Genomic DNA, 99486 nt, shown 5'->3' on the forward strand with positions numbered 1-99486 from the left:
ACAATATTAGTTAAGATTGATTGTATTTCAGCATTTAAATCAGAAGCCTTTTCAAGTTTATCTGCAATTTCAGATAAAGTTTCAGCAACTATTGTATTTAAAACAAAGTTACATCCAGAAATTGAAGCTGAAGATGGAACCATTCTAAACTCAAACTTATTTCCTGTAAATGCAAATGGAGAAGTTCTGTTTCTGTCAGTTGCATCTTTTGGAAGAGGCGGTAACGTATTTACTCCAATAGTTAATTCACTTGAAGATATAGAACTTGTAGCTGGACCTTTTTCAATTTGTTCTAATACATCAGTTAATTGATCTCCTAAGAACATAGAAATTATAGCTGGAGGAGCTTCATTAGCACCTAATCTATGATCATTTCCAGCATTAGCAGCTGATACTCTTAATAAATCTGGATATTCATCAACAGCTTTTACTACAGCACAAAGGAATAAAAGGAATTGTTGATTTTCATGTGGAGATTTACCTGGTTCAAGAAGATTCATTCCATCATCAGTACCCATTGACCAGTTGTTATGCTTACCTGATCCGTTTACTCCAGCAAATGGTTTTTCATGAAGTAAACAATATAAATCGTGTTTTGACGCAATTTTCTTCATTATTTCCATTGTAAGTTGGTTGTGATCAGTTGATATATTTGTTGTACTAAATATAGGAGCTAATTCATGTTGAGCAGGAGCAACTTCATTATGCTTAGTTTTAGCTAATATTCCAAGCTTCCAAAGTTCTTCATCTAACTCTTTCATGAAATCAGAAACTCTTTTTGTTAATGTTCCGAAGTAATGATCTTCAAGTTCTTGACCTTTTGAAGGTTTTGCTCCGAATAATGTTCTTCCAGTTAATATAAGATCTTTACGAGCATCATACATTTTTTTGTCAATTAAGAAGTATTCTTGTTCAGGACCTACAGTTGTAATAACTTTTTGAGTAGTAGTATTGCCTAGTGCTCTTAAAACACGTAGAGCTTGACCAGATATAGCTTCCATTGAACGTAATAATGGAGTTTTCTTATCTAAAGCTTCTCCGTTATAAGAACAGAATGCAGTTGGTATGCATAAAGAATCATCTTTAATAAATGCTGGTGAAGTACAATCCCATGCAGTATATCCTCTAGCTTCAAAAGTAGCTCGGAGTCCACCCGAAGGGAAAGAAGATGCATCAGGTTCACCTTTAATTAATTCTTTACCTGAAAATTCTAATAATACGCTTCCGTCTGACGTCGGGTTTATAAAAGAATCATGTTTTTCAGCAGTAATTCCAGTCATTGGTTGGAACCAGTGAGTAAAGTGAGTAGCACCTTTTTCAACAGCCCAATCTTTCATTGCAGATGCAACAATATCTGCAACCTCTGGTTCAAGAGCAGTTCCTTTTTCAATTGTCTTTTTTAAAGCTTTATAAGTAGCCTTTGGAAGACGTTCTTTCATTACAGAATCGTTAAATACATTTGAAGCAAAAATTTCATTGATTTTATTCATTAATAAGATCCCCTTTCAGATATACAATATCATTTAAATTGTTACTAACTAATTACTATAATTGGTGTTTTAATAAAGCTTTTAGATTATAAATATTAAATGGTTAATTAAAAATATAGACTAAAACAGTAATTTATTCCCTTTTAAATTCATATTTGTAATAAAATACATGTGCAAAAAATAAAAAACTAGAGAAATATATTAATATTCTCTAGCTCCATTGCTAAAATTTTTATTTAATTAAACCTAATTTTTCTGACTATTACTAAAATATTCTCCATTAAAACTGCCATAGTCTTAAATCCGATACATTAATTATACTATATTGTTAAATATTTTTCAATACTCAAGTTAGATTTTGATTGCGTCAATTAAAAGTTAATATACAGATTAAGATTATTTTTCCTTATCATCTATATCCTCATACTCAACATCAATAATTTCTCCATTAGTATAATCAGTATAATCATCCGTTGACTCTTTATTAATATCTTGATTTCTATAATTATTCTTAATATCATTTGAATTCTTTTGTTCTTTTTTTACTTTAATAAACCCTATAATTTTCATAATTATATACCCTATTACTCCAATTAATATGAGCCATGGAAGAATACGTATGAATATTGATCCAACTAAAAACACCATGCAAATTGTTCCAATAATATATATATACCTTTTTATTTGTCCATTCATTACAATCAACCTCTATACTGCTTAGTTTTTAGACATTTGAATAAGAATATCTACCTATATCTATCTAATTTATTTATAATTATACTCTACAGCTATAAAATTTACAATGTATAACTTTTATATGATAGCTAGCATCCGTAACACTCCCACTTATACAAAACAATAATCCCTTCTGAAAATTTCCAAAGGGATTACTGTTTGAAATGATTGTATATGTAGCATAGCTGCTCTTTTCTAAGGTGAGATGATTGTATGTGCAGCATAGCTGCTTTTTTTTAATGTGAAATGATCTTATATGCAGCATAGCTGCTCTTTTTTAATGTGTATATCTTATTTTCTCAAAAATTTATTAACTGATATTCCTGCTTGTATTCCTTCATTTATTGCAGTTACAACTAATGATTGACCACGTCTAGCATCACCTGTTGCAAATATTTTAGGAATATTTGTTCTAAAATCTGTTTCTCCTGCTTTTATGTTAGTTCTTGCATCTGACTCTACTCCAAAAACATCTTTAATATAGTTTTGTGATCCTGTGAATCCCATTGCAAGTAATACAAGTTCAGCCTTCCAATTCTTTTCTGACCCTTTAACTGGCACTGGTGAAAATCTTCCACTTTCATCCTTTTTCCATTCAACTTTTACAGTATCAACACTTTCAAGATTTCCATCCGTATCTCCATGAAGAGCTGTAACTGTAGTTAAATATTCTCTTGGATCCTTTCCATATACTTCTATAAATTCTTCTTGGCCATAATCAACCTTAAGAATTTTAGGCCATTCTGGCCATGGATTATTTTCACTTCTTTCTTTACCTGGCTCTCCCATTATTTCAAATTGAACTAATGAACTGCAACCATGTCTAAGTGAAGTTCCAACGCAGTCTGTTCCTGTATCTCCACCGCCAATTACAATTACATTTTTATCTTTTGCAGAAATGTAGTTGTTATCTGAGTGATTTGAATCTAAAAGACTCTTAGTATTAGCTTTTAAGAAATCTACTGCAAAATGAACTCCTTTAACTTCTGATCTACCCTCTGCTTGAATATCTCTAGGTTCAGATGCCCCTGTCGCAAGAACTACTGCATCATATTCATTTAAAATCTCCTTAGCATCATAGTTATCACCAACATTCGCATTGTTCACAAATCTAATTCCTTCTTCCGCCATTAGATGAACTCTTCTTAAGATAACTTCTTTATCAAGCTTCATGTTAGGAATTCCATACATCAATAATCCACCTGGTCTGTCACTTCTTTCAAATACAGTAACTTTATGACCACATTTATTTAACGTATCTGCTGCTGCAAGTCCTGCTGGCCCTGATCCTATTACTGCAACTGTTTTTCCAGTTCTCTTAGCGGGTGGATTTGCCTTAACTGTTTTATTTTCAAAAGCAGTATCAATTATTGCTCTTTCGTTTTCCTTTATAGTAATCGAAGGACCATTTAATCCTGCTGTACATCCAGCTTCACATGGAGCAGGACATACTCTTCCTGTAAATTCTGGGAATGGGTTAGTCTTATTCAATCTTTCATAAGCCAAATCCCATTTGCCTCTATACACTAAATCATTCCATTCAGGAATTAAGTTGTGAAGTGGACATCCTGATACCATCCCTGCAAATAACACTCCTGATTGACAAAATGGAACACCACAATCCATACATCTTGCACCTTGAATACATTGCTTTTCCAATGGAAGTCTTTTATGAAACTCTTTATAATCTTTTAGTCTTTCTTTAGGTTCTCTATTTTTTCCTTCTTCTCTATCATACTCTAAAAATCCTGTTGGTTTACCCATATCATATAACCCCCCTATATTCCTTTAATTTCTTGGAAAGTTTTAATTAATGCTTCATCCTCATCACATCCAAGATTCTTATACTTCTCAACAGTTTCTAATATTCTCTTATAATCCTTTGGAATTATCTTATGGAATTTAGATTTTTCTGTTTCAAAGTTGCACAATATTTTATTTCCCTTAGGAGAACCTGTAACTTTTACATGTTCTTCAATTAAACTATTTAATTCTTCTTCATCTTCTAAGCTTAATTCTTCCAATAAAACCATTTCTTCATTTAAGTTTATTCTGAAATGTTCATCTTCTTCATAAAGGTAAGCAATTCCACCACTCATACCTGCAGCAAAATTAATTCCTGTTTTACCTAAAACAACAACTTTTCCACCTGTCATGTATTCACACCCATGAGCTCCTACGCCTTCAACAACAGCAGTTGCGCCTGAATTTCTAACGCAGAATCTTTCTCCTGCTATACCATTTATAAATATTTTACCTGAAGTTGCACCGTATAAAGCAACATTTCCAACTACAATGTTATCTTCAGCTACAAATGTTGATTTCTTTGGAGGATATACTATAAGCTTACCACCTGATAATCCCTTACCTAAGTAGTCATTAGCATCTCCTTCAACCTCAAAAGTTAATCCTTTTGGAATAAATGATCCAAAACTTTGACCTGCTGACCCATTACACTTAATACTTATAGTATCTTCTGGTAAACCTTCTGATCCATTTGCCTTTGTTATTTCAGATCCAAGAATAGTTCCAAGAGTTCTATCCGTATTAGTTATATCAATTTCTAAATTCATTTTCTCTTTATTTTCTATAGCATTTTTGAATTTTTCTAAGAATACTTTTGCATCTAATACTTTATTTAACTTAAAGTCATATTTCTTAGTTTCATCAAATTTAACAACTTTGCCTTTATATTTATCCGGAGTATAAAGTATAGAACTTAAATCAACACTCTTAGCCTTCCAGCCATGAACATTTTCTCTTTGCTTAAGTTTGTCTACTCTCCCAATCATTTCATCTATATTTCTAAATCCAAGCTTAGCCATGATTTCTCTAAGCTCTTGTGCTATAAAATACATAAAGTTAACAACATATTCTGGTTTTCCTTTAAATCTCTTTCTAAGCTCTTCATTTTGTGTTGCAACTCCAACTGGACAAGTATCTAAATTACAAACTCTCATCATAACACAACCAAGCGTTACAAGTGGTGCAGTTGCAAATCCAAATTCTTCTGCTCCAAGAAGTGCAGCAATAGCTACATCACGACCGCTCATAAGCTTACCATCAACTTCAACTCTAACTCTTTCTCTCAAATCGTTAAGTAATAAAGTTTGATGAGCTTCTGCAAGTCCTAGCTCCCAAGGAAGTCCAGCATTTTTAATAGAGTTCTTAGGTGATGCACCTGTTCCTCCATCATAACCAGAAATTAATATTACTTCAGCTCCACCCTTAGCAACACCAGCTGCAACAGTACCAACTCCACATTCAGAAACTAACTTAACAGATATTCTAGCTCCAGTATTTACATTTTTTAAATCATAAATTAATTGAGCTAAATCTTCTATTGAATAAATATCATGATGTGGTGGTGGTGATATAAGTCCAACACCTGTAGTTGAATGTCTTGTTTTTGCAATCCATGGATAAACCTTAGTTGCTGGTAATTGACCACCTTCTCCTGGTTTTGCTCCTTGTGCTAATTTTATTTGAAGTTCATCTGCATTTACCAAATACTCTGAAGTTACTCCAAATCTACCAGATGCAATTTGCTTTATTGAAGATCTTCTTGAATCTCCATTTTTATCAAGAATCCATCTCTCTTTATCTTCTCCACCTTCTCCAGTATTAGATCTACCACCAATCCTATTCATGGCAATAGCAAGTGCTTCATGAGCTTCCTTAGAAATTGATCCATAAGACATTGCTCCAGTTTTAAATCTCTTAACTATTTCTGAAACTGCTTCAACCTCATCTAATGGAATTTCTTTAGAATTAAAGTTAAAATCTAATAATCCTCTTATATTTATTTCAGCTTCTTCATCATCAATTAATGAAGTATACTCTTTAAATAATTCATAATTTGCTGTCTTAGTAGCTTCTTGAAGTTTGTGAATAGTTAAAGGATTATATAAATGTTCTTCAGTACCATCTCCACCAGATCTAAGTTTTTCATATCCTGGTGAATCTAATGTAAAGTCGGCAGAATAAGTCTTAGGTTTAAATCCATTTCCATGATTTATTTCTGCTTCTTTTTGAATTTCATTTAATCCTATTCCACCAATTCTACTTGTAGTATTGGTAAAATATTTATCAATAACATCTTTACCTATACCTATGGCTTCAAATATTTGAGCTCCTTGATAAGATTGTATTGTTGAAATACCCATTTTAGAAAGTATTTTAGTTATTCCTTTAAGAACTGCTTTGTTATAGTTATAAACTACTTTGCTATAATCCGCTTCAAGTAATCCTTCTTCAATTAATCCTCTTAAAGATTCGTAAGCCATATATGGATTTATAGCTGATGCTCCAAATCCAATTAAAGTTGCAAAATGATGAACTTCTCTTGGCTCTCCACTTTCAAGTATCAATCCAACTGATGTTCTTGTTCCCTTTTTTACTAAATATTGATGAAGTGCTGATACTGCAAGTAATGATGGAATTGGAACTTTTGCTTCGCATACATTTCTATCAGATAATATTAATATAGTATATCCTTTTTCATATGCGTTTTGTGCTTTTTCAAACATCTCATCTAATGCATCTTCTAAAGACCCATCTTTATCAAATACAATATCGATAACTTTTGACCTTAGATTTCCATTATTAAGTGATTTTATTTTAGCTAACTCTTCATCATTTATTATTGGTGAGTCAAGTTTAAGCAATTCACAATTTATTGGTCTATCTTCTAATATGTTGCCTTCTGGCCCTATGTAAACATTAGAAGCTGTAACTATTTCTTCACGAATTGCATCTATAGGTGGATTAGTTACTTGAGCAAATAATTGCTTAAAGTAATTAAATAATGGTTGTGATTGTTTTGATAATACTGCAATCGGAGTATCTACTCCCATTGCTGCTAGTGGTTCTTCACCAATTTTAGCCATTGGAAGCATAGTTGTCTTTACTTCTTCGTAAGTATATCCAAAAGTTTTTTCTAGTCTTTTTCTAGTTTGCTTATCATATTCAATCTTAAATTTTTTACTATTTTTAATTTTATCTAAAGTAACTAAATTTTCTTCTAACCATTCTCCATAAGGATTTTCATTTGCATAAGTATTCTTTAATTCTTCATCACTTATAACTTCTTTCTTAACTGTATCTACAAGTAACATTCTACCTGGCATTAATCTATCTTTCTTTTCAACAATTTCAGGTGGTACATCTAAAGCACCAACTTCTGATGAAAGAATTAGTCTTCTATCTTTAGTTATATAATATCTTGATGGTCTTAAACCATTTCTATCTAAAACTGCACCAACTTTTTCACCATCTGTAAACACGATAGCTGCTGGACCATCCCATGGTTCCATTAATGTAGCATTATATTCATAAAAATCTTTCTTTTCTTTACTCATAGTCTTACTCTTATACCATGGTTCTGGAATTGCCATCATAACTGCTCTAGTTAAATCCATACCATTCATATATAAGAATTCTAAATTATTATCTAAAATTGCAGAATCTGATCCTTCTTTGTTTATAATAGGTAATACTCTGTTTAAATCTTTTCCAAGGACTCTAGATCTTACATTTGTTTCTCTAGAATAAACTTTATTTACATTTCCACGAAGTGTATTAATTTCACCATTGTGAATCATAAATCTGTTTGGATGTGCTCTTTCCCAGCTTGGGAATGTATTAGTACTGTATCTTGAATGAACTAGTGCTAATGATGTTTCAACTCTTTCATCATCTAAGTCTCTATAAAACTCTCTTAATTGTGTAGATAAAAGCATACCTTTATATACAATTGTCTTTGATGAAAAAGATGCTATGTAAAAAGTTTCATTTAAAAATTTACTTATCCATCCAGCTCTTTTTTCTATATTTCTTCTAACAATATATAATTTTCTTTCGAAATCTTTTCCTGATTTTATTCCATTAGGTCTCTTTACAAAAGCTTGCATTATTGCAGGCATTGCTTCTAAAGATGCTTTTCCAAGTATTGAAGAATTTGTTTGAACCTCTCGCCATCCGATTAGTTCAAGATTTTCTTCTTTTGATATATCTTCGAAAAGGCTCATAGCTTCTTTTCTCGCCTTTTCTTCTTGTGGTAAAAACATCATAGCAACAGCATAGTCGCCCTCTGAAGTTAGTTTCATTCCTTTTGATTTTAATTCTTCTTCAAAGAACTTATGAGGTATGTTAAATAATATACCTGCTCCATCCCCAGTATTTTCATCAGCACCTGTGCCACCTCTATGTTCTAATTTTTCTAATATAGTTAGACAGTCTGATAAAATTTCATGAGATTTTTCGCCATCAATGTTTACTATAGTCCCAATTCCACAAGCATCATGTTCAAAACTTGGATTATATAAACCTTGTGCATTCGGATTATTGTTTTCCATTAAAATTCCCCCTTGAGATAATAATATATTCTTTGTGTGTCTTCTTCATAAGTGCGTGCTTTTTTATGTGTGTATATATTTTTTTAGCGAAATAACGAGTAAAAATATCATTTTTTTGATATGGTTACTCGCATTTTTACTATATACTTAAGTTATCATATTTCACTCAATATTAAACTAGCAATATCTTTCATTCTTTTCCCAGAATCCATACTTAATTTTTGCATATATCTAAATGCTTCATTCTCTGTAAGTCCTGAAGTAGACATCAGTTTACCTTTAGCTTTTTCAATAAGCTTTCTATCTTCTATAGTATGTTCTAACTTCTCAACCTGGTCTCTTAATTTCTTAATCCTCTTTTTACCTTGAAATATTAAATCAATGGCATTTGTTAAGAGCACATTAGAAATTTTAGTACCAATACAATATATATCAGTATCCTCTTCTATAAATGACCTATAAGGTTCATTTACAATGGCTAAAAAACTAGTTGTATCTACTAATGTTTCATAGACATCTAGCAAACTCATATCCTTGAATTTATATCCAGCTAATACTAAGTCTGGGGGATATTGCATAACTAATCTAATTAATTCATTTCCTGACGTACACAGTCCTATAATGTCATAGCCCTCTTGAATTAGTAAATTCTTCAATTTATTGCCTGTCTCAATATTGCTTAAAGCTATAATGAGTTTTCCACCTTGTGCCATTGCAATCCCCACCTTAAATAAAAGTAATTGACATTACTATATTAATATCTATTAAGATAGTTATTTAGCTCCCAGTCATGTACATGAATTCTGTAATCATCCCATTCAGCAGCTTTTGCCTCCACATAGTTATTAAATATATGGTCTCCTAAAGCTTTCTTAGCCAGTGAACTTTCTTTCATGTAATTAACAGCTTCATATAAGTTATTTGGTAAATTATCAATTCCTTGTTCTTTTCTTTCTTCGTTAGTCATATGAAAAATGTTAGCTTCTACTTGAGCTGGTGGTTGTAAATTTTCTTTAATTCCTTCTAATCCAGCATGTAATAAACAAGCTAATACTAAATATGGGTTAGCACTTGGATCTGGGCATCTTAATTCTACTCTAGTTCCAGCTCCACGAGCCGCAGGTACTCTGATTAACGGAGTTCTATTTTTACAAGACCAAGCTAAATAAACTGGTGCTTCATAGCCTGGTACTAATCTTTTATATGAATTAACTAAAGGATTGGTTACAGCTGCAACACCTTTAATATTCTTTAATAATCCAGCAATGAAATTATAAGCTATTTCGCTTAATCCATTAGAATCTTTTTCATTAACGAATGCATTCTTTCCATCTTTGAATAGTGAAATATTAACGTGCATTCCTGAACCATTGATACCAAAGATTGGCTTTGGCATAAATGATGCATATAATCCATGTCTTTGAGCAATAGATTTAACAACTAATTTAAATGTCATAATTCTGTCTGCTGTAGTTAAAGCATCCCCATACTTAAAGTCAATTTCATTTTGGCCCTCAGCAACTTCGTGGTGAGAAGCTTCAATTTCAAATCCCATTTCTTCTAAAGCTAAGGTCATATCACGTCTAGCATTTTCTCCTAAATCGGTAGGTGCTAAATCAAAATATCCAGCTCTATCTTGAGTGTTAGTTGTTGCATTACCTTTTTCATCAGTTTCAAATAAGAAAAATTCACATTCTGGTCCAACATTCATAGTATATCCAAGTTGTGCAGCTTCATCCAAAGCTTTCTTTAATACATATCTTGGATCTCCATCAAAAGGTGTCCCATCAGGTCTGTAAACATCACAAATCAATCTTGCAACTTTACCTTGTTGTGGTCTCCATGGGAATATCACAAAGCTATCTAAATTCGGTCTCAAATTCATATCTGATTCTTCAATTCTAACAAAACCATCAATAGATGATCCGTCAAACATGCACTCATTATTTAGTGCTTTTTCTAACTGCTTATCTGTTATTGCTACATTTTTTAATGCCCCGAAGATATCTGTAAATTGAAGTCTTATAAATTTGACTCCATTTTCCTTAACTAAGTTAATTATATCTTCCTTTGTGTAATTTGCCATTTTACAATGCCCCCCTTTTTGATTTCAAAAAAAAGGCGCACAATAGAAAGGTATAACCATCTATTGAACGCCTTTGTTCAATTCATATATTATTAAAATTATATACTACTCAATCAAACAAATCAAGCCATTTAAAAAATTAATATTTTTATACATCTGTTCCTTAATTATACACTTGCTATTGTAAGCCCAAATTGGATAAATTATTCATTATGCATTATTATTAATAATTATCTTGAACATTTATAGATAAATTGCTACAATTTTATATATAAAATTTATCCGATAGCTAGCATCCGTAACACTACTGTATATATGAAACTCACTTAGTAATCGATTATCCTCAAATCATAGATTTGATATGTCTACCTAAGTTGGAGTTAACGGCTGCACGCTCCTGGATAAGTTCTTCTAAGCTTCAAGTGAAAAAATTGTATTTCCATTAAGGAAACTCAACTTGAAGTTAAGAATCACTTTAAAAAATACATAAAAATATGGGGGCTGTAATTATGAGTACAATTGTAACAAAATTTGGTGGAAGTTCATTGGCAGATGCCAATCAATTTAAAAAGGTTAAGGACATAATATTATCTAATGAAGAAAGAAAATACGTAGTACCTTCCGCACCTGGAAAAAGAAATTCTAAAGATTCAAAGATAACTGATTTATTATATCTTTGTCATGCCCATGTTTCTACCGGAATATCTTTTGATGACGTATTTAATCATATAAAAGATAGGTACTGCGGTATTGTTAAAGATTTAAACTTAGATTTTAATATTACTGAACATTTAGATATCGTAAAAAAGGATCTTGAAGAAGGAGCTTCAAGTGATTATGCTGCAAGTAGAGGTGAATACTTAAACGGCTTAATACTTGCTAACTACTTAGGTTTTGAATTTATTGATGCTAAAGAAGTTATGATATTTAATGCTGATGGTTGTTTAGACTCAGAATCTACTAATTCAGCTCTCAATTCTAAATTATCTAAAGTTTCCAGAGCTGTAATACCTGGATTTTATGGTGCAGATAAAGACGGTAATATAGTCACATTCTCAAGAGGTGGTTCTGATATAACAGGAGCTTTAGTTTCTGCAAGCATCAATGCTGATCTTTATGAAAATTGGACAGATGTTTCTGGTTTCTTAATGGCAGATCCTAGAATAATTAAAAATCCAAAACCAATAAGTAAAATAACTTATACAGAACTTAGAGAACTTTCTTACATGGGTGCTTCAGTGCTACATGAGGATGCAATATTCCCTGTTAGAGAGATTGGTATTCCAATAAATATAAAAAATACAAATAACCCTGAAGATGAAGGTACATTTATAGTAAAAGATACAGATATTCCTACAAAACCAACTACTATAACTGGTATTGCTGGCAAAAAGGATTTTACTGCAATTTCAATTACTAAGGCATCAATGAATTCAGAACTTGGCTTTTGTAGAAAGCTATTATCTATTCTTGAGCAACACAATATCTCATTTGAAAATATGCCTTCTGGAATAGATACAGTATGCCTTGTTATTTCAGATTCTCAATTGAAGCATAAGAAAAAAGTAGTATTAGATGAAATAAAAAGAGCATGTAATCCTGATACTATAGAAGTACATCCAAGCATGGCTATGATTGCAACTGTTGGACGTGGAATGGCTAAACAAAGAGGAACTGCAGCTAAAATATTCACAGCTCTTTCAAATGCTGAAATCAACATAAGAATGATTGACCAAGGTTCTAGCGAAATGAACATCTTAGTCGGTATAGAAAATGATAATTTTGAAAAAGGAATTGCTGCAATATATAATGCTTTTAATTAATACATAAACTACCGAAATAAGGGTAATACATTTGTTCCGGTTGCTGAGGATTTTTATAGGTGATTCTAAGATTATAAGTTGTACCCAAAAAGCTTGCTTCAAAGTCAACTTTGAACAAGCATTTTGGAACAACTTATAATCTAGAATCACAGCTATAAAAATCCTCTTATGCAACACTTCACAAAAGCATTACCCTTATTTCTGGTTCTTGATGTATATTAAAAATATAAGCCTATTTATAGCTTTAATTTAAAATTAGTTGTTAAAACATGGGGATTATGCAGAAAATCTGATATATATAATTTCAATGTTTTATTTACTAAAATATTAAGCGAGATATAGTTATTGTAGATAACTATGTCTCGCTTTTTTTAATCAAACATATGAATTCTTATACTATTTCATTAGATTTTTTAATTTTACTTTTTAAAATTTCAATGACTGCTGGCATTATTGAAAGTATTATTATTCCTATTACTACTAATTCAAAATTCTCTTTTACTATTGAAATATTTCCGAAGAAATATCCTAAAGCTGAAACTCCTAATACCCATAGAACTCCTCCTATTGCATTAAATGAAATAAACGTTCTATAATGCATTTTACCTATTCCAGCTACAAATGGTGCGAGTGTTCGAACTATTGGAATAAATCTTGCAAATATTATTGTTTTTCCACCATACTTCTCATAAAATGCATTGGTTTTATCAAGATGCTCTTGTTTTATAAGTTTTCCTCCACCAATTTTAATGAGCTTACTTCCAAAAAACCTACCTATTTCATAATTTACTGTATCACCTAAAATTGCTGCAACCATCAAAATTCCCACTAATAAATAAATATTAAGTGCTCCTTCAACTGACAATGCTGCTGCTGCAAATATCAAAGAATCCCCTGGTAAAAACGGCGTTACTACTAACCCTGTTTCTAAAAATATTATAATAAATAATATTAAATATGTTTCGAATCCATAGTTATTTATTACCATTCCTAAATATTTATCAAGATGCAGAAATATATCTATTAGATAAGCAAATGTATTCATAATTAATTCCTCCCATACGTTTAAATATTATGTCGACCTATTTTATCACATATGGTTATTATACATTATTACCTGTCAAAGTAAAATTAAGATTTCATTAAAAATAATTCTAATATAAAGTGATTCTTAGCTTTAGGTGGAATTTTCTTAATAGGAATACAATTTTTTCTCTATCTAAAGCTTAGAAGAACTTATGCCCACAAGGGGCACAATGTCCAGTAGCTAGCTATCGGACAAACCTTTCAATGTCAAATTATACTTTCCTGATTATTAAAAATGCTCTCTTTTCGTTGCCTCTTATCTTCATACATTCTTTTATCTGCACAACTTAGTAGATCTTTAAAAGTCACACCATCTTTTTTATATTTTGAATACCCTATGCTTACTTGCGTATTTTGTTTGTAAAAAATATGTGAAACACGATTTTTTATAAAAAATTTAATATTTTCTATTTCTTCCTCATTTATGTTTTCTATGAGTGCAATAAATTCGTCTCCTCCAGTTCTACCAACAAAACCATTTTTACCTATTTGATCCTTTATAATTTTAGCTGTTTTTATTATATATTGATCGCCCTTTAGATGTCCAAAATTATCATTGATTAGCTTAGTTTTATCCAAATCAAAAACCATAATATAAAAATGTTTCTTCTTCTCTATTTTTCTTTTAAAAACCTTTTCAAAACCCATCCTATTATACAATCCTGTCATCGAATCGTTATTTGCGCCTTCATTAAGATCATTCATAATCTTTATCATGCGATTACTCCATAGTATTAGATATAATACAAATATAATTGATCCTGCTGTAAAACATATTGAAATTAAAGTTTTAAATTCTCCATTCATTGAATTAGATATCATGTCGAGAAATGTGCCTGCTGAAATTAATCCCAATCCAACAATCATAGAAGCAGATAACAATTTCTTATGTCCAAATTTATTTGAAACCACAAAATTAATCCTTACCATATAAATAAAAAGTAATGCTACAAATACGAATACTATCACTTTTCCTAACTCAATCATGAAAGACTATCCCCCTATATACCATATATTGTTTATTATACCACAAAATTCTGAAATGCAATTTAAAATAACAAAATTATTTTATGTATTAAAAAGCGGATGAATTAGTTTTTTTGATCTGCCTTACTACTTAATTTTATTTCTTAAAGTACCCGTCATTTTGCATTTGTCAAAGTGATAATCAAAATCTTTCTCTGTTAATATTCTATCAAAACAACCATAGAACAGATTGTATTCTACACTAAATCTAGATATTTATCGAAGTGCTTCTCTCTAGTAATTTTTGCATCCCACCTGATAATCCCAGAATCATAAATAAAAATGCGCTTGTGTAATACATGGTATTTCCAAACATAGATGATGCTAGATAAGCAATCACCGTACATATAATACCAATTTCGACTGTTCTACATCTTGCATGGGAGTACTGAAAATTATAACAAGAATTGGCGATATAACCCATATGATAAGCAACAAGGCTGCAGCCTTTTCAATTGCCTGTGGTTGAATATACTCAATGAGTTCACTGACTTTCTTCATGTGATGTATATCATCATAAATATGTTTTATTTTTTTCGATAGATTCGTTATTGATTTCAATCGGAAACCACCTTTCCATTTATTATTTCCATTCTATCAAATTCTTTCTCTGGAAGCACTCATATGTCACCTAGCAATGTTATTAATTAATTTTTCACATTCAAGTACATAAAAATAACAGATCTACAAGTTTGTTTGTCTCTTCCAATACACTCAACTTAGATCTGTTATTTTCTTTCATATTCTTATTGGTCTTGTACTTGAAAATTTTTATTTATTATTAGCTTGTTTTTCTACATAAAATATTCACTGCAAAGTAATATATATACATTACTTTAGAATAAGTCTGGTATAGCTCCTACATTTAAAGTTACAGATTTAGAACTTTTTTCATCTGCAGTTGCTCTCATAGTAACTGGTCCACCTTCTACTGGAGTAATAGTATACATTATTAGATATTTCTTACCTATTTCTGTTGTTAAACCTGTTAGATTAATATCACCAGTATTAGTAAAAGATAATGTCTGTACAGTTCCAGTTGTGTCAATTTCACTACTATCATCTACTAAAAGGTATTTTTTAAATACTATTGTTCCTTCTGCAATAGTATTATCTCTCTTCCAATTTATAATCGAATTTGAAGATTCTATATTTACTGTCATAGCTAGTGTTACTGGAATTCCTGCCACAGCATTATTAGAAGCTGTTATAATACTATCCTCTCCAGAATATATCCCATGATTTAAAATACTGCTATAGGCTATAGTTATATTTACCTTATTTGAATCTGGACTTACATTTCCTGCTGCATCTGTTGCGGTTGCTTTTATTACATGAGCTCCATCAGCTAAACCTGTTGCTGGCGTAAGTGTCCAATGTCCATCGGCATCTGCTTTTACTGTTCCTATAAACGTTGTTCCGTCATACACTTTTACTGTTGAATCAGCTTCTGCTGTTCCGCTTATTGTTGGTGTATTATCGTTTGTTACTGTATTATCGGTTGGCACTTCTATCACAGGTGCAGCTGTACCTATCGTTATATTTACACTATTTGATTTTTCACTTACATTTCCTACTGCATCTGTTGCGGTTGCTGTTATTACATGATTTCCATCTGCTAAAGCTGTTTCTGGTATAAGTGTCCATTTTCCATCTGTATCTGCTTTTACTGTTCCTATAAGCGTTGTTCCGTCATACACTTTTACTGTTAAATTAGCTTCTGCAGTACCTTTTATTGTTGGTGTATTATCGTTTGTTACTGTATTATTGGCTGGAATTGTTATTACCGGTGGTTCTGGTTTTATTGTATCAGGAACTACAACTTGAATAGTTACTCGCTCTAATATTTTTTGATCCGTTTCATTGTTAATAACATTAAATATCCCATCCCCTATATATGATGAATCTTTATAACTTACTGCTCTATAAGCTACAGTAAAGTTGACATCATCACATTTAATCTGCCCATCTTGTATATAATAATTCGCATAAAAACTACCATCAATTTTCTTGTTAGTATTATCAATTGTTATAAAACTTGGTGCATTTACAGCCTCAAAGTTATCTGAATAAGTATCTCTGAAATATATATTTTTAAGTGGATAACTATCTGCTATATTGGCTGTTAATTGAGATATATAATTATCATTTATTTTACTTGCTTCATCTGCATTATTTAGGAAAATATAACTTCCTCCTAATACACCTGCTAACTTTTTAATGTTTTCCTCTCCGGTTTTATTTCCTATATTAATAACAATTGAATTTATACCAAGTTTATAGTTATCACTTTGACTTTTGATATTATTTGCAGTAGCGATAGCATTTTGTAATTCACCATCTGAAATATTTGTACCTATCATTATAACTATATCACGTTCATGACCTTGAGAATTTTTCTGTGTAACAGCTGCTAACGCATCATTCATCCTACTAGAAAGGCTGCTACCAGATGAATCATTAGAAAAAGAATAACTTTCATTACATTTTATATTATTTTTATTAAGTTTAAAATTTATTCCATCTCTAACACTTGCCCGTGATGTTCCACTTCCAGCTTGTACATCATTTACCATCTGATAATTCATATTATTTGAGTTATCCTTAACACAAGCTAGCCATTGTTGCCTGTTAGGTTTTGATTCAACTAGGATTTGATTATTAAAATTAATTGTATAATTAACATTAAATGTTTCTCCTAAATTAACCTTACTAGGTGCTTCCCTCTTTGTATTATTTGAATTTATAATACTCTGCTTAGAAATCCCTTCATCCTTTATAGTTATTGTTGGAGTCTGTATTGCTTTATCTATTAACATGCTATTAAAATTTGTATATGATATAGTGCTATTATTAGTATATGTGGAATTATCAGAATTTGTATATAGACCAAAACCTAATTCCCCATACTTACGACTTTCTGCGTTAACATTGAAAGTTACTTCAATAGGTGCAGATTGTTCCCATAATCCTGTTGCGCTATTTTTAGTGAAATTTATTTGCGGAATAGTTACTGTACGTATTTTTCCACTTCCGTCTAATCCCCCATCATCTACATCTGTGAAATTTTCTCCTAAATCAATATTTAATTTTGCATCTTTAATTGACATGGAATTACCAGTTATTGAACTTTCTCCATTTAATTTGCTTGCAATTGTATTAGAATAATTATTTTCAGGCTCATTGTAATTTCCTCCATCAGCTTTCGCTATAATATAATCCTCATCTTTACCTGACAATAACTGATGTAGTGTTTTTAAATCATTGTTTTGAGTTCCATTGCAGTTACTCAAATCTAAACTAATTATTTTATATCCACTTTCACTTATTGTCTTTATTATATTACTATTTGCATTATAATTAACATCTCCAGACGTAACTAAAATTATAGCTTTATTTTTTCCTTGCTCACCTTTTTCTTGCAATAACCTATTAGCTCTGTCTAATGCACTTTCTATATTCCTATTATTACTGCTATCACTCATGCTAATTTGATCTTGAAAGACTAATCTCAATTTTTCTCTTTCACTTTTTCTTCCAATTAATGAATTATAATTATCACTGTTAGGAAAATTAACATTTTCGTTGTATCCCACGGCATTAAATTTAACGTCTCTTTCTCCTAATATACTTCCATCTAATATACTATTATTAAATCCATTTCTAAAATTTGTATATCGTTGAGAATCATTCATATTTTTTGTTTCATCTACAACAAAAACAGCTTCATCTATCATTCCACTTGATAAAGCAAATGGTTCTGTATTAATATTATATTTTACAGTTATTTCATCTGATGATTTTGCTGGATTCGGAGTATATGAGTTAAAAGTAGCATTTATAATTGGTAAATTACTTACAACTATACTTTGTGTAGTTGTATTTCCAGCAGTATCTGTTGCCTTAAATGTATATGTTCCATCTCCACTTACTACATATGTGGTTGAACTTCCTGGAACTACTGTATTATCTGGTTTTGTTATACTTGCTACTGCTACATTATCGGTTGCTGTTGCAGTTATTTTTCCATCTATTGAACTTTTGTTTAATGTCAATATTGGTGCTTCTTTATCTATATTACTGACTACATAACTTGCTATTTGTGACTCATTTCCATATTGATTTATTCCTTGAGCTTCAATTGTACAATTTTGTGTAACGTCAAAAGAACCTGTATAAACCTTCCATTCACCTATAGTTCCCCCTATGTCAATTCTATATTGCTGTATTGTAGAATCAGATGAATACCCTATAGTTGCAGTAACTTTTGTATTAGTAAGAGTTGTTGGCGTTGCTCTTATAACTGGTGTAGTAGGTGGAGTTGAAGAAGTTAATTTAAAATTAGCTTTATATCCACCTCCAGCAACCACTGTTGGTATAGTTACAGTCGAGGAATTATATCCAGTTTTTGATGCCGTAACTATAGCTTGACCTGCCGGCACATTATTAAGTGTATAGTTTCCATTTGAATCTGTAGTCGCTGTTACAACGCCTCCTGCTGACACTGTAGCTCCTGGTAAATTATTATTATTTGAATCTTGTACATTACCAGTTATGGTAGCTGTATTTGTTGTAGAATCCGTTTTATTAATTAAAAGTTTAACAAAGTCTATTGCATAACCATCACCAGTATGTCCTGATGTTGCATCATCTATTTTTATATATATTTGACCTGTTCTAACTAAATACAAAAATCTTTGAGGAATTTCAAAAGTTATCATTTTACCTCTTGGTCCCGACTGGTCTAAATTATTTATTATATTTGTCAACTCTGGAAAGTCTTGTTCATTTATTGTAGCTGTATATTTTACAGTCCCACTACTTATACCATGAGCTTGTCCCGGTTGGAAGTCATCTACAAACATTTGAATTTTAGCATTTTGCACACTAATATTAGTTAAATCATATGTCATATATACTGGTCTAACGTAATTATCATTATCTGTACTATATAATGTTGCTCCCCAAGAATTTGTTGTTGTATAACTATTATTTTTCTTATATATAGTTCTATCAGTTCTTTGAGTTTTTTCAGTATATCCATCCCTATTTATATTAGTGTCTATAAATCTACTATTATATCCTGATACTACCATAATTCTATCTGTACCATCTTTATCATCTGTTTCAGGATAAAAAGGAAAACTGTGAGTTTCCGTTTCATTTCCAGAAAAAGGATTAACTGATGTCCATCCAAATCCAAAGTTATCTATATCTCCAACCCTAACCATCAATTGAGCTTCACCTGTGCTTTGAAGTGTAACATTTTCAGCTGTCCAATCTCCATTATTAGCATCTGTAGTTGCTGCTGATACAGTAACTCCTGTAAATCCCATTGACCATATCATAATTACAGCTAAAAAGAAACTTATAAATTTTTTGCATGATTTTATTTTTATTTTCATAAATTTATTCCTCCTTTTTTATTTATTTCTAAAAACAACTCCAAAATTAATAGGTTGTTGTACGTTACTGTAACCATTCTCTTTTCTTAAGATAATATCAAATTTAATTGAACTAATTTTTTTTAATGCTGTTGCTTTTTTAGTAGCATCAGTGTATGCGGAAATATCAATAATACTATTATCTATCTTAAAGCTCTTTATATTGCCAGAAATCTCTTGTCCGTCTATAGTAAATTTATATATTTCACTATTATTTTTATATTTTTTCTCTGTATCTTCTACTATTGCCAGATGAAAATCATGTGGATTTCCATTTTTATCATATGAACTTATTGTAATATTATTAAGTTCATTGCTGGTAGTATCTCCATTTACAGATTTTATTTCTACAGCTTGCATTCCAATATCACTTATTTTTTCTTGAATTGCTTGTCTTTCAATTTGTAAGGTAGTTTTAACATCCGAATCAGAAAAAACCTTATTTCCTGTAATAAAAATGCTGTTTACTATTCCTAAGACTATTACTGTTATTCCTAATACAATTATAATCTCTATTAATGTAAATGCAGATTTTTTCTTTTCACTAATAATCCCACCTCCTATTTCCTTATTTTCCATAGTTTCTTTTCTAAAAAGTGACTCAAATCGTATGATGATGCTAAATTTCCAATATCAGCATCAATAGAATTATTATCCGGTGGAATAATCCATCCACCAAATACGGTTTCAAAAATCCCTGAATTTTTTGCTTGAACTCTTTCTACAACTCCAGAATCATAATTAATTGTAACGTCTGACTTATTAATATTTAAATCACCGTCTACTATTATACAGCCATTAATTGTAATATCTTCATCTATGGATAACTTTCCTGCTGTTACTATAACAGAACTCAAGTCATATTTAGGAGCTAAATCAGTTCCTTTATTGGTCACGTATATTACTATATCATTTGTAGTATTAATATCTATCTTTTCCACTCCATCAGTAGACTTTTCTATTTTAATCTCTTTAGTATCATCACCATTAAAAATAGCATACTCACCTTTATTATTTTGTTTATCTAATTCATATGATGTGTCTGAAGCAATATTATGAGTATTAACTAGGTCAGAAAAATCTGTTAATTTCTCATAATCATAATCATATTTTTTAGTAGCTTCTTGATTAAACCTATATACCTTTTGTGCAAATTCCGCTTGCTTGTTATAAATTGCTCCAGTTCCATCATCATTTTCCAAATCAGAAATATAGTGACTTCTCAATACATTCTTATTTCCACCTATCTCATAAACAATTGCACCAGACGACCAAATACTACCACTATTAATACTACCATCAAGATTTTTTGGCCAAATAATTCCACCTGTATTTGGAGTATGACCTTGACCTTTATCAATTTCTCTATTCCAATAATCAGTGAAGTGATTCGCTTTATCAAAAACAGTAGCTTCTTCAAATTTATTAGTTTCCGTATTCCATACTTTATCTACTAATTGCAGTGGATCATAATAACCAAATTGTTCTGTTTCATCTAATGGAACAGAATACGCAATATAATTTCCTATTACTGCTCCAGATTCTCCAGTCTGATATTGGTTAGTTGATTCATCTCTTTCATTTGTATTTATATGAGCAGTTCCCATAATATAAGCTGAATTATTAATATCAATTCTAGACTCATTATCATTTGTGTTAACTATTATAGAACTAGAAGACTTAACCTTATCTACCAAGTTTCCATAAGCATTTTTACTTGTAATATTTTTATCATTAATTCCATAAAAATCCTTTATATATATTTGGGAGTTTTGAGCTTTGAAAGCTAAATCATTATCTATTGCAATTTGCCCTTTGGTTGCATCTTCTTTTTCACCACGATTAACATATAATTTTGAGTTAACTGCTAACTCATTAAGCCCTTTAGTTAAATCATCTCTATAATATTTACCACCCAAGTACACATTTCTTCCATATAAATTTTTATCAATAGTTACTTCTGCATTATTTCTAATATTAAAGCTATTTCTAGTAATTACATTATCATTAAAAGTTACATTTTTACTATTAGCTATCATTATTCCACCATTATACTTTTTATAGCTTCTAGTAGTATCTGCCCCTACATTTGGGGTTTCACCTTCAACAAATATCTCTCCATTATTAACAGTAAAATTATCAGCTCCGGTTACATTCATATTACCATGAACGGTTAATGCTCTATCCTTTGTTGCTAAATATTGATTCATATCTGAAGCTGCCTCTTGATAATATACATCGTCAAAATTTGGAATCACCATATCAAAGGTTTCTACAACATCTCTTTCATTTGTTCTATTAGAAGAATTAGTATTGCCATTAAATTTTTCAGTGTAGAAATTTGAAGTCACTGTTATATTTTCATACTTTTGTTCTGGCGTTATTGTAATTTCTACAGCTTTATGATGCCCTTGAGAAATAGAAATTCTTTTAATTTCTGAAGTTCCCGAAACAACTATAGGATCATGAATTTGTGTAAGTGTTAGAGTTGGTGCAGCATTATTATTGTTAATTCCAAAGTCTACAGTTTTATCTGTAAATTGGATATCATTATAATTTGTTCCTCTTATGCCAACATCAAAAAATTTATGATTTTCTATAGAATTTCTAAGCTTATCTGGAGCTGGCTCATTTTCTCCATTCTCTAATGATTGTGCTATAAAATTCCTAAATGTTCTTTTAAACTCCTCATTAAGTAGCAGCTGCTCAAGATTTTTTGATTCAGTTATAAGATTATTTTTTTCTTCTATATCATCATTTATATCTTTTCGAGATCTAGTCTCTGAAGGCTCTTCATTCTTTAAATTAACAATATTAGCTTTTAATGCTTCGATATCAGCTTCTAAATCCTTATATTTATTATCATTATCTATACTATCAGAGTTACCCTCCGGGCTTTTCAAAGCTTGGACTTTATAATATCCGTATTTAGTTGCAGCATCAAATGTTTTAGCCATTATATTATAAGCAACATCTAATCCAGAATCGGAAGCATATAAGTTTTCAATTCTTTTACTTTCCATTACTCTGGCTTTATAATTTCCAGCCACCATGGACAACATAGCCATTGATACTGTAGTTACAAACATAAAAACAATTACTACCACAATTAAGCTTGCACCTTCTTTTTTTCTTTTCAAGAGCCCCCCTCCTTTCTAAAAAACTTTGATAATATATTATAAGTTATTGATTTCAGCATAGCTGCTTTTTTTATTTATGATCTTGATTGCAGCATAGCTGCTTTTTTTATTAGTGTATATTTTTCTTATAGTATCCTGTAAACAAAGTCCCTTCATTCTTATCACTGATTTGGACTTTAATATCATATAAAGTTCCAAATTCAGCATTTGTATCCGATAAACGATTATTATATATATTTATTTCACCTTTACATAATTCTAAATCTACTGCTAAAGCTTCTTGCTTTTCCATATAAACATTAGCAACCGTTGAAGTCTTATTATAAATATATATTTCTATTTCCGTATCAATTGGCAATGTACCATCCGTTTTTTTATAATTATCAAAATTAATGATTAAATTTTCAGTTATATTCTTCGTAAAACAAAGTAATCTTCTACCTTTATAATCCAAAACTTCAACATCTTCTGTTGTAGAATTTTTGGGTGTTAAATAAATATATATTGCCATTTTATCTTTTTCTGGGTCACTATTACTTACTACTGGTATTTCTTCTTCATCACCACTTTGGAGATATTTTATATATTCTCCAAAATCACTTTTGCCTATATAAATCTTATTAGCTGCTGAATTAAGATTATCATTCCCCAATTTTATACTATCAATAGTGCTATCATTAGAGTTTCGAACTTTTGTAGGTGTTAAAGTTATACTTTCAATATATTGCGCTGTAGCTTCTGTAACCTCATTATTGTTTTCTTCCTTATCGTTATATTTATTATTTAAATATCTTACAAAGTTAGTTCCATTTTTATTAAAACTCATATTATCTATAGTCAGTGTTGTGCTTGTTGGTACTCTAAAACTATTCCCTTGCAATGCTTCAATTACCTTTTTACCTTCTAAGGCAACCTCTTGTTTAACTTGTCCACTTTTAGTTTGCTTTATCATAATAATATATCCTGTATAAACACTTACTGATATTATTGATATTATAGCCATGCTTACTATAACTTCCAACAAAGTAAATCCATATTTTCTCTTATTACTTCTTTTCAAAAAACTCACCCACTTTATTTGCTACTGGATAAAAAAATCATTTAAAAGCTCTTTCTTTATTCAAAATACTAACAATTTTAACTTTTATTGATTTTAACATTGCTTTCATTAGCATCAATTGTAGCTCTTGAGTCATCACCACTTATATTTACTTGAACATCTTTATCAGTCTTATTAAGTATTGTAAGCCTCATCTTTGAATTATCAGTTCCACTTAATTTATTTTCACTTAAGATTTTTAAAACTATGTCTTTTGACTTTGGTACAAATTCTTCTCCAAGTCCATCATAATTCGCCGGAAACGATTGTTTTGACGTTTTATATTTATAATAGTAATTCTCCCCATCTTGAGTTAATATCATTTCCACCGGTTCTTCTGAATTACTATTTCCATAAACATAACTTGTTCTCATATCATCATTTGCTTTACCTAACATTATTTTAGGTAAATCAGAGGTTACTGACTTAACAGAAGCTATAAAATCATTAGTTCTTGTAACTTCTTCTGACTTTGATGATGTTGTAATAGCTGTATTAGATAGTGAGCCTTCTTTTTCGGCAGCAAATGGAACATCCTTGCCATAATTATTATTAAAATCCCACTTTAAATAATCTTCTATTTCATTGTTAATCTTTGGTACTGAATAAATTTCTAAATTAAGAATTCCTTTTATTCCTTTTGTTGTATCCGAACTCAGTTTAATAGAATTAACCACTATTTTTCTTTCATTTTCTTTAATTGTAGTTAACATTTTATATACTCCATCATAACTGCCTTCAAAGGTAACCTGTATCTTAACATATTGTAATGTGTCTTTCTTTTTCTCTTTTGCTTGGTCAGTATTAAAATTATTTTTATTATTTACTTCAGAATTATTTGCAATATTGCTTTTATCACTAGAATTAGCTGGTTTACTATTACTGTCTTCACTATTCCTATTATTATACTTATCTACTATTGACTGCAATGAACTCTCCGCCAAAGTTTGACTTGTCTTATCAGCTTTTTCTACACTATCAGAAACTATAGGTTCAAAGCTAATCTTTCCATCTAACTCATTGTCTTTTAATAATTTATCTAGTTCTAAAATTATATGCTCTTCATTAATAATTGGATAAAATGGCTTAGTTTCATCTTCAACTTTAACTTTCAATAAGTTTGCATCATATTTTTTATCTTCAATAGAATCTATGGTAGCCTTAGCAGTTTCATATTTTTGCTTAACTTCCATCTCTTCCTTAAGTTTTTCTTCAATTGTATTTGTTTGAATTAAATAAATATAATTGTAATATCCAAAAGCAATTACTATAATTCCTAAAATAAAAAGCATTATCTTTTCCTTATTACTTATTTTCATATCATTCAACATCCTTTAACACACATTTTATATCAAAGGAATACTCTCCATTTGATGTATTTTTACTATCCACTGTATTTTTATTATCTATTGAATTAACATAAACAGATTCCATAAGTGGCAACTCACTTAAATTATGTTTTAATTCAGCAATTGATGTTCTATCACTTGATACTCCTTTTATTGATATAGTATTTTCTACTATATCGATATTTTTAAATGAAACCTGACTTGGTAAAGTTGAAGTTATATCTTTTAGAAGAGTATAAGAAACATTATCTCTTTCCTTAATAGAAACAGCTATACCTGTCAGTGAGGTATCATATTGCTTGAGTAAATTTATTTCATTATTTACGGTTTCTGCTTCTTTTAATTTCTCTTGAATTTCATCAGCTCCCAATTTATTTTTATAATCCTTTATACTGTTATCTAGCATAAATATCCTTACAGTATTTGTTATTAAAGTGCTTATAATTAATAAAGCAACAATTGCTATAGTCCCATACATATAAATTTTAAAATTTATCTTTTCTTTGCTTTTTCCTAAATAGGGTTTAAAAAAATTTATATCTTTCATATTACGCCTCCACCTAAACTCTTATGACTGAACCTATGGCATTTATAAAGTCATCAACAGGTTTGCCATCATCCTTTGATTTGAAGGCAATTTTAGTAATTCCGTTTATTTTTGTTTTTATTCCAAGCTTTTCTGTCATATAGTCTTCCATCCCATTTATCTTAGAACTTCCTCCAAAAATAATTATCTTATTCACTTCATTCCCTATATTTCTGTTTTTATAAAATTGAATTATTTTTTCTATTTTTTCTATCCAGTCATCTATAACATATCTAACCTGTATATTTAGTGGGTCTAATTCATCTTTTAAATTTATACTTTTGATTTTAAAATTCTCTATTTCACTAGCTTCAATACCACTTCTTTCTGCTAGCACTTCATTAATATCATTTCCACCATCTTTTATTATTCTAGTAAAGTCTAACTGATCATCTTTATATATATTAACATCGATAAAACTTGCTCCCATATCAATAAAAGCAACTGAATCTTTTGATTTATATTCAAATTCACTATTTATACCTGTAAAATTAATAAATTTATTAACCGCATTATAATTTACGTCTAAAGCATATGGCTTTAAATTTAGTTTTAATAAGAGATTATAATATCCTCTAGCTATTTTTTCTGGATATGCAATAACACGAACATTAAGTTTTTTAGCTTCATTTATTACTTCTTCACCTAAGATTGTTACTTGCAATATATAATCTTCTAAATTTATAGGAAGATATTGTTGGATTTCATATCTTACTACAGTATCCATTTCTTCTTCTTCTACTTTTGGAATTAAAATTTCTCTATTTATAATTAATGTAGAATTAGTTGTGCATGTTGCATATTTAGCATTTATACCATTTTCTTTTAATACTCGAATCAATTTACCATATAATTCTTCTTCTTTTTTTATTTCTCCATCTATAATTGCATTTTTAGGAGTTGGAACTGCGATATATTTATCTATAATTAAATCATTTTTGTAGTACATACCCTCAACTATTTTAATCATCGAGCTTCCCATATCCAAAGCAACAACTTTTCTTTTTTTTTCTGGTGCTAATTTATTAAATTTAATTAATTTCTTTGGTAACTTATTCTTTAAATCTTTTAAATCTATATTCATTAATTTTTTTATATTAAAAGACTTTTTATTTTTATTTGTATCTTCCTTGTTTAGTTGATTACTCATACGCCCTCCACTATATAACCTATTTCTACTATATCATCTTTAATACTTTTATATAAATTGCGTGTAAACTTCGAATTCATTCTACACGCAATTCATTTTATTTAAATCAAATATTTACTTTAATCTACAGCCGGATATACTTGTTTATCCTCATCTCCACCATCTAAAGTTATAGTAGTTCCATCAGCGTCATACATAACAACAAAACTTGTTGCCCCCTTATACTTAGCTACCGGTTCAGTTCCACCATCTATATATGGTAAATAGTCAGCACTGTCTACTGCAGTATCCTCATCTTCTGTGATTTCACCCTCTGATACTGCTTGAGCTACTGCTGTAGCTATAATTTTAGCATTAGCTTGATCTGAAGCCAAATTTGCATTTTCTCTAACGGCACCAAATTTAGGTATTGCTATAGCAGCTAAAATTGCAATAATTGCAATAACAATGATTAATTCGATTAATGTGAATCCTTTCTTCTTTCTCTTTGACACTTGATTCATTTTTCTGATTGATAAATTATTCATTTTAAATCCCTCCTAATTTTTGTATGTTTTATTTTAATGCACTCTGGATCCCACATTGTGCATTAATTGCGTTTTTTAAATTTGAGTATAACTATCAAACATTGGCATCATTATGGAGACTACCATAAATCCAATTACAAGTCCCATTACTACTATTAAAACTGGTTCCATAAGAGCTACTGATGTTTGAATTATTGACTCTAATTCATCATCATAAAAATCAGCTGTCTTATTTAATATGTCATCTAGCGAACCTGTTTCTTCACCTATTTTAATCATTGAATAAAGCATTTCAGGAAATATTTCACTTTCCCTCATTGCAGAATATAAACTTTCTCCTCTCATTACCTTATCTCTTATTTTAAGAAGTGCATTCTCCGCAATCTTATTTCCTGCAACTGTAGAAACTATTTCCAGAGCTTCTATTAGAGGTAATCCACTTGCAATCAGTGTAGATAAAGTCCTTGTAAATCTTGATACTATGATCATTTGATTAAGCTTTTTAAGTATTGGCAATTTTAGTTTCAAATTACTTGAAATAAGAATTCCTTGATCGCTTTTCAAAAAAATCTTAAGTCCAAATGCACTTAATCCTATTAAAATTATTATATAAATCCAATTATTCTTAATTAGATCACTGAGACCAAGCAAAAATCTAGTAGACCAAGGTAAAGTTGTTCCACTTTGTGCAAATATTTCAGTAAATGTAGGCATTACAAAAGTTAGTATAAATATAATTGCTCCAACAGCTACAAAGCTTAGTACTGTAGGGTAAATTAATGCACTTGTCACTTTATTATTAATTTTATTTTCCTTTTCATAATGAGTTGCCATTCTGAGCATTATAGCATCTAAATTACCACTTGCTTCTCCTGATGCTATTAAGGCTACTAACAAATCCGGGAATACATCGCTATGTTTCTTCATTGCATCTGATAAAACTCCACCCTTTTCAACCTCTTCATTTATATCTTTTGTAGCTTCTCTTAATTTTTGATTCTCAATTTGAACGCTCAATATTCCTAAACATGTTAAGATTGGTACTCCTGCATTTAACATCGTATAAAATTGCCTACAAAATACTGATAAATCTTTAAGTTTAACCTTACTATTAAACTTTATTTCAATGTTTTTACTTTGTGATATCTCCTCTATCATTAAAGGGTAATATCCATTACCTGAAATAAAATCCATAACTTCATCTTTAGAATTTGCCTCATAACTTCCTTCTATTTTCTCTCCATCTGAGTTCATAACTCTATATTTAAACTTTCCCATACAAACACCTCTTTTCAATGTACAATTGACAAATGACAATATACAATTATGGATAAAATCCTTTCAGGATTTCTTATAAATATATTTTTAAGCTCTGTAAGAACTTATTCTTTCATTGAAAATGCTACAATTGTTGAAAGTTCTTCGATAGTTGTCATCCCGCTTAAAACAAAATCTTTACATTCACTCTCTAAGGTTTCCATTCCATTTTCAATTGAAATATCTCTAAGGGTATCTGAGTTTTTCCCTGCATTTATAGCCTCTCTATGCTGCCTCGTCATTTCCATAACCTCATATATACCAATTCTTCCAGAGTATCCAGTCTCATTGCAGTATCCACAACCCTTTCCTTTGTGCAAAATAAGTGGTTTATTTACAGCTTGTCCTAAAAATTCTTTTTCATATATACTAGCCTCATATTCTTCTTTACAATTAGCACATATTTTTCTAACTAATCTTTGAGCCATTACTCCAACAACAGATGTTGAAACTAAATATGGTTTAACACCCATGTCTACAAGTCTTACTATAGATGAAGGTGCATCATTTGTATGAAGTGTACTTAAAACTAGATGCCCTGTAATCGCTGCTCTTGTAGCAATTTCTGCTGTTTCTTCATCTCTAATTTCTCCAATCATAACTATATCAGGATCTTGTCTTAATATACTTCTAAGTCCACTTGCAAATGTCAATCCAGTTTTTTCATTTACATTTACTTGATTGATTCCATTCATTGTAAACTCAACCGGATCTTCTACTGTAATTATATTTACACTGTCATCATTTAATTCTCTTAGTATTGCATACAAAGTTGTAGATTTCCCGCTCCCTGTAGGTCCAGTAACTAAAATTATTCCATGAGGATTTGCAATAATCCTATTTAATCTTTCAATATTATCTTCACTCATTCCAAGTTCATTTTTACTCAATGTAGAACCACCAGTATTTAAAATTCTTATAACTATCTTTTCTCCATTAACTATTGGAAGAACTGAGACTCTAAGGTCTATTTCTTTACCACTAACACTCGTCATTATTCTTCCGTCTTGTGGTGTTCTCTTTTCTGCTATATTAAGTCCTGCAAGAATTTTTATTCTAGTAACTAAAGGACCTAAACTTTCTATTCCAAGGGTATTAACTATTTTAAGTTTTCCATCTATTCTATATCTTATCCTTATTTCGTGTTCAAATGGCTCTATGTGTATGTCTGATGCCTTCATTTCTACTGAATTTTTAAATATAGATTCAATCATTTTAACAACTGGTGCACTATTTACATCATTTATATCTTCAGATATTGCTTTAGAATTCTTAATTGATTTTGTACTTTCCTTTGATAGTTGAATTGCCGCATTATGAACTTGTTGGCTACTATAATATATACCTATAAATTTTTTAATATCAGCCGTTCTAGATATAGATGACTCTATTTCAAATCCAGTAGATATTGCAACATCATCGATTGCAAAAATATTTAATGGATCTGCAAGTGCAACTTTAATTTTATTATTATCAAATCCAAATGGTATTAATGTATATTTATCACATAAATTTTGAGGTATTAAAGTTATTGCCTTTCTGTCAAAATTTATTGTATTTAAATCTACTTTTTTTATTCCTGTTTGTTGTTCTATAGATTCTATAATATCGTCTTCTGTTATAATCTTACTATCTACTAATATTTCTCCAAGTTTTTTACCAAGTGCCTTTTGAGACTTCAATGCTTCTTGCAATTGATATCCAGTAATCTTACCTGCATTCACCAGAATGTTGCCTAATCTTCTTTTTTCAGTTGCCATTCTGCGTCTCACCTACCTTTTGTTATTAATTAAACATAAATATGTCCTATAAGATATATTTAACTTTATAGTAATAGTTTAATTTCTTCCTTTAATCAATCAAGTATATATATTTTAAATAATCTATATTAATAGATTCCAATAAAACTTTAATATTTCAACTCCCCATATCATAGAGATCAAACTTCCGATTGCTATACACGGCCCAAATGCTATTTTTTCTTTTGCTTTTTTTAATTTTAAAGCTAAGATAATTATTCCTACTATCCCACCTAATATAATTGCTAAAAATAATCCTAGCAGAATTCCTTTAACTCCTAAAAACAATCCACATACAGTAGCAATTTCAATATCACCCTCGCCCATTCCTTTAGTTAAAAACACTATTAAGCCTATAATTCCAAAGCCTACTGCTCCACCTAAAATCAAATCAACAATTCCACTCCTATAGCTAATAGCTTGAATTACTATAAATATACCTGCTATAATGCCTCCAAAAATCGTGGTACTTGTAAACACAAATTGAGTATCGTAATCAATCATTCCAATAACAATCAAAAGCGATACTAAAATGCAGTATTTCAAAGCAATTAACGTTAATCCAAATTTTAAGTAGACTATTAAATACAATATCCCATTAAGACTTTCTATTAGTGGATATCTTATAGAAATTTTTTCCTTGCAATATTTACATTTTCCTCTAAGAAATATATAACTAAATACAGGAACTAAATCTATAGGGCTTAAGTTATGTTGACATTTTGCACAATGTGATGGTGGAAATGCAATTGATTCTTCTTTAGGAATTCTATAAATGCAAACATTTAAAAAGCTTCCTATAACTAATCCTAAAATAACTATTAAAGCATAATCCAATTTATCACCTTCTCAATATATCTATTACGCGTCCGTTTCATTTGATAAATAATGTAATATTTTACATTATCATCTATTATATTAAATGTTTTTTTATATAATTACAAGTCATTTCAAAAATGTATTAATTAGTATATTTTTTACATAATTTTTGTTTGTTTCTTATATATTACTTTCTTTTATATAAAAAAACCGACCTTTATTAAAATAAAGGTCGGTTGCACTGCAAACTCATCATATATAAAGTGCCCAAGTAAAATATATGAATCATAGTTTCCCTATAAAATATTATATACTATTTGTTATTTTACTTTTAGATAGACAATTTAATTATTAAATTATATGTCTATATAGTACCATATTTTCCCGTATAATTCTACACTTCTTTTAGCAAATTAGCCAAAATATTTTCTTAAATATTTATTAATAATATAGAAAATTTATGAACTATTTTAAAATAAATCTGTTCCCCGGTAATATTATATAACTAGCTAAAATAAAATACACCCAAATGTATTAATTCATTTTATTATTTTTTATCCACTTTTCATATTCTTGATGAGATATTATATCATTATTAACTAATCTTTTTAGATCCATCTCTATTGTTTGCATTCCATACTTTGATCCCATTTGAATAAAACTATTTATCTGCTCATAATTACCTTCTCTAATTAAATTCTTTATACCTGGAGTACATACCATTATTTCCATTGCTGCTGTTCGTCCTGTTCCTGAAGCATTTGGTAATAAAACTTGAGAAACAACTCCTCTTAATAAAGATGATAATTGAATTTTAATTTCATTTTGATGACCAGAATCAAATGAATTTATAATTCTATATATACTATTTGCTGCTCCCATATTATGCAAAGTTGAAAAAACTAAATGCCCAGTTTGTGCTGCTCTTAAAGCTATTTCTATTGTTTCTGGGTCTCTCATTTCTCCTACTAATATAACATCAGGATCTTGTCTAAGTGCTGCTCGAAGTCCCATTGCATAACTTCTAGTATCCTGTCCAATTTCTCTTTGATTTATCATAGATTTATTATTTTCATATATATATTCTATTGGTTCTTCTAAAGTAATTATGTGTTTCTCTTTAGTCATATTTATTTCATTTACCATAGCTGCAAGAGTTGTGCTTTTACCAGAGCCGGTTGGTCCAGTAACAAGCACTAATCCATCACTTAATTCAGTAAAAGTTTTTAAAACAGGAGCATTTACCAAATCTTTAAGTTTGGGTATAGCTTCCTTAATTACTCTCATACATATAGCATAACTTTCCCTACACTTATAAGCATTAACTCTAAAATTTCCAATGCCAGGTCTATTATATTTAAAATCTATCTCCCCATCATTTAAAAATTCATTGAATTTATCGGGTATTAATTCTTTAATATATTCTTCTACTACTTCACTTGGAAGTTTATCATTATTTACATTTACTAAAACTCCATCTATTCTAACCATTGGGGCTAATCCCGAAGTAATATGTAAGTCAGATACATTCCCTATATCTATAGAGTCTATCAATTTGTCTATCTTCAACATTTTATTCTTCCTCTTTCCATCTGTAAAATTATATCGTATAAAGATAAGCTTACTATATTTAAATTATCACTATTTTTCTAAATATGTCAATCTTGTTTATATTTTAACTTTAATATTTTAGAATCATATAAAAACTTTATAGTTCTTTTGTCCACATATAAAAAACACCTCCAATATTGATATTATCTCTATCAATATTAGAGGTGTTTTTGCTTTATTCCGTATACCTTAATAAAGTAATTTTCAATTTATTAATATATCATAAATTAACTATTCATTCCAACCTTCTGGAAATTCAGCGTTGTGATAAACATCTTGAACGTCATCATCATCTTCAAGTAAGTCTAACATTTTTTGGAATTTCTTAGCATCAGCTTCATCTATTTCTGTATATGTATCTGGAATCATTTTAACAGATGCTTCTAAGAATTCAATTCCTGCTGCTTCCAATGCTTCTCGCACCTGTCCAAAGTCTTCTGGAGCTGTAGTTACTATAAATACTTCTTCTTCATCTGATGAGAAATCTTCTGCACCCGCATCTAAGGCAATCATCATTATTTCATCTTCATCTTTATCTTCTTTTTCAATGATAATTTCTCCTTTTTCTTGGAACATGAAGCCTACACATCCTGCAGTTCCCATATTTCCTCCACCTTTAGTAAATGCGCTTCTTACATTTCCTGCAGATCTATTTTTATTATCAGTAAGAGTATCAACTATTACAGCCACTCCACTAGGACCATAACCTTCATAAACTATATTTTCATAATTAACTGATGATAATTCACCAGAAGCCTTTTTTATTGCTTTTGCTATAGTATCATTAGGCATATTTTCAGCCTTTGCTTTGGCAATTGCATCTCTAAGTCTTGAATTTGTATCGGGGCTAGATCCACCATTTTTAACAGCTACAACGATTTCTTTACCTAGTTTAGTAAAAATTTTACCTCTTTTTGCATCTGTCTTACCCTTTTTCGCTTGAATGTTATGCCACTTTGAGTGTCCTGACATGTGTTTTCCTCCTTACTTTAATTTAAATACATAGTTTTTAATAAATAAATGTACAATTCATTATAATTTAAATGCTATATGTTTATACAGATTTTTATTATTACTTATTTTAAAATTAATTGATTTATTTCGAAATATAAAATTCACAAAAATTATACCACATTTTGAACAAATTCACAATATATACTGAGCTCATGCATAAATAGGCTCATCCTCCAGTTTATACTGTAGAAATATACTAAACTTAAATAAATGCATGACCTTCATTTCGACTGGCTATACGCATAAGTGTAGTTTTCACCGAGGGCACCTATATTTTCAAATAAAGTCTATTTCCTTCTTTAAAATAAATTTCTTCTTTACTTTTTCGAACTATTACTTTCCCATTTGTAGCTTCTACAATTTCATTTTCTATATCATTTGAAATTGTCTTTTCTGATAATATATATACAGTTACTTTATCGCTATATTCTGTATCCTCTATGTGCCAAGAATTTTGTCCGCATATATGTTGAATCTTTCCAAATAAATCATATTCTATTTCAAAACTTAATTTTAGTCCCTCAACCTTTTCTACAATACCTGCAGCTTTTATGGCAATGCTCGCCCCTTTTATATATGCTCTTGTTAATCCTCCAGTACCTAAAAGTATTCCGCCAAAATATCTAGTAACCACAACTGCACAATCTGTTATTCTACTTTTCTTCATTACTTCAAGAATAGGTATTCCTGCTGTTCCTTGTGGTTCTCCATCATCAGAATATCTTTGAATATTCATATTACTTCCAATAATATAAGCAAAGCAATTATGCCTAGCTTGTTTATGCATATTTTTTATTTGATTTACAAAAGCTTTAGCTTCTTCTTCATTTTCAACTCTTTTTGCATATCCAATAAACTCTGATTTCTTTTCTTCAAATCTATCTTCACCGAAATCTCTTATTGTAATATAGGACATCTATACATAACCCCTTTCCAATTAACAATGCGCAGTTCACAATGTACAATTACAGTAGAAATCTTTATAAGACTTCTTAAAATATATATTTTAAGTTACGTAGTAACTTGTTCCTCAATTGTGAATTGTGAAAATTATATAATCTCATCTATATTATATAATATTGAATTAGTCAACAGTTTATTCATTAATCATCTGATTTAGATTGATTCTTAACCTTTTCATAAATCAGTTCTTCTTTAAGTATTCTCATACCCTTTTCAATCTTAAGTTTATCAGTTTGATAAAATGCTATTCTAAAAGAATCTTGTCCATCATTTTTTGATGTAAAAAACATAACGGCCGGAGTAATATATACATTTCTTTGTCTAAGTCGCATAAAAAGCTCCTTTGTATTCATCATATAATTTTCATTTAAAGTTAAATAAAAATTTAAACCTCCCTTTGGATCTTTATATGTTAATATGTCTTTAAATTCATTATCTAATAAGGATTTCATATATGTATATCTCTTTATATATTCATCATTTAAAATTTTTATATTTTTCTTCCATTTGTTATCTGAAATATATAGTTCTAATGCTCTTTGCATTAAGCTTGAAGTTGTTATATCTGTGTTATGTTTAGAACTTTGAAGTATTTCTCTCAAGATTGTTGGTGCTACTAGATATCCTAATCTTATTCCTGGAAGAAATATTTTTGAAAAACTTTTTATATAAATAACCCTGTCATTTTTATCAAGCCATTTAAATGGTATATATTCTAAGGAATTTTCATATATAAGTTCTGATAAATAATCATCTTCAATTATGTAAAAATCATAAATCTCTGCAAGCTCTAAAATTCTTTTTTTCTTTTTTAAGCTATAACTTGTTCCTGTTGGATTTTGAAAATAACTCATTGTATAAAAACATCTTATTTCATTTTTTTGAAGTATTTTTTCAAATTTAACTAAGTTTATTCCATCTTCTTCAATTGGTACTTCAAATAAATTAACCTTTCTCCATTTAAAAACTGATAATGCACCTGCATATGTTGGCTTTTCAACTATTATATTATCATTTATATTTAATATTCCCTTAGAAGCTATATCAATTCCTTGTTGAGCTCCGGATACAATTATTATATCTTCATTATTTAATTTATAATCCCAAAATACCTTGTTTATTGTATATATCAGATTAGTGTATCCATTTCTATTATCAGAAAGCAATGCATTAGCACCATCTCTTTCTAAAACTTCATTTATAATATGTTTTAAATCATCTATAGGGAATAATACTTCTGATGTAGTTTCTCCTGTAAAATCTACTACATCCGTTAAATCTTCCATAGATATTTTTTTCAAAGTCTTTGAATACTCTCGCCTAAAGTTTGAAGTAATTTCTTTTCTCTTAGCATAACTTCCACTACCAACTTTTTGATAAGCATATCCTTCAGCTTTAAGCTTATTGTAAGCACTTACTATTGTAACATTATTTACGCCTAGTTTCTTTGATAATTCTCTTATGGTAGAGAGTTTATCTCCCTCTTTTATTTCTCTCTTATCAATTAAATTTTTTATAAAATTAGCCACTTGAATATATTTGGGTACTTCATCATCTTTGAATTTAAAATCTTTGTAAATATCCATAAGCAACCTCTTTTCTTCTAATATTCTAAACCATATATATTCTTCAGAATATTACCATAAATATTCTGAAGAATATACACTCATAAAAATAATGCGATAGCATAATTAAGAACTTTTATCCTGGAAAAATTAGAAGCATTTATTCATTAATTATAACTCTTATACGAATATACATTCTCACTTACCAATTTTTCATTAAAAGATAAGTCCAAATCTTTAGTGTCCTTCATTACCAAGTTTCTTTTAAATAATTCTTTTAATATATCCTCTATTTTTATCTCAAATTCTTTAAATAATTCATCATTTTTTATTTCATATGAACTTAAAAAAATATTTTTTTTATACAGATAATCTAATAAATATTTAGATGCTTCATTTATATACTCATCTAAAAAATTTTCTATATAATCTACAGTGTTTTGTACAATTTCTTTTGTGCATTTTTTATTAAACAAGTTTTCAACTATTAAATTAAAGTTATTATTTAAATTTGTTGCCATTTTTACAGCATCTTTGCTTACAGTATATCCATTTAAATTTAAATATAACTTAGCAAAGCTATCTAAAGATCTAATTAGCACTTCATAAGAGGTAAACGCATTATCATTATGTATATACTTCTTAGTTATCCTTATGTCTTTTATAAGTTTTCCTAAATATACCAAATTCCATATCTTTTTACTTTTATCTAAACTATATTTAGCTTTATTAAAAATATTTTCAATCTCATCATCTCTTGAAAATATTATCTTAGAAGATATAAGTAAATTTCTTATAATCCCTTTCTTCCCATCACTTTCATATAAAGCTAAAAACTTATCTTTATCTAATACTTTTATATGTACCGGTATATCTAATATTTCTGAATATACATCTCTAACCTCATCAAAACCATTTTTGTATACAACAAATAGGTCTATATCAGATTCTTCCCAAAGATCTCCACTAATTATGCTTCCAAATGCAAATATAGCTAATACTTTTTTATTTATTTGTAATATATTTATTAATTTTTCTGATGATTTTTGATAATTTAATATGGATTTTAACATATTTACCTTCACCTTCTTTGTCTAAATAAAACTTGTTAACATTATAGTTGAAAGAAATTTTTATTTAAGTAGACTACCTTTTTAGTTTTTATTCTATTTTAGACCTACTAAATAAAATAGCAAGTCAACTATTAGAAATATGCCTTCCCTTTTAAAACATACAAAAAAGATTCTTAAATAATTGAATCTAAGAATCTTTCCTTTAGTCAAATGGTGGACAATTTTTATCATTCTTATCTATTTCATTAACAAAAATTTTCACTCTTCTTCCTAAGGCATTTATAATATCTTCAACTTCATCATTCATTTTATAACTTAAACTTAAGGCATGCCTAATTTCTTTCCTATCTCCAAATGTATTGGCTTGTATATTCACTGCAGCACTAGTCATATTAGAAACTGAAAAAGCAATAATATTTAAAGCATCTAAAAGAGGTCTTAATTGTCTTGTAAAATAAATTTCAGTTAAATTATCAACTCTAAGAGAATTAATATTATCTCTAATCAAAGTTATACCAATGAGAGTTTCACTTAAATTTTTAATATTATTTAAAAGTTCTTGTTGCTTTGCTTTTATTTCCTCATAACAGTCATTAGTTTCATTAATACTATCAGAATTAGATTCCGTTGTACTTTCATTGGTATTTGTATCACTAGTTTGTGATTCAGTATCCGATGAAGTTTTAGATGTACTTGGGGAAAAAGGATAATTTAAATCATCTGCAAGAGGTCTTTCTTGTTTAGTATGTATATCGCTATCATTTTCTAAATTATCTTGTGAAGTAGTTTCATAAATCCCTTCATATTTTTCGTTTTGTGAATTTTTTTCTTCTTTTTGAGATGTATTCACTTTACTATTCTTTTCTCTGCACTTCTTTGATTTACTTTTTTTAGAACCGCCCTTATACTTTCGCTTTCCCATAGTTATACAGTCCTTAATTAATTCTCATATTTAATATATTAATCAAAATATTTAATTATTCTTGTATAACATAATCTTGAGTCTTGTTATATACCTCATCATCTACTTCAACTAGCATATACGTACCTTCATCTTTATAATCTTCTTCAATTATTCTAGCATTTCTATGTAAAAATGATTGAACATCACCTTTTTCATAAGGTATTAAGTACTCTACTTTTCTGTAATTATAAGGTAATTTTTCTTCTATTAAATTTAAAAATTCTTCTAAATTAGTTCCTTCTTTAGCTGAGACTTCTATTACTTGTGTTTCATCTATGGCTTCTTTTATTATTGCTATTTGTTCTTCACTTGCTTTATCTATTTTATTTAAAACTAATATCATTTCTTTATTTACTACACCAAGCTCATTTAAAACTTCATTTACAGCTATGTACTGTTCTACAGCAGTGTCTGAAGATGTATCTATTACATGACATAAAAGATCTGAAAATATTACTTCTTCTAATGTTGACTTAAATGCTTCTACTAGCTCATGAGGTAACTTTCTTACAAATCCAACTGTATCTGTAAGAGTTATTAATCCCTTCTTGTTCAATGTTATTGCTCTTGTTGTTGAATCTAATGTTGCAAAAAGCATATCTGCTTCAAATACTTTTTCCTTTATTTTATTTTCTTTTTTTGCAGCCAAATCGCAAAGTGCATTTCTCAAAGTAGATTTTCCTGCATTAGTATATCCAACTAAAGATACTTGAGGAATATTTTCTTTATTTCTTTTTTCTCTTTGAACTTCCCTAGTCTTTTTGATTTTTTTAAGTTCATCTTTTAAGTCATATACTGTTTCCATTATATGTCTTCTATCTGTTTCAAGTTTCTTTTCTCCAGGACCTCTCGTACCTATTCCGCCACCTGTTCTAGATAATACTGTCCCTAGTCCTTTTAATCTGCTTAATCTATATTTAAGTTGAGCTAGTTCTACTTGTATTTTAGCTTCCTTTGTCTTAGCTCTAGTTGCGAATATTTCTAGTATTAAAGTAGTTCTATCAATTACTTTTGCACCTATTGCTGCTTCTAAATTCCTAACTTGAGAACCTGAAAGCTCATCATCAAATATTATTACATTTGCTCTTTCTGTTTGTCTCATAGATGCAATTTCTAGAACTTTACCCTTACCTATAAAATACGCCGCATCAATTTTATGTCTACTTTGAAATACTGTATTTAAAACAGGTACATTACAAGCTTCTGAAAGTTCCTTCAATTCTTCTAAACTTTCTTTTGTATCAGAACCAACTAATATTGCTTTTTCTTCTGTTTCTTCTATAACATCATTGGTTTTAATTAAATTCTCTATAAATCTTATTTTGTCTATTATATTTATGGATGTTATTTCTTCTAATGAAAGATTACTTTTTTCTTCAAATTCCAATTTATTATTATACAAAGTAAGCATTCCTAGTGAAAAGTCTATTATTTTTCCATCTATTATTGCTACTGACACAATTGCATCTAATTTTAGTTTTAAAAGTGCTGTTAAATCCAAAGCAGAAAGATTACAATAACCATTTGGATGGGTATGAATTACTCTAATTCCTGATAATCTTTTTTCCTCTATATCTATTATTGGGACTTCAACTGATGTTGAATCTCCAATTGCAACAGACGTAACATTACCTTTTCTATTTATTCCTACACTTACTTCTCTTTCAATGAAACTAGAAACTCTAGAAATTATATTTAAAATTTCTATGTCACAGACTTCATCTTTTAAATTTTTAATAGCATAAATACTCTCTAATTCATCTATTATAGATTTTCTTATTCCTTCAATATTTCCATATATCATATAAACACCTCACATAAGTTATCTTGACAACTTTAATATAATTTTATACTATTAATTCATTAATTACAACTTATTCACTTCTCAATGCACAATTTTGGAACAAGTTACTCAGTAACTTGAAATATATATCTAGAATAAATCTTGTAAAGATTTATTCTTTAGTTATGCATCGTGAACTGTAGATTATAAGTAAGCTGTGCGAATTATAAATAAATATAAAAGGAGTTTTAGAAACAATGGAAGATAAAAAACGTAATATTCTTTTTTCTAAAGAACAAATCAATTCTAGAATAGAGGAACTCGGTAAAGTTATTTCTGAAGATTATAAAGGTAAAAATCTTTATGTCTTATCTTTACTTCGTGGAAGTTTTGTATATGCTGCTGATTTAGTTAGAGCTATAGATTTAAATGTAAAGATTGGATTTATGACTACATCAAGCTATGATAATTGTGAAATTTCTTCAGGATGCGTTAAGGTAGTTAATGATATTTCTGACAACATTGAAGGATGGGACGTTCTTATAGTTGATGATATTGTTGATACTGGTTACACTATGAATTTTGTTTTTAATCATGTAAAAAATTTAAATCCTGCTTCTGTCAAGATTTGTGTTCTTCTTGATAAGCCGTCACGAAGAAAAATTGAGATAAAGCCAGATTATTGTTGTTTTGAAATTGAAGATTTATTTGTAGTTGGATATGGATTGAATTATGGTGATTTCTATAGAAATGTACCTTATGTATTTAATTGGGAATAAAAAGAAGCCTGAGGGCTTCTTTTTTTTATGATCAATTTTCAATTCCCAATTGTCAATGAGGGCGTAAATCTCCAAAGAAAAAACAAGTTTCCAAAAGTGATGTTCCAAATTTTATATTTGGCTAGCAGAACTTTCTCTGTGAGCTTTCTTCATAAATTGATTATTGACAATTGAGCATTGATCATTTTGTTAATTTGCCTTGTTTTGATCATTGGTAGGAAATCCAAAAGTTGTATTTGGTATTTTTCCAACAATAATTGTATCTGAAACTGGTATTTGTGTGCTTATCTCGATATCTTGATTTGTCATTGGTAATTTCAGTCTTATTTTAGCAGTAACATTTAGATATATTTTATGTCTTGTTTGATTAATTCCAGCACTTTCAAATTTTGATTCATAACTTGTATTAATATTCCCCATAGGCTCTATCTGTGTGGTTATTGTAGGTCCTAGATTATAGAAAACACTTTTATTACTCATCCATCCAAAAGGAACTTTTATAGTAGAATTATTCATATCACTTAATTCTTTATTACATTCTGTGGCTAATTTAGATGCTATATAATTTAATTTTATAGTATCTGATTGAACTAAAATTATATTTCCTTGATTATCCTTTTCTATTTTTATCATTTCATCATATTTAAATTCCTGTGATAGAATATCTACACTTTTTTTGTTTATTATATCTAATGTTTGTGATTTTGCCATCATTGTTGCTATTTCTATTATTGACGGCATAACTCTTTTATTAAAGAATCCTATCATTATATTAAAAACAACAATTATAAAAATAATAGCAACTATAAATGATATATATTTATGAGATTTACGTTTAGTATAATATTGCATTATCAACACCTTTATATTGAGTTATTCATTTACTCATATTATAATTATGCTATAATGGTATAAAATATTATTAAATTTACAAAGTGATTTTTAACTTTAGGTTGAGTTCTATTAATATTAATATAATTTAATCTGCTTGAAGCTTAGAAGAACTTATAACCTCAAGGGTCACAATGTACCCTCAAGGGGTACCTCGTCCAGGAGCGTGCAATCGTTATATTTTTACGAATGCTAGCTATCGGATAAACCTTATAATTTTAGGAGGATAAAATGGCAGTTAATAATAACGCAAAAGGAACTAGTAGTACTCCACGAAAGAAAAAGCCAAGAAAGAAAAAAAAATCAAGAAAAATATTTAAAGGCATATCTTTTGGTTTGCTATTTTGTTTTCTGGCAATTTTTGTAATAGGTGCAGGCTATGGTTTTGCTATTATAAAAACTACACCTCCTCTAAATGTTGAAGCCGTATTATCATTAAATCAACCTTCAAGCTTATATGATAGCAATGGAGACTTTATGGATAATCTTCATACAGATGAGGAACGTTATGTTATAGATTCAAAAAAAATACCTACTAACTTAAAAAATGCTTTTGTATCCATAGAAGATGAACGATTCTATTCACACAAAGGAGTAGATATTCAAAGAATTTTAGGTGCAGCATTTCTAGATGTAAAGAAAATAATTACTGGGCAAAAAGGCTTACATGGAGCTTCTACATTAACTCAACAATTACTTAAGAATACTATTTTAACTAATGATGTTTCTTTAGAAAGAAAAATAAAAGAGGCTTATTTATCTATTAATTTAGAAAAAGCATTAACTAAAGATCAAATTTTAACAGCTTATTTGAACACAATCCCATTAGGCGGTCATGCATATGGAATAGAAGCTGCATCTTTATATTACTTTGGCAAAAGTGCTTCTAACTTATCACTTATTGAATGTGCATATCTTGCCGGCATAACTCAAGCTCCAAGCTATTACATGGCTTATAATGAAAATAACCAAAAAGATCCTTCACCATATATTAATAGAACTATTACTGTCTTAAATCAGATGAACAAGTTTAATTATATTGATGAATCTCAATATAATAAGGCGGTTAATGATGTGAAAAATAACGGATTAGTATTTAAATCAAGTAAAAAAGACTATAGATTAAACTATGAATGGTTTGTATATCCTGCTGTATCTCAAGTAAAAGCAGATTTAAAAGAAAAATATAATTATACTGATGAAGAAGCATCAAAATTAATGGTTAATGGTGGTCTTAAAATTTATACATCAATGAACAGACAGCTTCAAGATTTTACTCAAGCTACTTTAGATGATTACAGTAATCTAGGAATTAGTAATAAAGAAGCCTATGATAATGATGGTGTTCCTTTATTACAGGCATCTGCTACTATTATGGATTATAGAACAGGCAATGTAATTGCAATGGTTGGAGGACGTGGTAAACAACAACCACAATCAACCAATAGAGCTTATAATGATTTAAGGCCTATTGGCTCTTCAACTAAACCATTAACAGTATATGGACCTGGAATAGATCAAAAAATCATAACAGCTGCTACACCTATAGATGATGCTCCATTATCTGAACAGATCGGTAAAAAGTATCCGACTAGTGATGGACCTTATAATCCTTTAAATTCTCCCAATGAATACTTAGGGCTCGTTTCTACAAGAGATGCTCTTACTCATTCTAAAAATGTTGATGCTGTTATAACTGAAGATAAGATTGGATTAAAAACCGGTATCTCTTATGGAGAAAAATTAGGACTAAAATATAATTCTGCCTCTAAGACATCAATTGCAGCTGTTGCATTAGGTCAATTTAATAATGATCCTAATGATATAGATGGTGGTAATACTTCTGTCTTAGCCGGAGCATTTGGTACCTTTGGTAATAATGGTATATATACAAAACCTATATTATATACAAAAGTTATTGATGCGACAGGAAGGACTATACTTGAAAATACTAAGCCTAAACAAAATCAAGTTTTTTCCCCACAAACTTCATATATTCTGTATGATATGTTAAAGGGTCCAGTAACTGAGTATAATGCTACTGGTGCAAAATGGGGAGATATCCCTGTTGCTGGTAAGACTGGTACTACTTCTAATTCTACTGATTTATGGTTTTCAGGACTTTCACCGTACCTTTCTGGTTCTGTTTGGGTTGGATATGATAAACCTACAAAACTTCTTGGTAGTTCCAGTGGTTGCGCTGTCATTTGGGGAAAATTAATGGCTAAAGCACATAATGGTTTAAAGGTAACTGATATAGAAATACCTAATAATATAGCCAAAGTTAATGTTTGCAAGGATTCTGGATTACTTCCTAGTTCATTATGTAGCCAAGATTCTAGAGGAAATAGAGTAATTGAAGAATTATTTATTGAAGGAACAGAACCAACAACAACATGCACTACTCACGTTGTTGCTAATGTAAATATATTGAGTAATAAACTTTCGACACCAGGAACACCTTCTTTCTTGACTAAAAGTGTAGTATTTATAAAAAAGGATAATCCTAATCCTATCACAGCAGATTATTCTATGGTTTTACCGTCAGCTTATGACGTTGTAGCTGGAAATTCTGTGCCAGATGTAACTGGAGATTCATCTTCAACAAGTGTTACTATGAGTCCTCCTATTGTAAATAATCCTACTACACCTGATACTAGTAATGATAACAGTAATAACATTACTAATAGCACTAATGATAAGAAAAATAACCATAAGAAAGATAATGCTAACACTCATAATTCTTTAGGTCCTGGTGATATTAATTCTGGAACTGCAGAGCAAACTCTAAATTAAGAAAGTACTTCATAATATAAAAGAGATGATAATCATTACTGATTATCATCTCTTTTATATTAATTTATCTGATAGCTAGCATCCGTAACACTCCCACTATATATGAAACTCCTCTTCCTAAAATCAGAGGAGTAAGCGATTCACACTAAATCATAGATTTAGGTTCTCTGCTTAACTGGGAGATAACGGCTGCACGCTCCTAGACGGGGTGCCCCTTGAGGGTATAAGTTCAACTAAGATTCAGATGGGGATCAAATCCCATCTGAATCAAGTTTCACTTGATTATTGCTTCTTTTTCTGCCCCATCTTTTAATATATTTAATATATTTCCATTTTCAGAACTCACAAAAATTTTCCAACTAATATTTACATCCTTATCATTTTTACCATCTATATTTACAATATAACAAACTTCATATATTTTACTTGCATCCTTATCTATTTTATTATCTGCATAAACTAAATCGGTCTCATTCTTAACAATACCGTCCTTATTAAACTTTTGAAAGTATTCTAATGCTACCTTTTTAGCTTCTTCATCAGAAAGGTTTATTACAGATTCTTTGCATTCTCTTTGCATCGTTGAATTCGAATATCCATCCAGAAAACCACTTTCTTTGTCAATATTTAATTTTATCTCATCAAAATAAAATGGATGTCCATCTTTTTGTTTTGTATATATAAATGAATAATAGGGTAAATATTTCGAGTCATCATTACTATTAATTGTCTTTAATACTACGTCTCCATTATATATGTTTTCTAAATATTTCTCCGCTAAAATCCTAGCATCCTGTAAATTAAATTTAGTTGTATTGGTTGGAATTTCTTTTCTAGCAAAACCAATTACATTATTGTTTTTATCTAAATCTATACCAAAACTTTGAGTTATTATACTTCTATAAACTAGATCGTTCTGACTATTTAATATTTTAATTCTCTCATATTTTATAGCATCTAACTTTTGTTCAGTACATATTGCATTAATTGAATATAGATTAGTTATAAAGCTTTTAGATGCTTTAATATCTCGTGAACCAGGTCCAATAAAATTATATAGTATTATAACTATAATTATAAGAAGGAATAATAAAGTAATACTCCCTATAATACTAGCTTTTTTAAATTTCATTAATAACCTCCTATACTAAGTTCTTATTTTATTATATCATATTTCGACATATTAAAGAAATTAACACGCAAAGATGCATTGTATGTTTTGAATACGTTTTAAATATTTAATCTTCCCTAATCCGATTAAGATAAAATATTATATATTCACTTTACTAATAATTTTTCTAAAAAATTCTCATGACTTGAATTATTCTTAAATTTAGCTTATTCAAACGTATAAAAATGCTTGTTCTTTAGAATTAAATTATTCCTAGAACAAGCATTTTTAATGGATTCCTATATATTCTAATTAATAATTTAATATAAAACTTTTGTAGGATTTTTAATAATCCAATTATTGAAATGTATTATCTAAATTAGCACATATATATTTTTATAATTTATTGTTACTTATGATTTTCTACTTCTGGAAACCATAACGCAATTTCTTCTTTTGCGCTTTCTACAGTATCAGATGCATGAACACAGTTTTCTGTTTTACTTCTCGCATATCTATGCCTTATAGTTCCTTCAGCAGCATCAGTTGGACTAGTTGCGCCATTAATATGTCTTACTCTCGACACTGCATCTTCACCTTTTAAAATTATTGCACATAACGGACTTCTTGTTATAAACGTTATAAGTTCTTCATAAAAATCTTTTCCTTTATGTTGACAGTAATGTTTTTCTGCAATTTCTCTCGTAGCTTGCATAAGTTTTAGTTCTACTATTTTCAATTCATTAGCTTCATAACAGCTTATAATATTTCCTATTATGTTTCTTTCGACTCCATCCGGTTTAATTAATACTACGCTTTTTTGAATCATCTTAAGCCCTCCATATAATGTAAATTATTTGATATTATTGCCCACTATATGAATATTATACTAAACATTCTGAAAATTTAAAATACTTTTATAACTTTATTCCATATTTATTATATTATGATATAATTTTTTTAGAAATAAAAGTTGAAATTTATGATTCTGAAAGAAATCTGGAGGATAATAATGGTTAGATATTCAATAATAGTAGATGGTAAAGTACAAGGCGTTGGCTTTCGATATTTTACTCAAATTGCAGCTCATCCATTAAATTTAACTGGTTGGTGTGAAAACCTTATGGATGGTAAAGTAAAAATTGAAATTCAAGGATCAGAAGAAGACATTCATTCATTTATCTCTAAAATAAAAGAAGGAAATAATTTTTGTAGAGTTGATGATATAGATTTAATTAGTATTCCTCTAATAAATTGTGAAAAAAAATATAAAATTAAATATTAGCTTAGGTATATGAAAGAAATATTTATAATAAAAAATAAAAACACAAATCTTCATTAGATTTGTGTTTAAAAAGTTTTTAGTTGCACTTTAAAGTTCTTGATTTCGCTTAGCGCTTTTTTTATATGTGCAAATCTTCTAATCTTCCTTTTTTCTTTAATTTTAATAACAATTCATTTGGATCTTTATTTATTATAAGCTCTTCTGGAAAATCTATTGATTCAAGCATATTAACAGCTTCTGTAAATTCTCCTATTCGAGTACAAAAATGTGCATCACTATTTATTATTAATTTAGCACCATATTTCTTACACAATAATGCTATTTCTTTGCAATTACTATGACTTCCAATTCTAGATGTAGTAAATGAACTATTATTAATTTCTATTAAAACATCATTTTCTAAAGCACATTTTATTACCTCTTCAAAATTAACTGGAACTCCTGGGTTTCCAAGATGACCTATTATATCAATCTTTCCATTTTTAATTGTATTTATAAAAGCTCTAGTGTTTTCTTCAATATTTCCCACCTTATATACTTCGTCATGTATACTTCCAATTACAATATCCAATTTGTCTAATGTAATATCATCCATATCTAAGTTTCCATCGTAATCAATTATGTTAGCTTCTGTTCCATAAAGCATAGTTACTCCATAAAGCTCTCGTGGTAATACCTTATAATTGTTGAAATACCAAATATGTGGAGAATGCGGCATACTAATTCCATGTTCTGTAGTTCCAAGTACTTTTATTCCCTTTTCAGAAGCAGCTTTTGCATTTTCCATTAATGTTGAATAAGCATGCCCACTAGCTATAGTGTGAGTATGTACATCTAATTCATATTTCATTAAATCACCCTTTTTTATTTATTTCTTAAACTTCAAATTTAACCTCTGTTAAATTTAAAGTTTTGTCATACAATTAATGAGATTAAAAATATGTTTACTATTCATTAATTATAGTTTCTTTAATTATTATATTATCATACTTGCTCTAACTATTAAACTGTGTCAAAACAATGTAACCATTTACCTATTATATTAATTTTAACTTTTTTTATTAATTGGATTATTATTAGTTTTTAATTTAGTAACTAATATCAGATTTCTTTTATGGTCATAATCAATAGAGATAGTTATAAAAAGTTCTTTCCATATAAGCTTCTGATTTCTTATTAAGTTAAATCATAATGTAAAGAAATTAATACTTCATTTGATATAATAAGCCTTAATAGTTTTATTCGCAAGTTGATTCCCCTACTTTAAATAGGTTATAATAATATGGTATTTATTTAGGTTGAGGCACGTTCAAAAAATAGTTTGCCAATATGATTTGTATATTGGAATTGTTATTTTATATCATGTTCCTTATTAAAAATAAATCAGTTTTAGACTAAATAAAAAATGAAAAGGAGGAGTTACTATTCACTTTAAATATAGTATAAACTTATATTTAAAATGAGACTTACTATTATTTATTCTTATTTTGAATAGTACAAAAAATATATGATTAAATTAATTGCAACAGATATGGATGGAACTTTATTAGATGAAAATGGATACTTACCAGAAGGGTTTACTGACGTTTTAGATCGTTTAAGAGCAAATGGTATTAAGTTAGTTATTGCTAGTGGTAGACCTTATTACACATTACAAACCAACTTTGGGCCTATGGGAAGATATTTATCTTATATATGCGAAAATGGTGCTTTAGTTGTTGATAACAATGAGATAATATATAAAAATATTATTGCTAATGATATGGTTCAAAATATAATTACTGAAGTAAAAAAAGTTAAGTCCAATGCTTTAGTTTTATGTTCACCTAATTGTGCATATGCTGAAAATTATTCTGAAGAACAGTTAACTGAAATCAAGAAATATTATACTACTTTAAAGATTGTAGATGATCTAAGTAACGTTAACGATGATATAATTAAAATTACCATTTGTAACTTAGAAGGTGCTGATAATACTTTAGATGGTAAATTTAAAGATCATCTTAACATAGTCTCTACTGCATCAATATGGATTGATATTATGAATAATGGTGTAAATAAAGGAATCGCTCTAAAAAACTTAATGGATACTGATAATATTTCAAAAGAAGAGACTATGGTTCTTGGAGACTATTATAATGATATAGAAATGCTAGAGCAAGCTGAATACAGTTTTGTAATGGAAAATGCTCCAGACGACATGAAACAATATGGGAAATACATAGCTGCAAGTAATGTAGAACATGGAGTTTTAAGAGCTATACTTGAATATGCTCTTTAAAACAATCTCATATTCTATGGGTATTGCGCAACATAGATACCAAAAGTGGACGTTAAGGGGTTAATTCTATAAATTACCGAAATGAAGGTCATGCATTTGTTCGGGTTACTGAGGATTTAGCTGTGAATTTCTAACAGTAGGAGTTGTACCCATTTCTACATGCTCCCAATATACATTGGGACAAGTAAAAATGGAACAACTTCTACTGAAGAAATATCTACAGCTAAATCCTCTGATGTAACGCCTCCACAAAAGCATGACCTTCATTTCTGGTACATAATAAATTAAATATAAGTATAACTTTAGAGACGGTATCTATGGGCAATTTCTCATTAAGATATGCCTATAGAATATTTTTCAATTCTCGCTCCATATATATTCTCTTTCTTTATTTTCCTATTACTTCAAGTATTTCACTCATTCAATGCCTAAAGAAGTCGTATTGCTATCACTTTAAGTATTATATATTAAACTACTTTTCTTAATATTAGAATATACCTAAAAATCACGGTTATAGAATACTTTATTATATGCATTGTCAACCTCAGAAATATAAAAATACTTGCACGAATAAGGCTTAATTTAAAATTACACTAAACAAAGAAATCAGAGTTATGCTTTGCGCAACGTTGCATCAGAGAATTTTCTGGGTATATTTCTTCATTAGAAGTTGTTCCAAAGATGCTTGTTCAAAGCTGCGGCTTTGAGGCTAGCACTTTGGGCACAACTTCTAATGTTAGAAATATCCAGAAAATTCTCAGCAACTGGAGCAAACGCATAACTCTGATTTCGGTTGTTAAGCCGTAAATTTAAATTATCCTCACACTGCAAGTATTTTTATATTTCGTCTGATTCGCAATCCCCGTAATTGTGGGATATTCTTTACATTTCATTTAGCATCCAGATAAAGAAGTTTAAGACTCCAGCATATATAAGCCAAATTAAATATGGAACGAGTAATAATGCTACTTTCTTTCCAGCCTTTTTGTAAAATCTTTTTATTGTTAATATCACAAATAAAATCAACAATACAAGCTCTAAAAATGCCAATCCGTATAGCTTAAATCCAAAGAAAATGAATGTCCATAAGAAATTTAGCAATAATTGTATAGCATAAACAAATAATGCTGAGCTCACATCAATATTATCATATTTTAGTACGTATACCTTATATGAAGCTATTCCCATAAGTATATAAAGTATTGTCCAAACAATTGGAAATACTATTGATGGCGGAGCAAAAATAGGTTTAACTAAATCTCCATATATTAAATTCATATTAGGAATAAGTAATGATGTAATTCCACCTAATAAAAGTGGAATTCCTATTGATATAATTAATGCCATAAATCTAATTTTCTTCTTTTCTCTTGATTTATTTATCATATATTACCACCTCAAGTTTTAAGTAATTTTTTAATTTCACATAACCACTATAATATATGTGCGTCCACTTAAAACTATGTATACTTAATAATAAGTAATTATTTCATAGAAATATATATATCCGAAAATTCTACATCTATCTTTTCTTCTATTGGATTTGTCTCCCAATTTTGATGAATAACTTCACTGTTATATGGTTGTTTGGCCTTTGGCATAGTAATTATAAATTCATTTCCATTATTATTTGATACCAGTTTTATGTTTCCACCTTGAAGTTCAATCAAAGCTTTAGTTAAAAATAATCCAAGCCCACTTCCCTCTTTAAGCCTATTAAAAGCTTTATTCAATTTTGTAAACTTATCAAAAATATAAGGAATGGTTTTTTTATCTATTTTCAGTCCATCATTTGTAACTTTTATAATCACATTATTATCCCCGCAAGTACTTATACTAACATTTATATTCCCACCTATTTTACTATATTTAACAGAGTTTGAAAGTATGTTTAATATGATTCTTGTGATCATTTCTTTGTCACAGTTAACATAAATTTCTTCTTGATCTGCATCAAAAGTTAATGTATTTTCAATTAATTCTATGTATTTGTTAGAAGCAAGGGATACATTTTCCACAAGTTCAACTATATTATGTATTCTTAACTCCGGTATTACATATCCTTCTGAAATTTTATTTGCATCTATAAAATTGTTAATTGTCCTAATAAGCCTTAAACAATTTTGTTTGATAATCTTTCTATTCTTATTAATAGAGTTTATCTTATTTTTGTTTGTATTTTCTTTTAAATAAATTTGATTAACTTGCAATGCGGAGAATATTATATTTATAGGTGTTTTTAACTCATGAGAAATGTTTGCAAAAAATTCTTTTTTAATTTCATCTTCTTCTAAATACTCTTCAAGAACTTTTCTTATCTTTTTATTCTCATTTATTTCACTCATATCATGAATATAAATGATTTCACTTTTTTCATCTATACAAGTTAAAAATATTTCAACTTCTAAATTTGTATGCTTAATTTTTGCAAAATGAACATAATTTCCAGCCTTCTTTATGTCTGATAGTGTAATATGAAAATACTTATTAATAAATTCATTCAAATCCATTCCTAAAATTTCCGCGTTTTCATCACCCAAAGTCTCTAATGCTCTTTTATTAATATATTGGAGCTTATTAAGATAAAATAAAAATACACCGCCATAAATAAAATCTATTAATTCATTGTTCTTATCTTGGCTTTTCCCTATCATTACATTAACCTCATTTAGTATTATGTTTCTCTTTTTCAAAATTGAATTAAGTTCCTTTTTTGTTTTTGTTGCTATTTCTATATTGTTATTAATTCTTTTCAATGACCTATCTAATACTTTACTTATTATATAATTGTAAAATTTATAAAAAGTAAAACCTTTTATAAATATTATAATTATAGCAAATTCATTATATCCAATAGTTAAGCATAATAATCCAACATAACAAAATAATATCGCAACTATATATAATATCACTTGTCTGAATTCACCAATAGAAAACTCTTTCCTATTTCTCAGCATATTTTCCGAAGCAGATATACCAGCCCCTACACTTATTATAATACTTATTACAACACTGCCTATAAAAAAAGATAACCTATAATCACTAGAGAGAGTATAATTTACTTTAAACACAATAAACAATAGTATAAATAATATGAAATAAAAAATACACATTATTATACTTTTTAAAGTGCTATTTTTAAATTTAAAAATATTTCCTATTTCGCAGCACTCTAAAGTAGCTTGTATACTAAATAGAAAAACAAAATAAATTATTGGTTGATCTTCAAATAAAGATATGATACCAATAATATTCAAAATAATTATCATAATTGGCACAAAATATTTAAATTCAAAACTTTTCATAAATGTCTTATCAACAAATTTAGTTCTTATTATATTTACATAAATAAAAACTACACTTATTGCCACTGTTATTATATTATTTAATAGAAAATAAATATTAAAATCTTTCTTAAGAACAGAATATATAATTAATAATGTAGCCCCAATAATAATATTTTTTTTATTTTTTAAAAACAAGAGACTTTTATTATCATACATGTCTACTCTCCTTTTTTGAATTCCATACTTACAGTTGTTCCTATATCTTCATTTCTTTTTATTTCTATATTTCCACCTTGTAATTCGACTAACTGTTTAACTACAGAAAGCCCTATTCCAGTTCCACTTTTATGGCCAGTATTATAATTTTCACCAACTGAATATCTATTAAATGCTTTATCTATAAATTCTTTTTCAATTCCACTCCCACTATCTTTTACACATATATTAACATTATCGTTATTATCAGATATTATTACATATATTTTACCACCACTAGGAGTAAATTTCACAGCATTTGAAACTAAATTTAAAATTATTCTAAACATAAATTCATGATCTATGTGTAAATAACATTCTTCTGTATTAGTATCAAAAATCAAATCTACATTATTCCATTTCACATAATCAATTAATGACATTACATCATCTTCAATAACTTCAACTATATTCTTATTTTCTAATCTTGGAACTAAAAAATGAGAATTTATTCTTGAATTATCTATTAAATTGTTAGTTAACTTAATCAATGAAATACAATTTTGTTTGGATATATTATTATATTTCTTTAATACTTCTAAATCTTCCTTTTCAATATAGATTTTTTCAACTTGCATTGCTGAATAAATCACATTTATTGGCGTCTTTAAATCATGACTTATACTTGAAAGAAATTCTGTTCTAATATTCTCTTGAATCTTTCTATTTTCAACTTCTTTTCTTATTTCTTCGGTTTTTACTTTTGAGGTATTATCTTTAATTAATATTAATTTCTTTGTAGAATCTGAATAAGTGGATAACAATTTAGCTTCTACAAACTTTTTTTTATCTCCTACATGAAAAATTGCATTATAATCTTTATTTTGTAAATTGGTTGGAATAAATTCCATATATTTATTTACCTTTTCATTTATTATGTCTCTTATTTTAGAAATACCAGCAAATTTCAAAAATTGTTTATTTACGAATAAAATTCTATCATTATCAGCATTTAAAATTATAATTGGATGGGGCATAAATCTAAAAAATGTTGAGTATAGATATTCCTTGCTTTTTAATATATTTATTGATTGTTCTAATTGTCTATTTCTGACTACTATTTTATCATTTAATTTATCTAATTCTTTATTTTTTTTATTTAATGAGTTAGATAACGTTTTATATGGCTCTTTTATGAGTTTTATAGTAATAACATTCCAAGCTATTGTGAAGTTTATTAGATGTATAATTTCAATTAATATATTACTTATGTCTTTATTATCATTATAAAATCCATATATATTAGTCATTAATATTATTATCGTAGAACTTATATAAATGTTTAAAATATTCCATCCTTTTATTTTTGAATTCACTGATTTTTTCATATTCAAAATTATCTTTACAAATAACGTTGCTTCAATAATGAAACATATTATCTTTATAAAATTATTAATCATATTCGAATAATAAATCAACCCTAAGCTTGCAATAATTAAAATAAGTATACTATAGTATCCTTTATTTAATTCTTTGTTTTTACTATAATACTCACTTAGCGCATAACTAGCGAAAGTTTCTATTAATAAAAAACTTTCTTTACTAAAATCTATGTACATTATAAATTGATTTAAAGCATCTTTTTCATTAATGCTTATTATAAATACACTAGTTGATATAAAAATAATTAATAAAAAAAATATAACAATACTTTTTGAAACATATTGATTATATAGTTTTTTTATCTGATCTATTAATATAAATAAAACTATACTTAGTATTATGTAATAAATTCTAAAAATCAGAGGTATCTTTATCTTTTGATTATAGAATATAAAATTTAATATACAGTATGCAAGTATACTAGTTATACAAATACATATAGCCGTATATTTATTTACAAAAAAACTAGCTGGTACTTTTCTATTTTCTTTCATTTTTCCCCCTGTCCTATGAAAATCATATAAAAATTACAATTTTAATATACCATTTATTCTTATATATTACTTTATTCCACTTAAAATGTATATATTTATAATTTAATTTTCACGCATATGACATAAAGTGAAAAATGATTCAGCTGGTGTTTGATTCCCAACTGAACCTTAGATTTTGTTACTTGAACTTAGCTAACACCTTAAGATTGTTAGCCTCATTTAAAAATGATTTAGTGTGAATCACTTGCTCCTCTGACGTTAGGAAGATAAGATTCATATAAGTAGGAGTGTTACGGATGCTAGCTATCGAATAAATTGAATTTACCTTATTAAAATATTTTAATGACGCACTATTCCACTCTGCCTTAACTTTTCCACAAATATAACTATCAGCTTACTCAATACACCCTTTAATAATAAGCCCGTAATTAATGAAATAAACATGTATATACTTAATATTACTATATCCTTAATTAATATTGAATATATTATTCCTGCCATAACTTGCCTCATTCCATTTATAGCATATGTAAATGGTAAAAATGGAAATAACTTTTGAAATAATATGGGTGTGACTTCAATAGGAAAATTTCCACTTGCACCAGCCATTTGTAGTACTAGTATAACTATAATAATTGCCTTTCCCACATCATGTAATATGCTAGCTGCAGTATAAATAATAGTAACAAATACAATACTAACAAATATACTAAACCCAATATACATTATTGGGTGAATTGCATAACTTTTTAATATAAATAAAGCTCCTATACTTGCAACTATTGCTTGACATATTCCAAGTGAAATAAATAACAGTAATTTTCCTAGATACATTTCATAAGGTCTAATATTGGTTCCATCTTCAAATTTTGGTGCTTCTAATGATAATAAAGCAGATGCTAATAAGCCTCCAACCCATAAACAAAGTACTGTATAAAATGGTGTAGCTGCTGATCCATAATTAGGCCATGAAAATAATCTATTATCTTCTATTTCAACTGGACTTGATATGAAATTACTTTGATTTTCCCAGCTATTTGTTATTATATCTAGCAATTCATCAATTTTATCTTCCTCATCCATATCTCTAAGCTTATCTGCTAGTTCATGAATTTTCTCTTTAGCCTCTGGCACTTTTGCTTTTAATTTATTTAATTCATCATTCGATAAACTTGTGCTATCCTGAGAAACACTTAAAATCTGTTCAATTTCTGGTAATGTATCCCTCCCTTCTTTAACTAAAGTTAATCCATTCTCTAAAATTTCTCCAATTGAATCAAATGCATTTTCAATAGCTGGTACAATCTCCGAATCATAACTATCTGTAGTATCTGCAACTAAAGTATGGACATCATCTATTACTTTTATTGTATCCTTAAGTGTTTGAGTATCTAATCCTTCACCATTATCTAATTTTGTAATTTCTTCATCAGATCTATCAATTAATATTCCAAGTTTTTCATCAATAACATCTAATTTATCAATTGTATTGGAAATTATTTTACTTGTATCCTTCAAATTGCCTTGCATACTTTTCAATGCTTTCACTTGATTATCAATCTGTGATTGTATTGATTTCACAGCCTCTGGAGTTTGAGCATTTTCACCAATTGAAGGCATTTGAATTTCCATATTACTTACATTATTTATAAACTTTTTTAAACTTTTAAGTTTAGACTTGCTCATGATAACTGTTTCTTGTGTTGCTTTAGCAGAATCATATACTGCTCCCAAAGTTTTTCTAGCAACATCCGGCAATATGTTTTCATCAAGATTTTTAAGTTCTATACTTGAAGTATCAAGTATGTTTTCCGACATAACTAAATCTTCTTTTAATAATGGAGATATATCAGATAAATCACTTTGTGTCTTATCTAAAACCGATTGGCTATTATCTAAAAAATCATTAGTTGAATCTAGAGTATCAGATACTGTAGGAATCATGTCATTAGTCTTGTCCAATACTGCTGAAAGGTCTTCTGTTCCTTCAATAGCTCCATCTAATAACGTTTCGAGTTCTGACATATTCTCGTCTAGTTCATAGATATTATCAACTATTTTTCTGATTTTCTCTCTATTTTCTTGTATGTCTACTCCTTTTTCATTAAAAACTCTAAATAATACACCCGAAATAGTTTTTATTATATTATCATCTATTTGATTTTTAATGTTTTTTATTCCTGAATCTGTCATTTTAGGAGCTATTGCATTTTTCTTTTCATTTACGGTATATATTAACTTTGGTTTTACAACATTCTTAGAAACAAACGATGTAGCATTTTTAGAAAAATCCTCTGGTATTTCTATTGTTGCATAATATTTTTCTAATAATAAATCTTGCTTCGCGATTTCTTTATCATTTAGAAAAACCCATCCTAATTTATCATTATCCTTAAGATTTTCAACTAATTCGTTACCTAAATTTATATCCTGTTCTTTAAAAACTGTCCCTTTATCCTCATTTATAACAACAATTTTTATTCCACTAGTATTCGCATACGGATCCCATGAGGCATCTATATTTATTAGTGAATATAACGACGGAATAATTATAAGGACTATAATCATAAGTATTGCTACCCAATTAGTACATATTTTAATCATATCTCTTTTATAAATTCTAAATGCATTCTTCATAATTTAATCCCTCTAATATTACTATTTAATTATCAATGGTCAATATTTGAAAAGTGAGTATTGAACATTGACAATTAGTACTTTAAAATCACCAATTTAATTTAACGTATCAATATAACTTTGGAGTTTCCATCTATGTTATTGTATTAACTGCCCATGATTGAACTCTCTTTCAATTTTTCAATATACTTTCTTCTTTTTTTATTTGTAACTTTTTTAAACAAAATCCCTATAATAATTGATATTATCATAAATGCACATAAGACAATACTATCTCTTATTAATATTGAATATATTATTCCCGCCATTATTTGTCTCATTCCACTTATAGCATAAGTAAATGGCAGTAACGGAAATATCCTTTGGATAATTGATGGATTAACTTCTATAGGAAAATTGCCACTAGTTCCAGCCACTTGTATTACTAGTAATACTACTCCCATTATTATTCCTCCATATCCCCAGACACTTACAGCTGTATAAATTATGATTATGAACACAACGCTGACAAATATAGAATACAATACAAACATTATTGGGTGAACTGCATAAGTGTGCAATATAAATAAAGCACCTATACTAGCTACGATTGCTTGTCCTATTCCTATACATAAAAACAATAGCATTTTACCAAAATATATTTCATTGTGTGTTGGTTTTAACTCTTCTTCCAGTGGTTGTGTTTCTGTTTCAAGTATGATTGAAAGCATATATCCTCCAATCCAAAGACAGAGAACTGTATAAAATGGTGTAACTGTTGAACCATAATTAGGCCATGAAAATAATCTATTATCTTCTATCTCAACTGGACTAGATAAAAAATCACTTTGATCTTGCCAGTCATTAGTTATCATTTCTAATAATTCATCAATGTCCTCTTTATTATCTACTTTTTTAAGTCTTGCTGCTAATTCATGAACGTTATCTTTGATATTAGGGAATTTTTCTTTTAATTTATTTAATTCCTCATTAGATAAATCTGCTGTAGTTGCAAAAGTGTCTAATAACTCTTTAATATCCGGCAAAATATTTTTCCCTTGAGCGGTCATGCTTAATACATGATCTGAAATTTCTCGAATTGAATCAAAGCTACTATTAATTGCGGGCATAATCTCTGAATCATAACTATCTACAATATTTGAAACTAAAGTATGAGCATCATCTAATACCTTTCTAGTATCTGTAAGATTTTGCGTATTTAATTTCTCACCGTTATCTAATTTTGTAATTTCTTCATCAATTCTATTAATTAACATATTAAGTCTCTCATCAATAATATCTAATCGGTCTATTACATTAGAAATTGTTTTACTTTCTTCTTTTAAAGCATCTTGTGCATTTTCTAATGCATTTGCTTGCTTATCTAAACTTTGTTGTACTTTTGCTATTTGTTCTGAATTTTGAAGTGATTCGTCAATTGAAGGTTTAGGAATTTCTATATCACTAAATTTATTAATTAATTTCTTTATACTCTTAAGTTTTGATTTCGCATCATCAACACTTGTTTGGGTTGCTTTAGCTGAATCAACTGCTGTTAATAATGTCTTTTTAGCTACTTCTGGTAATATATTCTCATCAAGATTTTCAAGTATTACACTTGAATTATCAATTAAGTTTTCTGACTTAATTAATTCCTCTTTGATTCTTGGAATATCATAGTCTAAATTACCTTGAGTTTCATCTAAATAATCTTGAGTCTTATTTAGAAATTCATTTGTTGCATCAAGGGTATCCGATGCTATCGGTATAATCTCATTCCCCTTCTCTAATAGCTCAGAAATGTTTATTGTTCCATCAATAGCTTCATCTAATAACACTTCAAGTTCTGGCATATTTTCATCTAATTTATAGACTGAATCTAGTATATTTCTAAGCTGTGGTCTATTTTCTTCTATATCTACTCCCATTTCATCACATGTTCTAAGTAATATTCCTGAAATAGTTTTTACTATATTATCGTTTAATTGACTTTTAACAGTTTTTACACCTGCATCTGTCATTTTAGGGGCTATTGCATTTATCTTTTCATTTACTGTATATATTAACTTAGGCTTCACAATATCCTTTTTAGTTATTGTCGCGACATTTTCCGAAAAGTCTTCTGGTATTTCAATTGTTGCATAATATTTTTCTAATAACAGACCTTCTTTAGCAGTCTCCTTATCAACAAAAATCCATCCTAATTTATCATTATCGTCCAGTTTATCAACTAATTCATTTCCTAGATTTATATCTTTTTCATTAAATACGGTGCCTTTATCTTCATTGATAACTGCTACCTTTATTCCACCAGTGTTTGAATATGGATCCCATGATGCTTCAATATTTATTAAAGAATATAGAGATGGTATAATCATTAAAGCTATTACTACAATTACTGCTGCCCAATTAGTAAATATATTCTTTATATCTCTTTTAAAAATCTTTATTATATTCTTCATATTTCATTACCTCTATTAGAAAATTATTTTCACCCTTTATAGGTACATTGTGACCATTATAGTCATGTGGTACTCTGTGGGTGTAAGTTCAACTAAGTTCAGCTGAAGATAACGCTCCATCTGAAAAATTTCACTTTATTTATAGATTATATCATATAAAAATGACTATAAGTCATTTTTTTGTATTGAATATTAATATAAATTTTATACTTTATATTAATATAATGGTAATTAAAATTCATCCATAAATTTTAATTATCATTATATCTTATACACAAAAAGACTATCACACATTTTATCTATCCAAATTAGATAAAATATATGATAGTCTTTTTTCTACTAATCAGTTATATACCTTGATTAACGAACATCAAGTGAAACTTGATTCAGGTGGGGTTAATCCCCATATGAATCTTAGTTGAACTTATAACCTCAAGGGTCACAATGTCCAGGAGCGTGCAGCCGTTATCTCCCACGTGAAGAAGTGGGAGTGTTACGGATGCTAGTTATCGGATAAAATGGTGCAGGTAACGGGACTTGAACCCGTACGCTATAAAACACACGCACCTCAAGCGTGCCTGTCTGCCAATTCCAGCATACCTGCAAAATATAAATTACTATTTAATGATAATTCATTTTTACTAAAAATTCAAGTAAGTTTTATAAACTATTTAAGATATATAAAAAAAATAACAAGTTAGAAATTCAATATTTACTTGCTATTTTTTGAATATATTTAGCTTAAAAAATGTACATTTAAAAGACTTTTTGTTATTTCCACTATTTTATCTATGTCAAAATAACTTTCTTTCCCATTATAAAGATATTCATACACATGATAATAAGTATCTACTTTATCAACATATTTCTTTGTTTCTCCAAAAGGTATATAATCTATGCTTTTTCCATCTGAAGAATATTTTTCATTTTCAAGCCACGTATTTACGTTAGTTGGACCTGCATTATAAGCAGCAATTGTTAAATCTAAATCACCATCAAAGGTATCATTTAACCTTCTCAGATACCAGCATCCCATTCTAATATTGTATTCTTCGTTATATAAATCATCTTTAGAAAATGTATTAAATCCCATTTCCTTAGCTGCCCATGCTCCTGTTTCAACAGTTATTTGCATAAGCCCTACTGCATTTTTGTGGGACTGTGCATTATCATCAAATTTACTTTCAGTCTTTATTACTGCTAATACAAATAATGGATCTAAATTGTATTGGCTACTATACTTATCTACATATTCTTTATACTTATAAGGAAAAAAATTCTCTTTTATAACATATTTAGAACCTACTCCAATTGCGATTATAACTGCTATTAAGACTATTAGTGTACAAAAGATTTTTCTTATAAATTTCATTACTTTCTCCTTAACTTGGGCACATGAAAAAAAATAACAGATCAAAGATGTGCCGTATATTTTGCATCAGACAAGGAAGTAAGTTTTGCTAATAGTTAACTATTAGCAAAACTTACTGACGCAGTATGATGCAAAATAAACAAACATACTGGTCTATTATTTTTTAAATTGTGCTTTAGCATATTAATTTCATAAAATCAATTAAATCGTAAACTTGCTTTTGCGTGTCAATTAAATCAGTATTATTATCAATGATAATATTGGCATACTCCTTCTTTTCTTCCATAGACATTTGAGAATTTATTCTGCTAACTGCTTCAATCTTAGTTAATTTATCTCTGTTCATAACCCTTTGGATTTGAACCGAATTGTCAGCATATACAAGTATCACATAATCCATTTCAACATTTAAATTATTTTCAATCAAAGTTGGAGCATCTATTATTATTATTTTTTCACCTTTTATTTCATATGCTTTTATATTGTCTTCTATGCTTTGTTTAATATAAGGCATAATAATACTTTCATATTTTATTCTTTGTTTAGGAAATCTAAAGATATGATTTCCAAATTCTTTTCTTCTAAATTCCCCCCTCCAATCAAAGAAACCTGATCCAAATTGTACCCGAACCATTTCTAATATTTGAGGGTTTTTTTCCATTACTTCTTTAGCTATAATATCCGCATCAATAACTTTGAATTTTTCTCTTCTTAAAATATCGGATACAGTACTTTTTCCAGTACCAATTCCCCCTGTTAAACCAACCTTAATCATTTTATATATAAACCACCTTTTCAATGCACAATGCACAGCTCACGATATACAATTAAGGATGAAACTCAAAGAGAAAGTTCCACTAACCAAATATAAAATTGGGATAATCACCTTCCCAAAAAGTATTTCTAAAAATATTTTTAGATTCTATAAGAATTTGTTCCTTAATTGTGCATTGCTATAATTCATTATTTTGCTTCATACCAAGTATGTCCTGTATTTATATCTACATCAAGTGCTACTTTTAATTTAATAGCATTTTCCATTTCACGTATAACTAATTTTTTTACTTCTTCAAGTTCTTCCTTTTTAACATTCAATATAAGTTCATCATGAACTTGTAGAATTAATTCGCTTTTTAGCTTCTTTTCATTTAATTTATTGTAAACATTAACCATAGCAAGTTTTATTATATCAGCTGCACTCCCTTGAATTGGAGCATTCATAGCTAATCTATCTCCTAAAGCCTTTACTATTTTATTGGAAGATTTTATTTCTGGTATGAATCTTTTTCGATTTAAAATAGTTAGTACATATCCTGTATCCTGTGCATCATAAACTATATTTTCTAAGTATTTTTTTATCTTAGGATATCTTTCAAAATAAATAGCCATATATTCTTCTGCTTCTTTTTTTGTAATCTTTAAATCCTTAGCTAAACTAAATGCACCTATACCATATACTATTCCAAAGTTTACAGCTTTTGCTCTACTTCTCATGAGAGAAGTCACTTCATCTAATGGCACTTTAAAAACTTCTGAAGCTGTTTTGGTATGAATATCACTATGTTGTTTAAACGCCTCTATCATATTTTCATCATCTGCAATATGAGCTAAAACTCTTAATTCTATTTGAGAATAATCACAAGAAACAAGTATATCATTTTCCTCCATTGGAATAAATACTTTTCTTATTTCTCTACCTAGTTCATGCCTTATAGGAATATTTTGTAAATTAGGTTCTGTACTTGACAATCTTCCTGTTGTAGTAACAGTTTGATTGAAATTTGAATGAATACGTCCATCCTCATCAATTACATTTTTTAACCCTTCTATATATGTAGAATTAATCTTTGTAACTTGTCTATAATACATTATTTTTGGAATTATCTCATGCTTATCCATTAATTTTTCTAAAACTTCCTGATTAGTTGAATATCCTGTTTTAGTCTTCTTCATTGCTGGCAAATCTAATTTTTCAAATAATATCTTACCTAATTGTTTAGGTGAGCTTATATTAAATTCTTCTTCTGCTAACTTAAAGATTATCTCTTGAGTTTCCTCAATTTCTTTTTTAAATTTTATTTTCAATTCGTCTAACATATCTTCATTTATGTTAAATCCAATGCTCTCCATAGATGAAAGTACATATATTAATGGATGTTCAACTTCATAATAAAGTTTATCCATATTTTCTTCATGAAGTTTTTCTTTTAATTTTTCATAAATTGCTGGTAAATAGCTTGAAAGAATTACTTTAAGATTACTTCCTTCTTCACTTGGATTTTCTCCAACATAATGATTAACAAGCTCTAAAATTTCATATTTATTCTTTGAGGAATCAATTAAATAAGCTGCTATTTCAGTATCAAAATCGAATCCTTTAATTTCAATTTTATATTTGTTTAAAAAGGTAATGAAATTTTTCCCATTATGAATTACCTTCTTAATATTTTCATCTTCCATTAGGACTTTTAAAACTTTTAGAGATTCTTCTCTATTTTTAGAACTTATATCTTTGAAATTTATTATAACACCAGTATTTTCTTCACCTAAAATTAGATATTCAAGTTCTAATTTAGAATATGTAGATGAATCTGTTAGAATATAATCTATATAAATTCTATCTTTCTTCTTTAAAAATAATTCTTTCATATCTTCAATTGTATCTATATTATTAACTTCAACTTTAGATTCTTCTGAAAATGCTTCATCTTTAAACTTGGCTAAAATAGATTTCATTTCAAGTCTCATAAGCATTTTTTTAATTTCTAATACATTTTCTTTTTCATTACAATTAATATCATCTAATGTTATCTCAATTGGAACTTCCCTCATAATAGTAGCAAGTTTTTTAGAAAATATTGCTTGTTCTACATTGTTCTCTAAATTTTCTTTAAGCTTCTTTCCTGGAATATTATCAATGTTCTTTAACACTTCTTCAATGCAACCATATTCTTTTATAAGTTTAAAAGCAGTTTTTTCTCCAACACCTGGAACTCCTGGAATGTTATCAGACTTATCTCCCATAAGTCCCTTAACATCTATAAATTGAGTTGGTGTTACTTCAAATTCATCTATGAAGGTTTTTCTATCATATATTGCTGTTTCACTAACACCCTTTTTAGTAATTACAATTTTAGTAGTATCAGATGCTAATTGAAGTGCATCTTTATCTCCTGTAACTACAAATACTTCAGTTTCATTATTTTCAGCAAATTTAGAAACTGTACCAATTAGGTCATCAGCTTCAAAACCTTCTATTTCAAAAATCTTTATACCCATAAAATTCAACAATTCTTTAATTATAGGAAATTGTTCTGCAAGTTCTGGTGGCATTTTATTTCTTCCTGCCTTATATTCTGCATATTCCTTATGTCTAAAAGTCGGTGCTTTTAAGTCAAAGGTAGCAATTATACTATCTGGATTAATTTCGTCCTTCATCTTAAATAACATATTCATAAAGCCATAAATGGCATTAGTATTTATTCCATCACTATTGTTCATCGGAGGCAATGCATAAAAAGCCCTATTCATAAGTGAATTTGAGTCTAAAATTAATAATTTTTTCATTAAAACCTCCTAAGTTTATCATAAAAATTATTTGCATCCCTGGCATGGTCAAAAAATAAATAGCCAGTATGATAATTTATTATACTATATTATATCCCTTAAAGTATAGATTTATAAACTTTTTTACTTTAGATAATTACTGAAATTAGGTACTTGAGAGAAAATAACAAGTCAATGATGGAAAATAGACTAGCATACTGACTTGTTATTTTTTTCAATGTGACTTAGTATAATAATAAGATTATAAAAATTATTAGTTATGAGGTGATGTAGTTGTTTAATGATTTATTATTAAAATATGCAAAACTTGCCGTTATTAAAGGTATAAATATACAAAAAGATGGTCTATTAGTCATAAATAGTCCTATTGAGTGTAGTTATTTTGCAAATATGATTGCAGAAGAAGCTTATAAAGTTGGTGCTTCTGATGTTGTTATAAATTATAATGATGAGAAATTTAATAAAATTAGATTTAATAATTCTAGCAAAGAAGTTCTTTCTTTCACTCCAGATTTTGAGCGTGATAGATACAATTATTATGTAGAAAAAAATGCTGCCTTTTTAAGTATATCTGCATCTGATCCCGATATTTTCAAAGATGTAGATTCCGATAAAATATCAGCACATCAAAAAAGTAAACGCGTTGCTTTAGAAAAATATCATGATGCTTGTAATTCTAATAAAAATTCATGGTGCATAATTTCAATCCCAACAGAGAATTGGGCTAAGAAGGTATTTAGTAAAGATTCCTCTAAAATCGCCATAGAAAAATTATGGGATGCAATCTTTACTGTTATGAGACTTAAAGAAGATGAGCCTATAGATGCTTGGAATACTCATGTTAATCTTCTTCATAAAAAAGTATCAGAATTAAATTCTCATGAATTTGAATATTTGCACTTCACAAATTCTCTCGGAACTGATTTAAAGGTTGGATTAGCTAAAAATCACATTTGGTGTGGTGGAGAAGATACCACTCAAGATGGTCTTAAATTTATTGCAAATATGCCAACTGAAGAAGTTTATACTACTCCAAAATTAGATGAAGTAAATGGAATTGTATTTAGTTCAAAACCTTTAAGTTACTGTGGAAATTTAATAAATAATTTTTCATTAACCTTCAAAGATGGTAAAGTCATAGATTGCACTGCTGAAACTGGTTTAAATATTTTAAAAGAATTAATAAATACTGATGAAGGTTCAAGTCGTTTAGGTGAAGTTGCTTTAGTACCTTATAATTCTCCAATTTCAAATTCAAATATAATTTTTTACAACACATTATATGATGAAAATGCTTCGTGTCATTTAGCACTTGGTTCTTCATATCCATGTTGCATAAAAAATGGAGAAAACATGACTAAAGATGAGAAAAAAATAGCATGTGCAAATGTTTCATTAACACATGTTGATTTTATGATAGGAACTAAAGATACTAAAATAATTGGTGTAAAAGCTAAAGGAGAAGAATTTCAAGTATTTAGGGATGGGAATTGGGCATAAACGTAGATACCCACAATGGAAATTCTACTTATTTGTATAACTCCACCGAAATTTCATATATACTTCGTCCAAATATGCTTATTCAAAAAGTTAGAGGATCCAAATTTTATCTTTGAATCCTCTAACTTTCTCTGTTATCGCTCGCATTTTAACCAAGCAATTTAGGCATAATTTATAATCTTAAAAGCACTCATCAAAATTTTCAGTAGTCAAATGGTGCCTCTTTATTTCGGGGGATATCTGAATAAGTCTAGCTTTTCCAACCAATATTTATATTAATCTGCTACTACCTTATTTTTAGGTTTACTTCTCTCTATATTACTAAAATGAGTTTTTAATTCATTATTAAGACCTTCTACAAGATTATTAACTTTAGCTTTAAAGTTACGTCTAGCTAGAAATCTTTGAATGTATAACATAATGTATGAGACAAATTTATCTGTAGATTGTTGTTCTTCAATAATTAATTTAGTTGTACCATCTTTTTGTCCTTTAAACATATAAGTTGATACACATGTCGAAGTACATGTAGAAAAACTTGTTGACGATGTAATTTGATATTTTTGATTCTTTATATATTCAGTTATTTCTATTGTACATTCTACTGGCCTTGGTCCTCCAGATTGGATACTTTTTTTAATTTTACATCCCGTTGGATCTTCTTCATTAAAATCAGAAAAATCTTTTTTTGCATTTTTAATAAAAATATTAAATACATCTTCTACTTGATAATCTATTATGCCAAAAGTTTTCATTTCATTCCCACCCCTTAGTGAATTTTACTTATTCATCTATTTTCTTGTGAAATATTCTAAACCCATTGCTTGACGAACTTCTTTTAAAGTATTTGATGCTACTGCTCTAGCTTTATCACTACCATCTTTTAACATTTCATATATTGCATCAATATCTTTTTCAAACTCTATTCTTCTGTTTCTTATTGGTTCAAGTTCAGCTTGCATTACTTCATTTAAATATTTTTTAACCTTCATATCCCCAAGTCCACCACGTTTGTAATGTTCTTTCATTTCTTCTACTACATCCTTATCAGTTGCAAAAACATCTAAATATGTAAATACAGTATTTCCTTCTATTTGTCCCGGATCTTCTACTCTTATATGATTCGCATCTGTATACATTGACATAACTTTCTTTTTAATTGTATCTGCATCATCAGATAAATATATACAATTTCCTATTGATTTGCTCATCTTAGCTTTTCCATCAGTACCAGGTAATCTTCCAGCATTAGAACTTGGAAGAACAGCTTCTGGTTCAACTAAAACTTCTCCATATATAGAATTAAAACTTCTAACAATTTCTCTAGTTTGTTCAATCATAGGTAATTGATCTTCTCCAACCGGAACTGTAGTTGCTTTAAATGCTGTTATATCAGCAGCTTGACTTACAGGATATATAAGGAATCCAGCTGGAATACTGTTTTCAAAGTTCTTCTGTCTTATTTCTTGTTTAACTGTTGGATTTCTTTCTAATCTTGATAATGTAACAAGATTTAAATAATGCATTGTAAGTTCATTTAATTCTGGTATTTGCGATTGTATAAATATATTAGATTTACTTGGGTCAATTCCAACTGCTAGATAATCCAATGCAACTTCTGTTAAACTCTTTTTTATTATTTCAGGGTTTCTTGCATTATCAGTTAAAGCTTGTTGGTCTGCAATCATTATAAAGCTTTCATATAGACCTGACTCTTGAAGTGCTACTCTATTTTTTAAAGAACCTATATAGTGACCTATATGTAATTTCCCAGTTGGTCTATCTCCTGTTAATATTATTTTCTTATCCATTAAAAATTCACTCCTAAACTATAAAAGTAATTAAGCTTCTGGTTTCATTTTACTTTGTACTACTTTATTAATAATTTCTTCCCTTTTATTGCCTAAAACGTTGGCTATCTTTACAGACATGTTCTTTTCTTTATAAATAGCTTCCTTATTTGCCTCAACAAGTTTCATGATTCTTTCTTCCATCTTTTCATATGAAATTAAATCATCATCATGTGCATCTACAATATCCTTTAAACATGTTGCTAATTCTTTTGGGTTTCTATAAACTGCTCTCATTTCTTACTCCTTAACACTCAAAAAATATTTTTTCTAAAAGATTTCTTAATAATTATATTATTACCTAACCACTTAAATATAGGCATCTTTGGACAGTTATTTCTCTCCATATGCTTTAGCTTATAAGTTTCGCTTTATTATATCATTATATATTGGAAAATTCTATATTCAAACATAAAGACTATCTTAAAATAAAACTTTTTAAGATAGTCTGAAAATACATTCTTTATAATTAATTAATACTAATTGTAAACTCATTTGGCACTATCATTACAATACATTTTGCACGTTTCACAACATTTGTTGTAACTGAACCTATCATTCTAGTCAAGCCCCTTTTGGTAGACTTTGTCATAACTATTATTCCTATATTTTCTTCAATTGCCTTCTTTATAATTTCATCTCCTGGATATCCAAAAGTAAAATATGTTTCAGTTTTATAGTCTTTCATCTTTTCTTTAGCTGCTTCTAATATTTCGTCTCCCAATTCTTGAGCAAACTGTATTTCATCAGCAACTATCATTTCGTTTATTAATACCAATTCTTTTACATTCATTATAATAATTTCTACTGAGCCTTTGGGAAATATCTCTTTTACAAACTCCAAAGAATGCATACTTCTTTCAGTTCCATCTATAGGTATTAACACTTTCCTTTTATTCATATCTACTCCCCCTTAAATATCTAGTTAATAATATAAGTATTCTACATACTATCAATAATATCCTCTATTTTTTATATAATGAATATATTTTTTTCTGTTAATTTATAAATAACTAAAAAATAATAATAAATTTAAAGGGTAGTTTGTCATCTTCAAAGTTTTAAGATAACAATCCACCCCGATTTTTATTTCATATTATTTTCTTTCACACACATTACTTTTACTCTAAAATTTCTCCATTAGTTGAAATAGTTACTATTTGCCAAGGAATCATCTTTTCACTTGCTTTTAATGCATTCTTAACTGCATTTACTATTCCTCCACAGCAAGGTACTTCCATTCTTACTACTGTAAGACTTTTTATATCATTCATCTTTAAAATCGCTGTAAGCTTTTCTGAATAATCTCCTTCGTCAAGTTTTGGACAGCCTATTAATGTAATTCTATTTTTTATAAATTTATTATGAAAATCTCCGCATGCATAAGCAGTACAATCTGCTGCTATAAGCAAATTAGCATCGTTGAAATATGTTGCATTAGGTGGTACAAGTTTAATTTGTACTGGCCATTGATTTAATTGTGATGTTACCTCACTAGTACTAGCAACGTTTTTAACTTCTATTTTGTTATGATTTATTACTCTTGATTGTGATCCTGGACAGCCAAATGATATTTTTTCATTTTTATTTACTTCTATATGTTTTTGTTCCATTTTTCTTTTTTCCATATGAATTTGTACAGCTTCTTCATCATATTCTGCCGCTTCACGTTCTTCAAAAGTAATTGCATTAGTTGAACAAGATGGAAGACAATCTCCAAGTCCATCACAATAATCATCACGTAATAACTTTGCTTTCCCATTTACCATACCAATTGCACCTTCATGACATGCATTTGCACAAAGTCCACATCCATTACACTTTTCTTCATCTATTTTAATAACTCTTCTTATCATAAAACCCACCATCCTATATTATTTTTCACATTTACGTACTCTATGATGTTATTATACTGGAATAATAACATCATTTCTGTTTCATTTGCAACAAATAGAATTTAAATATTTTGATTTTGATTAATTAATAAAAATAAGCAAGTTGCTTATTTAGATGAATTCAAAGATAGACTTAAGAAAATATTAGCTATATATTTATTAAATGTATTATGCCTATAATCCGCCGAAATAAAGGTCATGCATTTGTTCCAGTTATTGAATATTTCACAAAAACATGACCTAAATATAATCACATTATCGATTGAATTTTAAAGTAAAGTTAAGTTTTTCATGCTCAAATCTAGTATCTTAGCAGAATGAGTTAAAGCTCCAACCGATATATAATCTACTCCTATTTCTGCTATTTCTTTAATATTGCTTAATTCCACGTTCCCTGAAAATTCTGTTAAAGATCTTTTATTTATGAGCTCCACTGATTTACGAGCCATATCCAAGCTCATATTATCAAGCATTATTATATCTGCCTTTGCGTCTAATGCTTCCTTCACCATTTCTAAATTTTCAGTTTCAACTTCTATTTTTCTAACAAATGACGAATTCTTTCTTACAAGCTCTACAGCATTTTTTATTCCACCAGCTGCACTTATGTGATTATCCTTAAGCATAACTCCATCTGATAAATTAAACCTGTGATTTTCTCCACCTCCAACTTTCACTGAATATTTTTCTAATATTCTAAGATTTGGAGTTGTTTTTCTAGTATCTAATAACTTTGCATTTGTGTGCTTTATTTCTTGAATATATTTATTGGTTAAGGTAGCTATTCCACTCATTCTTTGTAATAAGTTCAATGCTATTCTTTCCCCAATCAATAAATTCCTAGTGCTTCCTTTTAAAAATCCCACTTTATCTTTTGGATATACCGTATCCCCATCACATTTATATAATTCAACTTCCACATTTCCGAGTATATCAAATACTCTTTTGAAAACTTCAAGCCCTGCAATTATTCCTTCTTCTTTGCATAATAACTCTACTGTAGAAATGCTTTTTGTGTCTACAATTGAATTTGTTGTTATATCTTCACTTGGAATATCTTCTATAAGTGCATTCTTTATTATCTTATCTACAACTAAGTAATTCATCATCTAGCTTCCCACCCTTTTCTTTTATAACTTTCATAGCCAATTCTTTATTTTCATTTGCTATTTCTTCAATTGATTTATTTAATTTATCCACAGTAGAAACTTTAATTTCCAAATTATCCACAATATTGTTAATCGAAAGTGCAGCTCTTCTTGAAAATACAAGTCCTTCAAGTAAAGAATTGCTTGCTAGTCTATTAGCTCCATGTATTCCTGTACAACTTATTTCTCCAACTGCATATAAATTTTCCATAGATGTTTTAGAATTTAAATCTACCTTTATACCACCCATAAAAAAATGCTGAGCTGGTGAAACTTTAATATATTCTTTTGCTATATCTGTTCCTCTCTTTAAACACTCTTTATAAATAGTTGAAAATCTATTTATTATATAATCTTGTCCCAAAAATCTTATATCTAAATTTACATAAGGTGTCTCTGTTTCTCTTATTTGCTTATAAACCGCTTCTGAAACCACATCTCTTGGCAAAAGTTCATTTACAAACCTTTCACCTTTTACATTGGTAAGGATTCCACCTTCTCCTCTTAAAGACTCAGATATTAAAAATCTCCTTACATTATTTTCTTCCTCATAAAATGCTGTTGGATGAATTTGAATATAATTAACATCCTTTAGCTCTATGTTATGTTTTGCAGCAACCGCTAGTCCATCTCCTGTTAATATTCTTTGACTTGTTGAATTATTAAACAATCCACCTATCCCGCCAGTTGCAATGACTAAGGATTTTGCATAAACATTTATTTGCTCATTTTCTTTTACCAATATAGCTCCAATACATTCATTTTCCTTTTCTATGATATCTATAAAATAAGTATCTTCATAAACATTTATATTATCTTTTTGTTTAACTTTTTCAATAAGAATCTTAGCTGTGTTTTCCCCTGTATTATCCTTTGTGTGCACTATTCTATTTATAGAGTGTGCACCCTCTTTAGTAAAATTTAAACTATTGTCTTCATTTCTATCAAATTTCAAACCTATATTTATTAAGCTTTTTACATTATACATAGATTCCGATGTTAATACTTTTACTGCTTCTAAATCATTTTTGTACTTTCCAGCTTTTAAAGTATCCTCTATATATGAAGGAATGTCCTTTTCACCTCTTGCAACAGATATTCCCCCTTGAGCTAAATAAGTATTAGTACAACTAATTTTATCCTTGCATACAACTAAAACATTTAAATCTTTTCTTAAATTTAATGCACAATAAAGGCCTGATACCCCTGAACCTATTATTAATACATCAACAAATTTATTCATACCTAATTGCCTGACTTATTTGTAGTTTCTGTATATTGTAATTTATCTGTAGTTTCTATAGATCCCAATATATGCATGTTCTCTAAACATCTTAGAGCTTTTATTCTAATATTTTCATCTAAAGTTATTTCATTGTGCATATTTAATAGGGCATCATATAAATTTTCAAGGGTTGTCTTCTTCATATCTTGACAACATATACTATCTCCAGGAATGAAAAAGCTTTTATTAGGATTTTTCTTATTTAATTCATGTAAAATTCCTTCTTCTGTTCCTATTATAAACTCATTCCCCTCATCACTAGTTGCATAGTCTATTATCCCACTTGTACTTCCTATATAATCTGCTATATCTCTAATTTCTTTGGTACACTCTGGATGCACTAATACTTTTGCATCTTTATGTTTTTCTTTTTCCTTTAATATATCCTCTCTGCTGATTTTATTATGACATCTACAAAATCCATCCCATAATATAAATTCTTTTTCCGGGAAAAATTCTGAAATATATCCACCTAGATTTCTATCTGGTAAAAACATTATTTGCTTATTAGGTACATTTTTTAATATCTTTAATGCACTTGAAGATGTTACCGCTACATCACAATGAGCCTTTACATTGTATGTTGAATTTATATAACATACTACATAAGCCTCTGGATATTTTTTCTTTAACTCTACTACAGCCTGTCCACTAGCCATATCAGCCATTGAACATCCTGCACTAGGACATGGCATTAAAACTGTTTTTTGTGGTGATAAAATTTTTGCACTTTCAGCCATAAACCTAACTCCACAAAACATTATAACTTCTTCGTTACACTCTCTAGCTATTTTACTTAAATAATAGGAATCTCCTACAAAATCTGCTAGTTCTTGTATAGCTCCTGGTTGATAATAATGAGCAAGAATAACTGCATTTCTTTCTCTTTTTAATCTTAATATTTCTTGCACTAATTTTGTCCCCATATTTACACTTCCTTTTCTTAATTGTTTACAGCTGTATATACACCTATGTGCATAATTATATCATCACAAATTTTTATGTTCAATAATATAATATAAATATTAGTTTCAACATAGTTTTAAAACACGGCCTTATTTCAATAAAACTCAGAAGAGCTATCTCAAATCACTTTGAGATAGCTCTAGAATATTTTAGTTAATAGTATTTAATTTATTCAAAGATAACACACCTGTATGCTTATCTTTTCTTTCATATATCTCATTTTAACTTTTCCATCATATTACTTAATTGTTCAACAATATATACAGAATCTTGAATATTTTCACCAACTGCTTCCATAGCCGATGATTGTTCTTTAGTTGTTTCAAGAGTTATGTTAGAGTTCTTTATAGTTCCATTAACTGATTCTTGTATTTTTGTTGTCAATTCTGAAATGCTGTTTGCTGTTTCCTTTGAATTTTCAGCTAAGTTTTTTATTTCTTTTGCAACAACTGAAAATCCTTTTCCTAATTCACCTGCACGTGCGGCCTCAATAGACGCATTAAGTCCTAACATTTTAGTTTGAGATGCTATGCCTTTAATAGCATCAAGTATGCTATTAATTTGTTCTGTAATCACTCCTATTTGAGTTATTTCGCTGTTTAATTCTTCTTGTTGAGATGAAATATTAGTTGCTGAAGCTGAAAGCTCCTCAACCGTGGCAGATATTTGCATAAAATTATTTGCTAATCTTTTTGATACCATTTCTAATTCAATTTGATTATATCCATTTTTAGCAAGAGAATTTACAACAATAAATAATACACTTGCTGCCTTTTCTATATTTTTAAAATCTACTATATTAACTTGATTCACTGCTTCTACAAGCGAATCTGCATTTACATCTATTTCTTTTGCAATTTGGATATAATCTTGTTCTTTAGGGGATCCTGATAACATTTGTCCTCCTAAAACTGTCCCAATTAATTTTCCTTCCACAATAATAGGTGCTGCAAAATCTATAAGCCCAGCATGGCATGGTCCTACAAATGGCTTTCCTGTTCTTCCAGCTTCTTCTCCCATCTTTTTATGAGAAGCGACACACCTATCATCACCTTTTTTATTTGAATGAACAAACTTATCACAAAACCTTGTATAATTGCTAGGATTTGTTACTGGATTCCCCCCCTTATCTACAGTTACACTTGCACAATTCATTGCAAGAGCAAAATCATCTTGAAATTTTTGTAATAACTTAATATCAATTATGTCTTTTATCTCCAAAACATTCATATCTAATTCATTATTATCTAACATTTTTATCATAAAAAGTCTCTCCTTTTCTGTCTACTCTCTAGTAAAATTGCATACATTATTAAAATATAAAAAAATATTTAATAATAAGTCATTTAGTGTCCTCTTTCTTAACATTTTTTTACATACGTATATTTTACTTATTAATTATCGATTTTTTTTAAATTTCCTTGAATTATTTCGTATTAATTTGTACTTAGTATTTTTTTAATTAATAATAGGCAATTGCAATTATTTATCAAAATATTTTATTGACAAATAATAACTGCTGCTGTATTATTGTATTAACATACTAATACAATAATACAGCAATTCAATTTACAAAGGAGTGAGACTATGTCATGGAATTTTAATGACGATAGACCAATTTATCTTCAAATAATGGAGCAGATACAACTTAGGATAATTTCAGGCATATATAACGTTGGTGAAAAACTACCATCTGTTAGAGATATGGCAAGTGATGCCTCAGTTAATCCAAATACAATGCAAAAAGCACTTACAGAATTAGAGAAAACAGGTTTAATCTTTAGCCAAAGAACAAGTGGTAGATTTATTACGGAGGATAGTAATATGATTAAAGATATTAGAAATGGACTCGCAAAAGAGCAAATTGAAAAATTTCTTTATAACATGGAGAAAATAGGGTATACAAAACAAGAAACAATTCAACTTGTAGAAAATATATCAAAGGAGATGAAATAATGAATAATAATGAAAATAACTTGCTTTATGATTCTGCTGAAAATGGTTCAATATCTAATTTCACAAATAGTAATGTAAATAACAATCCTATTTTAGAATGTAAGAATTTAGTTAAGACGTATGCTAATTCCGAAGCATTAAAAGGTATAAATTTAACAATTAATCGTGGTAGAATTGTTGGACTTTTAGGACCTAATGGCAGTGGTAAAAGTACACTTATAAAACTTGCAAATGGACTTTTAACTCCATCAAGTGGAGAAATATTTATAAATGGTCTTAAACCTGGGATTGAAACAAAAAAAATTGTTTCATATTTACCTGAGAGAACTTACTTAAATGATTGGATGAAGGTTTCTGACATTATTAATTTCTTTAGAGATTTTTATGATAATTTTAATTCTGAAAAAGCTTATGAAATGCTTCAGAAATTAAATATTAATCCTAATGATAAATTAAAAACCATGTCTAAAGGTACAAAGGAAAAAGTTCAACTTATCTTAGTTATGAGTAGAGAAGCAGATCTTTACTTATTAGATGAACCAATAGCTGGCGTTGATCCTGCTGCTAGAGATTATATTTTAAATACAATAATCACTAATTATAATGAAAATGCTACTATTATTATATCCACTCACCTTATCTCAGATATTGAAAGAGTATTAGACGATGTAGTATTTATTTCAAAGGGACAAATATTCTTAACTAAGAGCGTTGATGAAATTAGAGAAACTGAAGGAAAGAGTGTTGATACTCTATTTAGGGAGGTATTTAAATGTTAGGAAAATTAATGAAATATGAACTTAAAGCAACTGCTAGGACTCTTATCCCACTTTATATAGCACTACTCGCTTTTGCTATTATCAATAAATTTTTTATAGGAACAGGTCTTTCTGATAAGCTTGAAGGCTTTGGTTCAATTCCTTTTATACTTAGCATTTTTGGATATGGGTGTACTATGGCTGCTGTCTTTATAGTTACATTTTTTGTAATAATACAAAGGTTTTATAAAAATTTACTTGGAGATGAAGGATATTTGATGAATACTCTTCCTGTAAGTACTATCACTAATATTACAAGCAAGATTTCAATTGCAACTTTTTGGAACATTGTAAGTGGACTTGTAGCTATGCTTTCTATAATTATTATGGCATTTAATCCTGATGCTTTTATCTACTTTTTTCGAGAATTATTTAATGCCCTTTCAGAAGGATATGCTGAATTGGGGTTTGAAATTTATATAGTAATTATCGAAGTAATTATCGCTGTTCTAGTATACCTAGTAAAATCTCTTACTATGATTTATGCCTCTATATCCATCGGGCATTTATTTAGTAAACATAGAATTCTTTCATCTTTTGGTGCATTCATAGTTTTAAACTTAGTTACAGCTGCAATTTCATCTGTTATTGTAATAGCTTTTTCACATTCAAATTTCGCATCTATGTTTGATAATATTGAATCAATTTTCCCTATTCATATGATTCTATTGCCTACTATTTTATTTAATTTACTATTATTAATCGCTTATTTTATAATAACTAATTATATTTTAAAGAATAAGTTGAATTTAGAATAATTATCGTCTATATAAGCAGTTTGAGAATGCCTAGAAGGTAAACTATTCCTTTAGCATATATATTTCTTTATGAAAAGCAATAAAGCGTTAAAGGAAGAGGCATACTTAAACCTCTTCCTTTAACGCTTTATTTTAAGATACCACCAAACCTTTTCTTTCATCTATTTATTGGTTATATAAGGAGCTATTATAATATGAAACCTTTATATTTCCAACTACCTTTTTTACTTTAAATAACACTTACTAATAACATAATATTTAATGCTGTAACTATACCACCAATAACCCAGAGTATGATATTTTCTATTGTGGTATTTTTATATTCTCCCATAACTTTTTTTGATGATGTTAAATATATTTGGCTAAAAATAGTTATAGGAAGTTGAATACTTAATAACATCTGTGAATATATTAACCCTTTAAATGGATTCTCAATAAAAAATATTATTAATAATGCAAATATAATAGTAATTAAAACACCCATTTTACTATGTCTATTATTTATATCATATTCTTCTCCAAATAATCCAGCAAATATTGATCCTCCTGCCATTCCAGCAGTAATACATGAAGCTATTCCTGCAAATAATAAAGCTATTGCAAATACTAGTGAGGCGCTACTTCCTAGCAAAGGTTTTAACATTATTTGAGCCTGTTCAATTTCTGTTACTTCAACTCCATTCTGAAAGAATGTTATTGCAACTAAAATCATTGCACTGTTTATAACAAATCCTATTATCATTGATATTATTGTATCCATAAATTCATATTTTAATTGCTTTTCAATTATTGATTTATCCTTTAAATTCCATTTTCTGCTTTGAATTACTTCAGAATGTAGAAATAAATTATGTGGCATAACCACTGCTCCTAAAATACTCATTATTATTGGCAGTGAACCATGGGGAATATTAGGTATTGCTAAGTTTTTTAATGCTTCACTCCAATTTACATTTACGAGTGTTGTCTCAAATATAAATGATAATCCTATGATTGATACAAATCCTATGATGACTTTTTCTATTCTTTTATATGAATTTGAAAACAACATAAATATTATTAATATGGATGATATTAAAGATCCCATTTTTATAGGTATATTAAATAACATTTTTAGAGCTATCGCTGATCCTAAAATTTCTGCCATAGCAGTACCTATTGCTGCTAATATTGCAGTTGATGTTATCACTTTTCCAATAATTGATTTCATATATTTATTTATCGCTTCTGAAATACAAAGCCCTGTAACTATGCCTAAATGTGCAGCATTATGTTGTAGCACAATTAGCATTATTGTTGATAATGTAACGATCCAAAGTAATTTGTATCCATAACTAGATCCAGCCGCAATATTTGATGCCCAATTACCTGGATCTATAAATCCTACTGTAACTAAAATTCCTGGCCCTACATATTTTAAAAATTCTTTTCCTGCAAATCTGTTATTCTTTTTTTCTTTGGAAAAAAAATTGTTTTTCTTCATTTATATACACTACTCCTTTCTTTGTTAATACATTATAGGCATTATTTGATATTAATTATACCATGTTTTTATTATTAATATAATTTAAATACTTTTAAATACAATTAATCATATAAAAAAAGGGGCTGTTGCACAATGAATAAAAATTCATTATACACAGTCCCTTTTGCATAATTTATATGAAATAATATATACTTCATATAAATATCTTTAATAAATAACCGTTTTGCAACAGCCCCTTAATTACGCTGTTATTATTAGTTTAAAAACATTTCTATATCATCTTCAACATTTGTTATTCCACCGATACCAAAGTTTTCTACTAAAACATTAACTACATTTGGTGAAAGGAATGCTGGAAGTGTTGGTCCTAAGTGAATGTTCTTTACTCCTAAGTGTAATAAAGATAAAAGAACTATTACTGCTTTTTGTTCATACCATGCAATGTTAAATGCTATTGGTAATTCATTTATATCTTCAAGTTCAAATACTTCTTTAAGTTTTAATGCAATTACTGCTAATGAATACGAATCATTACATTGTCCCGCATCTAAAACTCTAGGGATTCCACCTATATCTCCTAAATCTAATTTGTTGTATTTATACTTTGCACAACCTGCTGTTAATATAACAGTATCCTTTGGAAGTGCTGCAGCAAAGTCTGTGTAGTATGATCTAGCTTTTTGTCTACCATCACATCCTGCCATTACAAAGAATTTCTTTATTGCTCCTGTTTTTACTGCGTCAACTATTTTATCAGCTAATGCTAATACTTGATTATGAGCAAATCCACCAACAATTTCACCTTCTTCAATTTGTACTGGTGCTGCACATTTCTTAGCTTGTTCAATAATTACAGAGAAATCTTTCTTTCCATTTTCATCAGCTGCAATATGAACACATCCTTCATATCCTGATGAACCTGTAGTATATAATCTACTCTTATAACTGTCTCTTGGTGGAACTATACAGTTAGTAGTCATAAGTATTGGTCCATTAAAACTTTCAAATTCTTCTGGTTGTTTCCACCATGCATTTCCGTAGTTACCTACTAAATGTGAATATTTCTTTAAATTTGGATAGTAGTGAGCTGGTAACATTTCAGAGTGAGTATAAACGTCTACTCCTGTTCCTTCTGTTTGAATTAACAATTGTTCTAAATCCTTTAAATCATGACCTGAAATTAATATTCCTGGATTTGTTTTAACTCCAATATTAACCTTAGTTATTTCTGGATTACCGTAAGTTTCAGTATTAGCTTTATCTAATATAGCCATTCCATCAACACCAAATTTTCCTGTTTCTAAAGTTAATCCTATATATTCATCTATTGTTACATTATTATCTGCAGTTAATGATAATGCCTTTTGCATGAAAGCACATATATTTTCATCTTCATATCCTAAAGCATTTGCATGTTTCATATATGCAGATAATCCTTTTAATCCATAAGTAATAAGTTCTCTTAAACTTCTAATATCTTCATTTTCAGTAGCTAATACTCCAACTGTTTCTGCTTTAGCTTCCATCTCGCTTCTAGATTCAGTTTTCCATAAAGCAGCTGAACTTAATTCTTTATTACTTAATTTTGCTAATAATTCTTCTTTTATATTTAAAGTTTCTTTCACTCTACCATAAAATACTTCTTTATCAAAATTAGCATTAGTTATAGTAGTGAAAAGATTCATTGTTACCATCGTATTAATAGCTTGTGATACAGTAATACCTTCTTCTCTAGCTTTTGTTGCTACTTCCGATAAACCTCTAGTTGTATATATTAATAAGTCTTGCATTTTCGCAAGATCTGGTGTCTTACCACAAACTCCCTTTACAGTACAGCCTGTACAACCTGCTGCTTCTTGACATTGAAAACAAAACATTTTATTATCCATAATTTTAATCTCCTCCACACATTTGTTTCTAGTTGAATAAATTTAAAAATTATTATTGCTTTATATTTTCTTCGATTACCTTACAAACTTATTTTACATTTAAATTGCCAAATAATCTGTAACGCCTGTTACTAATCATTTTTATTATGAAAAAAATATATATATTTGTTGATTATAGAATATAAAAAATAGAATGGATATTTACGTAATTTATGTTACTTTACTTAAAATATATCCACTCTATCTTAATTTTTATTCTAATATATAAAATATAATTCTAGCAAAAATGTATTCCACTCCAGTAAATACGTTCTTTAACAATTGTTTTTTCTGGGAATGCTACACCTTCTAGAGCCCATTTTTTGTATTCATCAAAGCCAACTCTATCAATAATATATCCTATATGTTCTTTTCCACCCGGTGCATCTTTGTCTATATATTGTTCAACAAATTTATAAGTATTTAAAATTATTTTAATTATACTTTGTTCATCAGTCCAGATTAAGAAATCTTCAGCTAGACGTGGATTTTTCTTACCTGATCTGCCCATAAGAACTAATTTATAATATTTTTCTTTACTTCTTGTCCATGCACCTGTTGGACAATTGATTACACATTCACCACAGCCGATACATTTTTCTGCATTTCTTACAACTTTGTAATTAACTGCGCTAAGAGCATCTACAGATTTTTTCTTACAGGCCTTTACACATGCCCCGCAGGCTACACATTTATCTGCATCATATTGTGGTTCTGTCATTCCAATTATACCAAAGTCATGAGTTCTTGCTTTTATACAATCGTTAGGGCATCCTGTAAGTGCTACTTTAAAGTGTAAATCATTTGGGAATATAGCCTTTTCTATTCTCATAGCAAAATCTGATGTATTATAATTTCCATAAGGACAAACATTATTCCCTACACATGCTGATACATTTCTTGTTCCAGCTGCTGTGTATCCTTTTCCAGGTACTTCTTGATTTATGCCTAATTTTTCAATAATAGGTTGTAATAGCTCATTAACTTTGTCCATGTCTTCAAACCTAATACCAGGTACTTCAAAGCCCTGACGTGTTGTTATATGAATGGTACCATTCCCGTACTTTTCTGAAATTTCTTGTATCTTTCCAAGTAACTCTGCATCCATATGTCCACCAGGAACCCTAATTCTAGAAGCAGTTAATCCCCTTACTTTAGTAACTCTAAAAGCATTTTTTTTGATTTTCTTTGTATTTAAATCCACAATTAACTCCTCCTAATCTATTAAAGATTTGCCTTTTGAATAATTAAAAACAGGTCCATCTAAACAAATATAAGTATCATCTATTTTACAATGTCCACATTTACCAATTCCACAGCACATTTTTCTTTCTTGAGAAATCCAAACATTATTTTCTTCTATTCCAAGTTTTAAAAATTCTGCTACTGTAAATTTCATCATAATAGGAGGTCCTACTACAACTACTACTGCATTTTTAATATCCTTAATTGGAAGTTCAGGAATATATTTTGTAACCATTCCAACGTTACCTTCATATCCTTCTTCTGCATTATCTACTGTTAAAATAAGATTAATGTTCTTTTTCCATTCTTCAACATCACTTTTAAATAAAACATCACTTGGTGATTTAAAACCTGCAATTAATGTAAAGCCCTTTGCATGTGATGAATTTTTAGAAAAATAATCTACTATGCCCTTTACTGGTGAAAGTCCAGTTCCTCCGGCAACTACAATTACTTCTTTATCTTTATAGTTTTCAATTTCAAATCCATTTCCATAAGGTCCTCTTAAGAATAACTTATCTCCAACATAAGTGTTAAATATTTCATCAGTAACTTTACCAACTCTTCTTATAGTTAAATCAACAGTACCTTCTCCTATACCACTTACTGAAATAGGTGCTTCACCAAACTTAGGTAATGATACTTCAAAGAATTGTCCTGGTTTTACATCACCTTTAAATTCCATACGAAAAGTGTATTCAATTTCTGTATGTTTAATTACTTCCTTAATTTCTGATAAAAAAGGAATATATTCATTTTTACTCATTTGCAGACACCTCTTTCATACCATCTTTTAATTTGTTTACACAGTTAGAGAAAGATATATATTCTGGACAGATATCATCGCATCTTCCACATCCTACACACATGTGATATCCCCACTTCTTTTTGTAATCATGCACTTTGTGCAATACTTTAAATCTCATACGTTGTCCTTTATCTAATCTAAAACTATGTCCCCCTGCCATATTGGTAAATCCATCTACATGACAAGATGCCCATACTCTACGTCTTTCCCCTGCTTTACCATTGTCAGTATAGAAAACGTCTTGCATTGTAAAGCAAGTACATGTAGGACAAACAAAGTTACATCTTCCACAAGCAATACAACGACTGCTGTATTCTTTCCACATTTCAGATTTCATAACATCTAAAGAAAGATTTTCTGGTATAGAAACACTTACATTATTTTCTGTTACAAAGTCTGGTTTGACATCTAAAGTTTCATCAGCTTTAAATAGATTTTCTAAAGTATCATCTTTAATATCTACATATACATTATCACCATCTACTTTTAAGTATGCATCATATTCATCATTTCTATTTGTTTCCATGCTTACGCAGAAACAATTTTCAAATGAATCTTCACATCCCATTAAAATAAACTTAGCGTTTTCTCTTATTCTCTTATAATAGTAATCTTCTTGTCCATTTTTTAAATAAATATCATCCATACGTTTTACTGCATGTAAATCACAACTTCTTAATAAAATGATAGCACCCTTCTTAGGAGCATCTGCTTCCTTTATAGAATCTTCTGTGAAAAAGAAAAGTGTTTGAGAAATAGGAAGCAATACTTCTTTATATGAATATTGAGCTTTCTTGTCAAAAACAATTTCATCTATTGTATTTATTTCGCCATAACGCACTCTATCAGTATCTGAAAAAGTACCTTGTCCTTCAAATATCTTAGGGGCATATATTATATATTCTTTTGATAAATCTTTAATTATATCATTTACGCTTTTCTTACTTAATTTATATCCCATCATCCTTCTCCTTTACTTCTTTTTTGAGATTATATAATAAGGTAATGCTAAGAATATAGCTCCACCTATCATATTTCCAAGTGTTACTACTCCTATGTTATATATATAACCCATTATGCTTACATTTGCAGCACCTGGATTAAATAAACCAATTGTTAAAAGTGTCATATTCGCTACACTATGTTCAAATCCGCATGTTATAAATGCAAACAAACACCAAAATATCATAATTAATTTACCTGATTCACTTTTCAATTTAAAACTACACCATGTAGCTAAACATACTAATATATTACATAATATTCCACGAACTAATAATGGTAAAAATGGAATACTCATCTTTACTGCAGATGTCTTTGCAATAAATTCTCCTATCGGTCCTGCTGAAAGTCCTGTAGAATAAAACAAAAATCCTGCAATAATTGATCCAACTAAATTACCTATAAAAGAAACTATCCACACTTTTAGAGTGTCTGTCCATTTTACGTCTCCTTTTAAAGAAGCTGCCGTCATAATGAAATTATTTCCAGTAAATAATTCTGATCCTGCCATAATAACTAAACTAAGTGCAATACCAAACGATGCTCCCATTACTATTTTTGTCGCTGGTGAGCCGCTACTGCTTAATAAACCTCCAATTGTAAATATAAGCATTATCCCCATTCCCACATAAAGACCTGCAAGCATTGAACTTATAAAGTATCCTAGTCTATTTGTTTTTAATAAATTAACTTTTGATTTTGCCGCCATAACCACACTGTTAAATTCTTCACAAAACATATTATTATCTCCCCTTTCTTGTTTACGTTATCTATAATTTTATTATAGATTATTAAAAACTAAAGCACCGTGATTTTAATCACGGTGCTTTAAAAAATTGCGCTAACTTCTCTTGGTTAATTACTTTAATTCTTTTATCTTCATATTTAATTAATTTTTCATTTGAAAGTATTTTTAAAGCTCTAGATATTGTCTCTCTTTTAGACCCTAACAAATCCGCAAGATACGTAATACTTATATTCATATTAATGATTACTCCATTATCACATGATACTCCATAATCTTTGCTTAATTTCCACAACTTTGCAGCAAGCTTTTTTTCCATCCGTATTATGCCACTTGCATTTTTAAGTTGTCTATACATCCGCCTTACTTTCATTGCTAATGAAGAAATTATATTTTTAGAAAGCGTAAAATCATTTTCCATAATTTCTAAAAATGTATATTTATCATAACTTAGTATTTGCGCTTCCTCAAAAACTTCACAATTAATAGATGATGGTAAGTCTTGTATAATTACTTCGTTAATCATTTTACCTACCCCCAAAATGAATATTACACGTTTATGGCCACTCTCATTTAATTTATATAATGATACACTACCACTTACTACGATATACAATGTTGTAACATCGTCTTTATCTCTAAAAATATGACTTCCTCGATCATATTTTTTAACTTCCCCAAAATGAACAAGTTTTTCAAATGAAGCTTTAGATATGTTTTTAAAAATATCTAATTCGTTTAATTGTTCTATAGTAATTTTATTCATCCATACTCCTAGTAATCAGTCCTATTAAATTAAGCGTAAATTTAAACTTAAGCACATTTTCTTAAATAACATGCCACTATGTGTGTATTTGATATGTTATTATTTATCAATCGCTTTAGTCAAATAATTCTTCTTCTAATTCTTCAATCTTTAAAATCTTAATTACGTTTCTATCAAATTCAATATAGTTTAAATCTCTAAGATTCATTAATTCTCTTGATAAAGATGGCCTTGGGATTCCCATTGTGGATGCAATTTCTTCTTTACTATCCCTTAAGTTAATTGTTTCACTTTTTTGCATCTTTGCTTGTTCTAATATAAAATTAATCACCTTATGTTTAATACTCTTAAATGCTATGCTTTTTATTTTGGAATTCAACATGAATATCTTGTTACTTAATGCAGACATAAAATTACCAAGAACTCTTTGATCCATTGTGCATAGCTTTAATACATCTGCTTTACTTATATAAAGTACACTACTATCACTAAATGATATAACTGTCGATGGATATTTAGATTTCTTTGAAAATATTAAAGCTTCTCCAAATACATCCCCATTGCTTAATCGCTTTAGAGTAATTTGTTTTCCACTAAGATATATTCTTTGTATCTCAATTGATCCATCTAAAACAAATCCCAAACTATTGCACATATCTTCTTCATTTGCAATAATTTCGCCCTTTCTATATGCTTTAACTGAATATCCAATATTAGAAATTAACTTTTCAATTTCCTCATTATTAAGATTATTGAAAAATTCATTTCCTTGTAATTTATTAATTACATCTTTCATACTAAATTTCTCCTCCGCTACAATAAATCAAAGGATTTTTCAAAATTCCCTACTCTAAAATCGTTAATAATTCATCTAAAGATTTTTTTAATTCTATAGCTCTTTCTATTGGCATATTTATCTTACATGCCATTTCATGTGGTACTTCTGTTACATCATCCTTCAAAAGCCTTCCCTGCTCAGTTAGTTCAACTATTACTACTCTATCATCATTTACATCTCTATATCTCTTTATTAACCCCATGCTTTCTATCTTTTTTAATAATGGAGTTAATGTTCCTGAATCTAAATGTAATCTTTTGCCTATATCTTTAACTGTGCTTTTTTCATCTTCCCATAATACAAGCATTGCAATATACTGTGTATATGTAAGATTAAATTTATCAAGAAAAGGTTTATATAATTTTATTATTTCTCTTGATGCTGCATATAATGAAAAACACAGTTGATTATCTAATTTAATACTATCATATTTCTTCATTTTTTCTCCTATATCTAATCTGATTTTTATAAATTTAATTTTAATAAATATAATTAAGCTTAGCTTTTTTACTTATATATGTCAATCTTAAAATAAACCTTCTTATATTAATATCCAGTAAATCCTGATTCAGGCGGTGAAGAAATCCCAAGTTTAAGTTGATTTTAACTTTTTCCCTCACTGGGCACCTCATAACCACAATAGTCATAATAAATCTAAGCGCTAACTGATAAATTAATTTTTAGAAATGGAATCAACATAACTAGCTGCTGATAATGCTGCTATATTACCTTCTCCAGCTGATTTTATATATTGATATGGCTTTCCAACAACATCACCAGCTGCAAAACACCCATTTATATTTGTTTTCATTAATCTATCTACTTCAACATGGTTATCTAATATTTTAAGTCCTGGTACCAATTGTCCAGGAGAAATGCTATCTCTTAATATGAAAATACCATCTGTATCAATCTCTGAATTCTTAAGTTTTAGTTTGTTTACCTTATCTTCTCCTATAACTTCAACTGGAATATCATTTACAATTTCAATAGAAGAATCTACTTCAACTTTTTCTTTATACATAGGAATATAATAAACTTTAGATGCTATAGTAGCAATGAAATTAGCTTCTTCCTCTTCATGTTTATTGTATGCTATTATTGTAACTATTTTATTTTTATATAGAGGTGCATCGCAAGTAGCACAATATCCCACACCTTTTCCAAGCAATCTTTCTTCCCCATTAAATAATTTTCCATATTGAACGCCTGTAGCCAATATTACAGATGTAGCTTCATACATTTTTTCATTTACCATTAATCCAAAATATTCACCCATTGCATATATATTATTAATTTTTTCTTCTGTTATATTTATATCCATTTCTTTTAAATGGTTGCTAAATTCTTCTTGTAGTTCCCTGCCACTTTTTTTGTAAAATCCTAAATAATTATTTATTTCATGGGCTTTTGTAAGCTTACTAGTAAGTTCCTTGTTACCAAATATTATAAATTTTTTTTTTCTAATTTTTGCATTTAATGCAGCAGATAAGCCTGCAGGTCCACTTCCTATTATTGCAATATCATATCTTTCGCTCATATTAAATTCCTCCAATATTTTTAATTTACCTTAACTTAAATATGTAAGCCAGTACAAATTTGTACTTTAAATTTTTATTTCTGGTTTCCATTTATATTTATTTTTTTACACAACATATATACATTATAATTTAACAATGCAGTAATTTCAAAATATTATCCTTTTATCTTTAAAGCTTTTGTTTTTGGTAAATATCTTTTCACTACTTTTCCTTCTTTATCGATCAGAAGCTTAATCAAATCCCATTTTATTTCTTTATAAAGTTCTTCTAGTTCTTTAAATTCTGATGTCAGTTTAGATTCAATTCTAGTACTTACTATTAAAACTACTATTCCCTTTATATTCTTCCATTTTTACTTATTACTCATTCATTTTTTGGTTCAAAACTTATAAAGATTCATAATTACATTTCATTATATAATTTTTTATATTATTGTGTTTTAGTATAATGAAAATTGTATTTATAGAAATTAAATTGTATCCAATCTATATTCCTATAATAAAAACATAGCACTTATATATGCATGTGCTATGCTTTTACTTAAAAGAATATTTTATAAGTTAGCTTCAATTGTTTGTTGAATTTTTTCTTTTGGTAAAAATCCTATAAGTTGCTCTACTTTTTGACCATCTTTAAAAATAACCATTGTTGGTACACTTGCAATTTGAAATTCATTTGCTAAATCTAAACTTTGATCTATATCAACTTTTATAAACTTAGCCTTTCCTTCCATGTCACCTGATAATCCTTCAAGTACTGGGGCTAACATCTTACAAGGTCCACACCAAGTTGCAAAGAAATCTACAACTGTAATTCCACTTTCTATTTCACTTTTAAATTCATTGCTATCTACTATTTTCATATTTTATTCCTCCGTTTTCCTATAATTAAAATAATCTTTATTAAACTTGCTTTCTACTAACTATTTTAAGCTTTTTCTATATAAGTATACATCTATTTATACTAAGTTTATCAAAATTAAATTTAGTTCAACCTATTTATATTCCTATTGTACTTTGTATGATATTTATTGTCAATATCTTTTATAATTGTTTTTATACCTAGTTAATGTTACTTTAAAATTAACCTTAAATGGTTATTTAATGATAATTTTAAACTCATCAAGACTTATCTTATATTCAGTAAGCATCTCTATAACAGTATCTCTAAAAGAATTTTGAGTTGATTTTTTTCCTATTGGTTTTATTTCTTTAATGTCCTTATTGCTATTCTTGTTTTCTCTATATTGTTTTGTTAAAACTTCTGCTGTTTTTACAAGTAAATCATTCCAATCTTCAACCATTACTTCATTATGATCTAATTTAAATGCTTTAGGTTCTTTTAGTGAAAAATCTTTGTATACTTCTATTTCATCTTTGTTAATTATTTTATTACTGAAATCTTTATTTTTTTTTTCTACATCTTTTTCTATAATTTCAATTTTAGGTTCTTTATTTATTTGATTCAGTTTATTTTCTTCATTCCGCATGTTCTTTTCATACTCATCCTTCATCCATTTTATATATTCGCTTATATTTTGAACAATATCATATATGGCTATGGATGCATTTCTATGAGCTTTACTAAGTTTGAAATCTCTATCCTTTTTGACAATTTCACTTGATTTATCCTCAATATTATCTATTGTATTTTCTAATATGCCTGCCAAATTATTCAGACCATCTTGAATTTTAACGGACATTGATGGAAAATATTCAATCACATAATCAATTGTCTCTACATCAAATAGCGATAAATTTTTTTTCTTAGAAACATTCTTTTTAACGTCTTTGGTTTCATTTCTAATTTCATTAATTACGTTTACCTCTTTTTGTTCAATTTCATCTTTTTTAAAGAATCCCATTTTTCACAACCCCATTTCATACATATTTCTATATTATATATTACCATATTATTACATATAAGTTTATTAATTCTATGAAATATTTTATTTTTAATGAAATAAAACACCAAAATTAATACTATCAAATAAATAATAGAGGATATTTCAATTACGAAATACCCTCTATTTTAAAATAATTCTTCTCTCTTTATATATGGATTTAAGTATCTATTTTTTTTAATAGTAGATTTTCCAATATTTATTGCTTCTTTAGGGCATATATTTATACATGCCATACAATCTGTGCATTGTCCAGACCATTTTGGTTTATTATTTTCCATTATAATATTGTCTACCGGACAAACTTTTTCACACATATTGCATCCAATGCACTTATCATTTACATTAAAGTTTTTATCTTTGTTCTTATAATAATCCTTCCACATTTTATATCCTAAATTGCCAATTCCACCTTTAAAATCTTGTATCTTGCTCTCTTTTCTCTTAATGGATTCTATAAAATCTAATAATTTGCTTTCATTTTCTTTTATTGCATCCTTAGCTCTTTTTTCTGTAGGGTTTTTACCTGCTCTTATATAATTTGAAATATATTTTATAGTACAATAATTACTTATTTTAAGTTTGTTAAGTAATAATTTATTAATCTGGCTGAAGCTTAAATCAGCTCCACCTCCACCAGTAACACCTATTGCAAAAACATATGCATCCTCATTTATTTTTAACTTTGAAATAAATTCATTAACTACGATTGGTAATCCTCCACAATGAATAGGATATATAAATCCAATCATATCTTCACTAACATTAACTTTATTTTCTTTTAATGCTTTGTTCATAGAAATTAATTCACAATCTTTAAATTCATCTCTTATTGTTTTTGCAACATACAATGAATTTCCTGTTGCTGAATTATAAAATATTTTCATTTTCGATTTACCCCTCTTATTATATTACTTAAATTATCTATTATATATATGTTGTAATATGGATTCTTAATGCAACTTAGGTTCTTACAACCTATTTTTAATATTCACTGTTTTAATGAAGATAATTTTTTACAACATATATATTAACTACATCCTTTGTAATAAAATTCTCTGTATTATTTGTTACTAAGTTCTATAAATTCATTAATATCTTCTTCAATAGTCTTTAAAGAATTTCTCCAAAATCCCTTATCATTTATATCTATTCCCATAACTTTTGCTACATCTGCTATTTTATTTTTCCCTGTAATTGAAAGCAATTTTTCATACTCCTTGGCAAAAGCCTGACCTTTCTTAAGGTATTCAGCATATAATCCTTTTGCAAAAAGTAATCCAAATGCATATGGGAAATTATAATAATTATACTCTGCATCATAGTAATGAGGCTTCCAAGTCCACATATATGGATGTAAGAAATTAGGATCTAAACCATCTCCATAAGCTTCTCTTTGAGCATTTAACATAAGTTCTTTTATTTCTTCAACATTTAAAGAACTTTCTTTTCTTGCTTCAAAAAATGACTTTTCAAATAAGAATCTAGAATATATATCAACAATTACTTGGGTACAATCACTAATTTCAGTTTCAAGAATAGCTAATGCTTCATCTTTAGTTGCATCTTTAATTGCAGCTTTCTTAATTATTGTTTCGCAAAAAGTGGATGCTGTTTCTGCTATTGGCATTGGATAATCTGAATTTAATGTAGTTTCATCATTTAAACATTCTCCATGAAAACCATGGCCTAATTCGTGAGCAAGGGTTACTACATCACCAAAATTATCTCCATAATTTAATAATATTCTGCTTTCCCCAATAAAATGTAAATTTTCACAGAAAGCTCCACCTACTTTACCGTCTCTAGGTTGAACATCTATCCAATTGTTATTTATAGCTTTACTCGCGAAATCACCTAGATGATCACTAAATGTTCTAAAATTCTTTTCCACAAACTTAGTACCGTCTTCATATGAAAATTTCATATCAGCTTCACAAACTGGTGCATATAAATCATAGAATGGCAAACCATTTTTATGTCCGAGCATTTCTCCCTTTCTTCTTAAATATTTTCTAAATACAGGGAGACTTTCTTTCATAGCCGAAAACATTGCTTCTAATGATTCTTCATTCATTCTTGAATCTATAAGTGTCTTATCTAAAGGCGAATTATATCCTCTAAAATCACAAACAGTTAAAACTTCACCTTTTATAGCATTTAGAGCTGCGGCTACGCCTTCTTCTACCTTTTTATAAGATTTTATTTCTGCTTCATAAGCTGTCTTTCTTACCTTTGCATCCTTATCATAAGCCATATTTAAAACTATAGTTAAAGGTACTTCTTTAATTTCATTATCTTCTTCAATCTCTACCTTTAATGTTGAAATTAAATTATCCTTTAATTTAATCCAAGCATTTGAACCCGTATTCTTCATATTAGCTATTATATTTTCTTCTTTATCACTAAGCAAATACTTACTTTGCTCAATTATAGACTTTAATATAAACTCGTGTTCTTTAAGCAATTGAGATTTATTTATAGTGTCATCTATATTTTCTATCTTACTAATGTACCTTTCAAGTTTAACGGAACTCTCTACTAAATTTGTTAATTTCTTTTCTAAAATATCTGAATATTTTAATGCTTCTTTATCTTTTGTATTTACACTTAAGCTAAGATTTATGAAAATACTAAGTTTACTAGATAAGTCTGTGATTGTTGTAAATTTATTTATATACTCTTCTAAGTTCTTAACTAAATTTTCTTTATCTTTCACTATATCGGTCGCCCATATATTGATATTTTCTATAGCCTCAGTAAGATTTTCTAAATCATTCTTAAATTCATAGCTATCAAATGATGGGTATACTTCTTTTAGACTCCAATTTAATTCCATTCTAGTTCCTCCTCGTATAATGTTTAAATTATATTATTTTTCTTTTAGAATATAATTAGTATTATATTCTAAAATTACAAGTTATAAAACACTTTGACTTCTATATATTAATTTACTATAAAAATTTTATAATAAATTAATATATTTGTTGTAAAAATTAAAAATACTCATTATTCCTAACAATTAATTAAATGATTTTAATTATTCAGTAGAATCTTAGTGCATATATTCATATAATATTTAAAACAATATTTTAAAGTGATATTATGAGATACATTTTAGATATAAAAGAATGTAAACTATTAGGTAAAGGTGGTGAAGGTAGTGTATATCTAACACCTGAAGGTTTTGCTTTAAAAATATTTTCTAAAGCAAAAAATGCTAAAGCTGAAGCTGAAATTTTGGAGAAAGCTAAAGATAGTAGATTCTTTCCAAATGTTATTTTTCTAGCAGATAATATGATGTTGCGAGAATATGTAGCTGGTGAAAATCTTTATGAATTTCTAAATAACAATAGTTTATCTTATAATTTATCAATAGAACTTATTGAACTTGTTGAAGATTTTAAAAGATTACAATTCACACGAATCAATATACGAAATGCTCATATATTTGTTAATGAAAATGAAAAAATTCAAATTATTGATCCTAGAAAAACTTACAGCAAAAATACACCTTATCCTATAGCTATTATTAGTATTCTTGTTAAATTAAATTTATTTGATGATTTCTTAAAAAATCTTATAGACTACAAGCCGGAATTACTGCAATATTGGATTGATGGATATGAGTATTTTAAAAAGATGTCAAAAAAAACAATACGTATCAATATGTATGCATGTTAAAAAGTTTATATTTTACAAATTTTATATTACCTATGTTCCTTAAAACCTTTTTTAGAATAAACCTCAAACATTGTGTAATTTACAAATAAGTTTGAGGTTTTATATTTATATATTCACTTTATTTTTAGACAGATCTTTTTTATATTTAATAATAGCTATTTTAAACATTTTTATCCACAAAAAAACTATATGTTAATCAATAGTTGTGTATTACTTACCATATGAAGGCAAATTATATTGGGTTTAATTCCTTGATCTAATAATTCATCTACACTTAATTGTGAGTGCGTTGTACTTGCTGGATGAATTACTAATGACTTAACATCAGCTACATTTGCAAGTAATAAGAATATTTCTAATTTATCAATAAATTCTTGTGCTTCTTTTTCTCCACCTTTAATTTTATTGATTTAAATAGACTAATTCCCCATTAAAATACGTTTGAACAACATTAATATCATGTATATCTAATGGTTGTACTGTAAATATATTTTTATCTAATACTATAAAATCAGCTTTTTTTCCAATTTCTAAACTGCCTACTTCTTTTTCCTTACCTAGTACATAAGCTGCATTTATTGTAAATATTTTAATAGCTTCTATTATTGATATTCTCTCACTAGGGTTTAACCTATATCGTACATCATTTAAATCTACTCTTTCAGGATACCTTGAAGGAATAAAATCATATAAGTTTCGTATTACAGCACATTCAATAGCATTTAATGGATTAGGATCTTCAGGAACCTCATGGTCTGAAGATCCTGCTGTAACAATCCCTTCATCAATTAATGACTTAACTGGATATTCTCTGTGTGCTCTTTCTTCTCCTATTGCTTGTACTTCATTTTTGCTAGAGTTTACATTCTTATGAAACCAAAATGGTTGTATTATAGCATTTATATTTAAAAGTTTCATTCTTCGTTTATAATATTTAGTTATTAAGTCTACATGAATTAATGAATTTCTATGATTATGATTTATATTATTATTATTAATAGAATACTCTATTCCATCAATTGCTAATTTACAGGCAAAATCTCCTACAGCATGAATGCAAACATTAAAATCTAATCTATTTGCCATAGCAATTGCCTCTTTAAATTCAACTATATCCCACCTAAAAATTCCATTAACTTTAGTACTTTTTTCATCTATGTTTTCATATTGCTTAAATAAGTGAGCTGTTTCCATTTCTATAATCCCATCTGCAAAAAGCTTAGTTATTGCTACATCTAATAAGTCTGTTTTATATATTATTCTATTTCTCTTTAATTGATGTATTTGTTCATATATAGTTTTTTTGCATACATCATAGGGCATAATAGTAATCCCATATATTACTTTTAATTTAAGCTTATTAGTTATCTCTAGCCTTCTATAAAGTTCCAATGGCATTTCTAATTCTTCCTCATTAATTTGGCCTATTGTTGTTATTCCATATGAATGTAAAATACTTTGATATTTTATAAATCTACTTAAGTATTCCTTATCTTTATAGTTCTGAACATTATTTATGTTAACCAATCTTATAGCATTTTCTTTTAATATACCCCATAATTCACCTTGTTCATCTAATTCTATTTTGCCTCCAATTGGAGTTTTTGTATCTTTAGTTATTTTGAAATATTCAAATGCTTTATTATTTAACCATAAGGCATGACCATCACAATCCTTTAATACTATTGGTTTATTAGTTCGTATCTTTTCAAGCCACTTTTTATTTGGTCCTTTAAACATTTCAATATATCTATTTAAATCATTTTCTTCTCCCTCAAAATCAGAGCTTTTCCATCCTACTCCATAAATTATCTCTTCTTCTGGATGAGAATCAACATAACTTTGAATCAATTTTAGATATTGCCGAGGATTACCTGCATCAAATAAAGACAATCCATCTCTTTTTATCATCATTCTTTCTGGTATGTGACAATGAGCATCTATAAACCCTGGCAACACTATCCTGAATTTCAAATCAACAATTTCTGTTTTATCAGTAAAATAGTTTCTTACTTCTTCATTGCTTCCTAAAGCTACTATCTTTCCCTCCTTAATAGCCATTGACTCATGAACACTATTCCTATCATCAATACTATATATAACTCCATTAACAAAAATCTTATCAGCATAACTAGAAGACTTTTTATTTAATTTCACTCTTCAGTTCCCCCACTCTTATTTAACAATAAATTAGAAATCTCCTTAATTTATATTCATAAAATTTAAATTCATGAAATTATTTCTATTATTATCCATTGTTTTTTAATATATATTTAAATTATTAACTTTATTAATTTAAATATATATTGTAATCTATCTTTACAAATATTAAATATTGATAGATAATAATTAGTAATATGATTTATATATTAGGAGGTATGATATGGAAACTTTAATTTTAGAAGAAGGACTAAGAGCCCCAAATTTTACTTTAATAGGCTCTGATAAAAAAGAACATACTTTAAGTGATTATTTAAATAAAAAAGTAATTTTATATTTTTATCCAAAGGATAATACAGCTGCTTGCTCACAAGAAGCTCAAGATTTTAAAAATTCAATGAAGGAATTTAATGAAAAAGACACTATAATTATAGGTATAAGTAGAGACTCTATTAAATCTCATGATAAATTTATTGCTAAATATGATTTGCCTTTTCTTTTACTTTCTGACGAAGAAGAAGCAGTTTGTAATCTTTATGGAGTATTAAAAGAAAAAACTATGTTTGGAAAGAAATATCTTGGAATTGAAAGAAGCACATTTGTAATAAATGAAGAAGGACTTATCACAAATATCTATAGAAAAGTAAAGGTTTCTGGACATGTTGAAACTTTAAAATGTTTAATATAGTTATATATTCTTTATTTTCTAAATAAGAAACCATCTGCCTGTTAGTGGTTTTCTTTATACAACAAAAAAAGATAGTTATAATAACTATCTTTTTTACTTAACCTCGCAACGTCCTGCTCTGCCACACAGTCACCCGTGCAGTACCATCGGCGCTATAGACCTTAACTGTCCTGTTCGGAATGGGAAGGAGTGTTACCTCTATGCCATCGTCACGAGATGCATAATTTACAGAAATCTTCGATTTCGTGTAAATTAGCACACCAACGAACGCATGTGAGTTAGTGTTTCCTTAGAAAAAACAACCCAAATCTATCGTTTATACTATTTTACATGAATCAAATTACTGTAATTACTTAATTGAAAAAACTATGTTCTTTCAAAATTGCATATAGATATTAATGTATATTTTACAACTTGATTATATATTGGTCAAGCCCTCGACCTATTAGTATCAGTCAGCTAAATATGTTACCATACTTACACCTCTGACCTATCAACCTTGTAGTCTTCAAGGGGTCTTACTAGCTTACGCTATGGGAAATCTAATCTTGAGGTTGGCTTCACACTTAGATGCTTTCAGCGTTTATCCATTCCCGACTTAGCTACCCAGCTATGCTTCTGGCGAAACAACTGGTACACCATAGGTCAGTCCATCCCGGTCCTCTCGTACTAAGGACAGCTCCTCTCAAATTTCCTACGCCCGCGACGGATAGGGACCGAACTGTCTCACGACGTTCTGAACCCAGCTCGCGTGCCGCTTTAATGGGCGAACAGCCCAACCCTTGGGACCTACTTCAGCCCCAGGATGCGACGAGCCGACATCGAGGTGCCAAACCTCCCCGTCGATGTGAACTCTTGGGGGAGATCAGCCTGTTATCCCCGAGGTAGCTTTTATCCGTTGAGCGATGGCCCTCCCACGAGGTACCACCGGATCACTAAGCCCGACTTTCGTCCCTGCTCCACTTGTAGGTGTCGCAGTCAGGCTCCCTTCTGCCTTTGCACTCTTCGAACGATTTCCGACCGTTCTGAGGGAACCTTTGGGCGCCTCCGTTACATTTTAGGAGGCGACCGCCCCAGTCAAACTGCCCACCTAACAATGTCCTGTCACCAGTTTCATGGCATCCAGTTAGAACTTCAATACTATCAGGGTGGTATCCCAACAACGACTCCACCAAAGCTGACGCTCTGGTTTCCCAGTCTCCCACCTATCCTGTACAGACAATACCGAAATTCAATGCTAAGCTACAGTAAAGCTCTACGGGGTCTTTCCGTCCAATCGCGGGTAGCGAGCATCTTCACTCGCACTACAACTTCGCCGGATTTGCAGTTGAGACAGTGCACAAGTCATTACGCCATTCGTGCGGGTCAGAACTTACCTGACAAGGAATTTCGCTACCTTAGGACCGTTATAGTTACGGCCGCCGTTTACTGGGGCTTAAGTTCACACCTTCGCGTTACCGCTAAGCATTCCCCTTAACCTTCCAGCACCGGGCAGGCGTCAGCCCCTATACATCAGCTTACGCTTTAGCAGAGACCTGTGTTTTTGTTAAACAGTTGCTTGTGCCTATTCTCTGCGGCCTGCATTGCTGCAGGCACCCCTTCTCCCGAAGTTACGGGGTCAATTTGCCTAGTTCCTTAACTGCAATTCTTCCGTCGGCCTTAGGATTCTCTCCTCATCTACCTGTGTCGGTTTGCGGTACGGGCACTACTTCTCTTTCTAGATGCTTTTCTTGGAAGCATGGAATCAGATACTTCGGTTCCGTAGAACCTTCCCCATCACGCCTCAGAATTGTTAGAACGGATTTGCCTATCCTAACTCCCTAAACGCTTAGACTAGCATCCAATAGCTAGCACATCCTATCCTTCTCCGTCACACCATCGATAATAACGATTGTAGTGGTATTGGAATATCAACCAATTGTCCATCGACTACGCCTTTCGGCCTCGCCTTAGGTCCCGACTAACCCTGAGAAGACAAACTTTACTCAGGAAACCTTAGATATTCGGCCTGTAAGATTCTCACTTACATCTCGCTACTAATGCCAACATTCTCACTCGTAATCAGTCCACCGCTCCTTACGGTACGACTTCAGCCCGATTACGACGCTCCTCTACCGCTCACAATAAATTGTGAACCCGTAGCTTCGGTGGTAAGTTTGAGCCCCGGACATTTTCGGCGCAGGATCTCTTGACTAGTGAGCTATTACGCACTCTTTTAATGAGTGGCTGCTTCTAAGCCAACATCCTAGTTGTCTTAGAAATCCCACATCCTTTTCCACTTAACTTACACTTTGGGACCTTAGCTGACGATCTGGGCTGTTTCCCTTTTGACCATGGAACTTATCTTTCACAGTCTGACTGCCGGACTGATAGTATATGGCATTCGGAGTTTGATAAGGTTCGGTAAGCGCTATGCCCCCTAGCCTATTCAGTGCTCTACCTCCACTACTCACATTTTCCGACGCTAGCCCTAAAGCTATTTCGAGGAGAACCAGCTATATCCGAGTTCGATTGGAATTTCTCCGCTATCCACAGCTCATCCCATGCTTTTTCAACAGCAACGTGGTTCGGTCCTCCACGAGGTTTTACCCTCGCTTCAACCTGGCCATGGATAGGTCACCCGGTTTCGGGTCTACAGCATGCAACTAGTCGCCCTATTAAGACTTGGTTTCCCTTCGGCTCCGTACCTTAAGTACTTAACCTCGCTACATACCGTAACTCGTTGGCTCGTTCTACAAAAAGCACATCATCACACACATATGGTGCTTTGATCGGTTGTAGGCATATGGTTTCAGGTTCTATTTCACTCCCCTCCCGGGGTTCTTTTCACCTTTCCCTCACGGTACTGCTTCACTATCGGTCATCAGGTAGTATTTAGCCTTGGGAGGTGGTCCTCCCTGCTTCCCACAAGGTTTCACGTGTCTCGTGGTACTCTGGTGCAGAACTGATTATCATAATTTTCATCTACGGGACTATTACCCCCTACGGTCTAACTTTCCAGTTATGTTCGATTAACCATGATTTCTCGTTATGTTCTGTCCGCAACCCCAGAAATAAATTTCTGGTTTGGGCTCTTTCCTTTTCGCTCGCCGCTACTAAGAAAATCGATTTTTCTTTCTTTTCCTCCAGGTA

General features: G+C 29.0%; 75 protein-coding genes, 1 tRNA gene, 2 rRNA genes, 1 pseudogene and 1 riboswitch (2 of these 80 only partly in view). Of the genes and pseudogenes, 11 read left to right on the forward strand and 68 right to left on the reverse strand.

Annotated elements, in window-relative coordinates; all coding sequences use genetic code 11:
• The 6 genes from DIC82_00765 to glnA all read right to left on the reverse strand — a co-directional run.
• Window positions 1-1490 carry the 5' portion of a glutamine synthetase type III gene (locus tag DIC82_00765; GenBank protein AWK49711.1) on the reverse strand. 604 nt of this gene lie to the left of the window's left edge, so the window shows 1490 of its 2094 coding nt (coding positions 1-1490); the start codon lies at window positions 1488-1490; the stop codon falls past the left edge of the window.
• A gap of 396 nt (window positions 1491-1886) precedes the next feature.
• Window positions 1887-2186, reverse strand: coding sequence for a hypothetical protein (locus DIC82_00770; protein AWK49712.1), 300 nt, complete (start codon window positions 2184-2186; stop codon window positions 1887-1889).
• A 330-nt stretch (window positions 2187-2516) separates the two neighbouring features.
• A complete protein-coding gene (locus DIC82_00775; protein ID AWK49713.1) occupies window positions 2517-3989 on the reverse strand; it encodes a glutamate synthase in 1473 nt (490 codons plus the stop codon).
• Window positions 3990-4003: 14 nt separating this feature from the next.
• On the reverse strand, window positions 4004-8581 hold the full coding sequence (locus DIC82_00780) for a glutamate synthase large subunit (protein AWK49714.1): 4578 nt from the start codon (window positions 8579-8581) through the stop codon (window positions 4004-4006).
• Between the two features lie 155 nt (window positions 8582-8736).
• Window positions 8737-9294 carry an ANTAR domain-containing protein gene (locus DIC82_00785; GenBank protein AWK49715.1) on the reverse strand — a complete coding sequence of 186 codons (558 nt, stop codon included), beginning with the start codon at window positions 9292-9294 and terminating at the stop codon, window positions 8737-8739.
• Window positions 9295-9335: 41 nt separating this feature from the next.
• Window positions 9336-10667: a type I glutamate--ammonia ligase gene (gene glnA, locus DIC82_00790; protein ID AWK49716.1), complete on the reverse strand. Its 1332-nt coding sequence runs from the start codon at window positions 10665-10667 to the stop codon at window positions 9336-9338.
• Window positions 10668-11176: 509 nt separating this feature from the next.
• Here glnA and DIC82_00795 point away from each other — a divergent pair.
• Entirely contained in the window at window positions 11177-12490 is a 1314-nt protein-coding gene (locus DIC82_00795; GenBank protein AWK49717.1) for an aspartate kinase, read from the forward strand.
• A gap of 391 nt (window positions 12491-12881) precedes the next feature.
• Here DIC82_00795 and DIC82_00800 read toward each other — a convergent pair whose 3' ends face one another.
• The 21 genes from DIC82_00800 to hflX all read right to left on the reverse strand — a co-directional run bounded on the left by DIC82_00800 (window position 12882) and on the right by hflX (window position 40826).
• Window positions 12882-13535, reverse strand: a complete 654-nt coding sequence (locus tag DIC82_00800) for a DedA family protein (GenBank protein AWK49718.1) — start codon at window positions 13533-13535, stop codon at window positions 12882-12884.
• A 248-nt stretch (window positions 13536-13783) separates the two neighbouring features.
• Window positions 13784-14563, reverse strand: a complete 780-nt coding sequence (locus tag DIC82_00805) for a GGDEF domain-containing protein (GenBank protein ID AWK49719.1) — start codon at window positions 14561-14563, stop codon at window positions 13784-13786.
• A 375-nt stretch (window positions 14564-14938) separates the two neighbouring features.
• Window positions 14939-15163 carry a hypothetical protein gene (locus tag DIC82_00810; protein AWK49720.1) on the reverse strand — a complete coding sequence of 75 codons (225 nt, stop codon included), beginning with the start codon at window positions 15161-15163 and terminating at the stop codon, window positions 14939-14941.
• Between the two features lie 275 nt (window positions 15164-15438).
• Complete coding sequence (locus DIC82_00815; protein ID AWK49721.1) at window positions 15439-20007, reverse strand: hypothetical protein; 4569 nt, start codon at window positions 20005-20007, stop codon at window positions 15439-15441.
• Between the two features lie 18 nt (window positions 20008-20025).
• Window positions 20026-20625 (reverse strand): type II secretion system protein, encoded by a 600-nt coding sequence (locus tag DIC82_00820; GenBank protein ID AWK49722.1) that lies wholly within the window; start codon window positions 20623-20625, stop codon window positions 20026-20028.
• A complete protein-coding gene (locus tag DIC82_00825; protein ID AWK49723.1) occupies window positions 20607-23186 on the reverse strand; it encodes a hypothetical protein in 2580 nt (859 codons plus the stop codon). The genes DIC82_00820 and DIC82_00825 overlap by 19 nt, the downstream gene beginning before the upstream one ends.
• 109 nt (window positions 23187-23295) lie before the next feature.
• Window positions 23296-24264 (reverse strand): hypothetical protein, encoded by a 969-nt coding sequence (locus DIC82_00830; protein ID AWK49724.1) that lies wholly within the window; start codon window positions 24262-24264, stop codon window positions 23296-23298.
• A 59-nt stretch (window positions 24265-24323) separates the two neighbouring features.
• Window positions 24324-25604: a pilus assembly protein PilO gene (locus tag DIC82_00835; protein ID AWK49725.1), complete on the reverse strand. Its 1281-nt coding sequence runs from the start codon at window positions 25602-25604 to the stop codon at window positions 24324-24326.
• Between the two features lies 1 nt (window position 25605).
• The gene (locus DIC82_00840; protein AWK49726.1) at window positions 25606-26181 is read right to left on the reverse strand and encodes a fimbrial protein; all 576 of its coding nucleotides are present in this window, start codon (window positions 26179-26181) and stop codon (window positions 25606-25608) included.
• A gap of 13 nt (window positions 26182-26194) precedes the next feature.
• Complete coding sequence (locus tag DIC82_00845) at window positions 26195-27370, reverse strand: pilus assembly protein PilM (GenBank protein ID AWK49727.1); 1176 nt, start codon at window positions 27368-27370, stop codon at window positions 26195-26197.
• A 119-nt stretch (window positions 27371-27489) separates the two neighbouring features.
• A complete protein-coding gene (locus DIC82_00850; GenBank protein AWK49728.1) occupies window positions 27490-27897 on the reverse strand; it encodes a pilin in 408 nt (135 codons plus the stop codon).
• A gap of 75 nt (window positions 27898-27972) precedes the next feature.
• Complete coding sequence (locus DIC82_00855; GenBank protein ID AWK49729.1) at window positions 27973-29175, reverse strand: type II secretion system protein F; 1203 nt, start codon at window positions 29173-29175, stop codon at window positions 27973-27975.
• A 104-nt stretch (window positions 29176-29279) separates the two neighbouring features.
• A complete protein-coding gene (locus tag DIC82_00860) occupies window positions 29280-30974 on the reverse strand; it encodes a type II secretion system protein GspE (protein AWK49730.1) in 1695 nt (564 codons plus the stop codon).
• 123 nt (window positions 30975-31097) lie between these two features.
• Window positions 31098-31850 carry a prepilin peptidase gene (locus DIC82_00865; GenBank protein ID AWK49731.1) on the reverse strand — a complete coding sequence of 251 codons (753 nt, stop codon included), beginning with the start codon at window positions 31848-31850 and terminating at the stop codon, window positions 31098-31100.
• 204 nt (window positions 31851-32054) lie between these two features.
• Window positions 32055-32137: riboswitch (cyclic di-GMP riboswitch) on the reverse strand.
• Between the two features lie 229 nt (window positions 32138-32366).
• The gene (locus DIC82_00870; protein ID AWK49732.1) at window positions 32367-33404 is read right to left on the reverse strand and encodes a type IV pili twitching motility protein PilT; all 1038 of its coding nucleotides are present in this window, start codon (window positions 33402-33404) and stop codon (window positions 32367-32369) included.
• A gap of 270 nt (window positions 33405-33674) precedes the next feature.
• Entirely contained in the window at window positions 33675-34415 is a 741-nt protein-coding gene (locus tag DIC82_00875; GenBank protein ID AWK49733.1) for a YebC/PmpR family DNA-binding transcriptional regulator, read from the reverse strand.
• A gap of 310 nt (window positions 34416-34725) precedes the next feature.
• Window positions 34726-35373, reverse strand: coding sequence for a YigZ family protein (locus DIC82_00880; GenBank protein ID AWK49734.1), 648 nt, complete (start codon window positions 35371-35373; stop codon window positions 34726-34728).
• 187 nt (window positions 35374-35560) lie between these two features.
• On the reverse strand, window positions 35561-37006 hold the full coding sequence (locus DIC82_00885; GenBank protein ID AWK49735.1) for a GntR family transcriptional regulator: 1446 nt from the start codon (window positions 37004-37006) through the stop codon (window positions 35561-35563).
• Between the two features lie 146 nt (window positions 37007-37152).
• Entirely contained in the window at window positions 37153-38058 is a 906-nt protein-coding gene (locus DIC82_00890; GenBank protein AWK49736.1) for a hypothetical protein, read from the reverse strand.
• A gap of 202 nt (window positions 38059-38260) precedes the next feature.
• Window positions 38261-38980, reverse strand: a complete 720-nt coding sequence (locus DIC82_00895; protein ID AWK49737.1) for a hypothetical protein — start codon at window positions 38978-38980, stop codon at window positions 38261-38263.
• A gap of 55 nt (window positions 38981-39035) precedes the next feature.
• Window positions 39036-40826, reverse strand: a complete 1791-nt coding sequence (gene hflX / locus DIC82_00900) for a GTPase HflX (protein AWK49738.1) — start codon at window positions 40824-40826, stop codon at window positions 39036-39038.
• Window positions 40827-41062: 236 nt separating this feature from the next.
• On the opposite strand from hflX, the gene hpt reads away from it, so the two are divergent.
• Window positions 41063-41584, forward strand: coding sequence for a hypoxanthine phosphoribosyltransferase (gene hpt / locus DIC82_00905; protein ID AWK49739.1), 522 nt, complete (start codon window positions 41063-41065; stop codon window positions 41582-41584).
• 189 nt (window positions 41585-41773) lie between these two features.
• On the opposite strand, the gene yunB is transcribed toward hpt, so the two are convergent.
• Window positions 41774-42436, reverse strand: coding sequence for a sporulation protein YunB (gene yunB / locus DIC82_00910; GenBank protein AWK49740.1), 663 nt, complete (start codon window positions 42434-42436; stop codon window positions 41774-41776).
• Between the two features lie 270 nt (window positions 42437-42706).
• Here yunB and DIC82_00915 point away from each other — a divergent pair, with 270 nt between their 5' ends.
• Complete coding sequence (locus DIC82_00915; protein ID AWK49741.1) at window positions 42707-45271, forward strand: peptidase; 2565 nt, start codon at window positions 42707-42709, stop codon at window positions 45269-45271.
• 274 nt (window positions 45272-45545) lie between these two features.
• Here the strand turns inward: DIC82_00915 and DIC82_00920 are convergent, their stop codons facing one another.
• Complete coding sequence (locus DIC82_00920; protein ID AWK49742.1) at window positions 45546-46403, reverse strand: peptidase propeptide domain-containing protein; 858 nt, start codon at window positions 46401-46403, stop codon at window positions 45546-45548.
• A 388-nt stretch (window positions 46404-46791) separates the two neighbouring features.
• Window positions 46792-47211 carry a nucleoside-diphosphate kinase gene (locus DIC82_00925; protein AWK49743.1) on the reverse strand — a complete coding sequence of 140 codons (420 nt, stop codon included), beginning with the start codon at window positions 47209-47211 and terminating at the stop codon, window positions 46792-46794.
• Window positions 47212-47394: 183 nt separating this feature from the next.
• Between DIC82_00925 and DIC82_00930 the strand changes: the two genes are divergently transcribed.
• Window positions 47395-47667 carry an acylphosphatase gene (locus DIC82_00930; protein AWK49744.1) on the forward strand — a complete coding sequence of 91 codons (273 nt, stop codon included), beginning with the start codon at window positions 47395-47397 and terminating at the stop codon, window positions 47665-47667.
• A 118-nt stretch (window positions 47668-47785) separates the two neighbouring features.
• Here DIC82_00930 and DIC82_00935 read toward each other — a convergent pair whose 3' ends face one another.
• Window positions 47786-48517, reverse strand: coding sequence for a phosphatase (locus DIC82_00935; GenBank protein ID AWK49745.1), 732 nt, complete (start codon window positions 48515-48517; stop codon window positions 47786-47788).
• Between the two features lie 657 nt (window positions 48518-49174).
• Between DIC82_00935 and DIC82_00940 the strand changes: the two genes are divergently transcribed.
• On the forward strand, window positions 49175-49948 hold the full coding sequence (locus tag DIC82_00940) for a Cof-type HAD-IIB family hydrolase (protein AWK49746.1): 774 nt from the start codon (window positions 49175-49177) through the stop codon (window positions 49946-49948).
• Between the two features lie 882 nt (window positions 49949-50830).
• Here DIC82_00940 and DIC82_00945 read toward each other — a convergent pair.
• From DIC82_00945 to DIC82_00985, 9 genes are all read right to left on the reverse strand, one after another.
• Window positions 50831-51334, reverse strand: a complete 504-nt coding sequence (locus DIC82_00945) for a tryptophan-rich sensory protein (GenBank protein AWK49747.1) — start codon at window positions 51332-51334, stop codon at window positions 50831-50833.
• A 98-nt stretch (window positions 51335-51432) separates the two neighbouring features.
• Window positions 51433-53451, reverse strand: coding sequence for a sensor histidine kinase (locus tag DIC82_00950; GenBank protein AWK49748.1), 2019 nt, complete (start codon window positions 53449-53451; stop codon window positions 51433-51435).
• A 2-nt stretch (window positions 53452-53453) separates the two neighbouring features.
• Complete coding sequence (locus tag DIC82_00955; GenBank protein AWK49749.1) at window positions 53454-55367, reverse strand: two-component sensor histidine kinase; 1914 nt, start codon at window positions 55365-55367, stop codon at window positions 53454-53456.
• 339 nt (window positions 55368-55706) lie between these two features.
• Window positions 55707-58004: a YhgE/Pip domain-containing protein gene (locus DIC82_00960; protein ID AWK49750.1), complete on the reverse strand. Its 2298-nt coding sequence runs from the start codon at window positions 58002-58004 to the stop codon at window positions 55707-55709.
• A 146-nt stretch (window positions 58005-58150) separates the two neighbouring features.
• Window positions 58151-60445 carry a YhgE/Pip domain-containing protein gene (locus DIC82_00965; GenBank protein ID AWK49751.1) on the reverse strand — a complete coding sequence of 765 codons (2295 nt, stop codon included), beginning with the start codon at window positions 60443-60445 and terminating at the stop codon, window positions 58151-58153.
• A 519-nt stretch (window positions 60446-60964) separates the two neighbouring features.
• Window positions 60965-61049 (reverse strand) — tRNA-Leu (locus DIC82_00970).
• A 132-nt stretch (window positions 61050-61181) separates the two neighbouring features.
• On the reverse strand, window positions 61182-61817 hold the full coding sequence (locus tag DIC82_00975; protein AWK49752.1) for a lytic transglycosylase: 636 nt from the start codon (window positions 61815-61817) through the stop codon (window positions 61182-61184).
• A 175-nt stretch (window positions 61818-61992) separates the two neighbouring features.
• The gene (locus DIC82_00980; GenBank protein AWK49753.1) at window positions 61993-62592 is read right to left on the reverse strand and encodes a dephospho-CoA kinase; all 600 of its coding nucleotides are present in this window, start codon (window positions 62590-62592) and stop codon (window positions 61993-61995) included.
• 188 nt (window positions 62593-62780) lie between these two features.
• A complete protein-coding gene (locus DIC82_00985) occupies window positions 62781-65384 on the reverse strand; it encodes a DNA polymerase I (GenBank protein AWK49754.1) in 2604 nt (867 codons plus the stop codon).
• A 273-nt stretch (window positions 65385-65657) separates the two neighbouring features.
• Here DIC82_00985 and DIC82_00990 point away from each other — a divergent pair, with 273 nt between their 5' ends.
• Window positions 65658-66884 carry an aminopeptidase gene (locus DIC82_00990; protein AWK49755.1) on the forward strand — a complete coding sequence of 409 codons (1227 nt, stop codon included), beginning with the start codon at window positions 65658-65660 and terminating at the stop codon, window positions 66882-66884.
• Window positions 66885-67159: 275 nt separating this feature from the next.
• Here the strand turns inward: DIC82_00990 and DIC82_00995 are convergent, their stop codons facing one another.
• The 9 genes from DIC82_00995 to DIC82_01035 form a co-directional block, all read right to left on the reverse strand.
• Entirely contained in the window at window positions 67160-67639 is a 480-nt protein-coding gene (locus DIC82_00995) for a hypothetical protein (protein ID AWK49756.1), read from the reverse strand.
• A gap of 36 nt (window positions 67640-67675) precedes the next feature.
• The gene (trpS, locus tag DIC82_01000; protein AWK49757.1) at window positions 67676-68695 is read right to left on the reverse strand and encodes a tryptophan--tRNA ligase; all 1020 of its coding nucleotides are present in this window, start codon (window positions 68693-68695) and stop codon (window positions 67676-67678) included.
• 30 nt (window positions 68696-68725) lie between these two features.
• Window positions 68726-68971, reverse strand: a complete 246-nt coding sequence (locus DIC82_01005; protein ID AWK49758.1) for a ribonuclease P — start codon at window positions 68969-68971, stop codon at window positions 68726-68728.
• Between the two features lie 232 nt (window positions 68972-69203).
• Window positions 69204-69635 carry a universal stress protein gene (locus DIC82_01010; protein ID AWK49759.1) on the reverse strand — a complete coding sequence of 144 codons (432 nt, stop codon included), beginning with the start codon at window positions 69633-69635 and terminating at the stop codon, window positions 69204-69206.
• Window positions 69636-69855: 220 nt separating this feature from the next.
• Window positions 69856-70590 carry a 4Fe-4S ferredoxin gene (locus DIC82_01015; protein AWK49760.1) on the reverse strand — a complete coding sequence of 245 codons (735 nt, stop codon included), beginning with the start codon at window positions 70588-70590 and terminating at the stop codon, window positions 69856-69858.
• 308 nt (window positions 70591-70898) lie between these two features.
• Window positions 70899-71738, reverse strand: coding sequence for a carboxylating nicotinate-nucleotide diphosphorylase (nadC, locus tag DIC82_01020; protein AWK49761.1), 840 nt, complete (start codon window positions 71736-71738; stop codon window positions 70899-70901).
• Window positions 71713-73020: an L-aspartate oxidase gene (locus DIC82_01025; GenBank protein AWK49762.1), complete on the reverse strand. Its 1308-nt coding sequence runs from the start codon at window positions 73018-73020 to the stop codon at window positions 71713-71715. Before DIC82_01025 ends, nadC begins: the two co-directional genes overlap by 26 nt.
• 2 nt (window positions 73021-73022) lie before the next feature.
• On the reverse strand, window positions 73023-73988 hold the full coding sequence (locus DIC82_01030; protein ID AWK49763.1) for a quinolinate synthase: 966 nt from the start codon (window positions 73986-73988) through the stop codon (window positions 73023-73025).
• A gap of 256 nt (window positions 73989-74244) precedes the next feature.
• A complete protein-coding gene (locus DIC82_01035; protein ID AWK49764.1) occupies window positions 74245-75291 on the reverse strand; it encodes a chemotaxis protein in 1047 nt (348 codons plus the stop codon).
• A 324-nt stretch (window positions 75292-75615) separates the two neighbouring features.
• On the opposite strand from DIC82_01035, the gene DIC82_01040 reads away from it, so the two are divergent.
• Genes DIC82_01040 through DIC82_01050 form a run of 3 tightly spaced genes read left to right on the forward strand, consistent with a single transcriptional unit; the run spans window position 75616 to window position 77560 of the window.
• Complete coding sequence (locus DIC82_01040) at window positions 75616-75984, forward strand: GntR family transcriptional regulator (GenBank protein ID AWK49765.1); 369 nt, start codon at window positions 75616-75618, stop codon at window positions 75982-75984.
• Window positions 75984-76763, forward strand: coding sequence for an ABC transporter ATP-binding protein (locus DIC82_01045; GenBank protein AWK49766.1), 780 nt, complete (start codon window positions 75984-75986; stop codon window positions 76761-76763). Before DIC82_01040 ends, DIC82_01045 begins: the two co-directional genes overlap by 1 nt.
• Window positions 76757-77560 carry an ABC transporter permease gene (locus DIC82_01050; GenBank protein ID AWK49767.1) on the forward strand — a complete coding sequence of 268 codons (804 nt, stop codon included), beginning with the start codon at window positions 76757-76759 and terminating at the stop codon, window positions 77558-77560. Before DIC82_01045 ends, DIC82_01050 begins: the two co-directional genes overlap by 7 nt.
• A gap of 229 nt (window positions 77561-77789) precedes the next feature.
• Here DIC82_01050 and DIC82_01055 read toward each other — a convergent pair whose 3' ends face one another.
• The 15 genes from DIC82_01055 to DIC82_01125 all read right to left on the reverse strand — a co-directional run bounded on the left by DIC82_01055 (window position 77790) and on the right by DIC82_01125 (window position 92661).
• Window positions 77790-79043 carry an Mg2+/Co2+ transporter gene (locus DIC82_01055; protein ID AWK49768.1) on the reverse strand — a complete coding sequence of 418 codons (1254 nt, stop codon included), beginning with the start codon at window positions 79041-79043 and terminating at the stop codon, window positions 77790-77792.
• 257 nt (window positions 79044-79300) lie between these two features.
• A complete protein-coding gene (locus DIC82_01060) occupies window positions 79301-80935 on the reverse strand; it encodes a hydroxylamine reductase (protein AWK49769.1) in 1635 nt (544 codons plus the stop codon).
• Window positions 80936-81212: 277 nt separating this feature from the next.
• Window positions 81213-82178: a sulfite reductase subunit C gene (gene asrC / locus DIC82_01065; protein ID AWK49770.1), complete on the reverse strand. Its 966-nt coding sequence runs from the start codon at window positions 82176-82178 to the stop codon at window positions 81213-81215.
• Window positions 82179-82190: 12 nt separating this feature from the next.
• On the reverse strand, window positions 82191-82985 hold the full coding sequence (locus tag DIC82_01070; GenBank protein AWK49771.1) for an anaerobic sulfite reductase subunit AsrB: 795 nt from the start codon (window positions 82983-82985) through the stop codon (window positions 82191-82193).
• Entirely contained in the window at window positions 82978-83988 is a 1011-nt protein-coding gene (locus tag DIC82_01075; protein ID AWK49772.1) for an anaerobic sulfite reductase subunit A, read from the reverse strand. The genes DIC82_01070 and DIC82_01075 overlap by 8 nt, the downstream gene beginning before the upstream one ends.
• A gap of 12 nt (window positions 83989-84000) precedes the next feature.
• On the reverse strand, window positions 84001-84768 hold the full coding sequence (locus tag DIC82_01080; GenBank protein ID AWK49773.1) for a nitrite transporter NirC: 768 nt from the start codon (window positions 84766-84768) through the stop codon (window positions 84001-84003).
• 79 nt (window positions 84769-84847) lie between these two features.
• Window positions 84848-85540: a Crp/Fnr family transcriptional regulator gene (locus DIC82_01085; GenBank protein ID AWK49774.1), complete on the reverse strand. Its 693-nt coding sequence runs from the start codon at window positions 85538-85540 to the stop codon at window positions 84848-84850.
• Window positions 85541-85655: 115 nt separating this feature from the next.
• Window positions 85656-86336, reverse strand: a complete 681-nt coding sequence (locus DIC82_01090) for a Crp/Fnr family transcriptional regulator (protein ID AWK49775.1) — start codon at window positions 86334-86336, stop codon at window positions 85656-85658.
• Between the two features lie 49 nt (window positions 86337-86385).
• Window positions 86386-86817, reverse strand: coding sequence for a MarR family transcriptional regulator (locus tag DIC82_01095; protein ID AWK49776.1), 432 nt, complete (start codon window positions 86815-86817; stop codon window positions 86386-86388).
• Between the two features lie 234 nt (window positions 86818-87051).
• A complete protein-coding gene (locus DIC82_01100; GenBank protein AWK49777.1) occupies window positions 87052-87918 on the reverse strand; it encodes a thioredoxin reductase in 867 nt (288 codons plus the stop codon).
• A 155-nt stretch (window positions 87919-88073) separates the two neighbouring features.
• Window positions 88074-88259, reverse strand: a complete 186-nt coding sequence (locus DIC82_01105; GenBank protein AWK49778.1) for a hypothetical protein — start codon at window positions 88257-88259, stop codon at window positions 88074-88076.
• Window positions 88260-88472: 213 nt separating this feature from the next.
• On the reverse strand, window positions 88473-88781 hold the full coding sequence (gene trxA / locus DIC82_01110) for a thioredoxin (protein AWK49779.1): 309 nt from the start codon (window positions 88779-88781) through the stop codon (window positions 88473-88475).
• A gap of 234 nt (window positions 88782-89015) precedes the next feature.
• Entirely contained in the window at window positions 89016-89783 is a 768-nt protein-coding gene (locus DIC82_01115; protein ID AWK49780.1) for a hypothetical protein, read from the reverse strand.
• A 167-nt stretch (window positions 89784-89950) separates the two neighbouring features.
• Window positions 89951-90709, reverse strand: coding sequence for a 4Fe-4S ferredoxin (locus tag DIC82_01120; protein ID AWK49781.1), 759 nt, complete (start codon window positions 90707-90709; stop codon window positions 89951-89953).
• A gap of 176 nt (window positions 90710-90885) precedes the next feature.
• Window positions 90886-92661: an oligoendopeptidase F gene (locus DIC82_01125; protein AWK49782.1), complete on the reverse strand. Its 1776-nt coding sequence runs from the start codon at window positions 92659-92661 to the stop codon at window positions 90886-90888.
• Between the two features lie 266 nt (window positions 92662-92927).
• On the opposite strand from DIC82_01125, the gene DIC82_01130 reads away from it, so the two are divergent.
• Window positions 92928-93506 (forward strand): serine/threonine protein kinase, encoded by a 579-nt coding sequence (locus DIC82_01130; protein ID AWK49783.1) that lies wholly within the window; start codon window positions 92928-92930, stop codon window positions 93504-93506.
• Between the two features lie 185 nt (window positions 93507-93691).
• On the opposite strand, the pseudogene DIC82_01135 reads toward DIC82_01130, so the two are convergent.
• A pseudogene (locus tag DIC82_01135) lies at window positions 93692-93910 on the reverse strand (hypothetical protein).
• On the reverse strand, window positions 93909-95663 hold the full coding sequence (locus DIC82_01140) for an amidohydrolase (protein ID AWK49784.1): 1755 nt from the start codon (window positions 95661-95663) through the stop codon (window positions 93909-93911). Before DIC82_01140 ends, DIC82_01135 begins: the two are co-directional and overlap by 2 nt.
• Before the next feature lie 226 nt (window positions 95664-95889).
• Between DIC82_01140 and DIC82_01145 the strand changes: the two genes are divergently transcribed.
• Window positions 95890-96354, forward strand: coding sequence for a peroxiredoxin (locus DIC82_01145; GenBank protein AWK49785.1), 465 nt, complete (start codon window positions 95890-95892; stop codon window positions 96352-96354).
• 100 nt (window positions 96355-96454) lie between these two features.
• Here the strand turns inward: DIC82_01145 and rrf are convergent.
• Window positions 96455-96571 (reverse strand): 5S ribosomal RNA (gene rrf / locus DIC82_01150).
• 207 nt (window positions 96572-96778) lie between these two features.
• Window positions 96779-99486 (reverse strand): 23S ribosomal RNA (locus DIC82_01155); it runs 206 nt beyond the window's last position.

It is taken from the genome of Clostridium beijerinckii (genome assembly GCA_003129525.1).
GTDB lineage: Bacteria > Bacillota > Clostridia > Clostridiales > Clostridiaceae > Clostridium > Clostridium beijerinckii_D.

Excerpts from the sequence above, each read along its gene's own strand:
- DIC82_00770 (AWK49712.1), bottom strand. The coding sequence starts at position 2,186 with ATGAATGGACAAATAAAAAGGTATATATATATTATTGGAACAATTTGC.
- DIC82_00775 (AWK49713.1), bottom strand. The coding sequence starts at position 3,989 with ATGGGTAAACCAACAGGATTTTTAGAGTATGATAGAGAAGAAGGAAAA.
- DIC82_00780 (AWK49714.1), bottom strand. The coding sequence starts at position 8,581 with ATGGAAAACAATAATCCGAATGCACAAGGTTTATATAATCCAAGTTTT.
- DIC82_00785 (AWK49715.1), bottom strand. The coding sequence starts at position 9,294 with ATGGCACAAGGTGGAAAACTCATTATAGCTTTAAGCAATATTGAGACA.
- glnA (AWK49716.1), bottom strand. The coding sequence starts at position 10,667 with ATGGCAAATTACACAAAGGAAGATATAATTAACTTAGTTAAGGAAAAT.
- DIC82_00795 (AWK49717.1), top strand. The coding sequence starts at position 11,177 with ATGAGTACAATTGTAACAAAATTTGGTGGAAGTTCATTGGCAGATGCC.
- DIC82_00800 (AWK49718.1), bottom strand. The coding sequence starts at position 13,535 with ATGAATACATTTGCTTATCTAATAGATATATTTCTGCATCTTGATAAA.
- DIC82_00805 (AWK49719.1), bottom strand. The coding sequence starts at position 14,563 with ATGATTGAGTTAGGAAAAGTGATAGTATTCGTATTTGTAGCATTACTT.
- DIC82_00815 (AWK49721.1), bottom strand. The coding sequence starts at position 20,007 with ATGAAAATAAAAATAAAATCATGCAAAAAATTTATAAGTTTCTTTTTA.
- DIC82_00820 (AWK49722.1), bottom strand. The coding sequence starts at position 20,625 with ATGGAAAATAAGGAAATAGGAGGTGGGATTATTAGTGAAAAGAAAAAA.
- DIC82_00835 (AWK49725.1), bottom strand. The coding sequence starts at position 25,604 with ATGAAAATAAGTAATAAGGAAAAGATAATGCTTTTTATTTTAGGAATT.
- DIC82_00840 (AWK49726.1), bottom strand. The coding sequence starts at position 26,181 with ATGAAAGATATAAATTTTTTTAAACCCTATTTAGGAAAAAGCAAAGAA.
- DIC82_00845 (AWK49727.1), bottom strand. The coding sequence starts at position 27,370 with ATGAGTAATCAACTAAACAAGGAAGATACAAATAAAAATAAAAAGTCT.
- DIC82_00850 (AWK49728.1), bottom strand. The coding sequence starts at position 27,897 with ATGAATAATTTATCAATCAGAAAAATGAATCAAGTGTCAAAGAGAAAG.
- DIC82_00855 (AWK49729.1), bottom strand. The coding sequence starts at position 29,175 with ATGGGAAAGTTTAAATATAGAGTTATGAACTCAGATGGAGAGAAAATA.
- DIC82_00860 (AWK49730.1), bottom strand. The coding sequence starts at position 30,974 with ATGGCAACTGAAAAAAGAAGATTAGGCAACATTCTGGTGAATGCAGGT.
- DIC82_00870 (AWK49732.1), bottom strand. The coding sequence starts at position 33,404 with ATGTTGAAGATAGACAAATTGATAGACTCTATAGATATAGGGAATGTA.
- DIC82_00875 (AWK49733.1), bottom strand. The coding sequence starts at position 34,415 with ATGTCAGGACACTCAAAGTGGCATAACATTCAAGCGAAAAAGGGTAAG.
- DIC82_00880 (AWK49734.1), bottom strand. The coding sequence starts at position 35,373 with ATGTCCTATATTACAATAAGAGATTTCGGTGAAGATAGATTTGAAGAA.
- DIC82_00885 (AWK49735.1), bottom strand. The coding sequence starts at position 37,006 with ATGGATATTTACAAAGATTTTAAATTCAAAGATGATGAAGTACCCAAA.
- DIC82_00890 (AWK49736.1), bottom strand. The coding sequence starts at position 38,058 with ATGTTAAAATCCATATTAAATTATCAAAAATCATCAGAAAAATTAATA.
- DIC82_00895 (AWK49737.1), bottom strand. The coding sequence starts at position 38,980 with ATGGGAAAGCGAAAGTATAAGGGCGGTTCTAAAAAAAGTAAATCAAAG.
- hflX (AWK49738.1), bottom strand. The coding sequence starts at position 40,826 with ATGATATATGGAAATATTGAAGGAATAAGAAAATCTATAATAGATGAA.
- hpt (AWK49739.1), top strand. The coding sequence starts at position 41,063 with ATGGAAGATAAAAAACGTAATATTCTTTTTTCTAAAGAACAAATCAAT.
- yunB (AWK49740.1), bottom strand. The coding sequence starts at position 42,436 with ATGCAATATTATACTAAACGTAAATCTCATAAATATATATCATTTATA.
- DIC82_00915 (AWK49741.1), top strand. The coding sequence starts at position 42,707 with ATGGCAGTTAATAATAACGCAAAAGGAACTAGTAGTACTCCACGAAAG.
- DIC82_00920 (AWK49742.1), bottom strand. The coding sequence starts at position 46,403 with ATGAAATTTAAAAAAGCTAGTATTATAGGGAGTATTACTTTATTATTC.
- DIC82_00925 (AWK49743.1), bottom strand. The coding sequence starts at position 47,211 with ATGATTCAAAAAAGCGTAGTATTAATTAAACCGGATGGAGTCGAAAGA.
- DIC82_00930 (AWK49744.1), top strand. The coding sequence starts at position 47,395 with ATGGTTAGATATTCAATAATAGTAGATGGTAAAGTACAAGGCGTTGGC.
- DIC82_00935 (AWK49745.1), bottom strand. The coding sequence starts at position 48,517 with ATGAAATATGAATTAGATGTACATACTCACACTATAGCTAGTGGGCAT.
- DIC82_00940 (AWK49746.1), top strand. The coding sequence starts at position 49,175 with ATGATTAAATTAATTGCAACAGATATGGATGGAACTTTATTAGATGAA.
- DIC82_00945 (AWK49747.1), bottom strand. The coding sequence starts at position 51,334 with ATGATAAATAAATCAAGAGAAAAGAAGAAAATTAGATTTATGGCATTA.
- DIC82_00950 (AWK49748.1), bottom strand. The coding sequence starts at position 53,451 with ATGTATGATAATAAAAGTCTCTTGTTTTTAAAAAATAAAAAAAATATT.
- DIC82_00955 (AWK49749.1), bottom strand. The coding sequence starts at position 55,367 with ATGAAAGAAAATAGAAAAGTACCAGCTAGTTTTTTTGTAAATAAATAT.
- DIC82_00960 (AWK49750.1), bottom strand. The coding sequence starts at position 58,004 with ATGAAGAATGCATTTAGAATTTATAAAAGAGATATGATTAAAATATGT.
- DIC82_00965 (AWK49751.1), bottom strand. The coding sequence starts at position 60,445 with ATGAAGAATATAATAAAGATTTTTAAAAGAGATATAAAGAATATATTT.
- DIC82_00975 (AWK49752.1), bottom strand. The coding sequence starts at position 61,817 with ATGAAATTTATAAGAAAAATCTTTTGTACACTAATAGTCTTAATAGCA.
- DIC82_00980 (AWK49753.1), bottom strand. The coding sequence starts at position 62,592 with ATGATTAAGGTTGGTTTAACAGGGGGAATTGGTACTGGAAAAAGTACT.
- DIC82_00985 (AWK49754.1), bottom strand. The coding sequence starts at position 65,384 with ATGAAAAAATTATTAATTTTAGACTCAAATTCACTTATGAATAGGGCT.
- DIC82_00995 (AWK49756.1), bottom strand. The coding sequence starts at position 67,639 with ATGAAAACTTTTGGCATAATAGATTATCAAGTAGAAGATGTATTTAAT.
- trpS (AWK49757.1), bottom strand. The coding sequence starts at position 68,695 with ATGGATAAGAAAATAATATTAACAGGAGATAGACCAACTGGGAAATTA.
- DIC82_01005 (AWK49758.1), bottom strand. The coding sequence starts at position 68,971 with ATGAGAGCAGTTTATAGAAACCCAAAAGAATTAGCAACATGTTTAAAG.
- DIC82_01010 (AWK49759.1), bottom strand. The coding sequence starts at position 69,635 with ATGAATAAAAGGAAAGTGTTAATACCTATAGATGGAACTGAAAGAAGT.
- DIC82_01015 (AWK49760.1), bottom strand. The coding sequence starts at position 70,590 with ATGATAAGAAGAGTTATTAAAATAGATGAAGAAAAGTGTAATGGATGT.
- nadC (AWK49761.1), bottom strand. The coding sequence starts at position 71,738 with ATGATGAATTACTTAGTTGTAGATAAGATAATAAAGAATGCACTTATA.
- DIC82_01025 (AWK49762.1), bottom strand. The coding sequence starts at position 73,020 with ATGAATAAATTTGTTGATGTATTAATAATAGGTTCAGGGGTATCAGGC.
- DIC82_01030 (AWK49763.1), bottom strand. The coding sequence starts at position 73,988 with ATGGGGACAAAATTAGTGCAAGAAATATTAAGATTAAAAAGAGAAAGA.
- DIC82_01035 (AWK49764.1), bottom strand. The coding sequence starts at position 75,291 with ATGATAAAAATGTTAGATAATAATGAATTAGATATGAATGTTTTGGAG.
- DIC82_01040 (AWK49765.1), top strand. The coding sequence starts at position 75,616 with ATGTCATGGAATTTTAATGACGATAGACCAATTTATCTTCAAATAATG.
- DIC82_01045 (AWK49766.1), top strand. The coding sequence starts at position 75,984 with ATGAATAATAATGAAAATAACTTGCTTTATGATTCTGCTGAAAATGGT.
- DIC82_01050 (AWK49767.1), top strand. The coding sequence starts at position 76,757 with ATGTTAGGAAAATTAATGAAATATGAACTTAAAGCAACTGCTAGGACT.
- DIC82_01055 (AWK49768.1), bottom strand. The coding sequence starts at position 79,043 with ATGAAGAAAAACAATTTTTTTTCCAAAGAAAAAAAGAATAACAGATTT.
- DIC82_01060 (AWK49769.1), bottom strand. The coding sequence starts at position 80,935 with ATGGATAATAAAATGTTTTGTTTTCAATGTCAAGAAGCAGCAGGTTGT.
- DIC82_01070 (AWK49771.1), bottom strand. The coding sequence starts at position 82,985 with ATGAGTAAAAATGAATATATTCCTTTTTTATCAGAAATTAAGGAAGTA.
- DIC82_01075 (AWK49772.1), bottom strand. The coding sequence starts at position 83,988 with ATGGGATATAAATTAAGTAAGAAAAGCGTAAATGATATAATTAAAGAT.
- DIC82_01080 (AWK49773.1), bottom strand. The coding sequence starts at position 84,768 with ATGTTTTGTGAAGAATTTAACAGTGTGGTTATGGCGGCAAAATCAAAA.
- DIC82_01085 (AWK49774.1), bottom strand. The coding sequence starts at position 85,540 with ATGAATAAAATTACTATAGAACAATTAAACGAATTAGATATTTTTAAA.
- DIC82_01090 (AWK49775.1), bottom strand. The coding sequence starts at position 86,336 with ATGAAAGATGTAATTAATAAATTACAAGGAAATGAATTTTTCAATAAT.
- DIC82_01095 (AWK49776.1), bottom strand. The coding sequence starts at position 86,817 with ATGAAGAAATATGATAGTATTAAATTAGATAATCAACTGTGTTTTTCA.
- DIC82_01100 (AWK49777.1), bottom strand. The coding sequence starts at position 87,918 with ATGAGCGAAAGATATGATATTGCAATAATAGGAAGTGGACCTGCAGGC.
- trxA (AWK49779.1), bottom strand. The coding sequence starts at position 88,781 with ATGAAAATAGTAGATAGCAATGAATTTAAAAGTGAAATAGAAAGTGGA.
- DIC82_01115 (AWK49780.1), bottom strand. The coding sequence starts at position 89,783 with ATGGGATTCTTTAAAAAAGATGAAATTGAACAAAAAGAGGTAAACGTA.
- DIC82_01120 (AWK49781.1), bottom strand. The coding sequence starts at position 90,709 with ATGAAAATATTTTATAATTCAGCAACAGGAAATTCATTGTATGTTGCA.
- DIC82_01125 (AWK49782.1), bottom strand. The coding sequence starts at position 92,661 with ATGGAATTAAATTGGAGTCTAAAAGAAGTATACCCATCATTTGATAGC.
- DIC82_01130 (AWK49783.1), top strand. The coding sequence starts at position 92,928 with ATGAGATACATTTTAGATATAAAAGAATGTAAACTATTAGGTAAAGGT.
- DIC82_01145 (AWK49785.1), top strand. The coding sequence starts at position 95,890 with ATGGAAACTTTAATTTTAGAAGAAGGACTAAGAGCCCCAAATTTTACT.